This is a genomic window from Paenibacillus sp. PastM-3 (genome assembly GCF_029893965.1).
Taxonomy (GTDB): domain Bacteria; phylum Bacillota; class Bacilli; order Paenibacillales; family Paenibacillaceae; genus Paenibacillus_AQ.
On record NZ_JARXXP010000003.1, the window covers coordinates 172,001 to 287,343 of the forward strand.

A 115,343-nucleotide genomic window follows, 5' to 3' on the forward strand; every position below is an offset into this window, starting at 1 on the left:
GGCGGTAACGGCGGTATCAAGCCGCGGATCGCAGATTCCTTCTGCAAGGTGAAGACCGATGAAGAGCTGGTTGAAGTGTGCTCTGCTGTAATGCAGTTCTACCGTGAAACCGGAAATTATCTGGAAAGAACCTCGGAATGGGTAGAACGTATGGGTCTTGAGAAGATCCAGAGTGTAATCCTGAACAATGAGGAGAACCGCAAGGAGCTGGCGGCACGGATTGATTTTGCCCTGGCCCAGGTATCCGATCCATGGAAAAAAATGCTGAAGGAAGAAGACACACGCAGCGCCCTGTTCGAAAAAGTCCAGCACTAAATTAATAAGCCCAGGAGGAGAGAGAACGATGGAAAACACAAACCATGAGTATACGATAGGGACGGTTCAGCATTTCCTGCCGCAGATCGGCCGTGTAATCGGCTGTGGTCCGGTGGAGCTGGCGGTGTTCAAAACCTCGGATGGCCAGATTTTTGCCGTGGAGAACAAGAATCCTCATCCGAAAGGCGGTCCGCTCGCGGAAGGAATCGTGTCAGGACATTATCTGTATGATCCGCTGTATGACTGGAAGATTGATCTGCGCAGCGGAGAGGTTCAGGCTCCGGACAACGGAAGAGTCGCCATATTCCCGGTTACTGTAGACGGGGATAGTGTTAAAGTTACCCTGCAGGGTACATTGATTCAAAGCTAAATTTAAGATTAGAAATGGTGGGGTGGAGAGATGTTTACGCAAAGCGTCGAGAACATCGTAGAGGCAGCAGTCAGCAAACGGGATAAAATGAATGAAAATTTGCCGCGGTACTTTTTGGCGGCACTGCTCGCAGGGGCATATGTCGGAATCGGAATTATTCTAATCTTCTCGCTGGGAGCACCGCTGGCGGCGATTAAATCGCCGTTCCAGCCGCTCGTAATGGGCGCCTCCTTCGGAATCGCCCTGACCCTGGTCATCTTTGCCGGCTCGGAGCTGTTCACCGGGAACAATATGTTTTTTACCGTCAGTACCCTCGCCGGAAGAACGTCAGTGTGGGATACACTCAAAAACTGGGTGATCGTTTTTATCGGCAACGTCGGCGGCGCTGTTATCCTGGCCCTTCTGATCCAGGGCACCGGATTATTCAAGGCAGCTCCCGCGGAGCATCTGATCTTCGCCGCCGCAGCCAAAAAAATGACGCTGCCGTTCTCGGAGCTGTTCTTCCGCGGCATTCTATGTAACTGGCTTGTCTGTCTGGCCATCTGGATGTCCTCGCGCGCCAAAAGCGAAGCTGCCAAGCTGGTGCTCATCTGGTGGTGCCTGTTCGCCTTCATCGCCAGCGGCTACGAGCACAGCGTCGCGAACATGACCCTGCTCAGCGTAGCTGTTCTGCTGCCGAACCACCCTGAAACCGTTACGGTAGCCGGCTGGCTGCACAACATGATTCCGGTTACGCTCGGCAACATCATCGGCGGCGGCTTGTTCGTCGGCGCAGCGTACTGGCTGATCTCTCCTGTCCGCAATAAGTTCAGCAAACGTTAAGGAAGTACTGATAAACTGTCCTGAAGGCATAAGCCTTTGGGGCAGTTTTTTTGTCTGCTGAGGCTGGATCAAACGCTGTTGACGGCAGAAAAAAAGACGCCGTGCAGGCGTCTTTGACCACTCTATTTTTATTAAATAATATTTGGGCCAGAACTGTTTCAATGAGGAGAATAGAGGGTATTATTACTAGGGAATTAGATCCGGCAAATCTCGTTCGGACACATTTCGCAGTGGCAGATCTCCTGCAGCATACCAAGATCCTTGATGACGATCATGCCATTCTCATATTCAACTGCATCTTTTTTACGCAGATCGCTCAGCATCCGGTTGACACTCTCACGGGTAGCACCGATCATGTTGGATAGATCCGTATGCGTAATTTTTTTGTTGATCAGAATGTTGTCGCCATTCTTCTCGCCGTAGGTGTTGCCGAGACGGATCAGGGTGGAGCAAAGTGCGCCCGGTTTGCCGTACATCATCAAATCACGGAATTTCGTCTGCGTGAGACGGTGATGAATGCCCATCCACTTCATGAAGTCAATTGCGAAATCGCAGTGCTGGCAGATTAGAATCTCCAGATCCTTTTGCTCGATTACGCCAACTTCGCTTTCTTCAATAACCTCGGCAGTGAAGCTGTGCTTCGTGCTGAAAAACGGGTCAGCCTGGCCAACCATGTCACCTGCCTGGTACATATAAAGAATGAGTTCCTTGCCTTCGTCTGTAGATTTGGTCAGCTTCACGCGTCCACGTTTGATATAAAACAATTTATCCGAGTAGTCGCCTTCCCAGAACAGATGTGATCCTTCAGGGACCATACGTTCCTTCATTGTAACGAGAAGTCTGTTGAAATTCTGTTCGGAGAAACAGTTTGTATTTCCGTGGGCTTCGATAACATTGTAATGTTCCTTTATCATAATCGACATCCCCTTTATTCCCTCAGTTTTTCAGTAAATTTTAAATTAATTATACATGGTAATTCCTCTTTATGGTTAAAAATTTTTGCGAAAAAGTGTCGAATTTTTAACATTGTGATAATTTTCACTTCAAATATGTGAGAATTGATACGTTTTTCACCGTGACAGGGGAAAATCCATATATATTCGTCTATTATAACAGCCGTTTCCCAATTTGCACAATTGTTGGGAGGCGGTTATTTTGTGTTTTCTGGCTGAAAGGAGACATTTCTTATAGATTATATTGTGAAATGCGGATTTTATTCAACTCCGTAAAAATGCACATAACTCCGTTAAAGCCTGACATTGGCCCTGTGATAGATGGAGGATACGCTTATTGCGTGCATCAAAAAACGGAGAAGGAGAAATCAGACATGGCTAAAGTAGCGGATAAATATTTAAAGGTGGATCCGTGGGCGGTAATCGAAGAAGGTTTTGATCCTGAGCGGAACAGAGTATCGGAGTCGATTTTTTCGCTGGGCAATGAATACATGGGGGTGCGCGGCTATCCGGAGGAGGGGTATTCGGGGGATATGCTGCTGGGCAGCTATTTTAACGGATTATTTGAAGAGTACGCCACCGGGAGCCATTATAAAGGGATTATCCGCTCGCTGCGTTATATGGTGAATGCAGTGGACTGGCTGTATACCCGGATTACTGTTGACAGCGAACAGCTTGATCTGGCTCACAGTAAGGTGAGGGATTTCCGCCGCAGGCTGGATTTCCGCACCGGTACTTACTGCCGTGAATTTGTGTGGGTGCTGGAGAGCGGAAAAGAGCTGAAGATCACGTTCACCCGGCTGGTCAGCATGACGATGTCACATCTCGGGCTGCAGCGGGTGGCTTTTGAGCCGCTTAATTTCACGGGTGAGGTGCAGGTGCGTACAGGGCTTGATTGTGGGGCAGTCCATGAGGAGCGGGGCCAAAGTATGTGGAAAAGCCTGCGAAGCGGTTCGGCAGATGGTGTTACGGCGGTCATGGCGGAGACGCTTACTACGGGCAACAAGCTGTTCTCGGGGTATGTTCTTCAGTCGCCGGCTGAATTGAACCTGTCAGTGTCAGAGAGGGAGCGATTTATCGGCCAGTCCTTCACACTGCCATTAATTGAAGGGCAAAATATTTATTATACGAAGCTCGCCGTAAACTGTACGGACACCGGGGGCATGCATACTCCAGAGCAGCTGTGGGAGGAAGGAATGAAACTTGCCGTGGAGGCGGCAAGGCTTGAAGCATCAGAGGTGTTCGCTGCACAGGCCGCTTATTGGAACGGGATCTGGGAGACCAGCGACATCTGTATTGAAGGAGATGAGGAGAACCAGCAGGGCATCCGCTTCTGTATCTTCCAGCTGTACCAGACATACCACGGCGACCATCCGGGCTATAACATCGGGGCGAAGGGACTGACAGGCGAAGCATACCGGGGGTTGGCTTTCTGGGATACGGAGTCATACTGCCTGCCTTTTTATATATTTAACAATCCGAAGGCAGCCCGCAGCCTGCTGGAATTCCGCTATAAGACTCTGCCGGAGGCCATGCAGCGGGCCAGGGATGTGGATTGTGAGGGAGCCTGCTATCCGATAGCAACCATCGACGGAACGGAAAGCTGTGACCTGTGGCAGCACTCCAATCTGCAGCTGCATGTCGGGACGGCTGTCTCCTACGGCATCTGGCATTATGTAAAAAATACGGGTGATAAGGAGTTTCTCTACAGTAAAGGCGCCGAGATGCTGATTCAGATCAGCCGGTTTTATGCCACCCGCGGACAGTGGGGAGCACGCAGCGGGAAGTACGGATATTTTGGCGTAATGGGTCCAGATGAATTTCAGCTGATGGTAAACAATAACTGCTATATCAATCTGATGGCCAAAAAGCTGTTCGAGTACACAGGAGACACACTGGCTGAAATGCGGGAGTCTGTGCCGGAGCGGTTTGCTCAGCTGGCTGCCCTGACTGGGCTCCGGGATGGTGAACTGGCAGACTGGGCAAGTAAAGCGGAGCATATGAAGATTCCGGCTGATCCGGCAAGCGGGGTCTATGAGGAGCATGACGGTTTCTTTGATATGCCGCATATGGATATCCACTCCATTCCGGTGACGGAGTTTCCGCTGTATTCGAACTGGTCCTATGACCGGCTGTACCGCTATGACATGATCAAGCAGCCTGATGTGCTGATGTTCATGTTCCTGTATAACAGTGAATTTACCAGAGAAGCCAAGCTGGCCAATTATGACTATTATGAGCCGCGCTGTATCCATGAATCCTCGCTGTCACCGTCCATTCACTCGATTCTCGCCAGTGAGCTCGGCAAGCATGATGAGGCATACCGGTTCTTCGAATTCGCCACCCGGCTGGATCTGGATAATTATAACCGCAATACCCGTGAGGGACTGCACACCACCTCGATTGCTGCGGCTTGGATGAATATCGTCTACGGGTTCGGCGGCATGCGTTCAGACGGGGAGCGGCTCAGCTTCAGTCCAACGCTGCCTGAGCGCTGGACGTCCTACAGCTTCCATGTACAGTATGAAGGAGTACTGGTCCGTTTGGAGGTTGGGCAGAAGGGGGTACAGATACAGGCTGTTTCCGGCGGCAGCACAGAAATGATGGTGTACGGACAGCAGGTGAGCGTTGGCCGGGATATTGTAACGCTTCCGCTCGCTGAAGGGCTGGTGGCCGGATGAGCTGGATGGTAGAGGACCGGGAATTCAGCCGGGAGAATATCGTTACGAACGGCAATAAATATATGACCGGAAACGGCTATATGGGCTGCCGCGGAACGCTGGAGGAATTCGGGAAGGAGCAGCTTGCTGCAATTACGCTTGCCGGAGTATACGATCAGGCCGGAGGAAAATGGCGGGAGCCGGTAAATGCGCCGAACCCGCTGTTCACCAGACTCCGCTGCAACGGTGAACGGCTGGGAGTACTTGACGCAGAGCCGCTGTCGCACAGGCAGGAGCTGGATATATCTGCGGCGGTACACAAGCGTGAGACGGTATACAGCATCGACGGAGGCGAGCTGTCTTATACCGCTGAGCGCTTCGTCAGCATGGATCAGCTGCATGTGCTGGCAGCCAGGTTTAGCCTGGTTGCCTCGTCAGATTGCCGGATTGAGCTGGAGACGGGGATTGACAGTGAGGTGTGGGATATTAACGGCCCGCACTTATACGGACTGCAGGAGCAGCGTAAAGAGGGAGTACTTCTGTCAACAGCAGTGACAGGTGAGCTTGGTCTGCCCGTGGCGGTCGCGGAAATGACTGTGTGCGGTTTTGAGACACAGGAAGCGGCGGGTGTTGGGGTGGGGCGGATCATCGCTTTTGACGCCAAGGCCGGAGAGGTTTACGAATGGTATAAGTATGCGGCAGTCTATACGGAGCTGGACTGCAGCGATCCGGCCGTATCGGCCGTGCAGAATGTCCGTACAGCGGAAGCAGCCGGATATGGACAACTGCTTGCGGCCCACTGTAAAGCCTGGGCGGAACGCTGGAAGCGGAGCGACTGCCTCATTGAAGGGGATGACGCCGCGCAGTTTGCGCTCAGATACAGCATCTATCAGCTGCTGATCATTGCTCCGACAGAATCGGAGAAGGTATCCATTCCGGCCAGAGGCCTGTCCGGTCAGGTGTACAAAGGCGCTGTGTTCTGGGACACGGAGATGTTCATGCTGCCCTTTTTCCTGCACACCGACCCTGGCACAACGCGCAATCTGCTGATGTACCGGGTGCATACTCTGGACGGTGCGCGGCGTAAGGCGGCTGAATATGGTTACCTGGGCGCCTTTTATGCCTGGGAGAGCCAGGATACAGGCGACGATGCCTGTACGCTTTTTAATGTGAATGATGTATTCACAGGCCGGCCGATGCGCACCTATTTCCGGGATAAGCAGGTGCATATCAGCGCGGATGTTGTCTACGGCATCTGGCAGTACGTTACGTTCACTGGGGATAACAGCCTGCTGGCGGACGGCGGGGCCGAGGTGATCTGGGAATGCGCCCGTTTCTTCTATTCCTATGCCTACTATAATGCGGTTAAGCAGCGCTATGAAATTCTGGATGTTACCGGTCCTGATGAGTACCATGAGCGGGTGAACAACAATGCTTTCACCAATGCCCTGGTGCGCCGGACACTGGAGGTGGCTCTGGAGAGTGCGGAGCTGCTGCAGATCGTGTATCCGGAGCAGTATCACCAGCTAGCCGTACAATTCGCGGAGGGACCTTTTCTGAAGGAATTCCGGGAGATGCTGGACGCCTTCTATGTTCCGCAGCCTGATCCGGACACCCTGCTCATTGAGCAGTTTGACCGCTACTTTAGGCTGGAGGATATTCCGCTGGCAGAGCTGAAAGCCCGGGTGCTCCACCCTAATGAATACTTGGGCGGCGGCAACGGGCTTGCGACTACGACTACCATCCTGAAGCAGGCTGATGTGGTGCTGATGTTGAATTTGTTCAAAAGCTCCTTCTCCAAAGCAGTCAAGCAGGCCAACTGGGAATACTATGAACCGCGGACCGAGCACGGTTCCAGCCTGAGCCCGTGTATCTATGCGCTGGTAGCGGCAGATATCGGTTCACCCGACTGGGGTTACCCTTACTTTATGCGTACCGCTACTGTGGATTTGACCGGAGAATCCAAGCAGTATGTCGGGAATTTGTATATCGGCGGAACGCATCCGGCTGCGAACGGAGGAGCCTGGATGGCGGCGGTGCTCGGTTTTGCCGGCGTGCAGTTTGACGGGAAGACGCTGCAGGTGAAGCCGGCGCTGCCCGAGCATTGGACAGCAGTGGAGCTGCCACTGAGCCTGCAGGGCGACAGCTTCCGGCTGAGAGTCAGCCGGGAGGAGATAACCGTTAGCGCTGCGGCGGATAACAGGGACGCTCTTATGGTGTGCGCGTCTGGCAGTGCAGACCATTTATGCCGGCCCGGAGCGGAGCTGATGCTGCGGACGGCGGGAGCCGGCGCTGCGGGTGCCAATGGCAATGACAATACTATTGCTGCTGAATAACAGCTGGCGGGTATCAGGCTAAAGTAACAACAGGGAGGTCAGGAATGTATGCCGGATTATAGCATGCTGAAGCAAATGAAAGGTGCAATATTTGATCTGGATGGAGTCATTGTGGATACAGCCAAATATCATTATCTGGCCTGGAGGTCACTCGCGTCAGAGCTCGGTTTTGATTTTACGGAAGCGGATAATGAACGCCTTAAAGGTGTGAGCCGGATGAGATCGCTGGATATTCTGCTGGAGATAGGCGGTCTGGAATTCACTGAGGCCGATAAGCTTGCCATGGCGGACAAGAAGAACCGTCTATATGTAGAGTATATCTCGCAGCTCGATGAATCGGAGCTGCTGCCAGGTGTCAGCTCTTACCTGAACAGGCTGCGTGACAGCGGTATCGGCATCGCCTTGGGCTCAGCCAGCAGAAACGCGCTGTTCATCCTGGATAAACTGAACATTGCCGACCTCTTCGATGCTGTCGTGGACGGCAATAAGGTGTCCAGGGCCAAGCCGGACCCGGAGGTGTTTATAACGGCCTCTCAGGAATTGGGCCTGCAGCCCGGTGATTGCGTTGTGTTCGAGGATGCCGAAGCAGGCGTCGCTGCCGGCAAAGCCGCAGGGATGCGGGTAATCGGCATCGGCAGGCCGGAGGTGCTGGGCGAGGCGGATATTGTCATTTCCGGATTGCATGAATTATAGGGGCTTGATAGACTAATAGTCGGGGAACAGCAACCCCGAAATTCTATTATAGAAGGAAAGCCTGAGGGATGCAGATGGAAACGTTGTTATTATGGCCGGAGGGGGCTCCGGGAGCGCTGGGAACAAGCGATGAGGACTGCCCGGCAATTACGCCGTATCTGGTGGAAGGAAGCAATAACGCTGCGGTGCTGATCTGTCCCGGCGGCGCTTACTGGCTGCGTGCTGATCATGAAGGAGGCCCGGTAGCGGAGTGGCTGAATACACTGGGTATCTCCGCATTTGTACTGCGCTACCGCGTGGCTCCATATCAATATCCGAGTGCCCTGCAGGATGCCCAGCGGGCGCTGCGTACGATCCGCTTCCGTTCCGGGGAGTACGGGGTTGATCCGGAAAGAGTCGGCATCCTGGGATTCTCCGCCGGCGGCCATCTGGCTTCTACGGCATCGGGGCTGTTTGACAGGGGGAACAAGGAAGCAGAGGAGCCGCTGGAACGCCAGTCCTGCCGTCCCGACTTCACCATCCTCTGCTATCCGGTTATTTCCATGACGGATGGTGTGACACATGAAGGGTCCAGGACCAACCTGCTTGGTGATAACCCGTCAGAAGAGCTGATCCGCCGTCTTAGCGGAGAACTGCAAGTCACGCCTGATACACCACCTGCGTTCCTCTGGCATACTGCAGATGATGGCGCCGTACCGGTGGAGAACAGCCTGCTGCTTGCCTCGGCGCTGCGCCGTCAGCAGATACCCTTTGATCTGCATGTGTACGCTCACGGGGCTCATGGCCTGGGATTGGCTGAAGAAGAGCCCCATACCCGGGGCTGGACAGACGCCTGCGCTTCCTGGCTGGGGATGAACGGGTACACGAAGTAAGCCGATCCTGAATATCCTGTATCCAAGCCGTTCATGAGCTCTTGCAGCTTATGAACGGCTGTTTGCTGTTCTTCTATCTGAATGTATTGTTACATGATAAGATGGTAGTATTGGTTTGATTTTACAGGGGAAAAGGAGAATCATAGATGAAGAAGCTGCTTCATGTGCTTTTGGCATTGGGATTGCTTTTTAGCTTAGGTATTACGCAGGAGGGGAAGGTCTCGGCAGAAGGAAACAAGCAGGTGTTAAGAATTGGCGTAGACGTTATCCCGGGTCTGCTTGATCCCGCCCTGACCGTTAACGATACAGAGTCATCGGTCATTAAAGGCTTGTTCGAGGGTCTGGTGCGCTTGAATGAGAATGGACAGGCCGTGCCGGGCATAGCGAAGTCCTGGGAAATATCCGGCGGCGGCAAAACGTATACCTTTGCTCTGCGAACCAGCGCCAAATGGAGCAACGGACAGCCTTTAAAGGCAGCGGATTTTGAATATGCCTGGAAGCGGGCATTGTCTCCGCAGTCCTACAACAGCATGGCCTTCAAAATGTATATGATCGCCGGAGCTGAAGATTATCACAACGGTAAGCAGAAGGATGCCTCCAAAGTAGGGATCAAGGCGCTGAATGACCATACCCTGCAGGTGACGCTTGCAGCTCCGAACTACACGTTCCTTCAGATGCTCGCCGAGAATATCTATCTGCCGCTTAACGCAGCAGCGGTTAAAGCCAATACCGGCTGGGCAACCAGCGCGAAGGCTATGGTGACCAACGGCCCGTTCAGACTGGCAGCCTGGGATGCTAACAAAATTGTTCTGGTCAAAAATTCCGGATATTACGGAGCTAAGCAGATTCAGTTCTCCGAGGTTCAATTTCTCAGGCCGGCGGCAGGTCAGCCATCGAACACCGAGTCTTATCTCAATGGCAGGCTCGACTGGATCGGCAGCGGTGAAAATACAAGGATTGATTATTATGACCGCATAACCGCTGAAAAATATACTTTTCCATACGCCAGCTTATATTACTATCAGTTTAATGTTAACGAAGCTCCGTTCAATAATGTCAAGATACGTAAAGCTCTGGCAATGGCTGTTGTCCGCGAAGGCTTGCCTTACGGTACTCCTGCTTATGGAGATATTGCTCCAACCATTCACGGGGCTAAACAGACCTTCCGTTCAGAAATTAAGGATTCCAGATATTTCAGAGAAGATGTTAAAGCGGCCCAAAAGCTGCTGCAGGAGGGTCTGAAGGAAGAGGGTTTAACGAGTTTGCCGGAATTCAATATCATTGTGAATGCAGAGCAAAGTCATGATCTGATTGCCTCTATCATCGTTTCCGGCTGGAAAGAAAACCTGGGCATCAAGGCGAATATTGAAGTTCAAGCCTGGAATGAGCTGCTCGATAACCGCCACAGCCAGAACTATACGGTGGCCAGAGCAGGCTGGAGAGCGGATTACAATGACCCTGCTGCGTTTCTGGAGTACTTTACATCCTGGAGCGCGGACAATGATTCCGGCTGGAGCAATAAACAGTATGACAGTTATATCCTGCAGGCACGGCAAAAGCAGGACCTTGCAGAGCGGATGCGCCTGTATGCCAAGGCTGAGAAAATGCTGATCGATGAAATGGTTATCCTCCCGCTCTACTATTATGTGGCGGATGTCCTAAAAAAGCCGAATGTTCATAATGTTTATGTGGATTTTGACGGCTCGATTGCGTTTACCAGAGGTTACTTAAAATAATCAGCCATACCATACTCACTTTTGCCCGGAACACTCTGAACAATGGGCAACAACATCATTCAGGCCAGCCGGAAGTTCCGGATGGCCTGTTTGTATGTAAACTAAGTGGATTATCGCCATCTAAATAGATCGTTTTTCAGCATTTGAGCTGATTAGGTGGAAATTCTCCACTTATTTCCCTGTAAAACCTCCACATTGGCCGATATTGCTATAATTAATTAGCGTTTTTCCAACTAATATGCTTTTCACGTTGTTTGCTGAAGAAATAAGTTCCCTTTTTCCACTTAATTTGAAAATTGTACTGTTAGCCTCTCCCTGCCCACACCCCGTAAGCAATCTATTGCGCTTGGCGTTCTTTCCAAAAAAGGGGATGGAGCAGCGGAGTGGAGGTTTGGAGCTGCAGGAGCGTCAGCGTCCGCCTTGGTCTCCGGATTTTAACCGCAAGCGGTATAAATCATAAAATATGGAGACAACAGCGGCCGGAAGCCCAAATGTTCTGCGTAATGACACCCACAGCCTCGGAGGTGTCTGCCAGCCGCAAAAATTGCATACAATCCCACCTAATAAACTTTAAAATAAACATATGTAAGCGCTTCTTCATTTGTTATATTATTGAAACTGGAGGTGGTTCGGGGTGTTCTCTTCACTGATCAAGCCGATTGTCCGGCTGAACGTCAAGCAGCAGCTGATTCTGCTGTTTGTTATTATGCTTACTCCTATTCTGGTTCTCAATAATTACGGGAATTACAAGGCCGAACAGGTTCTGAAACGGCATGTCACCAACGCTTATGTGGAGCTGAACAAGCAGAATTTTGCCATCATCAACCGGGACATCGATACCGTTAACAAAATAACGTCGACGGTGATCCAGAACCCTTTTCTGCAGCAGCTGAATATGAGCGGGCTGGATCCCATCATGGAGCGGGTGGAGCGCTACGAGACGATAGAAAAGCTGCTGGGCAGCTACTCGCAGGGTGCTGAGCGCGGAGACGCGATTTATTACTCGCTGTATGTGTACGATCCGAACAATTATTATTTTTTTGCCCCCAATTTTCCGCAGGTGAAGAAAGCAGGCGTTTATTTTTTCACCAAGGAGGAGGAGCCGTTCTGGTTCAGGCAGGCTGTGGAGCAAAAGGGCCGGGGTTACCTGATGTTCATGGACCGGCTCAGCCCGCAGGCTGAGGATCTGAAGACGCTCGCGTATGTACGGGCGGTCAATAATATTTATCTCGGTGCAGGAACGATCGGCGTGCTTGTAGTCACGAAGATGGAGGCCAAGATCGGGGAGTCACTGAAGTCGATTTCGCTGCCGGACGGGGAAATTTACCTGACGGATATGAACAACAGGGTACTTGCCTCCAGCACCAACTCCACGGGGGAGATTATTGAGCTGCCGGAAGGGGCGGAGATTGGCGATCCTGAGGGAACCGTGGACGTAATTACCGACGACTTCATCTATGTGGTGAACAACAACCATATGCTCGGGCAGAAGCTGGTCTACAAGGTTCCGGTAAAAGCGCTGCTCCAGCAGCAGAACGAGATGAAAAGAGTCATTCAGTACATAACCGTGGCCTACGCCTTATTCGGCCTGATTATTATCACGTATTTCTGGCGTTCGCTGATGACACCGCTGCAAAAGCTGGCTTTTTTTGTGCGGAAGTATGAGCCGGGCAACCGGGTGCCGGAAACGCCGAAGCGGGGCAGCAACGACGAGGTCAGCGTGCTGATCTCCTCAACCTATGACATGGCGCGCCGGCTGAACAGCCTGATCATGTACAAATACCAGATGGAGCTGAAGCAGAAGGAGTCCCAGCTGCAGCTGCTGTACCAGCAGATCAATCCGCATCTTTTATATAACACCCTGGAGAGTATTTATTGGAAAAGCTCGCTGGAAGGCAATATGGAGTCCGCGGAAATGATCAAGGAGCTGTCCAAGCTGATGAAGATCAGCCTGAGCCGGGGACGGGAGCTGATTACGCTGGAGGAGGAGCTGGAGCATGCCAGTGCCTATATCAAGCTGCAGCAGCACCGCTACGATTATGTGTTCACTGTGACCTGGAATATTGCCCCCGAAACCAAAAGCAATCTGATTCCCAAAATCACCCTCCAGCCCCTGATCGAAAATGCCATTATCCATGGGGTCAAAAATATGGAGGAGGATGGGGAGATCATCATCACTGCCGCTGTCCTCGGGGAGGATGTACTAATTACGATAGAAGACAACGGCTACAAGCAGGTGGACTACGAGGCGATCACCCGGGTGCTCAATGACCAAAGTCCAAATCCGGCAAGCGGCTACGGCATCCGTAATATAAATCAGCGTGTGCAGCTGCATTTCGGCCCGGACTATAGCATCAGCTACGGACCGCGTGCAGGAGGCGGGACGGTTGCGGCCGTTCTGCTGCCCAAAACAGAAGTTCAAGAATAGAAGGGGGAATCTGCAAATGTTCAATATTTTGGTGGTCGACGATGAACCGCTTATCTGTAAAGGCCTAAGCAATCTGCTTGCTTCCTCCGGACTGGATATCGGTAATATCTATACTGCAGGCAGCGGCTTTGAGGCGCTCGATTGCATCCGGATGGAGGAGGTCGATCTGCTGGTCACTGATATCCAGATGGGGGCGATGAGCGGGATTGAGCTGATGCAGCATGCCAAGCTGGCGAAGCCGTGGGTGCAGACGATTGTTATATCGGCGCATGAAACCTTCCAGTACGCTCAGATGGCGGTCAGGCTTGGAGCGAAGGACTATCTGATCAAGCCGCTGAACAGCGAGCAGTTTCTCGATTCGGTACGAAATGTGCTGCTCAAAATGGACCGCCCTTCGCCCGACCTGGCCGGTTTGATGGCCGGAATCGGCGAGAGCTTCCGGCTTGAGGAGCCGCTGCCGGCATACAGCGAGCTGCTGAACAGGCTGCTTACCGATCCTGCTGCAGCACTGGGCAGCGAGGAGGAAATGCGCAAGCTGGATGAGCTTAGGCTGCAAGGCCCTTATTTTGCCGTGCTCAAGATCAAGCTTCCGCTTCCGGGGGCAGACAGCAGCACCAAGTACAGTCCGCGTGACCGCGGGCTGCTGCGCTACGGCGCGCTTAACATCGCCAAGGAGCTGCTGGATCAGGAGTGGAGCTCGACTGCCTTTTATTCGCCGGCGGAAGAAATTACGGTAATTATCCAGTGGGATGAGAAAAGCTACGAGGAAGCAGGTGCCGGTCAGGTCAGCAGGCTGGATGTGCTGGGCCGCAGCCTGCATTTTAACATCCACAAATTTCTGCACCTGAATGCGGTTATCGGGATCAGCCAGATTCTTAAAGGGCTGCCGTTCATGGAGGTGCTGAACCGCCAGGCCTCAAGGGCCATTCTCTGGAACAGGGAGCACAGCGACCACTATGTGTTCTATTACGGAGATTTTAACTGGAACAGCTATGAGGGTGCCGGTGAGCCTTCTGCAGATGAACTGCATACCCGCAGCAACCTGATCGTTCAGAAAGCCAAGGAATATATCGATGAGAATTACGCCCAGAAGGGGTTAACTATCCATGAGGTGGCCAAAAAGAACCATGTCAGCCCCAATTATCTGAGCTACCTGTTCAAGAAAAATACAGGCCACAACCTGTGGGAATATGTCATCAAGCTGCGGATGGAGGAGAGCCGGGAGATGATTTTGCATACCGATCTGCGCCGTTACGAAATTGCTGAGCGGGTCGGGTATGAGTCGCCGGAGCATTTCAGCAAGATTTTCAAAAAATACTACGGCATCAGTCCAAGCGAGCTGAAGAAGTAATAACGCTCATGACTTCGGTAGATTTACACATGTTCAGGGCTCCCCGCCTTTCCTACAATTAAGGTAGGAAGCACTTTGTCAAAGTGCTTAAAGACGAAAGGAATGAGGGAGCCAGATGAATCAGACCGCTGCACTTCACGATGAGCTGCCGGCGAAGCTTGAGAGCAGGCCGTATAAGCAGAACCGCTGGAAAAAAAATTTTTGGGGCTACATGTTCCTTGTACCCGCGATTGCCGTCTTCATTATGTTTATGTGGGTGCCTATTTTTAAAGGGTTTCTGTACAGCTTTTACACGGTGGATTTTGTTAAAGGAAATACCTTTGTAGGCTTTGATAATTATACGCGGGCCCTTACCGATCCCGATGTGCTTATCGCCATCAAGAACACGCTGTACTATATGCTGCTCTGTCTTGTCGTCGGCTTCTGGGTACCGATTGCCTTTGCGATTGCGATCTCCGAGCTGAGAAAATTCGGCGGCTTTGTGCGGGTGGCGGCTTATCTGCCCTATGTCATGCCTGCAGTTGTCTTATACGGGCTATGGAGATGGCTGTATGATCCGGTAGGTCCGATTAACGCGCTGTTAGGGACGATGGGGGCAGATCAGATCCCGTTCCTGACGGACAGCAGGTGGTCCATGCTCTCGCTTGTGTTTATGGAGACCTGGCAGCAGTTCGGCTCGGGGATGCTAATCTACCTGGCGGCTGTGCTTAGTATACCGCGTGACTGGTATGAAGCGGCGGAGATTGACGGAGCCGGGGTGTGGGCGAGGATCCGCCATATTACGCTGCCGTCGCTGCGCAACCTGATTATCCTGATGCTGATTCTGCAAATCATCGCGACCTCGCAGGGGTATCAGTCCCAGCTGGCGCTGCTGGACGGCGGGCCTAACAAGACAACGCTGACCTATGCGCTGCTGATTGTGAAGTATGCTTTTACCAGACTGGATTACGGTACGGCAACGGCGCTTGGCATGCTGATGTTCATCGTCCTTGGCGGTTTGGGCATTTTACAGTTCAGGCTGAATAAGGAGGATAATTAGGATGAAGAGCGCAGAGAGAGGGATTCTGTCCGAGCATGATCTCAAAAAAACGGGCAACAAGGTCGTATACGGCATTATGGTGTTTTTTATTGCGGTAATGGTGTTCACGATGATGTATCCGATTCTGATGACGATGTTCAACGGGCTGAAATCGAATGTCGAGGTCAACTCGTTCCCGCCGCATTTTTTCCCGCAGGAGTGGCATTTCGGTAATTTGAAGGATGCGGTGAATTATATTGATCTGCTGGTGTTCCTGAAAAATACGATTTATATTTTTGCCGGCAACATGATTGTGACCCTTGTCGTGCTGGGCATGGCCTCGTTCAGCATATCGCGGATGAATGTGCCTTACCGCAAGGCGTTCTACTTCTTTTTCCTGATGACGCTGTTCATTCCGGCGACGAGCTATATGATCCCGAACTTCGTCAATCTGAAGGAGCTGGGCCTGCTGAACCAGTATGCTGCTTTCTGGCTGCCGGCGGGGGCGAACACGTTTTATTTCCTGCTGCTGAAGAACTTCTTCGACGGGATTCACCCGGAAATCTTTGAAGCGGCGCGGATCGACGGGGCCTCGGAGCCACGAAGCTTTTTTGCAATCGCTGTTCCGCTGTCGGTGCCGATTTTTGCCACGCTGGCGATCTTTATTTTCTCCACTGCCTGGAATGACTGGTTCTGGCCGTCGCTGGTAATGCATTCCGAGGAAAAATATACGCTGGCGACCGCGATCTATAAATATGTCATCAGTGTCAAGGCGCTTAATACGAATATTAAATTTGCCATTCTCTTTCTCGTTTCGCTGCCGCCGATTCTTGTGTTCCTGATCTTCCAGAAGTTTATTATGCGCGGTGTGGCTTTGTCTGCAGTAAAAGGCTAGGGAAAGCAGGTGGGTGTCGCGTACAACGTGAGAATGCACACCATCGTAAACCTGCACATGAAAGCAATATAAATACACCTCGTTTGTAACCGGTTTCTCTTTTAAGATGAATTTGTAAGCTAATCATGAATTGAAAAGGGGAGTTTCAATGCGTAAATTTTCCAGCGTATTAGCAGGTCTCCTTGTGGCCGGTTCGTTGTTATCCGCCTGCGGCGGCAACAATAACAGCAACGGAAATGCCCAGGGGAACACAGGAGGGGAAGCGACTCCGGCGCCGGCAGCTACAGCTGCAGATAACAGCACTGCTGCGACAGATGCGCCTGCGGACGATATCACCCAGAGAAAAGTAACGATCAAAATCCACTATCCGACGCCTGACCTGACCGAAATGCGCGCACAGGAAGACGACCGGATCAAACGGTTCCAGGCAGAGTATCCGAATGTAGAGATCATCAAGGACGACTGGCAGTACAGCGTCAGCGAAATCGGCATCAAAATGGCGGCCAATGAGGCGCCTACCTTCTTCAACACCTATGCAACCGAAGCGAAATTCCTGGTGGAAAAAGGCTGGGCTGCCGATATCACCGACCTGTGGAACAGCTACGAGTACAAGGACCAGATCAATCCGGTGCTGCAGAATCAGTTCATTATTGACGGTAAAATATACGGCGTTACCCAAAAGGGCTACGTCACCACCACTATGATTAACAAAAAAATGCTGGACGACAAAGGTGTTGCTGTTCCGCCCATGGACTGGACCTGGGACGACATGCTGAATACCGCCAAAGGGGTAGCAGATGCCAAAAAAGGCATCTCCGGCATTGCTCCGATGGGTAAAGGCAATGAAGCCGGCTGGAACTGGACCAACTTCCTGTTCGAAGCAGGCGGTGAGATCCAGAACGTTGAGGGCGGCAAGGTTGTGGCCACTTTCAATTCAGAAGCAGGCGTAAAAGCGCTGGATTTCTACAAAAAGCTGAGATGGGAAGCTAACGCAATTCCGCAGGACTGGGCACTCGGCTGGGGTGATGCGGTCGGCGCATTCCAGCAGGGACGTACAGCGATGGTTATGGCCGGCTCTGACGGCGTAATCGAGCAGGCGCTTAACCAGGGCGGACTCAAACCGGCGGATGTGCTGACCTATCCGATGCCGGCGGCTGAAAAGGGCGGCAAGCACACCGGGGTGCTCGGCGGCGATTATCTGGTAATCAATCCGAATGCCACCAAGGATGAGCAGGAAATGGCTTTCCGCTATATTACTTTCGATTATTTCTCTGACAAAGGCCTGGAAGCGCTGGATGCGATTCTGCAGCAGCGCAAGGCGGACGGCAAATACTTCATTCCGCCGCTTCTGGACTACTATGCTGCTGATTCCGAGTTCGGCAAGAAAACCAAAGCTGTATACGACAAGTACTCGGACATTGTATATCAATACAATCCGGACATTATGACTCTGCTCGACGGAAAGCCGGAAGCCCAATACAACACTCAGGATTACTATGCAACGATGTCCAATGTAATCCAGGAGCTGTTCTCCAAAAAAGGCACGGACTCCAAGGCACAGCTTGATGCTGCAGCCAAAACAGTGCAGGAGCAATTCTTTGATTCTATTACAGTTGAATAGCAGGCAGATTGAAATGTAAAAACAGACAGAAGACCGGCAAAGCCTCCAACCTTGGAGGACAGCCGGTCTTTTTGTGAACAGTGACAAATTTGGACAAAAAACCTCAAGCAGTGACAAAATGATCTTCTGAAAGTATAGCAGCCTAAGCGTGGAAATTCCTTTGAGTTAAATATAACCGAATAAAACGCATAAATAATGGTTAAGTAACCTGATTATGATCGAATGAAAGCGATTTGAAAGCAAGTCAAAAAAACTTTATACTTTGTGAAAGAATTCACTATACAAGACGGAAATGATGTGTTAAGATAAATGTGTAGAGAAAAACAACCTAAAAATTGACAGGAGGACGAGGGAAATGGCAGTTAAGAACGAAGTCGCCGCCCAAGTGAAACAAACCACCGCTGAAGAATATATTCAGACTTTGGTGGATAAAGCAAAGAAAGCCCTGGATGCGTTCATGGAACTGGATCAGGAGCAGGTTAACACAATCGTTCATGCAATGGCATTGGCAGGTCTCGACAAACATATGTACCTGGCAAAATTGGCTGTCGAAGAAACAGGCCGCGGAGTATACGAAGACAAAATTACGAAGAACATCTTCTCAACCGAATATATCTGGCACGGAATTAAGTATGACAAAACCGTAGGAGTTATTGAGGATAACGCCTACGACAATTTCCAAAAGATCGCTGAACCAGTCGGAATTATTATGGGTATCACACCGGTAACCAACCCAACATCCACCACGATGTTTAAAGCACTGATTTCCGCTAAGACACGTAACCCTATTATATTCGGTTTCCACCCTTCAGCGCAAGAGTGTAGCGCCGCTGCCGCCAAAATTCTTCATGATGCAGGCGTAAAAGCAGGTGCTCCTGAGAACTTCATCCAATGGATTGAGCTTCCTACCATGGATAAAACAAACGCGCTGATGAATAACCCTGACGTTGCACTGATCCTGGCAACCGGCGGTTCGGCAATGGTAAAAGCAGCTTACAGCTGCGGCAAACCGGCTCTCGGCGTAGGCCCTGGTAACGTACCTGCCTTCATCGAGAAGAGTGCTGACATCGATCAGGCTGTAACGGACATCATCCTTTCCAAAACATTCGATAACGGCATGATCTGCGCTTCCGAGCAGGCTGTTATTATAGAAGAAGCTATTTTTGACCAAGTGAAGAAGAAAATGATCGCGAACGGCTGCTACTTCGTTAATAAAGATGAAGCTGCCAAGCTGACTAACGGTGCCATGAATGTTGAGAAGTGCGCAGTTAACCCGGCAATCGTAGGTCAATCCGCAGTGAAGATCGCTGAAATGTGCGGTATCCAGGTGCCGGCCGGAACCAAGATTCTGGTTGCTGAAATCGAAGGCGTAGGCCCTAAGTATCCGCTGTCCGCTGAGAAGCTGAGCCCGGTTCTGGCTTGCTACAAAGTGAAAAATGCAGATCAGGGTATCGAACGCGCTGCAGAAATCGTTGAATTCGGCGGCATGGGCCACAGCTCGGCTATCCACTCCAATAATGAAGAAGTTATCATGAAGTTCTCGCACCGCCTGCAGACAGGACGTATTCTGGTGAATTCTCCTTCGACACACGGCGCCATCGGGGACATCTACAATACCAATATCCCTTCGCTCACCCTGGGCTGCGGATCATACGGCCGCAACTCGGTGTCGCAAAACGTTACTGCCATCAATCTGATCAACGTGAAAAGGGTGAACCGTCGTACCGTGAATATGCAATGGTTTAAAGTACCTGACAAGATCTACTTTGAAAAAGGATCCACACAATACCTGGCAAAAATGCCTAACATTACACGAGTAGCAATCATTACCGATCCGATGATGGTTAAACTGGGCTATGTTGAAAGAGTTGAGCATTACCTGCGTCAGCGCCAGACTCCTGTAGCCATTGAAGTGTTCTCGGAAGTTGAACCGGATCCATCGACTACTACTGTTGAAAAAGGAACAGCTATGATGAACAGATTCCAGCCGGACTGCATCATCGCACTCGGCGGCGGTTCCCCGATGGATGCTGCCAAAGGCATGTGGCTGTTCTACGAACACCCGGATGTAGATTTCAACAACCTGAAACAGAAATTCATGGATATCCGCAAACGCGTTTACAAATATCCTACTCTGGGTCAAAAAGCGAAATTCGTAGCCATCCCTACAACTTCGGGTACAGGTTCGGAAGTAACCTCATTCGCAGTTATCACTGACAAAACGGCCGGCAGCAATACCAAATATCCGCTGGCTGACTATGAGTTGACTCCAGACGTTGCCATTATTGATCCGGAGTTTGTATACAGCCTGCCAAGAACAGCTGTTGCTGATACAGGTATGGACGTACTGACACACGCTATCGAAGCTTATGTTTCGGTAATGGCAAGCGATTATTCGGATGGTCTGGCAATCAAAGCGATCCAGCTGGTATTCCAGTACCTTGAAAAATCGGCATTGACCGGCGACAAGCTGGCCCGCGAGAAAATGCACAACGCTTCGACACTTGCCGGTATGGCGTTTGCTAACGCGTTCCTGGGTATCAACCACAGCTTGGCGCACAAATGGGGCGGACAGTACCACACCGCACACGGCCGCACCAATGCGATCCTGATGCCGCACGTTATCCGGTACAATGCCAAGAAGCCTACGAAGTTCGCTTCGTTCCCTAAATATTCGCACTTTGTAGCTGACGAGCGTTATGCCGAAATCGCCCGCATTCTGGGATTGCCGGCCCGCACTACTGAAGAAGGCGTAACAAGCCTGATCAATGCGATTCGTGACATGAACAAGAAGCTGGGTATCGAAGAGTCCTTCCAGGCGCTGGGCTTCGATGCTAAGGATTTCGAATCGCGTGTAGATTATCTGGCTGACCGTGCATTTGAAGACCAATGTACAACTGCTAACCCTAAGCTGCCGCTGGTAAGTGAGCTGGCAGACGTATACCGCAATGCCTTCTACGGAAAATTTGACGTCTAATTAGGTGTTGAGTGGCGAATAATATGTTCAAAGGATAATATGGGACTAGATGGTAGTGACAAATATCACCGGAAAGGTGATATTTGTCACAGTCCTTTTTCAGAAAGTAAACTAAAATGTTTATATAAACAACGAGCCCGAGATATGAAAGTGTGATTGTGAATTTTATAACAACCATATCTTTGGGATCACGAGACACGGGATTAACCTTCAAGCCCGCGATCTCTACAAATATAATAAATATATAAATGGAGGGATTTAGCATGTCGGTGATTGAAAAAGATGTACAAGAAGTAAAGTCGGGTTGGAGAAGTTTTACAAAAGGCAAATGGGCCAAGAAAGTTGACGTTAACAACTTTATCGCAACAAACATCAAACCTTATGAAGGAAATGAAGATTTCCTCGTAGGTCCTACAAGCAACACTACTGAACTGTGGAAGATCATTTCCCAGCTGAGCAAGGAAGAAAGAGAAAGAGGCGGCGTATGGGATGTTTCCCTGGATACTGTCTCCACTATTACTTCCCACGCACCAGGCTACATCGACAAGGACAAGGAACAAATCGTAGGGGTGCAGACTGATGCTCCTTTCAGACGTTCCATCCAGCCGTTCGGCGGTATCAAAATGATGATCGATGCCACTAAGGCTTATGGCTTCGAGCTCCCGAATAACATTGTCGAAATGTTTACGAATATCCGCAAAACGCATAACCAAGGCGTGTTTGATGCATATACACCTGATATGAGAGCAGTGCGTAAATCCGGCGTTATCACAGGTCTTCCTGATGCTTACGGCCGCGGACGCATTATCGGCGACTACCGCCGCGTTGCTCTGTACGGTATTGATTTCCTGATTAAAGACAAAAAGCAACAACTGGCTGAGCTTGAAGTTGATTCCATGACTGAAGATGTAATCCGTCTGCGTGAAGAGCTGTCCGAGCAGATCCGCGCTTTGGGCGAACTGAAAGAAATGGCTGCTGCACACGGGCTGGATATATCCAAACCGGCTAACTCTTTCAAAGAAGCTACTCAATGGGTATACTTCGGATATCTGGCAGCAGTTAAAGAGCAGAACGGTGCGGCAATGTCCCTTGGACGCGTCTCCTCCTTCCTTGATATCTATGCACAGCGTGATTTTGAAGAAGGTACTCTTACTGAAGAGCAAGCACAGGAAATCGTTGACCATTTCGTAATGAAATTGCGTATCGTGAAATTCCTGCGTACGCCTGACTATAACGAACTGTTTTCCGGAGACCCTACCTGGGTAACTGAGTCCATCGGCGGTATGGCTGAAGACGGAACAACCCGCGTAACCAAGAACAGCTTCCGCTTCCTGCACACCCTGTATAACCTGGGACCTGCACCGGAACCGAACCTGACTGTACTGTGGTCCGAGAAGCTGCCTGAAGGCTTCAAGAAATATTGCGCTAAGGTATCCATTGAAACCAGTGCTATCCAATATGAGAATGATGATGTAATGCGTCCATACTGGGGCGAAGATTACGCGATTGCCTGCTGCGTATCCCCAATGCGCATCGGTAAACAAATGCAGTTCTTCGGAGCCCGTGCGAACCTTGCAAAAGCTCTGCTGTACGCAATCAACGGCGGTGTGGATGAGAAATCCGGCGCACAGGTAGGTCCTGAATACCCTGCAATCACTTCCGAGTATCTGGATTACAACGAAGTAATGAAACGCTTCAAACCAATGATGGAGTGGCTGGCCAAGACTTACGTTAACACCTTGAACATCATCCACTACATGCATGACAAATATTCCTACGAACGCATTGAAATGGCGCTGCATGACCGCGACATTCTGCGTACAATGGCTTGCGGTATCGCTGGTCTGTCCGTTGCTGCTGACTCCCTGAGCGCAATCAAATACGCTAAGGTTAAACCAATCCGCAACGAACAAGGCATTGCGATCGACTTCGAAACCGAAGGTGAATTCCCTTGCTACGGTAACAATGACGACGCTGTTGACAGCATCGCAGTTGAACTGGTTGAAACCTTTATGTCGATGATCCGCAAACACAAAACTTACCGTGATGCTGTGCCGACTCAATCGGTACTGACTATCACTTCGAACGTAGTTTACGGTAAGAAGACTGGTACTACTCCTGACGGACGTAAAAAAGGCGAACCATTCGCACCGGGTGCTAACCCAATGCACGGACGCGACAAGAAGGGCGCACTCGCATCTCTGAACTCTGTTGCCAAGCTACCTTACTCTGATGCACAAGATGGTATCTCCAATACGTTCTCTATTGTTCCTAAGGCACTGGGTAAAGATGAAGAATCCCGTAAGTCCAACCTGGTATTCATGATGGACGGATACTTCCACAATAACGCTCAGCACTTGAACGTTAACGTATTTAACCGTGAACAGCTGATTGATGCTATGGATCACCCAGAGAACTATCCGCAACTGACAGTTCGTGTATCCGGCTATGCCGTTAACTTCATCAAGCTGACTCGTGAACAACAGCTGGACGTTATCAACCGTACGTTCCACTCTTCGATGTAAGATTTGTTCTTGGACATCAGGAACTGATATAAACCACAGAGCTGCCGCCCTTGAAAGAGGGCGGTAAACTCTTGCTTAAAATTCATTAAAATTTTAAGTTTTTTTCATTGAAAGGATGACCTCATATGGTTAAAGGACATATCCACTCTTTAGAGACATTTGGAACGGTGGATGGCCCGGGAATCCGCTTCGTGCTTTTTATGCAGGGCTGTCTGCTTAAATGCCAGTATTGCCACAACCCGGATACCTGGGGGCTGAATGAAGGCAAGGAAATGACACTCGAAGAAGTACTTGCGGAAATCGAGCCGTACTTGAATTATTATAAGACTTCCGGCGGCGGGCTTACCGTTTCCGGCGGCGAGCCTACACTGCAGGCGCATTTCGTGAAGCAGCTGTTTACAGAAGTGAAGAAGCGCTGGAATCTGCATACCACTCTTGATTCCAACGGCTACAATGACGGCTCGAAGATCAGCGATCTGCTGGATGTTACCGATCTTGTCCTGCTGGACCTGAAGCATATCGATGATGAAGCTCATATTAAGCTGACCGGTAAATCCAATGACCGTACATTGAAGCTGGCCCGCTGGTTGTCCGATCATAACCGTAAAATGTGGATCCGCCACGTATATGTTCCCGGCATTCATAATAAAGAAGAAGATCTGCTTAACCTTGGACGTTTTATCGGAACCCTGAACGGGGTTGAGAAGTTTGAAATCTTGCCTTATCATCAGATGGGGATATATAAATGGCAAGAGCTGGGGCGTCCTTACGAGCTTGAAGGGGTGCCTTCACCAGGCGATGAGGAAGTACAGCGTGCGTACCGGCTGATTGAAGAGGGACGCAGAGAAACCGCTCTGGTTAAGTAGTGGAAACAGATATATAAAGCCGTTCCTGATAGCGATAGCTGCGGAGCGGCTTTTTTGCTTGGCTTCATATGAGGATACAAAGCTCATGTTACACTGTGAAAACTCATGATATAGTATTCAGACGGACTCAGGAAATATTTTGTACGGCGGACTAGTCACAATGTATAAGTATTCTAACAGGAGAATTGTTTTCAAACATGTTGAAAGTGAACTTGTGTAATATAAGATTACTTTACATGCAACTTAAAAGTGATGTATTCGCTTACATTAGAGGTTTTTATCCCTATTGTAGATGAATGTTAACCTTACGATTACAAATGACGTTTTTTATAATAAGAGGTGTAAGGGAAATCATTAAATAGGGAGGGTCACCCGTAATGAGAAAGAGTATAACGATGCTGTTGTCCCTGATGTTTGTCACTTCTGCGCTGTTGACGGCCTGTGGCGGAAACAACAATAATACAGGTAACAACGGGGGAGCCGCGGCAACAAATAGCGGAACAGCTGCGACGAATGCCCCGGCAACAGAAGAACCTGTGAATACAGAGCCTTTTGAAATGACCATCCGCCATACCCAGGTTGGTGCCGACAAGCAAAAGCGTCTGGCCATCCTGGAGGATGTAGTCGGCAAGGTGCAGGAGGAAGTGCCCGGCCTGACCTTTAAGCTCGACGGGGTGGATTCGGATGTGAACCGTAAAGAGAAGCTGCGCGGTGAAATGGCCGCCGGCAATCCGCCGGAAATTTTTGACCTGTTCGGCAGCCCGGATTCCAAGATCTACGCAAAGGAAGGCAAGCTGCTGGATCTGACCCCGATTCTGGAGGAGCTGGGCATCAAGGACAAATTCTCCAATCTTGATCCGTTTACTTATGAAGGCAAAATCTACGGACTGCCGATTGGCGGCTCGGGTGAGGGCTTCTTCTATAACAAGGAATATTATGCAAGCAAGGGCTGGAAGGCTCCGGCCACCTTCGCCGAGCTGGAGCAGCAGCTGGCTGATATCAAAGCGGATGGCAAAGTGCCGCTGGCCGGCGCCTCCAAAGCAGGCTGGGTACCGCTGATGCTGGCTAACCACCTGTGGTCCCGCTATGCCGGACCGGATGTAACGGCGAAATTCGCGACCGGTGAGGCAAAATGGAGTGACCCTAATGTTGTCAAAGGTTTTGCCAAATACAAGGAGTGGGTCGATAAAGGCTACTTCAAAAAAGGTGAGCTCGGATTCGAATATGCTGAATATACCACTCAATTTACCAGCGGTGAAGCGATCCTGATGTATGACGGAACATGGAAATCCTCCGTATTCAAAGCCGGCCAGTCCGGTGAAGGCCTGATCGGCAAGGTTGGCTTCTTCAACATTCCGGCGGTTGACGGCGGAGTGGGTGATCAGACAGCGCTGATGCGTGATGTGAACAACGGCTACGGCTTCTCTGCTTCCGCAGGTGAAGATGAACGCCAGCTGGCTGCCGTGAAATCCTTCATTAAAAATATGTACAACGAAGAAATGCAGCTCCGCGGTCTGGTAGAGGATGGCGTCCTGCCGGCAATGAAGCTGGACCAGGCAGTGCTGGATGCGAACATTACCGATGACCTGATGAAAGAAATCGTGGCGGTGCTCAATAACTCCGCATCCTCCTTCCCGGCATTTGACTCGCTGGTTCAGGCGGATGTGACCACCGAGATCAGCAACATTCAGATTCAAAAGCTGATCGGCGGCCAGACCACTCCTGAGAAGATGGGCGAAGAACTGCAGAAGGTTCAGGAAGAAGCGAACGCGGCTGTGGAGTAGTCAACCATTGAAATGTACCCTGGTGGCTGCTCCAGGGTATATTTTTTTTAAGATTGGCATCCCCGCAAAGTAACGGAATCATCTTCATGTTAAGCCCTCACTTTGCGGGGTTATTTTACACCCGGCAGACCTTCCCAGATTTCAAGCATCGGAGGTAGTTATGAATAAAGCGCTCAGAAATCCACTCGTCTTTATCCTGTTCGTTCTTCCTGCACTTGCCTTGTTCCTGATCTTCTTTATCTATCCCATATTCAACTCAATCTATTACAGCCTGACCAGCTGGAACGGTGTATCCGACACGGTTAAAATGACCGGCCTGACGAATTATGAAAAAGCGCTCGGTGATGACCGCTTCTGGATATCGGTGAAGAATAACGGCTGGTTCATTCTGTTCTCTGTCTTTATCCAGGTTCCGCTGATTGTCCTATTCTCCTTGCTGATTGCTAACGTTAAGAAGCTCAAGGGTTTGTATAAAACGGCAGTGTTCATGCCTTCAATTATGTCGACGGCAGTCATCGGTATCCTCTGGGGCTTCATTTATGAGCCCAACATCGGCCTGTTTAACAAGCTGCTGGGCCTGTTTGGCATAGATCCGGTATACTGGTTGTCCGATGAACGGTTTGCCATGCTGTCGATTCTGATCACCAATGCCTGGCAATGGACCGGATTCTACATTGTAATGGTGCTGGCGGCGATTCTGGCTATTCCGGGAGAGCTTGAGGAGGCTGCAGCGATTGACGGCGCTACGGGCTTCCAGCGGGCTACACGCATCACTCTGCCGCTGATTGTGCCGATCATTTCAGTAGTGATTATGCTCTCTATTGCCGGGGCAATGAAGGCGGCTGATATCGTCATCGTTATGACCAAAGGCGGCCCGGCCGGTTCGACCGAAGTGATGGCCACCTATATGATCAAATATGCAATTACGAACTTTAAGTACGGGTACGGCAATACCATTGCGGTCCTGATCTTCGTATTTACGCTTATCGTGACAGTGGTGTACCAGCTGCTGTTTAACCGGCGTAGTGAAAGGATTGAATACTGATGCCGCGTGCTCTCAGAAAAAGTCTGCCCCATGCCGCGCTGCTCGGCTACCTGCTGGTTGTGCTGTTCCCGTTCCTGTTTGTGCTGTTCTCCTCTGTAAAAAAGGATAATAACTCGATAGCGCTGAACCCCTTCGGCATTCCGAAGGAGTTCGTATTCAATAACTATGTGGAAGCCTGGGTCAATGCGAAGATCAGCACGTACTTTTTTAACAGCTTATATATCTCGGTCTTTGCCTCGGTGGTGTCGATTATTCTGGCCGGTATGTTTGCCTTCGCTGTTACCCGGATGCGCCACGGCCGCTGGAATATACTGCTGTACTCGTTCGTACTGGTAGGAATGCTGATTCCGAATAACGCGCTGATGCTGCCGATCTATACAATTGTGCGCAAGCTGCATATTCTGAACACGCACTGGGCGCTCATTATTCCGTATATTGCCAATGCGATCCCGTTTACGATCATCATTCTCGCTGCCTTCATGCGTTCACTTCCCAGTGAAATTGAGGAAGCGGCGGTAATGGATGGGTTGAAGGCCCCGGGCATCTTTGCTAAGATTATTGTACCTCTGACGGTTCCCGCCATGGTTACAGTATTCATCGTCAATTTCCTGGGAAATTGGAATGAGTTTTTGCTGGCCAACTATTTTCTTTCTAATGATGAGCTGCGCACGCTTCCGGTGGGAATGGTCCAATTCCGTGATCAGTATCAGATGAACTATGCGCAGATGTCCGCAGGTATCGTCTACAGCGTGCTTCCGGTCGTTATCATTTATGCTATTTTGCAGGAGAAAATCATTGAAGGTGTAACGGCAGGCAGCGTAAAGGGCTAACCTAATTACAGTCAGGAGCGCAGCTTATGAATTTGCGCTATAAATTATTTACTGCATTTTTGGGCCTGATCATTATTCCGCTATTTACCCTTGGCATGATTATGTTCTTCGTCACGTATAACTCCATTGAGAAGAAGTACAGCCAGCAGTCCGAGTATTCACTCAAAGCGATCAGCTACAGCATCTCCAATGTGTTCAAGGATATGAACAATGTAACGGATAACGGGATAGCCACCTCGGTGTTTCATATGGCACTCAGTGCGGATGATCCCTCCAAGCAGGATTTGACCGATGCCGAGCAGCTCAGCCTGAACGCCAGCCAGCGCAATTTCCGGAGTCTGCTCTATAATCATCCATCGATCAGCTATGCGTTTTTGTACAATTTTAACGGAAAAGGCAGCTCGGAAATTGTCTCGGTATTCACCAAGGAAAACTTCCGGACGCTACCGTACGAAAAATTCAAGGGAAGTGAGCTGTACCAGGAAGTAATGGAGCTTAACGGTGTGCCCAAGTGGCTGGCGCCGCATGAGTATCCTGAGCTGACCGGAACAGAGCCGGTATTTACGCAGATCCGCCTGATTAAGGAGCTTAGCTTCTTTCAGAATATCGGTATTCTGGTGGTGCAGATCAAGAACTGGGAGTTCGAATCCATCTTCCGCAATTTGAAAATCGGCGACAGCAACCAGAAGGTTTCTTTTATGCTGGTGAATGATAACGGGATGATCCTGCTTGATCCGGACCACAGTCTGGACGGGCAGGATTTGAGCTCTTTTACTGCAAAAGAAATTAAATATAAGCCGGGATTTCAGAGCTTCAGAACAGAGTTCGCCGGTGAAAAAAGCATCTTGTCCGTCTATCACCTCAAGGACTATCCCTGGAGTCTGGTCTCGGTCACCTCGTGGGATTCCCTGTCCCGTGAAGTTACGGTGTTCGCCCGCTGGTTCGTTGCCGTGATTTTTCTGTGCCTGCTGGCGGCAGTCATATTTAACCTGTTTTTTATGAACCGGATTACCGGCGGTATTGCCGTCATTGTCCGCTTCATGCGCCGGGTAGAGGATGGCGACCTGACCACAAGGGTAGAGGAAAAAGGCAATGATGAGATGACCCTGCTGGCCAGAGGCATCAATGACTTGATGAACAAAATCAATATGCTGTTCAACCGGATTCAGGTTGAGCAGCGCCGCAAAAACCAGGCAGAAATGCGGGTGCTGCAGGCGCAGATCAAGCCGCATTTTCTGTTCAATACACTGGAATCGATCAATGTGCTTGCTGTCCAAAATGAAGGGCGGAAGGTCAGTGAGATGGTCTACCGGCTGGCCGGTATTCTGCGGATCAGTATTCAGGACCGGGACGAAATTACGCTGCAGGAGGAAATTACCCATCTGCGCAACTATCTGGACATCCAGAAATTCCGGTTCGAGGATGTATTCGATTATGAGCTCGACATTCCTGATGAGCTGCTTGGCTGCGGCATTCTGAAGCTGACGCTGCAGCCGCTGGTCGAGAACAGCATTCAGCACGGGTTCGAGGGGATCGGGTACCACGGCCTGGTAAAAGTGAAGGGCTGGGAGGAGCGGGGCAATCTGATTCTGCGGATCGAGGATAACGGAATCGGTATGACACCGGCCCAGCTGTCCATGTTCCAGTACATGGTTCATGATCCGGCTGAGGCGGATGCTTCATCCCGGACAGGAGATGGCATGCGCCATCAGGAACGGCGGGGGCTGGGCGTCCGCAGTGTAGCTGACCGTATCCGTATTGAGTACGGTAACCGCTACGGTATCTTTATCTGTGCCAGTCCCGGAACCGGAACGGTTATCCAGTGCGTCATTCCCAAATATGAGCAGGGGGAAGATCATTATGCTAAAGGTTCTGCTGGTTGACGATGAAGCCCCTATTCTGAACAATCTCAACAAAGTGCTGCCGTGGCAGGAGATGGGAATGGAGGTTGCAGGTATGGCGCGCAGCGGGATAGAGGCGCTCAGGATTGCCGAGGAGGAGGCGCCTGACCTGGTGCTCTGTGACATCCGCATGCCGGTTATGGATGGTCTTACCTTCGTCGGCAAGCTGCGGGAAATGGGCCTGGAGAGCGAGGTGCTGCTGCTAAGCGGGTATCAGGAGTTCGATTATGCCCGGGAAGCGATCAGGCTCGGAGTCAAGGAGTACATCTGCAAGCCGATTCATTACGAGGAGCTTGGCAACAAGGTGCGCAATATCGGTGCGCAAATCCGCAGCAGACAGTACAAGGATAAGCTGTACAACAGCGTTCCGTTATTTCAGGAGCTGCCTGCTGAAGAGGATACGTCCCGGAAAACACCCGAGCAGCTGATGAACCAGGCGGCAAAATACATTTCGGAGCGGCTGCACTATGATCTCGGAATTGAAGAAGTGGCCGGCAGGATCGGCATCAGCAGCAGTTACTTCTGCCTTCTGTTCAAGAACCGGTTCGCGATGACCTTCGTGGAATATGTGACCCAGCAGCGGATTGAGGCGGCCAAGGTCATGCTTGCCGGAACCGATAAAAGCATAACGGCGATCAGCGCGGGTGTGGGATACCAGGAGCGGCGTTATTTTACCAAGGTCTTTCAGAAGCAGACGGGGATGACCCCGAAAGAGTACCGTGACCGCAGCCGAAGTCCTGAAGAACATTAAATAGCTGGAATTTCCGGAATATCAGCCGTAATAAAGGGTAACCAATATAAAGTCTAATACAAAACTCGATACGTGGACGATTAACCTAGAGGGTGAGGGGGGAAATCGTCCTTGTTTTTTTCTTTAGATAAAATGAAACTTTTTCAGATCCGCAGCGTCTAATACTATGTTTTGTAAAAAGAGCGTGGCAAAAAAAACAGCATCACGGCCGCTGTTAAAGCGTTTTGTTTTACGGGATTATAAGCAGCAGACAGAGAACACACCTGCCTTATAGACTAAAAATGGGAGCTGAAGGAGTCATACCATGAATTTCAAAAAATTAACGTTAGTCGCTGCATTGGCTGTAACTCAGGCCGCAGCTGCGGTTCCGGCATATGCCGTACCGGTAAGTACCGCCGGAGTAACCGGCACTATAGTAAGTACAGCGCAGGCTGTTCAGCCTAGTGAGGCTGTTGTTCAGCCTGAAGCTACAGATCCGCTGCCAAGTGAGGTACCTGCAGGTACAGTCACACCGACAGCTACTCCGAATCCGGGCGCTACCCCTGAGCCTGCTGCATCTGCAGCTCCTTCGGCCGCTGCTACACCGGTTCCGACGGAAACTGCAGCTCCTGCTGCTACAGACGGAACGGTAGTTCAGCCGCAGAATACGGTAACCGCTGTATATGGAACCGCTGCTAACCAGCTTATCCTGCATATGAACAGCAGACAAATGTACAAAAACGGAATATCTTATCTGGCTAATCAGCCGATGGCTGTCAAGAACGGCGTGTCCTACGTTTCCATCCGCGCGATGGTCGAAATGGTAGGTGTAAGCTACACCTATGAAGCTAAAACAAAGGAAGTTGTTGTTACTAAAGGCAGCAGTGTAATGCGCTTCAAGACAGACAGCAAAATCTATACTGTAAATGGCACTAAAGTAACAATGAAAGGGCCTGCTTACCAGTTCAAAGGCACTTTTATGGTTCCGCTGACCTCCATTACCGCCGCCCTCAATCTTCCTTATACAGTGGATAACATTGGCAAGCGGGTTATTTTGACACTGAACACCAAGCCGACAGCAACATTCAGCGTACAGTCAACTGAAATTTTTGCCGGCCAGACTTATATTAACTACACCACTTCCAGCTCTTCACCGAACGGTACGCCGATTGTTGAGGAGCGCTGGAGTGACAACAAGCAGGATATTTACGAACAACCGGGGTATTATACAGTCACTTATTCCGTACGTGATGCGAACGGGCAGTGGAGTGACCCTTATTCTGTAACGATTCAGGTGCTGCAGCCTAACCAGCCGCCGGTCGCCAATTTCACCACTAACAAAGAAGAATACAAAATGGGTGAACCAATCACCCTGACCGATCTCAGCTATGATCCGGAGTACGAAGAGCTTACAGCTGAATGGACGAACCGCGCACTCGCATTCTTCAACCCGGGTCCGGTGTCGATCCAGCTGAAAGTAACCGATAAGCACGGATTGAGCAGCACCTTTGAAAAGACCATCAATATTACCAGCGAGCAGCTGTACACCCAGGATGAGGTGGCGAAGCTGTTCACGGTGCCTGGAGACGTTATCTCCATGGACGGCGGGATGATTCCCGGCCTGCCTAACCTGACTTATAATCTGTCTTCAGAAAATTACAAGCTTATCCGCAGTAACAGTCCGGAAACAGTGAATCAGGAGGGCGTGCTGTACCGCGAAACCTCGGTCGGCAATACCCGCTTCCTTGTTCATCACTTGAACAACATGTCTACAAGACAGAAGCTGTACGTGATTGCAACCAACAACAACCTGTATCCGACGACCATTACAACGCAGTATTCCGGGATTGCCGGTCCGGTCACTTCTCCGGAATATACAGGTAAAATTTCGATCCAGAAGTACTATAATTCGATGCTTACCAATGAGAAATATGGCACCACACTCCTGATGCCTGGTGAGAGCAAAGCTATTCTTACCGACATTAATAAAATTTCCATGAAGCCGGGCGAAGTCCTGTCGCTCAGCGCCGATCTGTTCAGTGATCTTACGGTTCAATACAACGTGGTGATGGTTGAAGAAAGCAAGGACCCGATTGCCCTGCTGCCTACATTGCCGATCCTGGACCGTGATGGTGTGCATAACCGCGGAACCTATCCCGACTCGACCCGGATCATCACCGTGAGCGATGTAGTCGGAACAACGCAGTCGAAGCTGATTCTGGGCGATAACAAAAATGACCTGAATCTGATCGGCATCGATCCGATGACCGGAACGGAGGCTTCCAATGCCGGGAACTTCGGTGTGCTGTACAAAATAAGATTTGAGCATGTTGCCGCCAACACGCTGATTACGTTTAATCCGCGCGGAGGCAATTACCTGGGCTCTCTAATGGTAAACAATACAATTGTTAACCTGCCTAATAAAGGCAGCCTGTCAAGCTCCGATATGAACGCCGTAGTCTATCGTTCCGGCAGTTATGACAGCTCGGTAGAAATTGTATTCTCGGTAGCTTCCGGAAGCAATCTGCCGGTGAACTTTGTGTTTACACCGCTGCCTGCGCTGAAGCAATAGGATATTGGTTATGACAAAACCGGCTAAAGCCCTGTTAACAGGCGCTTTAGCCGGTTTTGCTGTATCCGCCCGCCGCAGATGTCTCTGATTCCGGCAAAACTCCGGGAAGAAAGGAGACCCGGCTGCCCTGCTTGATTGACGGAGCAATGGTTTTGGGGCATTATAAAGAGAGTGCAACAGCAAATGAATTATGTTATGGGAGATGAGCGAATGCTGTCGACAGAACAAATACTGGAAGCCATGTCGGGGCAGGGGCTGCGAATCACCGATCAGCGCAAGACGCTTGCCAAGTTATTCGGCGAGAATACGGGATATTTGTCGGCGAAGGATGTCTATGACTATATGGGCCGCAAGTACAGCGGACTCAGCTTTGATACGGTCTACCGCAACCTGCGGGTCATGGAGGAGCTGGGTGTGCTTGAACAGGTGGTATTTGAAGACGGCGTTAAATTCAAAGCCAGCTGCAACCAGGATCACCATCATCATCATATGATCTGCCTTCAATGCATGAAGACTTATCCGATTCATTTCTGCCCGATGAATCTAACGGATACTCCGGACCAGTTCCGGGTAGTCAAGCATAAATTTGAGGTGTTCGGTTACTGCAAAGACTGTGAGAGCGGCAAGGAAGCAGAATCTGCACTTGCGGCCCACAGCAAAGAAGGCCGCTGATATGCCGGACCTGCGCAGAACGGTCCAGGCGCCGATCAGGGTATACCGCAAGTTCATATCACCGCTGAAGCCTGCGACCTGCCGGTTCTATCCGACCTGCTCCGCATACGCGCTGGAGGCGATAGAAGTGCACGGTCCGGTGAAGGGCTCCTGGCTGGCCGCCAAACGGATTGCCAGATGCCACCCCTTTCATCCGGGAGGGCTTGATCCTGTCCCGCCGCGGGAGAACCAGCCGCCGGATGAAGGGGCTGTCCGGCCGACTTGACAGGACGGCAGATTTTTGGGTATATTTTGGAGAATAATATGCATTCCGAGGAACGGATAAGTAAATCAGGTTGGCCATTACAGAGAGCCGGGAGCGCTGGGAACCGGTATGGTGCACAGATTGAAGATGGTCCGGGAGGAACTGTGCCCGAGCAGCGGCTGATGAAATAAGCGGCCTGTCGTAAGGACACAGCGTGATCCAGCGTTAATGGACAGTTCTTGAATAAAGGACTGGCGAAGCCTGCGCTCTGTGAGGAGCCGGGGAACTTTGGGTGGTATCGCGTGAGTATACTCTCGCCCCATATTGGGGCGGGAGTTTTTTGTGTGGACCTAAGCTGCATGATCATGAGATGTGCCAATACGAAAGGATGAACAGGAGCAATGAGTGAGAAGAAAACATTTTATCTGACAACCCCAATCTACTATCCGAGCGACAAACTGCATATCGGGCACGCCTATTCGACAGTAGCCGGCGATGCAATGGCCCGTTACAAGCGGCTGCGCGGCTATGAAGTACGCTATCTGACCGGTACGGACGAGCATGGGCAGAAAATTGAAGAAAAGGCAGCCAAGGCCGGCAAGACGCCTCAGGAGTTCGTTGACGGAATTGTTGTCGGAATCAAGGAGCTGTGGCGCAAGCTGGATATCTCCAATGATGACTTCATCCGCACCACCGAGGAACGCCATAAAACAGTGGTTGCCGATATTTTTGACCGTCTGCTGCAGCAGGGCGACATCTACAAAGGCGAATATGAAGGCTGGTATTGTATTTCTGACGAAACCTTCTATACGGAAACGCAGCTCGTGGACATCGAACGTGATGCGGACGGTAACATTACCGGCGGTAAAAGCCCGGATAGCGGACACCCGGTGGAGCTGGTAAAAGAAGAAAGCTACTTCTTCCGGATGAGCAAATATGCTGACCGCCTGCTGAAGTTCTACGAAGAGAATCCGGAGTTCATTCTGCCGGAATCACGCAAGAACGAAATGATCAACAACTTCATCAAGCCGGGTCTGGAGGATCTTGCTGTTTCCCGTACAACCTTTGACTGGGGCGTTAAGGTAAAAGGCGATGCCAAGCACGTAGTTTATGTATGGATTGATGCGCTCACCAACTATATTACGGCTCTCGGTTACGGCTCTGCCGACCGCAGCCTGTACGACAAGTTCTGGCCGGCGGATGTGCACATTGTCGGCAAGGAAATCGTCCGGTTCCACACGATCTACTGGCCGATCATCCTGATGGCGCTGGGCGAGCCGCTGCCGAAGAAGGTGTTTGCGCACGGCTGGCTGCTGATGAAGGACGGCAAGATGTCCAAATCGAAAGGCAACGTAGTAGATCCGGTGACCCTGATCGACCGCTACGGTCTGGATGCGCTGCGCTACTACCTGCTGCGTGAGGTTCCGTTCGGCTCTGACGGTACGTTTACTCCGGAAAGCTTCGTCGACCGGATCAACTATGACCTGGCCAATGACCTCGGCAACCTGCTCAACCGGACCGGAGCGATGGTAGAGAAATACTTCGGCGGCGAGCTGCCGGCTTACGCTGGTAAAGTTACGGCCTTTGACGGCGAGCTGGAAGCTGCTGTAGAGAGCACCTATGCGAAGGTAGAAGAAGCGATGGAAAAGATGGAGTTCTCCGTTGCGCTGACCGCCATCGGCGCGCTGATCAGCCGCACGAATAAATACATCGACGAAACCCAGCCATGGATGCTGGCCAAGGATGAGAGCAGAAACGGCGAGCTTGCCTCCGTTATGAGACATCTGGTGGAAGGACTGCGCACCGCTTCAATTCTGCTTCAGCCGTTTCTGACCGGCGCTCCGGCCAAGATTTGGGAGCAGCTGGGCATCCAGCCGGGTGAGCTGACCACCTGGGACAGCGGCCGCACCTTCGGCCTGATCCCGGCCGGCACGAAGCTCGCCAAGGGCGACCCGATCTTCCCGCGGCTTGACGTAGCCGTGGAAGTGGCCTACATCGCCGAAGCGATGGGTGCAGGCAAGCCGGCGGCAGCCGAGCCTGAAGCGGCGCCAGCAGAGGCTGCAGGCAGTGTTCCGGCGGCTGTAGAGCCGGAGGAAGAGCACAAGGAAGAAATCGGCATCGACGATTTCGCCAAAGCCGAGCTGCGCGTAGCCCAGGTTATTGCGGCCGAGCCGGTGAAGAAGGCCGACAAGCTGCTGAAGCTGCAGCTGGATCTGGGCTATGAGCAGCGCCAGGTGGTATCGGGCATCGCGAAGTTCTACACACCGGAAGAGCTGGTGGGGCGCAAGGTGATCTGCATCGTTAACCTGAAGCCGGTCAAGCTGCGCGGCGAGCTGTCCCAGGGCATGATTCTGGCAGCCTCCAAAGGCGACCAGCTGACCATCGCCACTGTGCCGGACAGCATGCCGAACGGAGCAATTGTGAAGTAGGAAGGACTGGTATTTGCATAGCATGTCTGTTGATATAGGCGTAAGCCGGAGTTAACAGTACGTATAGAAGAATGCCGCATGCCGGAAACGGGAGGCTCTGTTGATAAGACAGGGTGACACCCGCCGGCTGCAGGTGTTCTTTTTATTTTGACGAGGCAGAGATGGTGCTATAAGACTTAAGAAACAGTCAATACTGTTAGGAGAATTCTTGGGGTGAGCGGATCTTTGAGCCTCAACTCCTGCTGTGCCGAGCATTAGGTGGCTAACGGACCGGGGAGACCTTATGTTCAATGCAGAGGTGCTTTTGCGAGGCTAACGGACCGTAGCGCACTTATTGTACTTGAAATACTCCTTTTCGGGGCAAAAACCAGGATCTAAGAGCACTGGAGTCCGTTAGGATGAGGGAGCCGTGAGTTTTGAGGGGATAAGGGCGCTGGAGTCCGTTAGACTGTATAGGAGAGAGAACGCAAGCCAGAACGTTGAAGTCTGTTAGGCTAATGTGATGGGATTTTATCGGGAGGGGGAGCCCTGAGCCTGTAGCTGGATGGGAGGCGATTATTAGGAGTGAACACACCGCTTATTAGTATGCGGGAGCAGCTTTTGGAAGATTCATGGGTGGAAGGGAGAGTTCAGTGTTGACTTATCGTAACGATTACTATTATAATTCTCATAGTAAAATTTACGATTTAAGGGGTCGATAGAGAATATGTCTTTCAAAGGATTGAACCGGAAAATGCTGCTTATGCCTGCGCTGCTTGCATTGCTGGTCCTCACAGCGTGCGGAGCCAAGAGCAGCGGAAGTATTGTTGAAGGAAAAGCGAATGTTGTTACTACTTTCTATCCTATTTATGAGTTTACGAGTGAAATCGGCGGGGATGATATCAATGTGATCAACCTGCTGCCTGTCGGGGTAGAGCCGCATGACTGGACTCCGCGCAGCCAGGATATCATCAACACTTCCAAAGCACAGCTGTTCCTGTACAATGGTGCAGGTCTTGAGGGCTGGGTGCCGAATTTCCTGAAGAGCCTCGATAGCGGCAGTGAAGTGAAGGCTGTTGCAGTGAGCGAAGGTGTGGATTATATTATGACTGACGAAGATGACGGTCATAATCATGGCGGAGAAGCCCACGCCGAAGATGAGCATGCAGACGAAGAACATGCAGAAGGTGAACATGCTGACGAGGAACATGCAGATGAAGCACATGCTGACGAGGAGCATGCTGATGAAGCAGTGGGTGACAGTCTGCATACTGACCCGCATACCTGGGTAAGTCCGAAATCGGCGCTGATTATGGCTGAGAACATTAAGGACAGTCTGATTGAGGCGGATCCTGAACACCAGGCAGGCTATGAGGAGCGCTACAGCAAGCTGGTTGAGCGTCTGCAGGCCCTGGACAGTAAATTCGAGACGGAGCTTGCGAAGCTTCCGAATAAAGAAATTGTTGTATCCCATCAGGCGTTTGCCTATCTGGCCCGTGATTACGGTCTGAGCCAGCATGCGATTATGGGCTTGTCACCTGATGCAGAGCCGCGCGGCCAGGATCTGGTTAATCTGGCGGCACTGGTTAAGGAAGAAGGCATCAAATATATTTTTTTCGAAGAGCTGGTCTCCGATAAGCTGGCCAAAACACTTGCGGCTGAAGCCGGAGTAGAGACCATGGTGCTTAATCCGGTGGAAGGTCTTACGGAAGCGCAGGAGAAGAACGGCGATAATTATTTCACTTTGATGGAGAAAAATTTGCAAAATCTCATCCAGGCCTTACAATAAAAAAGAAAGCATAAATGAAAGTTAAGTGAAAGTTAAGTGAAAGGCGGTACACATCATGCAACCGGTATCCCTGGACTGCCATCAGCATATGATCGAAATAGAGGATTTGTCCTTCTCCTACGGAGAGCAGAAGGTCATATCCGGTCTGAGTTACACCGTGAAGGAGCGGGATTTCCTTGGCATTATCGGTTCCAACGGTGCGGGCAAAACCACTTTGATGAAAATGATCGTGGGCCTGCTGCCGCCAACCAGCGGAGATATCAAGCTGTTCGGCCAGTCAGTGCGCAAATTCAAGGACTGGGAACGGATCGGCTATGTTCCGCAAAAGAATGCCTTTAACCCGCTGTTCCCGGCCACGGTTCGCGAAGTCGTGCTGTCCGGACTGTACAATAACAAAAATCTGATCCGCCGCGTATCCAAAGCGCAGCACCGGCAATGCGACGACGCGCTGGAAGTAATGCGGATTCAGGATCTCGCGGACAAAAGAGTCGGCCAGCTCTCGGGCGGCCAGCAGCAGCGCGTCTTCCTGGCACGTGCGCTGATCAACCATCCGGATCTGCTGATTCTGGACGAACCTACGGTCGGAATTGATGCGGAGACGCAGGCGGGATTTTTTGAGCTTATTTTTCATATGCATGCCCATCACCACATGACATTCCTGATGGTATCGCATGACATCGACATGATCAAGAGCTACCTGGGCAATGAGCCGGTACAAAGCAACGGTAAAATCAACTTTTACTGCCGCCACTCCCATGACGCCCAGAACTGTGCTGCCGAGGACCTCCAGCATACGCTGGTCTAAAAAGAACGGGTTTCCTAGCTGAAAAAGACCAGTTGAGGAGACGCGGATCACGGACTATGCTGCTGGGCGATGTAAACAAATATATGCGTGAAGCAGTAGAACAACTCTTGTCCTATCTGCTCTGTAGGCGTATGTGCATCCGGTAAAGCAACTTTGCCAAATGTGTTTCCTGTGCTGTAAGCGGGGATAAGCATTAGGCTAGTAAAGTAACAGTGTTAAAAATGCTATAAGTAGGCGAAACTATTATAACATTTGTTTCTCTGTGCCAGCCTAAACCCGCCTTTTTCCCCGGGAATAGGTTTACAAAGTACATCTATTTGCTTGTTATCCGTATTTTTGCCTGATTTAGTTGCATAAAGTACGCTTATAGCTGAATTGAGCCGATAGTGGTTTGGGATAGGCGGAGGAGATTAGTAGCTATTGGACACAGCTGCAGCTACATATTAAATGTCTTTACAGTAACCATTCAGTCTACCTTGTCCCTAAACACCACCATTCGTAAAGCGTGTCCCTGTAAGGGACGTAAGCGATCTTTCATCATCGCACCTAGATGCCACAAGCAGAATCGCCTACGCCAGTTGCACTTAACGGGTGTCCAGAGGGCAGAGCCCCCCAGGCCCTCTCTTGGAAGGGAGGGTTTGGGAGGGTTCGAAAACGCTTTTGCAAAAGGATTGGTTTGTTTCTAATTATTAATGAGGAGATATCATCTTGGAAATTTTATTCAGTGACTTTTTTCAGCGGGCGCTTGCGGGCGGGCTGATGATTGGGATTACGGCGCCGCTGATCGGCGTTTTTCTTGTGTTACGGCGTTTGTCCATGATCGGGGATACGCTGGCGCATGTTACGATTGCCGGAGTGGCGCTCGGGTTTCTGACCGGCTTTTATCCGCTTGGAGCGGGGCTGATCTTTGCGGTGGTGGCTTCGTTTGCAATCGAGAAGCTGCGCAAAGCCTATAAGAGCTATGCCGAGCTCTCCATCGCGATCATTATGTCGGGCGGGGTGGCGCTGGCGTCTCTGTTCTTTACTCTGGGCAAAGGGTATAATGCAGATGTAATGAGTTATTTATTCGGAAGTATATATACGCTAGATAACACGGATCTGATCGTCGTCGGAATTGTCACTATAGCGGTGGTTGTGGTAGTAGCGCTGTTCTTCAAGGAATTCTTCCTGCTCAGCTTTGAAGAGGATGCAGCGAGCGTCAGCGGGCTGCCGGTCAAGCTGCTCAATATGCTGATTACCGTTCTTACGGCGCTTGTAATCAGTACTGCGATCAAAATTGTCGGCTCCCTGCTCGTATCGGCGCTGCTGACTATCCCGGTGGCCATTAGTCTGCTGCTGTCACGCAGCTTTAAGTCTTCGGTTGTCCTGTCTGTAATCATTGCGGAAATCGCCGTTGTCGGCGGCCTGGTTATAGCCGGTGTCTGGAACCTTGCTCCCGGAGCAACGATTGTTCTGCTGCTAATTGCCCTGCTTGCCCTGACTTTGATCGGCAAAAAAGGGCTGCCTGCCTAGTTCTTTAATAGCGAAGTGACCCCCTAATCCGGAAGGAGAGCTGCCGCTTTGTCCAATCTGAATGCAGGAATCGCTTTTGCCGCTGGTGTGGCGTCCTTTATCTCGCCCTGCTGTCTGCCGCTCTACCCCTCGTACCTGTCCTATATTACAGGCTTATCGGTTCAGCAGCTTAAAAACGGCAGCAACAGCAAAGAGGTCCGTTTCCGGACCCTCTCGCATACGCTGGCTTTTATTTTGGGTTTTTCGGCTGTTTTCTATACGCTCGGCTTTGGTGCCGGGCTGTTCGGACAGTTTTTTAACGGCCAGCGGGACCTGATCCGCCAGCTGTCGGCCATTCTGATCATCGTGATGGGGCTGTTCCTGCTGGGCGTCTTCCAGCCGCAGTTTCTGCTGCGTGAACGCAAGCTGAATCTGAAGTGGAAGCCGGCCGGGTATGCCGGATCTTTTATCTTCGGCATCGGATTCTCCGCTGGCTGGTCCCCCTGTATCGGGCCGATTCTTACGGCGATCATCGCGCTGTCTGCCAGTGACCCGGGCACCTGGTTTACCATGATCACCGCCTACAGCATCGGTTTTGCGCTCCCGTTCTTTGCCCTGGCCTTCTTCCTGGGCGGGGCAAGGCGCATTCTGAAATATTCAAATGCACTGATGAAGGCCGGGGGTGCGCTGATGATCCTGATGGGCTTCCTGCTGTTTACCGACCAGATGTTCAGGATTACAATCTGGCTGCAGGGAGTCACGCCGGACTGGCTGATTTTTTAGCAGTTTAATGGGACTGTTTAAGTAAAATAATCAATGCCGGCCTCGGGAAAATGCTCGAAAATCCGCTCTGTGATGAATTCGCGCAGGGCGGTTTGCTGTTCATCAGGATAGACATATTTGTTCTGCCCCCAGCGGCCCCATTTTTTCTTGCGTTTCTCGATATCCATTTCCAGCTTGGATTTGGGATAACGCTTCTCGATGACCGCTTTGGCTGTTTTGGTGAACCGGTGCTGGATCATTTCGAAGGTCAGGCCTTTGCCTGTACCGGGAGGCATCGCTTTTGCCAGCTTGGCCAGCAGCTCCGCATAGCCTTCCTCCCAGCCGTCATGCCAGATGATGGGCGCAATGATGAATCCCAGCGGATAACCGGCCCGGGCAACCTTCCCGGCGGCTTCAATCCGTTCCTCAAAGCGGGCGGTGGCAGGCTCGAAATTTTTGATTACATAGTCGGCGTTAATGCTGAAGCGGATCCGGGTGTGCCCGTTGTGCTCCAGACCGAGCAGGGGGTCGACATGCTGATACTTGGTAACAAAGCGCAGCCGGGCCAGCGGCTCCTTGGCCATATAAGTAATCAGCTCGGCAAGCGAGCCGGTAATATGCTCCAGCCCCAGCGGATCGGAGGTACAGGCAGCTTCAAAGGTGGTGATTTCCGGCGCGCGCTCATCGATGTATTTTTTGGCGGCATCCAGGATATCCCCTGTATTTACATACACTCGTATATAGGGCTTCGCGCCCAGCGTGGTCTGAAGATAACAATAATGGCAATGGCCCATGCACCCTGTGGCAATGGGAATGGCATAATCGGCGGAAGGCTTGGACTGGTCAAAAGTGAGCGTTTTACGCAGGCCTACCACAAGCGTACGCTTGGCGATTTTGTATTGCTCGAGCTCGCCTTCACCGGGCAGATTGGTAATCCGGTTATGTGAGGTGGTCATCCGGTAGGGGATGTTCTGGGCTTTGACCCACTGCATGATCTGCTCCCCTTTGGGATAGTTCAACGCATCCGGCTCAAAAAAAACCAGCTCAGGAATGAATAATCCGGTAGGCTTCGGCTTTCTTTTGACAGCAGGACGTTCTGGTATTGCGATTGTCATGAACTCACACTCCTTCCGTATAGGCTTAACGATATTGTGCCATTTAGCGCTGTCCTGAAATCATGGTAAACATCGTTAACGGCAGCAGGTGCTTTTCCGCGGGGCTTGCCAAGGAGCTGCAGAAACATGTATCATTGTTAGAGCAAGGCTCGGCCCCCGTGCCACGCTCATTATAGAAAAGAGGTAAACTTGAATGCCAACACCCAGCATGGAGGATTATTTGGAGCGCATTTACAAGCTCATCGACGAGAAGGGTTATGCGCGGGTTTCGGATATTGCCGAGGGCTTGGAAGTACACCCCTCCTCTGTAACCAAGATGATCCAAAAACTGGATAAGGACGAATATCTCATCTATGAGAAATATCGTGGGCTTGTCCTGACGAGCAAAGGTAAGAAAGTAGGAAAACGGCTGGTTGACCGGCATCAGCTGCTGGAGGAGTTCCTCGGCCTGATCGGAGTGCAGCAGGAGCATATTTATAAGGATGTCGAAGGCATTGAGCATCATCTGAGCTGGGATTCGATTACGCGTATCGAAACGCTGGTGGAGTATTTCCGCCGTGATGAGGAACGCGTGAAGACCTTATATGATATTCACAATGAGCTGGTCAGCGATTCATAAAAAGTCTGTTTCTGTATGGTATACCGCAACCTTTCCAGTTTTTTTACGTCAAAACGGATAACGTCCTTTAACGAAGTATGAGAAAGTATAGCATCCTGTTATACTTTTACTTGTATTTCTCCGTTTTGCAAGAAACGGCCGTCTCCCTTACATAAGGACGAGAGGCCGTTTTTTTGCGTTCATTTCATGTACAACAGGGAGGAATTATGAATTACCGAAAATGGTTTTTGGGAGTATTGGTGCTGATGCTGCTTCTGCCGGTATGGCCGGGAAGTATCCGCGCGGCTGCGGTTCAGATCACGATTGAACTGGACGGGGAGGCACTGAATCCTGACGTGCCGCCGTATATTACGGCTTCAGGCGTAACGATGGTTCCGGTCGGTGTAGTCAGCCAGGGACTTGGTGCAGCGGTTGAATGGAGCCAGAGCAGCAAGACAGCGACGATCAGTAAAGGGGATACCGTGCTGAAGCTGACCAGCGGCAAACAGACAGCATTGGTCAATGCAGCCTCTGTGCGTCTGGATACCTCGGTGCAGATCAGACAGGGCCGGGTAATGGTACCGCTGCGCTTTGTAAGTGAACAGCTCGGCCTTCAAGTGGTATGGAACCAGGCGGCCAAGCATATCGCCCTGTATTCAAATGCAGAGATTACGGGTCCATCCGTACCATCAACCCCGTCTGTACCAACGGTGCCTGCACCGTCGGTGCCATCTGTACCAACTCCGGCACTTCCCGGTAATACAGGGAAAGCGATGAAGGGAGCATGGATCTCCACCGTGTTCAATCTGGACTGGCCGTCCGCGTCTTCAGCGGGCAATTCATCGAAGCAGAAGCAGGAGTTTGACACCTTGCTGGACAAGCTGCAGACGACCGGCTTCAACGCTGTATTTGTGCAGGTGCGTCCCTCAGGGGACAGCCTGTACGCTTCACAGATTGTTCCCTGGTCCAAGGTGCTGACCGGCACGCAGGGTAAGGTCCCGGATTATGATCCGCTGGAATACATCGTGAGTGCGGCGCATCAGCGCGGCATGCAGATCCATGCCTGGTTCAACCCGTTCAGGGCGACTACAGATATAGCAGCTGCTACACTTGCCGGCCTGGCCGGCAATCATGTATCCAAAGCTCATCCGGACTGGATAGTCAAGGCAGACAGCAAGCTGTATATTAATCCCGGCATTCCCGAGGCCCGCCAGCATATAATTGATACGGTGATGGAGGTCGTCCGGGGCTATGACATCGACGGTGTGCATCTGGATGATTATTTCTATCCCTCGGGTGTAGCCTTTGCCGATGATGAAGCCTTCAAGACCTATAATGCTGCAGGGATTGCCGGCAAGGCAGACTGGCGGCGGAACAATATTAATGTATTCATCCGTCAGCTGGGCCAGGAGATTCATACCGCCAAGCCGGCAGTATCTTATGGAGTCAGCCCGTTCGGCGTCTGGCGCAATAAAAAAGCTGACAGTACCGGATCAGACACTACAGCAGGGGTAACAGCCTATGATGATATGTATGCGGATACCCGTACCTGGATCAAGAACGGCTGGATCGATTACATCGCCCCGCAGATTTACTGGAGCCTGTCCTTTTCGGCAGCCCGCTATGACAAGCTTGTGGACTGGTGGGTGAATGAAGTTAAAGGCACGGGCGTCAAGCTGTACATCGGCCAGGCGGCTTACAAGGTAGGAGACACGAAGCAGACTGCCGAATGGCAGAGCGGTGAACAGATTATCAACCAGCTGAAATACAACGATAAATACGATGAAGTGGCCGGAAGCATTATGTTCCGTGCTAACGATATTGCCGTACGTAATCCGTACGGGCTTGCAAGCCTGCTGGCCTTTTATTTTAAGTCATAGAAGTCATGAATACTCCCCCGTGCTCATAGATAAGCAGTAGATCTATGGAACGGGGGTTTGCCGTGTATGGAGATCAATGCAGTCTTTGAAGGCGGCGGGGTAAAAGGAGTGGCACTGGCCGGAGCGGTTGAAGCGACAGAGCGGGCAGGCGGTGTTTTTAAAAGAGTGGCGGGAACTTCCTCCGGTTCGATTATCGCTTCTTTTCTGGCAGCAGGCTACGACGGGGAGGATATGAGCCGGATCATCAGGCAGACACCGTTTACCTCCTTTCTCAAGCGGGGAATGCTCTACAACACTGCACTGATTGGTCCGGCGCTGCGCGTCATGATCAAAAAGGGGCTGTATTCCGGGGAAGCCCTGGAGAGCTGGGTACGCGGCATCCTGAAGCAAAAAGGCATCGTCACCTTCAGCGATCTGCCCCGGGGCAAGCTGTCGGTCATCGCATCGGATATTACCAATGGCCGGATCATTATTCTGCCGGACGATCTTCCCGAGTACGGGATTTCACCGGACAGGTTCGAGGTTGCCAAGGCGGTACGGATGAGCTGCAGCATTCCCTATTTCTTCGATCCGGTCATGCTTCGGCTAAACGGGCAGGCGGCGCAGGGGAAGACTTTTATGGAGCAGTTCGTCTATGTCGTGGACGGGGGGGTGCTGAGTAATTTTCCGCTGTGGCTGTTTGATGAAAAGAAGGAAGGCTTCAAAAGCCCTGAACACCGGACACCGACGGTCGGCTACCAGCTGATCGGAAAGACGGAGCCGCAGCCGCACCGGATTACCGGGCCGTTCACGATGCTGCAAGCAATGATAGGCACGATGCTGTCCGCACATGATGAGCGCTACATTGAAACTGAGAAGTTCGTGCGTACCGTCAAGATACCGACCCTGGGCATCTCCACGACACAATTTCATCTCACGGCACAGGAGAGCGATGAGCTGTATGCGGCAGGAATGAAGGCAGGCGAGGAATTTTTCCGGAACTGGCGGCCGCACAAGCACAGGATTTAGGGCGGATCATGTTTGCACACAAAAAGCCTCCCGCATGACTGCTTGCGCAGCACCGGGAGGCTTTGGTTATTCTAATGATATTTGGGCAGCTGATCGTCGTTTTTGCCTTTGCTGCCTTCGATAACCTGAAACGGATAACTTTTGCGTTTGCCGGGAGCTGTCTGGGCCTTGCGGACCCCGGCAACCTTGGCCATTGTCTTCTGGGATGGTTTGACCTTCGGCCTTGAACGGCCGGAGCCTGAGCCGTAGGACGGGCCTTTCATAGCCAGCCTGTAAGCGAACACCAGCAGTCCTACCAGGATGAAGGTCGGAAGCAGCTGCAGGAACAGCCACCAGAATCCGAAATTCATTACCCCGTAAACCAGTCCATAAACGCCAAGAATAACGCTGATCCAAAAAAGTAAAGCATGCCTGATCATAGGGCAATCATCCTTTCGCAGGATCCAATACGCCGCCTGACACACTTTCATCAATATAGCCTTTAGCTTCAATCATGGCGTCCAGCTCGCGCATCCGGTTAAAGGAGGCGATGGATACCTCAACCATATCATCCTTGGGCTCTTTGGTCGTAAGCAGCTGGAGCCAAAGTCCCGGATAACCCAAATACTTGAGCCATGGAACGTCGCGTACCGCGTTCGTTCCTTTCAGAACCTCAAACGAAATTCCGATGACAACCGGCAGCAGAATGATACGCTGAAGGACGCGTTCAGTAAGGCTGCTCCAAGGGAATACAGAGTAGATCACAACGCCAAGGATAATGGTCAGCATCATGAAGCTGCTTCCGCAGCGGTAATGCAGACGGCTGTATTTCTGAACATTCTCGACAGTTAATTCTTCTCCGGCTTCAAAAGCGCTGATGACCTTGTGCTCGGCCCCGTGATACTGGAACAGCCGCTTGATTACCGGAGTCTGGGAAATAGCGGTCAGGTAGACAAGCAGCAGAATCAGCTTGATCACACCTTCCAAAAGGTTGCGCACAATATAGTTGTCAATTACACCCTCGAACAGATACGTCTCTATAAAGACCGGAACCAGGGTGAAGATCAGCTTGCCGAACAGGAATGACAGGATCCCCATGACGGCGACACCGAAAATCATGCCAAGGCTCCAGCCTTCTTCTTTCTTCTTGTCCTTGGCTTTATCCTTCTGCTTGGCCGCTTCCTCCGGCTCAGTTTCATCTTCAGCAAACGATTCTGCTGAATAGTTCAAATGCTTGGAGCCTTTGGCACTGGAATCTATAATACTGACAATGCCGCGAAGCAGCGGAATCTTGCGCAGTTTGATGACCCAGCTCTTATCGCTCTTCGGCACCTCCAAAAATGTAATTTCCTGATTCTTCCGCCGTACGGCTGTTACGTTAATGTGCTTGCCGCCGAACATGACGCCTTCGATAACGGCCTGGCCTCCGTAACTGGGAGTTTCCTGGGACAACCAATTCACCTTCCCTGATAATAATATGATTGATATAAACCATTGTAACTAATTTATGCTTACATTGCTAGTTGGATTGGCTTTTCCTGAGCATACTAGGAGGAAGAGGCAGGAGAAGCAGTACAGCCAATTCACATGTGAAAGCGGGGCAATATAATGAACAAGGCAGCCAAGCAGGGATCAGGGAATACGAACCCTTTCTTTTTTGCAATTGAGCTGGGGATATTTGCCGGAGTCATCTGGGGAGGAATCCGCTGGCTGATCTACGTTTTTCGTTTTACCAAGGTGATTCCGGGCTTTTTGGCGGAACCGTTTTTTCAGCATGCTTTTTTAATGAAGCCTGCAGGACAGCTGACCGGATATCTGTTTTTTATTCTTTTTTCGGTGATCGCCTCACTGATTTATGTGTTTCTTCTCCGCAAGCTGAAGGGGCCCTGGCCGGGAATGGTGTACGGTGTGATCTGGTGGGCGGTAATCTTCCTGGCCGGCTCATGGCTTTTCCTGCAGCAGCCGATGTTCAGGCTCCCCTGGAATTCTGTGGTCAGCGAATTTTGCATCTTTTTGCTCTGGGGATTATTCATCGGCTACACGGCAGCGATCGAGTATACAGATGAACGAAAACGCGAACAGCGGACAAAGCTGGCCTGAACGCCCGAAAAAACTTCTCAAGGGCATAACCCTATGTTAAAATACAATGTGGCTATTTCGAGAGGAGAATGAAAATGGGCAACAAGCGCGTCTCCAAGCTGCGTAAGGTTTTGCAGGATCTGGGATTGGATGCTATGTTAATTACCAGCGGGTATAACCGCCGTTACCTGAGCGGATTCACCGGATCTTCAGGTTATGTGCTGGTCACCGGCGATGAAAGCTACCTGCTGACTGACTTCCGGTATATGACCCAGGCAGCGGAGCAGGTAACCGGCCTCAAGGTTGTACAGCATGGTTCGAAATTCATTGATACTGTACGGGAGCTGCTTCCACAGGGCGGAAGTGTCCGTGTCGGCTTTGAACAGGATGACGTTACTTTCAGCGCTTACACGGCTTATGCCGAGGCACTCCAGCCGGCAGTACTGGTTCCGGTGTCCAAGGCGGTTGAGAATCTGCGCATGTTCAAGGATGAGGATGAGCTCGCTGTAATGCAGCGTGCGGCCGATCTGGCCGATGCTACGTTCAGCCATATCCTGAATGTGATCAAGCCCGGCATGACCGAGCGTGATGTGGATCTGGAAATGGAATTCTTCATGCGTACCCATGGGGCAACCTCTTCATCGTTTGACACCATTGTTGCCTCTGGCGAACGTTCGGCCATGCCGCATGGTGTAGCCAGCAGCAAGGTAATCGGGAACAATGAATTTGTTACCTTTGATTTCGGTGCGCTGCTGGACGGTTACTGCTCGGATGTAACCCGTACGATTGCATTGGGCAAGCCGGACCCCAAGCTGAAGGAAATCTATGACATCACGCTTGAAGCTCAGCTGCACACGCTGGCGAATATCAAGCCCGGCATGACCGGACGGGAAGCGGATGCGCTTGCGCGCGATATCATCACCCGTTACGGCTACGGCGAGTATTTTGGCCACAGCACAGGTCATGGCCTTGGTATGGAGGTCCATGAATGGCCGCGGCTCTCCAAGCTTGCTGACGAGATTCTGGAGCCGGGGATGGTCGTTACCGTTGAACCGGGAATTTATCTGTCAGGTTTAGGCGGAGTACGGATTGAAGACGATATTGTAATTACCGAAAGCGGTATTACACTTTTGACGCATTCGTCGAAGGATTATCTGACGCTTTAGATCTATTGCATTACCCATTCACCAAGTTGATTAATGATCCAGGAGGGATTTTTAGTGATTTCAGTTAATGATTTCAAAACAGGCCTGACCGTAGAGGTTGACGGCGATATCTTTACCGTACTTGATTTCCAGCACGTTAAACCGGGTAAAGGTGCGGCATTCGTCCGCTCCAAGCTGAAGAACCTGCGCAACGGCAACACCGTTGAGCGCACCTTCCGCGCCGGCGAAACCATCGGCCGTGCCATCATCGAAAACCGCGGCGTACAGTATCTGTATGCGAGCGGTGCCGACCATGTATTCATGGACAATGAAACGTACGACCAGTTCGAGCTGAGCGCGAAGCAGCTGGAATGGGAGCTTAACTTCCTGAGAGAAAACATGACGGTTAACATTGTCAGCTACCAGGGCGAAATCCTCGGGATCAACCTGCCTACCAGCGTTGAGCTGAAGGTTACTGAAACCGAGCCGGGTGTTAAGGGTAACACCGCTCAGGGCGCAACCAAATCGGCTACACTGGAAACTGGCCATACTGTACAGGTTCCACTGTTCATTAATGAAGGGGACGTTCTCCTGATCGATACACGCGAAGGTAAATATATCTCCCGCGCGTAGGACAAGCCTGGTCCAGTTAACAGAGTCTCCCCGCTATTCAGCGGTGGAGACTCTTTCATTTAGCAGGAATCCTATAATACTTCAGATAATTAAATGTTTGGATTATACCTCATAGGGGTATGTGAAAAGGGAACCCTAAACTATATAAGGAGTTGTATAACTATGCTGCTGGAACAGTACCAAGCCTGTATCGAAGCATGTCAGAAGTGTATGACCGCCTGTAATTACTGCTTTTCCTCCTGTCTTAAAGAAAAGAATCTGGATATGATGAAGGAATGTATCCGTCTGGACCGTGAATGTGCGGATCTCTGTGAATTAACCGCCAAAAGTCTGGCCGCATCGGCGGACTATGTGCATGAGCTGTGCCGGCTGTGCGCAGAAGCCTGTGAACGCTGCGGCAACGAATGCAGCCGGCATGAAGCCGAGCACTGCCGTGCTTGTGCAGAAGCCTGTTATGCCTGTGCCGAAGCGTGCCGCATCATGGCTGCAGCCTAAGCGCAGATAAAGATACTGTTGAATCAGGCGGGATGTCTCCTCAGCTGTCAGGGAGCATCCCGTTTTCTGTTTTTTCGGATCCATGGACAGCCTGTTACGAGAAATGGGCGCATTTTTTTATCAAACCATTAACGCTTGATGTCATTTTCGTATTATACTGGGTTAAAGCGATAAACCAAAATATAAGCTACATAGAGCGAAATAGGGAGTGAATGGAACTTTGTCACTTTATGTCATGAAATTCGGAGGCAGCTCCGTCGGCGACATTGAACGTATGAAACGTGTCGCTAAGCGCATCGCAGACAAGCAGGATGAAGGACACCGCTGCGTTGTGGTTGTATCCGCTATGGGAGATACTACGGATGATCTGATCGACCAGGCCAAGGCGCTGAATGAGCAGCCGCCGGCGCGTGAAATGGATATGCTGATGACAACCGGCGAACAGATCTCGGTTGCGCTGCTGTCCATCGCCCTGCACGGGATCGGCAGAAATGCCGTCTCATATACAGGCTGGCAGGCAGGGTTCCGGACAGATGAGACCCACGGCCGGGCCCGGATTAACGAAATCGTTCCGCGGCGTGTGCTGGAGTCGCTGGAGCGCGAACAGATCGTGATTGTGGCCGGCTTCCAGGGGATGACGCTGGACGGCGAGATTACAACGCTGGGACGCGGAGGCTCCGATACAACCGCAGTAGCACTGGCAGCTGCGATTAAGGCGGATGTCTGCGAGATTTATACCGATGTGGACGGCATTTATTCCACTGATCCGCGGATCGTCAAGACGGCGCGCAAGCTGAAGGAAATCTCTTATGACGAGATGCTGGAGCTGGCCAATCTGGGCGCAGCGGTACTCCACCCCCGGGCTGTAGAGTATGCCAAGAGATATCAGGTGAAGCTGGTCGTCAGATCAAGCTTTAATCATAATGAAGGTACTGTAGTTAAGGAGGAAGCAAGCATGGAGCAGGGAGTAGTAGTAAGCGGAATCGCATATGACAAGAATGTAGCGCGGATCAGTATTCTGGGAGTGCCGGATGTGCCGGGTGTACTCGCCCAGGTATTCGGCAAGCTGGCTGCTGAAGGCGTCGATGTGGATATTATCGTGCAGAGCGGCGTTCAGAACGGCACAGCCGACTTTTCCTTTACAGTAGGGCTGGGTGATTTGGCCCGGGCCAAAGAGGTTATTGAAGGGCTGCACAGCGAGCTGCCTTATCGTGAAGTAACCTCGGAAGACAATCTGGTCAAAGTCTCGATCGTCGGTGCTGGAATGGTCAGCCATCCGGGTGTTGCCGCGCAGATGTTCGAAGTGATCTCCGGCCAGGGCGTAAGCATCAAGATGGTCAGCACCTCCGAAATCAAGGTATCCTGTGTCATTGAATCCGGCAACCTTCAGCAGATTATTCAGGCGCTTCACACCGCCTATAACCTGGATACAGAAGAGCAGGCCTTCGTTGGCGGGCCTAAGGACCGCAGATAGGAATTAGAGCAGGGATGTTTCTTCAGCCTGAGGGCTGGGGGAGCATCCTTTTTTAGTGCGCTTGTTGCCGCCGATTGCTGTAACGGACTCAGGAGGCGTTATTTCGTACTTTCTGCGCCATTTTCTACACTAACGGACACAGATAACGTTAGTTGCGCCGAAAAGTTCGGATATGGCCGTTTGGGTAGCGGATAACGGCTCTGGTGTCCTTTAGTTCCCGCAGGAGCAGGGGATTCCGGAAATATCGTCATTTGAGTCCGTTAGGTTTGATAGGTTACCTGGATTAAGATGAAATATATCCGGGAGTTTTGAAAAAGAGCCTGTATTCTCGCCGGTTGCCGGGGATTACAGGCTCTTTTCCATAATCAATCTGGCTAACTCAGCCGTCTGAAACGGCCCACGATCTCTACCGTCTCCAGCACGTTCACGAACGATTTCGGGTCCGTCTCAAGAATGGTCTTGCGCAGCTCGGCCAGCTCATAGCGTGTCGTAACGGTCATCAGCATCGTGTTGCCTTCATGACTGTAACCGCCCTCCGCGTTGACTACAGTGACCCCGTGGGGCAACTGGGTAAGCCGGCTGAGCATCTTTTCCCGTTCCTGGGTGACGATGAAGCAGGTCAGCTTGACGTGGCGGATATGAATCATATCTACGACCCGGCTTTTGACGAAAATACAGAGCATTGCATAAAGGGCGGAATCCCAGCTTTTGAAAAAGCCCAGGCTCAGGATGACCAGACCGTCCAGCACGAACAGTACAGTCCCCATCGGAATATCGCGTTTGCGGGTAATGATCGAGCCCAAAATATCAAATCCCCCTGAAGAGCCCCCCGCACGAAGCGAAAATCCAACCCCGCAGGCAATAATGACTCCGCCGAAAATGCTGGCCAGGATCGGGTCCTTGGTCAGCTTGATGACCGGAATGACGGTCAGGAACCAGGTGGTGGAGAGGACAGACAGCATGCTTAAGCATATGTATTTTTTGCCTACGGCCACAAAGCCCCAGATCAGAATCGGAAAGTTGATTGCAAAATAGTACAGTGAAATATACTTGGGATTTGTGAGATAACCGATAATGGAAGCCGTTCCGGCCACTCCGCCGCTCAGCAGCTGATGCGGAATGAGAAACAGCCGGAGGCCGCTGGCTACCATAAAAGCTGAAAGAATGATGACAGCTACATCTTTTACCTGCCTCGCAACTGTGCTTGATACTAGCGGTACTACGAGATTACGAACATGCATGCTAAAATTCCCCTCTTTTTTTTCTTAGTCTATCCAATGACATAAGCTTCTATTTCCCGTTTGTTGATTAACAAAATTATTTTATCACACTGATGATATTTTTTTATGAATTGTTTCTCTATGATTTCTTTCACATCCCAGGTGCGGCTGCGCCTATTTTCGCTTGTCTAAAGTGGACAGCTTGCGCATATCCATGGATAACAGCAGATTTGAATAAAAGGAGCTGAACAGATTGGACAAGTATGTTAGCTGGATGGCGATTTTGCGACTGCTGTCCGGCAGTGTGGAGATTACGGCGGCACTGATTATGCTGAAGCTGAACCAGGTGGACAAGGCGCTGGCGGTCAATTCAGGACTGGCCCTCGTAGGGCCGACGATTCTCATTCTGACAACGGCTGTCGGGCTTACGGGGATGGCGCAGGAGCTGTCCTGGGGCAAGCTGGGCTGGATCGGCTGCGGGGTGGCTTTTCTCTTAATCGGTATTCTAAAAAAATGATAGATGATAGGCATAAAGCTCAGGTACAAGCATAAATATGGAATAAAGCTATAAAAGTAGAGGACAGCTTGGGGGTACATTGTATGGCTAATGACTGGCTTTTCCTGTTTCCCGAAAAAGTAAGGGCGATGCTGAGCGGACTTCCCGCCCATCTTCTGGCGAGGCTGGAAGAGGTCAGGGTCAGGGAAGGGCGCCCGCTGGAGATTAATTACTCCGGCAAATACCATTTCCTCTGCGCAAACGGCAGTCTGACCCAGCTTCCCGCAGAAGCGTACAAGCCAAGCCGGGAGGATACGCACCGGCTGCTTGATCTCATCAGCAATCATTCCCTCTATACGATGGAAGAGGAGCTGCGCAAGGGCTTTATCACGATTCCCGGCGGACACCGGATCGGCCTTTCCGGCCGGACGGTGCTCAGCGGAGGCGGGGTTGAGCATCTGCGCGACATTACCGGCTTCAATGTCCGGATTGCCCGCGAGCTTCACGGCATTGCCGACAGCGTCCTGCCGTATCTGGTGGAGCGGGGCCGGCAGCGGATCATGCATACGCTGATCCTCTCGCCGCCGCAGCACGGCAAGACCACGCTGCTGCGTGATCTCGCCAGGCAGATCTCCGCCGGCAGCCCGGAAGGCAGCCGCCCCGGGCTCAAGGTCGGCATCGTGGACGAGCGCTCGGAGATTGCCGGCAGCCGCCGCGGCATCCCGGCCTTTGATGTCGGGCCGCGCACCGACATCCTCGACGGCTGCCCGAAAGCGGAGGGGATGATGATGATGATCCGCTCCCTCTCGCCAGAGGTGCTTGTCGCTGATGAGATCGGGCGCCATGAGGATGCCGAAGCGGTAACAGAAGCGCTGCATGCCGGAATCTCCGTGGTAGCCACGGCCCACGGCAAGGAAGTGTCCGAGCTGGCCCGGCGTCCGGGCCTGGGGGGCCTGCTGGAGCACCGGATGTTTGAGCGGTACATCATTCTGCACCGCACCGAGGCAGGGCTGACCTTCCGCATTCTGGACGGGCAGAAGCGGGGGCTGTTGCTCATAACGCCGGAAGAGCAGCAAGGCGGTGAACGCCGTGCTTAAACTGCTGGGTGCCGTCCTGGTTGTGCTGGCCGGCACGCTGGCCGGGTTCACCCGGGCTGCCCAGTATGCAGACAGGCCGCGGAACATCAGGGGGCTGATCGCCGCGCTGCAGCGGCTGGAGACAGAGATTCTCTACGGCTACACCCCGCTTCCGGAGGCGCTGCAGCGGATCGGGCAGCAGTCGAAGGGGCCGCTGCAGGCCCTTTTTACCACCGCTGCCCAGGAGATGAGCCCGCCGCTGGACCACAGTGCAGAGGTGGCTTTCAGGCGGGCGATGGAGCTTCATTTCCGTTCCGCTGCACTGAAGAGTGCAGAGCGGGAAATTCTCCGCCAGCTGAGCTGCACACTGGGCACAAGCGACAGGTCGAATCAGAGCACGCATATTGCACTGGCTTTGCAGCAATTGAAGCAGGAAGAGACAGCGGCCAGAGAAGATCAGGGCAAATATGAAAAAATGAGCAAAAGCCTGGGTCTGCTGCTTGGAGTACTGATCGTCATTTTGATCTTTTAGCGAGGTGCCAGGAATGAATATTGAAGTCAACGCGATTTTTCAAATCGCCGGCATCGGCATCATCATTGCCATGATCCATACGGTACTCAAGCAGATGGGGAAAGAGGACATCGCCCACTGGGTAACGATTGTCGGGTTTATCATCGTGCTTTTCATGGTGATCCGGATGCTGGACGGACTGCTTCAGGAAATCAAAACGATTTTTCTTTTTCAGTAGGCAGGCAGTATGGAAATTATCCAGGTAGTAGGAATCGGACTGTTGACGACGGTGCTGATCCTCGTGCTGAAGGAACAAAAGCCGGTGTTCGCTTTTCTGCTGACTACGGCAGCGGGCATTCTGATCTTTCTGTTCCTGATCGGCAAGATCGGCACGATGCTCGGGACACTGGAGCGGGTAGCGGAGTCCTCTGGGATGGAAATGATCTATATCAAAACGGTGTTCAAAATCATCGGAATTTCTTATATTGCGGAGTTCGGGGCGCAGATTGTGCGGGATGCCGGGCAGGAGTCCATCGCCTCCAAGATCGAGCTGGCCGGCAAGGTCCTGATCATGGTGCTGGCGGTGCCGATCATCAGCATTATTATCGAAACGGTGATGAAGCTGCTGCCTGCCTGAACCGAAGGCGGAGCAGGAGCAGCCGGAGAAAGGCGGGGAATGCAGGAAATGCGGATGCACAAGACTCCTAAATTAAAAATACTGCTGCTGCTTCTGCCCTTTCTGCTGCTGCTCTGGTGCGGGGGAACCGCTTCGGCAACCGGCGCTCCGCCGCAGGCTTCAGGCGGGACCTCATCACCCGTAGACGGGTGGGTCAAGGGTCAGGTGGAGAACCTGCCGCTGGACGGGGTTGAGTCATACTGGGACCAGCTGATGCGGGAGTACGGCGGGTTCTTCCCGGACGGGCAGACCCCGTCGCTGATGGATATGCTGCTTCCCGGCGAGGACGGTCTAAGCTTTGCAGGCGTGCTGTCAGGCCTGGGCAAATTTATGTGGCATGAGGTGCTCTACAACGGCAAGCTGCTGGTCACGATCGTCATGGTCAGTGTACTCAGCATGATTCTGGAGACGCTGCAGACCGCTTTTGAACGCAAGGCCGTCAGCAAAATCGCTTATATGCTCTGCTATATGGTCGTGCTCGTCATTGCTGTCAACAGCTTCAATATTGCCATCGGCTATGCGAAGGATGCGATCGACCGGATGATTGATTTCATGATGGCGATGATTCCGCTGCTGTTCGCGCTTCTCGCTTCGATGGGCAACATCGTCACTGTTTCCGTTACACATCCGCTGATTGTGTTCATGATTCATACGGTCGGCACGCTGATTCACACGATTGTATTCCCGCTGCTCTTTTTCTCGGCCGTGCTGCATCTGGTGAGCGCCATTTCGGAGAAATACAAGCTGACTCAGCTGGCGAATCTGCTGCGCAATGTCGGGGCCGGGCTGCTGGGCGTGCTGCTGACGGTGTTCCTCGGCGTTATATCAGTCAGAGGCATCACCAGCTCGGTGACGGACGGTGTGACGATCCGTGCCGCCAAATATATCACCGGGAATTTCGTGCCTGTCATCGGCAAAATGTTCGCGGATGCCACCGACACCGTCATCTCGGCTTCGCTGCTGGTGAAGAATGCAATCGGGCTCTCAGGTGTCATTATCATCCTGTTCCTGTGCGCGTTCCCGGCAATCAAAATCCTGATTCTGGCGCTCATCTACAATGTCGCTGCAGCGGTCATGCAGCCGCTCGGCGAGACGCCAATCGTATCCTGTCTGCAGACGATCGGCAAAAGCATGATTTACGTCTTTGCAGCTCTGGCCGCCGTCTCCCTCATGTTCTTCCTGGCCGTGACGATCATGCTGACCGCAGGCAATGTCACGGTGATGATGAGGTGAGGCCAGCCGGTTCAGCCGGTTCAGAAAGCGGATGCCTACTAACGTTCAGGGGGTTAAACGTATGACCTGGTTAGGCGGATGGCTGCGGGAGCTCATTCTGGTAGTCCTGATGGCTGCCTTCGTAGAGATGCTGCTTCCGGGCAAGTCAATGGAGCGATACGCCAGGCTGGTGCTCAGCCTGCTGGTTCTTCTGACAATGCTGAGCCCGATTGTCTCTCTACTGAAAGGGGATGCCGCGAAGGAGCTGAGCCTGGCTCTCGGACAGCAGGAGCAGCAGGGCGGACTGCTCTCCGGGGCAGGCCGTGGCGCAGGTGAGCTGGAGCAGATTCTGGCCGACGGGCGGAGGCTGGCCGCAGGAGCCAGGGAGCAGGGCCTGCAGCTGGCTGCAGAGGAAGTGGCCGGGCAGATGCAGGAGCAGGTCGCCGGAAGTACAGGCCTGCAGGGGATCAAGGTGACGGTGAAGCTTGGGCTGGGCAAGGCGTCAGGCCTTGTCGGCGAAGAGGTTCCCGTAATTACCGCAGTCACCGTGTCCCTGCCGGCGCCAGCCGGAGCAGGCCAGGCAGGCGGCGCGGAAGCAGAAGGGACGGACAGCCCTTCAGGTTCTGAACCGATCCGGATTGAACCGGTAGTGCCTGTACAAGTGCAGATTGGCGGGGGCACCTCCGGCGGAGTGACGGAAGTAACAGCCGGGTCAACAGGCAATGCTTCCGGTGCCGGAGCTGACGGACAGAAGGCATCAGGCACAGCTGATGTAGCAGCTGACGAAATTAAGAAGCTGCTGGAAACGAACTGGAATCTGGAGCCCGGCATTATCCGGGTCTCCGGCAGTACAGCGGGCACCGGGAAATCTTAAGAGGCAGCGCTAATGATGAGGGGGATAAGAAGTGGCCAACTGGTTAAAAAAGCTGGAGCAATGGGCAGGCGGAGGCTCCGGCAGTCCGAAAAGGAGTCATACCTTCCGCTGGCTGATCATTTTGGGACTGCTGGGCGTTGCGATCATGCTGTTCAACTCCTTTGTGAACGTGAAGAAGCTCGACAGCGAGAATACGGGGCGGGAACCGCCGGCTGTCGAATCCACGCAGACCACACTGCAGCAGGGGAATCTTAACAACTCCGGCACTTTTGACAGTATTGAGCAGGCGATGGAGGAACGCACCAAGGAAATCCTGGAGAAAATCGTCGGTGTCGGAACGGTGGACATCATGGTTACGGTAGAGTCTACAGAGGAGATCGTTGTGACGCGGAATATGAATGATTCGCAGCAGCTCAGTGAAGAGACCGATGCCAGCGGCGGCAAGCGCCATACCACGCAATACACCAGGGACGGAGAAATCGTCACCTACAGTCAGTCGGGCGATGAGACTCCGATCATTACCAAACGGATCAAGCCGCAGGTGCGCGGCGTGCTTGTGGTAGCCAAAGGCGCCGAGAACAAGGTTGTCCGCGGTTTGATCGAGGAGGCCATCCAGAAAGGCCTGAATGTGCCAAGCTATCGCATTTCCGTTGTGCCGCGCAAGCAGGAATAGGCGGGCAAATCAGCAATAAATCCAATATTATTTTTAGGAGGAAAAGAAAATGAAGGGCAAAAGACAAACAATTTGGTTGGTTTCCATGCTCAGCTTGATGGTGGTGCTGTCGGCTTACTACTTATTCACTGAAGACACCGGGGCCTCCATTCCCAAGGAAACAGCAGGCACCATCCAGGTGGACAGCACGAATAACGGCACAGGTACAGCGGATTCTGCGGTGCTCGACAACGGTCTGGTTATCAATGAAGTGGACACGCAAGGTGCACTCAGCACGGATGCCGGTTCCCAGGCGGCTACAACAGAAGATACTACAGCTGAAGATGCCGGAGCAGCGGCTGTCACCGACCCGGCTGCCGACACAGCCAGCAGCGAAACAGCGGCTGCACCGGATAAGAGCAGCACAGACAGCTCCAAGGAAGACACAGCTGCAGTAACTGATAAAACGGCCGATGAGCAGACTGCGGCAAGCGATGATAAAGCAGCAGCTGATACCGCTGCAGACAGTGCTTCAGCTTCCACTGAGGGCGCGCCAGCCAAGGGCGATGAGGAAATTCTGAAGGAAGTAGCCGCACAAAGCGCATCTGCAAGCAGCATGTTCACCAACTATCTGTTTGAACGTGAACAGCAGAACCTGAAGAACTACAATGACCTGATCGCCCAGATTAACGACATGAGCAAGACACCGGCCGAGAACGCGGTGGCACAGGAGCAGCTCAGCAAGCTCGAGGAAAAAGAATCCAAAATCAGCGATATTGAGACCCAGCTCCAGCAAAAATACGGTGAGGCCATCGTCAAGGAGGAAGCCGGAAACAGCTACACCGTGGTGGTGCTGAGCGACAAGCTGGACGTGAAACAGGCCGTTGGCATCGTGGATCTGGTGATGAAGGAACTGAGCGTTACCCAGGACAAGATCCGGGTCCAATATGTATCAGAGCAATAATTAACAGTATAAAAAAGCGAAAAATGCCGAAAGAGCTCGGGCAAGTCCCGGGCTCTTTCCATTTCTAGCGTTTGTGATATAATACATAAAGTTATCATGATGAAAGCGACCTCAGATTTGCGTTATCCCTGAAGCCATGCTTCAAAAGAGAAACGGTGAGGCCGTTTTTTGCTTGTCCGTAACAGAAAAGTGGCTTCGAGAGAAAGCTGAAGGAGTGAACGATTAAATGTTCAAGTTAAGCGAGATTAAGGAATTGATTAAATTGCTGGACCAGACCTCCTCCGTACATGAGCTGGAGATTGAAAGCGAAGGAATGAAGCTGGCTATTCGTAAACCGGATCGACCTGAAGCTGATGGCAATGCAATCCAGGCGGCTCCTTATGTCTATCCCTTTACGCCAGCACCGCAGCCGCACAGTCCGCAGCATGTTGCACCTACGGCTCCAAGCGAGATCCCGGCTGCCGTACAGCCGCAGTCTTCCCCTGCCGAAGGAGCATTACATAAAATTGTTTCTCCAATGGTAGGAACCTTCTATAGTGCCGCTTCTCCGGAATCGCCGTCCTTTGTCAAGGTAGGGGACCGTGTAAATGAGAAATCCACTGTCTGCATCATTGAAGCGATGAAACTGATGAATGAGCTGGAAGCGGAAGTAAGAGGCGAAATCGTATCCGTGCTTGCCGAGAACGGCCAGCTTGTAGAATACGGCCAGCCGCTGTTTCTGGTAAAGCCGGAGTAACTGCCGCAGTACTAGAACAAGAGGGCTGACAGGCCTCGTTAAACTTTGGGAGGAAACGCATGAACATTCAAAAAGTGCTGATTGCCAACCGCGGTGAAATCGCGGTGCGCATCATTAGAGCCTGCCGCGAAATGGGCATTTCCACCGTCGCGGTCTATTCAGAGCCTGACCGGGATTCACTGCATGTCCGGCTGGCAGATGAGGCTTATTGCATCGGTCCGATGCCGTCCAAGGACAGTTATCTGAACTTTACCAATATTATGAGCGTCGCTACATTAACAGAGTGCGATGCGATTCATCCCGGATACGGGTTCTTGGCTGAGAATGCTGATTTTGCCGAGATCTGCGAATCCTGCAATATCACCTTTATCGGTCCTTCCCCTGATGCCATCACCCGGATGGGGGACAAGGCTGTAGCGAAGGACACCATGAAGCTGGCCGGCGTTCCGGTTATCCCGGGCTCTGACGGGCTGGTGGGCGATGTAGAGGAAGCTGTCATGCTGGGCCGTGATATCGGCTACCCGATCATCGTGAAGGCTACCGCAGGAGGCGGAGGCAAGGGCATCCGCATCGCTGAAGACGAGGAATCCCTGGTGAAGCAGATTACTGCTGCCCAGCAGGAAGCCCAAAAAGCCTTCGGCAACGCCGGCGTATACCTGGAGAAATTCCTGACCGGAATGAAGCATGTGGAAATCCAGATTATTGCCGATAATCACGGGAATGTCGTCCATCTGGGCGAACGGGACTGCTCTGTACAGCGCCGCCGGCAGAAGCTGGTTGAAGAAGCTCCTTGCTCCGTGCTGACCCCGGAGATCCGTGAAGCAATGGGGCAGGCGGCTGTACGTGCAGCGCAGGCCGTGAATTACTCTGGAGCAGGTACCCTGGAGTTTCTGCTGGGTCCTGACGGACAGTTCTATTTCATGGAGATGAACACCAGAATCCAGGTCGAGCATCCCGTAACGGAGATGGTTACCGGCGTGGATCTGATCAAGGAAATGATTTCGGTGGCTGAGGGCAATCCGCTCTCCTTTACCCAGGAAGATATCGTGATCAACGGCTGGTCGATTGAATGCCGCATTAATGCCGAAGATCCGGACAAGAACTTTATGCCTTCACCGGGCAAAATCGGCTTTTACCTGCCGCCGGGCGGACTGGGTGTGCGGGTGGACAGCGGGGCTTACCCCGGCTATACCATCTCGCCGTTCTATGATTCCATGATTGCCAAGCTGATCGTCTGGGCGCCGACGCGCCAGGAGGCGGTTGCGAAGATGAAACGGGCGCTGGCTGAATTTGCTGTAGAAGGCATACATACCACGATTCCGTTCCATCAGAAGCTGCTGGAGCATCCGGTATTCCTGGACGGGAATTTTGATATCAAGTTCCTGGAAGAGTATGAAATTTAGGACGGATTCTCATTGTTTGTCATAAAGTTCGGCAAATGATATAGTATGTTTAATAAGAGACGTGCTCTCCGCTATAAATGTTGAACAACTTTTTTATTGAAAGGGTTGAAGTCCAAGATGAGTACATTGCCGACGGAATACGAACGTACGGAGATCGGCGAGATCCAGATTGCTCCGGAAGTAATCGAGGTTATCGCAGGTTTGGCTACCGTAGAAGTTAAAGGCGTGGCCGGCATGAGCGGCGGTTTCGCCGGAGGAATTGTGGAGCTTCTCGGCCGCAAGAATCTCTCCAAAGGAGTAAAGGTAGAGGTTGGACAACGTGAGGCTGCCGTTGACGTGTCCGTGATTATTGAATACGGAAACCGTATTCCGGAAGTAGCCGGGGAGATTCAGCGCAATGTTAAGCGTTCCATCGAGACTATGACCGGTCTGACTGTAGTGGAAGTGAACGTGCATGTACATGACGTTCAGTTCAAAACTACCGCGAATACGGACAAGAGCGAAGATACAGAGGCGGTTCACCGCGTGAAATAAGGGCCCTCGTTTATCTATAAACCCCCGACAGCACCGTCGAGGGTTTACTCTAATTTAAGGAGGTTATGAGACTCGTGGCAAAAATTTTGGACAGGCTTCTGCTGTTCATCTACAGCTTAAGCATCGGAATATTATCTGTAATTGCCATTCTCCTCCTGAGCGGCGCAATTCCGGATACGGTCGAGATTCAGGATGGTCCGGCCGCCTATATTGCAGCCATCGCAGTGGCAGTCATTCTGTTTCTGCTCAGCATCCGTTTCTTCTACATCTCCCTGCGCCGTGACCGGGCCTCCCAGCCGTCGGTGGACCAGCGTACGGAGTACGGGGATATCCAGATTTCAATGGAAACCATTGAGAACCTGAGCCTGAAGGCTGCAGGCAAGGTCAAGGGGATCCGGGACCTGAAGTCGCGTATCCGCGTGTCACAGGCTGGACTTGAAATTATGATCCGTGCGGTAGTGGACGGTGAGCATTCGCTCCCGCTGCTGACTACAGAGGTTCAGCGTCAGGTGCATGATTTTGTGCAGGAGACGACGGGAATTCCGGTTGCAGACGTTTCAGTCTATATTGCCAACCTCACACAGTCTCCAAGCTTCAAAAGTCGAGTGGAATAGAGGTGAGTTTCCCCTATGCCCTGGAAAGAAATATGGGAAAGTCACGGGGGCAGGATCGCCGGAGTAACCTTCGGTATTGTGCTTGGCCTGATTTATCTGATTAGCGGTTTTTGGGATATGCTGTTCTTTGCACTGGTAGTGTTCATCGGATATACGCTTGGCAAAAGAAAGGATACGGCGCAGCCGCCCCTGTTCGTCTGGCAGGAGCTGGTTGAGCGGCTGTCCGGACGCTGGCGTCCCTTCAAATGAACCGCGATAGCCTTTCTCCCGGAGCCTGGAACCCGTTTCGTTTGCGTTGACTGGCCTGCCGGGTGAAGGGCTGCGCGGTTTTTTTGGTTACTGGAGGGGATTAGGTGGTTATTAGATGCAATAATGCCACTTAATTTCACGTAAAAAGCGTATTTTGCAATTATAATTGGAAAAATGCTACTTAATTCACGACGAATTCGCGAGTAGAAGGAGTTTGCTGCAAATTAAGTGACGTTTTTCCACCTAAACATTTATAAATACAAGAAATCCCTAAACCAAGTGGCAGAATTCCAACTAGTGTTTTTAACTTTGGCTGCTGCAGCAGCTGCCGGATTAACTGTAATTCGTTTAACTGTATTTCGTACAATCTGATACCGGCATGCACACCCCGGTACAGCCCCGGCCGGTTTTTGACTGTACGAAATACAATTAGGGATAAAGCAGACGGCTTTATGCTGACAATAATTATGATTGTAATGTAATGAATGACTTGCCGGAAACAATGATTTACGATATAAACTGCGAGATTAGATTGTAGGAGGAACACATGAAGAGACGTTTAGCAAGAGAGATTATTGTCCAAAGCCTGTACCAGATGGAAATGAATGAGGTAGATAGTGCGGAAGCGGTGGAAATGCTGATTGCTGAGGCATCCGAGGAAAATGAAAGCGAGCATGTCATCACGGACGAGACAGAGCTGAAGGCGTATGTTGTGCAGCATGTGAACGGCGTATGGGAGCATAAAGTGGCCATCGACGATATGCTGGAGCATTACCTGAAGGGCTGGCAGATGAGCCGTTTGTCACGGGTAGACCGCCAGATTCTGCGTCTGGCAACCTTTGAAATGGTCTTCGCAGACGATGTGCCCGCCAAGGTTGCGGTCAACGAGGCGATCGATCTGGCCAAGCATTTCGGCACAGAGGACTCCGGCAAATTCGTGAACGGTGTACTCGGCAAAATGATCCAGGAAATTGACAAGCTGAAAAGCGAGCTGTAAGGCGGAAAAGTACCCAGGCAGGCACCGGGGAAGTATACCAGCGGTAACTGGCCGGTAAGCCGGGCGTTCCCGGCAGCAGACAAGCAGTATCCCGTATTACTAGCCATTCATGCTTCAATCACACTTCTTGAGCAGATAAAAAGGGGAGAGACTTACATGACAGCAGCAATCATCAGCGGTAAACAGGTATCCGACGAAATTCGTATTGACATCGCACAGCAGGTGAAGGACCTGGCAGAGCACGGTGTAAAGCCCGGTCTTGCTGTCGTTCTTGTCGGTGAAGACCCGGCATCCCAGGTCTATGTCCGGAATAAGGAGAAATCCAGCACGGAGCTTGGCTTCCACTCTGAAGTGCATAGACTTGAGGCGTCGACAACCCAGGAGGAGCTGCTTGCCCTGGTGGCAGAGCTGAACAGCCGCAATGATATCGACGGTATTCTTGTTCAGCTGCCGCTGCCCAAGCATATCGAGGAAAAAGCGGTTATCGATGCAATTGCCGTGGAGAAGGATGTGGATGGTTTTCATCCGATCAATGTCGGCAATCTGGTCATCGGTGATGACAGCCTGCTGCCTTGTACACCTGCCGGCTGTATTGAGCTGATCAAGCGGACAGGCACCGGAATTTCAGGCAAGCATGCGGTCGTAATCGGCCGCAGCAATATCGTCGGCAAACCGGTCTCCCTGCTGCTGCAGCGCGAGAATGCTACCGTAACGATGTGCCACTCCCGTACGGCGAATATGGCCGAAATCTGCCGTCAGGCAGACATTCTGGTAGTAGCTATCGGCCGGGCGAATTTCATTGACGGCTCGTATGTGAAGCCGGGGGCAGTGGTCATTGACGTCGGCATGAACCGGCTGGATAACGGCAAGCTTGCCGGTGACGTGGATTATGAGAGCGCGCGGGAAGTTGCCGGTTACATTACACCTGTACCCGGCGGGGTAGGCCCGATGACCATTACCATGCTGATGAGCAATACGCTGATTGCGGCCAAACGCCGCCGCGGCCTGGAATAGGAGCTGCTTATGGCGGCAGAACGGCAAGTCTTATCCATTAAAGATCTTAACAAATATATCCGCATGAAGCTGGATTCGGATGTGCTCCTGTCAGATGTATGGGTCCGCGGGGAAATCTCCAACTTCACTCATCACGGCAGCGGACACATGTATTTCACGTTGAAGGATGAGAGCAGCCGGATCAAGTCCATTATGTTCGCCTCGCATAACCAGCGGCTGCCCTTTGTTCCGAAGGAAGGGACCAAGGTTATTGCCAGAGGCAATGTAACGGTATATGAACGGGACGGGCAATACCAGTTCTACGCGACCCATATGCAGCCTGACGGCATCGGCAGCCTGTATATGGCTTACGAGCAGCTGAAGCGGAAGCTGGAGCAGGAAGGGCTGTTCGCAGCGGACCGCAAACGTCCGCTGCCGCGCTTTCCGCGCGTTGTCGGAGTTGTAACCTCACCGACCGGCGCGGCTGTACGGGATATTATCATTACGCTGCAGCGGCGCTTTCCGCAGGTTGCTGTGGTGCTGTATCCCGTACTGGTGCAGGGCAAGGGGGCTGCGCCTTCGATCGTTAAGGCGATCCAGAACCTGAACGCCATGGGCGAGGCCGATGTGCTGATCGTCGGCCGCGGGGGCGGCTCACTGGAGGAATTGTGGGCCTTCAACGAAGAAGCCGTAGCGCGGGCGATTGCCGGCTCCGGCATTCCGGTGATCTCGGCAGTCGGTCATGAGACCGACTTCACGATCGCCGATTTCGCCGCCGATCTGCGGGCGGCGACCCCTACAGCGGCGGCTGAGCTGGCTGTGCCGCATGCCGCCGAGCTTGGCTCGCAGCTGCGCACCGCCGAGCAGCGGCTGCGCCAGGGCCTGCTGCGCCGCTCCCAGCGCGGCGGCGAGCGCCTCGCCTCGCTGCAGCGCTCGCTGGCGCTGGTCGGCCCGCGCCGCCAGCTGGCCCAGCACGCGCAGCGGCTGGACATGCTGCGCGCGGCGCTTAGCCGCGCAGCCGAAACCCGGCACCGCCGCTCGCAGGAGCGCCAGGCGGTGGTGCGCGCAAGGCTGCAGCGGTTCCACCCGCAGGCCAGCGTGAATGCGGCCAGGCAGCGCACAGAGAGCATCACCCGCACGCTTGCGGGGGCGATGCAGGCGCGCCTGCGGGACAAGCGTGCGCGCTACGTCTCGGAGCTGCGCTCGCTCGACGCGCTCAGCCCGCTGAAGGTCATGTCGCGCGGATACAGCCTCGTCTATGACGAGAAGGAAGAGCATTTAATCAAATCGCTGAAGGAAGTTGAGCTAGGCGATGTAGTCAACATAAAGCTGAATGACGGACAGCTAAGCTGCCAGGTCTGGGGAATGAAGGAGGATGGCAAAGACGATGACGAAGGAAGCGGAACTGGATTTTGAAGGGGCCATGGAGCGGCTGGAGGAAATCGTCCGTGAGCTTGAGCACGGCGACGTTCCCCTGGAGAAGGCCATAGACTTGTTTCAACAGGGAATGAAGCTGTCGCAGCTGTGCGGCAGCAAGCTGGAACAGGTGGAGCGCAAGATCGAAATGATTACCGAGATGGACGGGGAATTGCGCAAGAAGCCTTTCGGCGCCCGGCTGGAAGGGGACAGCGATGAGCAGGTCTGAGCATAACCCGGAACTAAATGCGGCAGGCGGAGAGCGCCAGCCGCTTAAAGAATATATCGCCGGTGTGACTGAAGCTGTTCTCCAGGAGCTGGAGACTACGCTTCCTGCGGACTGGACCGTCCCGGGCCATTTGAAGGATGCAATGAATTATTCCTTGCAGGCCGGCGGCAAGCGCCTCCGCCCGCTGCTCGTTGTTGCAGCCTGCGAGGCGCTTGGTGGCAGCCGGGACGCGGCGCTGCCTGTGGCAGCTGCTATCGAAATGGTGCACACCTATTCACTCATTCATGATGATCTTCCCGCTATGGATAACGATGATTACCGGCGGGGTAAGCTCACGAGTCATAAAGTGTTCGGCGAAGCGACCGCTATCCTGGCTGGGGACGCGCTGCTGACCCATGCATTCTACAGTGTGGTCCAGTCATCCCGCCGGCATGGCGTGCCTGCAGAGCAGGTTCTCTCCATTGTCGAGGAGCTGGCTGAAATGGCCGGGCCGCGCGGCATGGTCGGCGGACAGGTGGCTGACATGGAAGGCGAGCAGGGACTTACCAGTCTGGAGCAGCTGCAGTATATCCACCGCCATAAGACTGGCGATCTGATCGTATGTTCCCTGCTGGCCGGCGGGCGGATTGCGGGTGCAGACGCGGCGCAGCTGGAAGCGCTGCGCGAATTCGGCACACAGATCGGCCTGGCTTTTCAGGTGCAGGATGATATCCTTGACCTGGTCGGCGACGAAGGCAAGCTCGGCAAGAAGACGGGCAGCGACATCAAGCAGCAAAAGGTGACTTACCCGTTCTTCATCGGGCTGGAGGCCTCACGCGCGGAAGTGGAGCGGCTGACGGAAGCAGCCCGCAGCGCTGTGCTCGGCGGAGGCTTCAAGGACAATTCACGCCTGCTGGAAATTGCATCTTATCTGATGTCCAGAGACCATTAAAGAAAATTCCGAAGCGGCTGTATTTCGACAGCCGTTTCGTTTGTGTTATAATGGGGTTTATATTTTACAACATCTAGGAAAGCGGGGAAGACTCGTGCTGCTTCCAAATATAAATGATCCGCAGCAACTCAAATCTTTATCAGTGCCAGAGCTGAACTCCCTTGCAGAGGAGATCCGTACGTTTCTGATTGAGAAGCTGACTGTGACCGGCGGGCATCTGGGATCCAACCTGGGGGTAGTGGAGCTTACGCTGGCGCTGCATTACTGCTATGACAGTCCCCGGGATAAAATGATATATGATGTAGGACACCAGGCTTATGTCCACAAAATCCTTACCGGACGGCAGGACCGCTTCGACACGCTCCGCAAGAAGGACGGACTGTGCGGCTTTGTGAAGCGCTCGGAGAGTGAGCATGATGTCTGGGAAGCCGGGCACAGCAGCACCTCTCTGTCTGCAGCTATGGGTATGGCAATGGCGCGTGATCTCAAGGGCGAGGACAACAAGGTTATTGCTGTGATCGGTGACGGTGCGCTGACCGGCGGGATGGCCTTTGAAGCACTGAATCATATCGGGCATGAACGCCGCAAGCTGATGGTAATCCTGAACGATAATGAGATGTCCATTGCGCCGAACGTCGGGGCAATGCACAATTACCTGAGCAAAATCCGTTCAGACCGCCATTACCTGCGGGCAAAGGATGAAGTGGAAGGGCTGCTGCGGAGAATTCCGGCAATCGGCGGCAAGCTGGCCAAGACGGCTGAGAAGCTGAAGGACAGCCTTAAATATATGATGGTACCCGGCGTGCTGTTCGAGGAGCTGGGCTTCACCTATCTCGGTCCGGTAGACGGGCATGATATTGAGAAGATGATTGACACCTTCCATCAGGCAGACAATGTGAACGGCCCTGTGCTGGTGCATGTGTTGACTACCAAAGGCAAAGGCTACAAGCCGGCGGAGACTGATTTCTACAAATCACATGCCATTTCACCTTACAAAATCGAATCCGGACAGCCGCTGAAGGCCGTCGGCAAACCGCCGATGTACACCGAGGTGTTCGGAGAGGCACTGATTGAGCTGGGCCGTGAGGACAAACGCTTGATCGCTGTAACACCGGCCATGCCGGGGGGGTCCGGCCTGTTCCCGTTCGCCAAGGAATTCCCGGACCGGATGATTGATGTCGGCATTGCCGAGCAGCATGCGGCAACGCTCTGCGCAGCGCTGGCAATGCAGGGAATGAAACCGGTATATGCGGTGTATTCCACCTTCATGCAGCGGGCCTATGATCAGATTCTGCATGACATCTGCCGCCATAACGCCAATGTGATGTTCGCCATTGACCGCGCAGGCTTTGTCGGTGCGGATGGCGAGACCCATCAGGGCGTCTATGATATCGCTTTTATGCGTCATATCCCGAATATGGTCATCATGATGCCTAAGGATGAGAACGAGCTGCGCCACATGATGAGGACGGCGCTGGAATACAATGACGGACCGATTGCTTACCGTTATCCGCGGATTGACGGAACCGGTGTGGCTCTGGACAAGGAGATGCACCCCATCCCGATTGGCTCATGGGAACGCCTGCGTACCGGCGACGATTACGCTGTGCTGGCCTGCGGGCCGATGGTTCAGGTTGCCGAAGAAGCGGCGGAGCTCTTGAAACGTGAAGGTATTCAGGTTGGAGTCGTAAATGCACGCTTCCAGAAGCCGCTTGACAATTCAATGCTGCTCGAGCTGGCTAATTCCGGGACCTCAATGATTGTTATGGAGGAGGCAAGCGAAGCGGGCAGCCTTGGCAGCGCCGTGCTGGAGTTCTTTGCATCCCAGGAGATATATGATGCGCGGGTGCATCTGATGGGCGTGCCGGATATCTTTATTGAGCATGGCTCCGTCAAAGAGCAGCGCCAGCAGACCGGCCTGACCGTTGAAGCCTTGTGTGCACGGATCAAAGCGATGAAGGCGCTGAGCAAATATACGTACAAGTCGACTTCCACTTCCTGAATAACGGAAGCGGAAGCTGGCGACCAAGAACGATCAGGAGATGAACATGGAACACCCTAAAGAACGGATTGATGTATTACTGGTGGAGCAGGGCTTTTATGAAAGCCGTGAAAAGGCGAAGGCTGCCATTATGGCCGGTCTTGTGCTGGCGGACGAGGAGCGGATTGAGAAAGCGGGCATGAAGGTGCTCCGCAGCTCTGTTCTGAAGGTCAAAGGAGCTGTGCACCCTTATGTCAGCCGCGGCGGGCTCAAGCTGGAGAAAGCGCTCCGCAAATTTGAGATCAGCCTGACCGGACGCGTCATGCTTGATATCGGCTCCTCCACCGGGGGCTTTACCGACTGCGCCCTGCAGCACGGGGCAAGTCATGTTTATGCTATTGATGTCGGCTATAACCAGCTGGACTGGAGCCTTCGCAACGACGAGCGGGTAAGCGTAATGGAGCGGACGAATTTCCGCTACATGACACCTCAGGATCTGCTGGGTCCGGTGCCTGATTTCGCGAGCATTGATGTCTCCTTTATCTCGCTCAAAATCATTCTTCCTCCGCTCAAAGCGCTGCTTAGCCGCCCGGCAGATATTGCCGCGCTTATTAAGCCGCAGTTCGAGGCCGGCCGGGAAAAGGTCGGTAAATCAGGCGTTGTGCGTGATCCGGCGGTACATAAGGAAGTACTGGTCAATGTACTGACTATGGCGGAAGAGCTGGGTTACCGGCTGGAGAATCTGACCTTCTCGCCGATTACCGGCGGTGAAGGGAATATTGAATTTCTGGCACACTGGAAGCTGACGGATGATTCGGCAGATTCAGAAGCATTGTCTGCTCCCCGTTATACGGCTGACAGCTTCGCGCTGCTGGCTGATACCGTCATTAAAGAAGCAGCTTCGACCTTTACTGCGGCTGCTAACGGAAACTCATCGAAGAAACGATGAGTTTCTTTTGCTTGAAAAGTCATTTTTTACCCAAAACTAATAATCAGCTGGCGCTGACGTATTGCAGGAGTTCCCGGCAGGCTGGGCGAATAAATCACCGAGGTGATTTGCGTGGCAAGCTCTGACAAAGCCGTTGTGGCGCTTATTGGATTGGCAGTTGTGATATTTCTGGTGTACCGGATTTATCTCTGGCTGCAGAGCTCACCGGATTCCTTCCTGAAGGACCGGGTGCCGATCAACAATGATATTGCTCCCCACCCGTCCATTGAGTGGCTGGAGGCAGCAGGATATGAGGTGATTGGCGGCAAGCTCAAGATCCCGCTTTCTTTTAATGTAGACGGTGCCCCCATGTACAGCCGGCTGTTTATTGATTACGTAGCCGCCAAAGAGGACGGCTCCTATTATCTGGTCATTTTGTCCAGGCCCCGCAAGGAGCTGGAGTTTACAGGGAGCGCACTCCGGGATGCACTGCTGCCTTATCTGCTGATTTATCCTGACTGCAGCGGAGTGCTGTATGTCAACACGGTGTCCTCTGCCATCCATGTGATTTCTTTTGGCAGGGATGACGGAGAGTCCGCTTAATATTCATTTTACAATACAGGAGGCACTATGAAGGGACACAGGCATATCAAGATTCGTGAAATTATTACACAGAAGGAAATCGAAACACAGGATGAGCTGGTGGACGAGCTGCGCGATGCAGGGTTTCAGGTCACACAGGCGACCGTATCGCGTGATATCAAGGAGCTGCTCCTGATCAAGGTGCCGATGGACGACGGGAGATACAAGTATTCCCTGCCGACAGACCAGCGCTACAATCCGACCCAGAAGCTCAAAAGGGTGCTGGTGGACAATTTCGTTCACATCGATTCCTCGGGCAACCTGGTGGTCATGAAATGTCTCCCGGGCACCGCAAACTCTGTGGCGGCGCTCATTGACAACATTGACTGGCCGCAGATTATGGGGACGATTTCCGGCGATGATACCATTCTGATCATTTGCCGTCTGCCGGAGGACAGCAAGGATGTCATTTCGCAGATCATGGGATATATCTCCTGAAATAAATAGACGCAGCATCAATCCATTCATGGGAATCATCTTTTCGGAGGTGCAGTTATAGTGTTAGAAACGTTATCGATCCGCAATCTGGCCGTGGTTGAAGCGGTGGATGTGCATTTTTATCCCGGATTTCATGTGCTTACAGGGGAAACAGGCGCCGGAAAATCCATAATTATTGATGCGCTTGCGCTTGTAGCCGGCGGAAGGGGCTCTGCAGACTCCATCCGTTACGGCTGTGACAAGGCGGAAATGGAAGCGCTGTTCAGTCTGCCTGCCGGTCATCCGGTATGGGAGACGCTGGAGCGTCTGGGCATTGACGCGCAGCCTGAGGAGCATCTGATTATCCGGCGTGAGATTACTTCAACGGGCAAAAGCACGTCACGTGTCAACGGGCAGATGGTCAATCTGAGCATGCTGCGGGAAATCGGAGAACAGCTGGTTAACATTCACGGCCAGCATGAGCACCAGAACCTGCTGAAGGCCGAGCGTCACCTCGGGCTTCTGGATACTTACGGGGAAGCGGTGATCGGTCCGCTGAAGGCTGATTATCAGGAGAAGTATAGCGCTTTTGCCAAGGTGGAGAAGGAATTGCGGGAGCTTCAGGAGTCCAGCCAAAAGGCTTATCAAATGCTGGATTTGTACCGCTTTCAGCTTGAGGAAATTTCTTCGGCAGGGTTAAAACCGGGAGAAGATGAATTACTTGCCGAAGAACGGGTCAAACTATCCCACAGCGAGAAAATGATGGATTCGGTATCCGGTGCATATGACCTGCTGTATGACAAACAGGGACTCGAATCCATCAATAAAGTAATCTCCCGGCTGGAGGATGCGGTCCGTTACGACGAAAAGGGGCTGCGGGCTGTACTGGAGCAGCTGCAGTCATCCTATTACCAGCTGGAGGATGCCGCTTTTCAGCTGCGGGATTACCGGGAGGACATTGAATTCAATCCGGTACGGCTGGAGGAGATCGAGAACCGTCTCGATCTGATTAATGGCCTCCGCCGCAAATATGGAGACAGTGTGGAACAGATTCTGGCGTATTATGATCAGATACACCGGGAAACGGACCTGCTGGAGAATAAGGACGAATACATCGAGAAGCTGAGCGTGAAGCGCAACAGCCTGCTCACCACCTTAATGGAAGCGGCACAGGTACTCACTGAAGCGCGCAGACAATGTGCGGCAGACCTTGCTACGCAGGTCGAAGGAGAGCTTAAGGATCTGCAGATGGAGCGGACATCCCTGCAGGTCAAGCTGGATCTTCTGGAGGACCCGCGTGGCGTGGAGTACCAGGAGCGCAGGTACCGGCTGACCCGTCAGGGCATCGACAGTGCGGAGTTCATGATCTCCCCGAACCCGGGTGAGCCGCTGCGGCCGCTTGGCAAAATCGCCTCCGGCGGTGAGCTGTCACGGATCATGCTGGCGATGAAGAGTATTTTTGCCCGTACGGATGCTATTCCTGTACTGGTCTTTGATGAAGTGGATACCGGGGTCAGCGGACGCGCGGCCCAGTCCATTGCCGATAAGCTGTTCAAGCTGTCGTCCACCTGTCAGGTGTTCTCGATTACACATCTGCCGCAGGTGGCCTGTATGGCCGATCATCAGTACCTGATCCGTAAAAAGGTTGAGGACGGACGGACCATGACCGAGGTTGATTCCCTTAACGAGAGCGGGCGGATTATGGAGCTTGCCCGGATGCTGGGCGGCGTCGAAATTACCGAAAAAACACTGCATCACGCCCAGGAAATGCTCAGTCTGGCCGAGGCCAGCAAAGCGGCCATAAGCTAGGCGGGACAATGATTGACAGTAATAAAAGCCTGGGGGCAAGGTTATCTTATAGGTACGCAATTGGCGACCACCTTTTTCGTCAAGCGAAAGAAGCAAAAGGGAGCGTGACAGCCATTGAAGCCGAACCTCAGGAAGTTAATGCCCGGCCTTTTATTCACCTTCTTTCTCAGCTTATCCGGTGTAGCAGGTCCTATCCAGAGTTATGCCTCACCGCTTGACCCTCATCCGGCCAAGCCGGCGGCCCAAGCGGCAGAACAGGAGCTCAAGGTAATCCCGGGAGGCCAGACGATCGGGGTGAAAGTGAAGTCGGCAGGTGTTCTTGTTGTTGGCCATCATCTAATTGAAGTATCTGAGCAGTCCAAGCTTTCACCCGGAGAGAACAGCGGTCTGGTGCCTGGAGATCTGATGATTTCCATCGACGGTGTGAAGCTTAATGAGGTATCCAAGGTTGCGAAGCTGGTCGAGCGGGCCGGAAAGTCAGGCGAAACCTTGACCATCGTGTACAAACGCGCCGGCAAGGAGCATACAGCCAGGCTGAAGCCCGCGTATGACCGTAATGACAAGGTATGGAGACTGGGGCTGTACATCCGCGATTCTGCGGCTGGTGTCGGCACCCTGACCTTTTATGCTCCGGAGCAGGGAGTGTACGGCGCTCTGGGCCATGTCATTACGGACATGAACACCGGAACTCCGATTGTGGTCGGCAGCGGGCATATCGTACAGTCCACGGTCACCTCCATCTCCAAGAGCCAGGATGGCGATCCCGGAGAGAAGCGGGCTGTTTTTCTCAAGGAAAGCCAGGTGCTGGGTAATGTGCAGAGCAATACGGATTTCGGTATCTTCGGTAAAATGACCAAGAACCCTGAGCACAGCCTTTACAAGCAGCCGATTCCGATCGCGAAGAGCAGTGAAGTGAAGGAAGGCCCGGCGCAGATTCTTACCGTAGTGGACGGACAGCAGGTGGAGCGGTTCAATGTGGAAATTATCCATGTCGCCCATCAGCAGACTCCTGCCACCAAAGGACTTGTGCTGCGTATTACCGACCCTCGTCTGATCGATAAGACCGGCGGTATTGTCCAGGGCATGAGCGGAAGCCCGATCGTGCAGAACGGCCGTTTGATCGGTGCAGTTACCCACGTATTTGTCAATGATCCGAAGTCAGGTTACGGCTGCTTTATCGAGTGGATGCTAAAAGATTCCGGTGTCACCGGGCAAACTGATCTTTCCCTATATAATCTTAAGGCGGTATAGCCTTAAGATTTTTTTGTCGAAGCTCAGCGATATAAATCGAATGTTGAAATAAAATATTTAATTATAATCCAATGGCGAAAAAAAATAAAGAAAAATAATTTTCGACAGAAGGATATTTAAACGGCGTGTCGAAAACCTAAGGAGTGCGATAATAATGTGGTAAAGAATAGCAGATATGAATAAGGAGGAAGCAGCCAGTGCAGAATATTGAAGTGTTGTTGGCAGATGATAATAGGGAGTTCACAAACTTGCTTGCCGAATACATTACGGAACAGGAAGACATGACCGTTACAGGCATCGCTTATAATGGAGAAGAAGTGCTTCAGATGCTTAGCGGAGCAAGAAAGATTCCGGATGTACTGATCCTCGATATTATCATGCCGCATTTGGACGGACTCGGCGTTCTTGAACGCCTGCGTGATATGGATCTTAACCCGCAGCCGAAGATCATCATGCTGACTGCATTTGGTCAGGAGAACATCACTCAAAGAGCTGTGCAGCTTGGCGCGTCTTATTATATTTTGAAGCCGTTTGACATGGAGGTTCTGGCCAACCGTGTGCGTCAGCTCGTCGGTACGCAGGGCAGCATGAGCAGCTCTTCAAGTATGGCTGGCTTTGTCGGCTCACGTCCGTCGGGCTCATCATCAGGCACCAACGTAGTGCCGCTCTCCAAGGGCAAGAACCTGGACGCGAACATTACCTCCATAATTCATGAGATTGGTGTGCCTGCGCATATTAAAGGCTACCAGTATCTGCGTGAAGCGATCACCATGGTATACAACAATATTGAAATCCTCGGAGCCATCACCAAAACGCTGTATCCGGCTATTGCGGAGAAATTCAAAACCACGCCTTCCCGTGTTGAACGGGCTATCCGCCATGCGATTGAAGTCGCCTGGACCCGTGGTAACATCGACAGCATCTCCCATCTGTTCGGCTATACCATTAATATCTCCAAATCGAAGCCGACCAATTCGGAGTTTATTGCCATGGTAGCCGACAAGCTGCGGATTGAGCATAAGGTGTCTTGAAAGGGTAAGGATCAGGATACGTGAAGGGTTTCGGGGATTGAAGGATAATCTCTCTAAAACAATTTTGCCTATAAATATCTTTTTGGGCTGTTTTAGACCAATAAAAACTTTCTTGGGTAACGTATAAATTCATTCCTTTATTGGGTGTGTTAATAATCCAATGAAGGAATGATTTTTTATGACTGATTTTGAATTCCAAATTGATAATTTATGCTCTATTGCTCTTCACGTAACTTAGCTAAAAAGACTATGAGGAGCTATGAACAGACTTTAAAAATGCTTAGTGTAACCCAAGTTTATTCTTTTGATCGCATGAAGAGGATTAATAGTTGATATAGCCAGCAAGAGTTTTATAAAAAATTTCTGGAGGATAAATGGAAATTAAGCGGATAGTCCTGGCCTTTATATGTTCATTGTTGCTGGGGTGTAATAAAAGTGAAACTTCAACACAAAAAGAAATTAATCAATTTATCGACAATAAGAAATTAGATCATGTTTCAATCCAAAAGTTAAATAACAGTGAATATTATATTTTTAGTTCCCCATATATTTATATTTATCAAAGTTCTTCTGATTACATTAAATCGACTGGATTAATTAAAGAAGAAGTTGTCATTGGTGGCCTCAAGAAAGGCTCAATAGGCCTCATAATAAATAATGTAAAAGTCTTAAGAGATGCTAAAACTTATACAGTTAAGATTGATGGCAAGACAAGAGAATATGATTATGGAGGAGAAAAGTATCTAATTATAAAGGACTATAGGATCTGGAATCCAACCGCTCAATTAAAAATTACATTTTTAAATGATGAAAACCAAAAGATATTTGAGAGCGATTATTAAAATGTTGGATTGTTCTCTTTTTCGCGTCATTATGTATTTTTATTAAAACGTCCAGCTTACTGAAGTATCACTCATGTAGTCTGTTCCGGTGCTTCAGGTAATAGTCATTGATTGATTTGTTAAATTAATGCTGTCCATTAGAGCTATAAGCTCTAAGGTCAACTGGAAAGCCTAAACCAGGCACATCCTTTTTTGTCGCAGCTAAAGGATAAGTATCAATAACATGGGAGAAATCGGCAGAGGTGGTTTGGTAACTGCCATATTCGGAGTTGTTTACATAAGTTAGATTAGGATTAGGGGATTCCTTACTGTTAATGTCTATTTTATAGTTAAGTTACTCTCTGAAAAGCTTGTCGTTGAACCCATGATGACTCCCACACCCGATAAACCTTTTGGTTTATTGGGTTTTATATTTGCAGAAAATCAATGGAGGATTCAAATGATTTGACAGTTACGCATTATGTAATACAATTAGCATGTTATAACGAAATACCCATTAAAGGAGAATGTGTTTTGAAGGAAGAATCATTACAGTATATTTCTAATAAGCGCCGCGATTTCAAATTTAAATTAAAAGGCCAGATGATCTTTCTGTGTGCGGTAACCATCATTGCAAGTCTGATCTTAAACGGCGTCACCCGCAAAACAGGAATCATTTCAGGCTCAGCATTTATTGTTTGTCTGTTAGCTTACATAGGTGTGAACAGTCTGCACAGAAAGATGATTATTGCAAAAAGGAAAGCAATTATAGAAACGAATTTTCCAATTAAGGATGATATTTTAACCGGCGTGCAGCAAGAACTTATATTGCTTGACATTGACTACTTTTTAAACGGGTCACGTCAAAAAAATGATCCTTATTCTGTCTTTACGGATAGTGCTGCTCTTAAAAGCAGGATTGAAGAAGGGGAAGCACTTATCAACACGGAAATGGAAGGCTTAAACGGAATATACTCCGTTGAGAGCATCAAGCGCCTGGGCAGATAACGGAATGTTATTCTTTTGTCAGTGGGAGACAGCAAATTCTGCAGCCGATGTGGATATTATGGAGTGCGGGGTTATGAAAAAAGAACTTACCAGAGAGGTTGTTCGCTATTCATTCGTTTTGATTGGAGTCATTATATTTGGTCTTGTGATCTATCCGGGCTTGTATAAGTATGAGAAGCTAGATCAACGCTTTCCTGTTAAAATAAACCGGATCACAGGAGATGCAAAGATCCTGACGATAAATGGCTGGCAGGATGCCGATGACTACGATCATGCGTTGGATTTATTCGCCGAGTATAAAAAGCAAGTTATTGATGCCATGGAAGGGCAAAGTGAATCCATCAGGAACAATGTAATGAACAGTGTCTTGAATGAACTGCAACATGCAAAAGATGAAATTGTTAATTCAGCACCAACTGAAACAACTCAGCCAACGTATGCAGACGGAACATCAGTGTTTTATTCTGCTAATAATGATAAAAGCAGCTCAAAAGGCGAAGCCGCAGCAATAAAAATTGGATTAGGCGATTCCAAAGATACTGTTAAAAAATCAATGGGAACGCCAGATCATATCACAAACGGTGGAGATACGTGGTATTATGGATCAGCAAGTATAAGCTTTAACAATGGTGTTGTTGAAGGATGGAACGACCAGCTAGGAGAACTGCATTTTAAATAACAGTAAAAAGACACTGAGACTAAATTATCAGTGTCTTTTTCTTGTATATCAGCCACGTTTACAGCAGCTTGATCAGCTCCTCAAGCTCCTCGGCCAACACTTTTGCAAGCTCGAAATTCTTTTCCTTCAAAGCCAGTTCAATTTTCATTTCCACTGCTTTTTTGTTTTGCTCTGTTTCTAAATAGTCTTTATCAAAATGGCTGGCATAAATCATCTTTCTGAATTTGCGCATACTCATTTTTCTAATCGTCTTATCCTCAATGATCAGCACATAATCCATCCCGTTTACGACAGAATAGAAGTCATGTGAAATCATAAGAATGGCACCTTTATACTCCTGGAGGGCTTTCTCAAGTGCGATTTGGGCATAGGTGTCCAAATGGCTTGTCGGTTCATCAAGCAGCAGTACATTTGCTTTACTGGCAGAAACCTTGGCCAATTGGAGCAGATTTTTTTCTCCGCCGGATAACGATTCTATCTTTTGGGTAACGATTTCTCCTTCAAAGCCATAGTCAGTAAGATACGACCGTACCTTATCATAAGTATCGAATCCCGCTTCGATAAATTCCTCCAGGATGGTATTAGAATCGTTTAGCACTTCGCCTTGAAGCTGGGATAAATACGCCGTTTTAGCATCAGGGTTTACTTCAATGGAATCGTGATGTTGTTTAACAATCTCCCGGAGCAAGGTCGTTTTTCCTGTACCGTTGGGACCGATAATGGCTACTTTATCCGAGGACTTGATCTCAAAGCTGACCTTTTCTAAAAGCAGTTCATCAAAGGAAACGCTGTAATCATTAACTTTTATTACAATAGTGTCGTCTTCAAGCTCGTGTTCCATGCCGAAAGAGATCTTAGGCTGCTTAATATCGACGAAAGGAGCTTTAATTCTGCGGGCTTCCAGTCTTTCCTGAAATTTCACTCTTGCTTTTAGCGCTCTGCCTCTGGATGCTTCCGAATTATAGGTTGCGCTGGCTCTAAGATTGTCAATGATAGTGTCGTTTCGCTTGATTTCTTCCTCTTCAGCGAGTGCGAGCTCCTGTGATTCGATCTTAGTCTGAAGTAAAGAGAAATTATAATCAATATACCGCCCGTCAAACTCCTGGATCTCCATGTTCTCGAGGTGAATGATTTTGTTGAAGCAATGATTCAGCAAATAACGGTTGTGCGTAATGACCAGCAGAATGCCTTTGTGGGAGTTGATAAGATTTTTAAGCGCATTTAGGTTTTCAAAATCTAAGAATACATCCGGCTCGTCCATAATCATCACGTCCGGATTGCTGAGCATTTCCTTCATGACTTGGATCAGCTTGAATTCCCCGCCGCTCAGCTCAGATACCCTTAGATCTTTCAGCTTCATGAGGTTTGCCAGGTTTAGCTTCTTATTAATCTTGCTTTCAAAATCGTCTCCGCCGATCAACTCAAAAGCGTCTAACGCCAGTTGATACTTCTCCAGTAACGGCTCAATATCGGCGGAGGTCTCCATTTCAGTGAGGATAGCATTTATTTCATTTTGAATCTTAAGAAATGCTTCTCCTAAATACTCAAAAACCGTTGTTTCTTCAGATCTGTCCAGCTGCGAGAACTGGCTTACATACCCGATTGTGCAGGAGGGTTCTATCTCTAGCCTGCCTTCGTATAAATATCTTTCCGGATCCATCAATATATCGACCAGTGTGCTTTTCCCGCTGCCGCTTGTTCCTATAAAAGCGCAATGCTGTGCTTCTTCAAGCGTAAATGAAATGTTGTGATATAGTTCTTTTTGCGGAAACGAGAAGGATAAGTGTTCAACTTTTATCATAATATTACCTTTCTTTATAACTAAAATAGGGACTGTTATTATTGGATTTGAAGTGGCATTAAGTTGTTAGAATAACACTGATTTCGGCCAACATCAATTCATTTCAAAATAATATGCCATTGCTAATCCCGCTATATGATTCTATCCCGCTACAAAATGGTTAATTACAAAGCAGCTAATCTGTACCCACCGGAAGAATACATATGGTTTTACCGTTTTGAGCATCTAAATTTTAAATTTGCAACATTTTTCGACATGAAAATTGGGTTCATGCGTGTATAATCATTGTAAAAAATGAAAGGGTTCAGTAATTTTCAAAAAAGAACACCATACATTGTAGCAATCACATTAGTGTGAAGGGGAAAGAGAAGGATGGCCAAAAAAAGCATATTAAATGTATTGGTCGGTGTTCTAAGCCAATTGATTGTGATCGGACTGGGGTTCTATATCCCGCGGTTAATTATCCTTACCTATGGTTCGGAGGCCAACGGTCTCATAACGTCTGTCGTACAGGTCATTACATACTTGTCTTTGCTGGAAGCAGGTGTAGGTGCCGCCTCCATACAGGCGCTTTACAAGCATATCGGAAATAATGACAAGTCCAAAATCAACGAAATACTGACTGCAACCTCGTCTTATTACCGCAAAACAGGATGGTACTATTTTATCGCGGTCATCCTGATCTCGATTGGATATCCCCTTGTTGTCAGCTCAGGCTTCAGCAACTTCACAGTTATGGCCATTGTGTTATTGAGCGGATTGGGCGGGGCGGTTAATTATTATTTTCAGGGGAAGTTCAGGGTTCTGTTGCTTGCTGAGGGCAAGAACTACATCGAGGCTTCCGTAACCGCACTTTCCACGATTGTGAACAACGTGATCCGAATCATTTTAATGCTGAACGGGTTTGATATTATTCTGGTTCAGGCGGTTTATTTTGTGATCACCATTGTCCAAATTATTGTATACCAGATCTATATGAAAAAGCATTACAAATGGATCAATTTCAAGACTACACCGGATTATCAGGCCATCAGCCAAAAGAATTCCGTTCTGATCCACGAGCTGTCTTATCTCGTATTTAAAAATACAGATGTTGTCCTGCTCACCCTGTTCACAAACCTGAAGGTTGTAAGTGTATATATGATGTACAATATGATCTTTGGCGTGGTGGAAAGAGTAACCTTTACCATCCGGGACAGCTTCAAATTCGCTTTAGGCCAAAAATACAACAATAACTTTCCGAAATTTGTCAGGATGTTCAACCTCTTCGAGTCGTCCTACATCTCGCTGGTGTTTGCCCTGCTGACGATAACTACGATCCTGATCCTGCCTTTTATGAGGCTGTATACCTCAGGGATTGAAGATACCAATTATATTGATGTGCTCCTGCCTTTATTGTTTGCAGCAGTGAAGCTCCTGTTCAATGCCCGGTTATCTTCCGACCTGGTGATTGATATCGTCGGCCATTTCCGCAAAACACAGTGGAGATCGATTCTGGAGACATCAATAAACTTTGTTCTCTCATTGATACTGGTGTTTCCGTTTGGCGCCTACGGGGTGCTGTTTGGGACCATGGTCGCTTTAACTTACCGGCTAATTGATATAGTATGGTACACGAATAGCAAATTGTTGAAAAGAAGCTCCTGGATCACCTACAAAAAATGGATTGTTAATCTGCTTGTTTCCGTGATAATCATTGCTGCAACGAAACAGTTTGATTTTATGGTAACTCCGCATTCATACACAATGTTCATTTTAGACGCTGCTGTGTTATCGGTTACGCTGGTCCCGCTGTTTTTTATAGCTGGTCTCTGGCTCAGCAGACCGGATGCCGGCATGCTGCAGGAAATGCTTGGTCCGCTCCTTGCCAAATTCAAAATCCGCAAAGCAGGGCGGCAATACTAAAAGAAGATGGGGGTATAAGAATGGAACCGCAAATCAGTATTATAGTTCCGGTGTATAATGTAGCTGACTACTTGCCGAAATGTATCGAATCGATACTGGCGCAGACCTTTACGGACTTTGAGTTGATTTTGATTAATGACGGCTCTCCGGACAAATCCCCTCAGATCTGTGACCATTATGCAAGTCAGGATAGCAGAGTGCATGTGATTCATAAAAAGAACGGCGGCGTCTCTGAAGCCAGAAACTGCGGTCTAGATATTGCCAGGGGCAAATATATCGGTTTTGCAGACAGTGATGACTGGCTGGCACCTGATATGTTTGAGCTATTGTACAACTTAAGCGAGAAGCATGACGCCGATATTTCCATTTGCGGCCACTATGTGGTGACAGATGATTCAACCGAACCGTTGTATGAATATTTTGAAGGAGAGATTGTCTACAGCAACGTGGAAGGTGTGCAAAAAATCGTCGAGGATGTTGAAATTCAGAGCTATTTATGGAATAAGCTATTCAAACGGGAGCTGTTCGAAAACCTCCGGTTCCCGGTCGGCAAAATTTATGAGGATCTGTGGGCCATGTATTTCCTGTTCAAAAACGCCAATAAATCCGTCCGGGTCTGGGACCCGAAATATTATTATCTGCAAAGAGGCGGCAGTATTACACAGGTATGGGATGACAACAGCTTCTATAACTACTATCTGGCTGTAATTGACCGTTACAATGACCTCAAGTCAGACGGGAAGAATACCCCTTATCATGATATCTCCAAGCAATACCTGGATAATGTAGTGGAGTATGGCTTTAACTACTACAATTATTACATCAAAAAGGGCATTAAAGTAAATGATGAGCGCTGCGAAGAGTTCATTTCCTTTTTAAAAAGCAACATCAATCCGTTTTTCCAGGATAATACCTTGGGCTTCAAAAATAAAATGAGCATCAGCCTGCTGTTCCTCAACAAGCGATTATATGCGCATTTATTCAAATTTGCATTCGTCGTACTCAGAAATAATAAAATCGGATAAGCAAGCTGAACATACACTCTTTTGTTGGAAATGAAAATCCAATAGAGGAGTGTTTTAATTTTGTGTTATGATAGTAGCAGGTGCGATTTATAAAGGGACAATCGTTACATCTGAAATCAGCCAGGGCGGTATGGTATTAAAAAAAGTTGTGAAAGATATTCTTACAGAGTATTAAATGCGCCTTTTTAACAAAAATGAATAATGTTGCCCTTTCTTGCAGCCATCTATTCATCCTGATCCATAAAGCCAACAAAAAATGGTTCGACAGAAAAGGGGAATCCACAAATGAGAATTAACGTAAAGTTTACTCCTAAGGGAAAAGCGGCGGTTGAGAATTTCAGCAACGAAGAGCTGCTGGAAATTTTTGCGAGGTATTTGAAGACCTTGACCAAGAAATATGACATTGAGGTTGATGTGCCGCATGAGGCCAACCACAATATAGTGGCAGACGGTACGGTCGTTGTAATGGCACAGAATGTGAACTGTGATGTGGATACCTTCTTCAAGGAATTGAGCCGTGATATCAAAGTACCGCTCAAGAAAAGACTTGGCGGCAAATTGGACAATGTATTCAAGACAGAAGTTATAGAATAGCCGAACAAGGACAGATTATATCCGTTCCTGCACAAAAGCCATCCCTTCTAAAACAGAAGAGGATGGCTTTTGACTTGTGGTAAATATACATTGTGCACAAAAATATATATAGAAGTGTACTGATTGAATTGAATTCACGCATCTAAATGATCTGAAGGTTTTATTTTTCTTCCCGCCAGAATATTCATGATGATTTCAATAAAATCAGGTGAAGCCTTAGCCTCCACCGCCAATTCGTAGATGTTCAATAGCTGCTCGTCAGATAGTAGTTCGAGTGATGAGGGGCGCGGAGAAGGATGAAAATAATAATCCATTAGATTCCTCCATCAATAGGTATAATGATCCAAATTATAGCTAACTTATTTAAATGGTACCATTTGGAAGGAAATCCGTCTCCTGTCATTCACCCTGCGAATTACTCTTTACATAACATGGTTATTATGTCATAATATTTACCCGCTTTACAAAGAGTTATCCCGGTATCGAAGTCGATACCGGGATGTTGAAAAGATACGATACAGCAACTCAATCAATCTGCTGCTTCTCCTGATGATTCAGCAAGAAATCGCTTGATACGGGGTTCATTGGACTCCGATACCGTTGCAAATTGTTCACCTTCAATGAAGTGGACAATTTTGCGCTCCGCGTCATACGCGTTCACCTTATTCAGGCTAACGACGTTGTTACGGTCAAGGCGTTCGAATCCTTTACCCTTGTATGCAATCAGCAGATCGGAAAGAGTAGTGGGGAAAACAAATTCGCCTTCTTTCGTATGGACGAATATTGCATTTTTATAGCTGGAAAAATACAATATGTCTTCCTCCCTGATGTCCAGGGAAGAACCGTCGTTTTGTAAGACACGCATGTTTTCCCCATCCTTGTTGAATTACTTACGGAGTTCTTGCGGTGCTTCTGGACTGTGATACATTGGCTTCATAACGGAAACAAAAAAACGGGAAGAAGCGGCGAGAATTGAGGAAGCATGCTTGGCAAGCGTCTTTTTCATTGTTTTTCCCTCCTTATCCATGGTATTACTGTTAAGGATTGAACGATGAACGCCAATCCGATGACAGACGAATGAATGAAAAAATTAAGGATAACGAGCAGAACAGAGAGTAGCTTTAGAAGCGGATATATTCTCAACGGCATCCGGGCATTTTTGTCCGGATTAGGTGCAAATAAAAGCATAATGAGCAGGCTTATTATGTTAATGATTGTAAGGGTCATTCCGGAGAAGCTGAAAAGGTAGGGAATGAGTGTACATAAACCAATAGAAAATAGATTACAGGCTCTCGCTGTTTTGAGGTGAAAGCCGCCTGAAGTCAGGCGGAGAATGGAACAGCTGAGAAGGAAAGTCATGAACTTGCCAAAGTGGCCCGTAAGCAAGCCGACGGTTGCTGTTGCAATAATAATAAAAAGCGTATTCAATATAATGCCGAGTGAATATTGCATTACTTCAACAGAGGAGGTTTCCTCCGGATTAGCCCTTTTGATGGCAACAGCAATTCTATTAGGGATTGTGTTCATGTTCTCCGGTCCTTTTTATATGAAAGATATAAATATGCACAGAGCAGAGCTCCGTAAGCCAAAGGCAGGAAAAAGTAGAAGCTGGAGTATTGCCGGGAAATCTGAAAGATAAAAATAATAATGAGCAAGGACGGAAGAGTCAAAGCGAATAGAATAAACTCCTTTGAATTAATCTGCACTCTTACACTTCGCTTGTCCGGAACAAAATCAAATCCTTTTCTGTGTTTGTTGATATAAAAGGAAATAAAAATCGTAAGGGATGCGGATATACATTGCAGTATATTAACTCCCATGGTGGTATATGGAAATGGCAGGGAGTAAAATCCTGTGAAATTCATAATTAGATAACATACGGATTGCAAGAGCATATAAGATAAATACATTAATCCCGTCATTATAGTGGCATAAAATGCGTGGATACGGAACAACAGCCAGAGGAAGCAAAAGGTTAGCAGATATTGAATGACAACATCAGTTAAAGCCATACTGTAATCATGCCGAAGCACAAATGAGACAAAGGCCATGATCAGACTTGCAAAAATAATTTCAATTATGTAAAGATCAATCTTGAATACTCTAAACGCAAGCAGGAACATAGCGAAGGTTTCCAGAACTGAGAAGAACATATATATCGAAAAATCCAGCATACCCACACTCCCGGTAAACAAGTTGACTCTTCCTATTCTTGCAAATATTATACATAATATACTAAAATGCAACAATAGGAATTTACACTTTTCAACAATATATTCATAATTTTAAGTGAGAGGGGCCATTTTTAAATGAACCAGCGTCCGGAGCAAGGCGAGTACATGGAATTTCAGGAAGCTTATATCTCTTTAGTGCCGCCGGAGGGCGACATTATCACCATTCTCCGTGAGCAGTCCAAGGAGGTTTTTGCACTGCTGGACGGGCTTAGTGAAGAACAGGGGAATTACAGATACGCGCCGGAGAAGTGGAGCATTAAGGAAATGGTCGGCCACCTGACCGATAATGACCGCATTATGTCCTACCGGCTGCTCTGTTTTGCCAGAGGTGAGCAGGCGCCGCTGCCTGGATATGAAGAGAAGGACTACGTTGCCGCCGGACATTTTGACCGCTTCACCCTGAAGGAGCTGGTGCTGCATTACCGGATTGTCCGGGAATCGACACTTGCTCTGCTGGAAAGCCTGGCGGATGATGTCTGGACCCGGGCCGGAAATTTCTATTCCGTACCTGTGACCGTCAGAGCCCAGGCCTGTATGATTGTTGGACATGAAAAACATCACATGAAAATATTGCAGGAGCGGTACCTGAACCAGGTGTAGCTGCTGAACCTTGGAACAGCATAGACGGGAGGGAGCCTGGATGGGATTTGCCAGAAGCATACTGCATTTCTTCATACCGCCGGAACGGACGCTGCTCTATACCACTTTTGACCAGAGGGAATATTTCGTCATCAAGAACCGCCTTAGTGTGGCAGGAATTCGGCACCGTTCCAAAATCAACGGCGGGATGCGCGTCATTTCCAGTCGTAATCATTATGGAGGCAACATGTCATCCAGACATGAACTGTTTGTAAGTAAAGAAGATGAACACAACGCACTCAAGGCCATTCAGAAGTAAAGCAGTCTGCGTATACAGATAACAAAAAAAGCGTTCCAGCCGTTATTGAACGGTACAGGAACGCTTTTTTTTTGCTGCTATAGAGGCGGATTCTTGTGACATTTGCGGCAGACGGGGTAATAAGCTTCATTGCCGCCGATCTGGATCTGCTTGCCGCTGTAGACCGGCTTGCCGTTCTCCACGCGCAGGGCCATTGTTGCCTTGCGTTCGCAGAACCAGCAGATGGTCTTCATTTCTTCGATTTTATCGGCATAGATCAGCATGTATTTGCTGCCTTCAAAAAGGTTGTTCTGGAAGTCATTCTTCAAGCCGAAGGCCATGACCGGGATGTTCAGTTCATCAACAATCCTTACAAGCTGGAGAATGTAGTCCTTGGTGAGGAACTGGCACTCGTCAATTAGCACGCAGTGGGGCTTAGGCAGGTTGCTGCTTACAATACCGTAAATATCCGTATTTTCGTCAATCGCAATGGCCTGCTTGCGCAGTCCGATACGGGAGGAAATGTACCCGACCTCGTCCCGGTCATCAATGGAGGGGGTGAAGATGAGCACCGACTTGCCCTGCTCCTCGTAATTATGGGCTACCTTGAGTATCTCTATGGATTTCCCGCTGTTCATTGCGCCGTATCTGTAAAACAACTGTGCCACGTCCATCTGTCCTTTCGCTCTTGTCCCCAAGAGTGTAGTATGCCGAAAAATGCGACTTTATTAGAGTATCATATGTCCATTTAAAGTAGCCAGTGAAAAAAGTGCCGGTTTCGGTATATTTCTTGTAAAGGCATTTCCCGCCTTAGGGCGGGTCCTCGGGTTATGCTATAATATACGCACGTGTGTTTTTAGCGGAAGAACCATTTACAGGAAGGAAGTTATGTCAAGTGCCGGAGAAATTGGAGCAATATAAGGAACGGGTAGCCGCGGTACGCGGGGATGGCGGTTTATCAGAGGAGGTCCAGGGACTGCTGGCGGACATGCTTGAGGAGCTGGCGGAGCTCAGCCGCAGCAACAAGGCGCTGCGCCGGGTCATTCTGAAAAACGGACAAGGTTCGGCAATGTCAACAAGATTAAGGGATGCACTATACGAATAAATTGACGAGGTACAGCTGATGAACATCATTTTAACCTATCTCAAAAAATACAGGGTAGCTGCCATAGCTGCTCTGGCCATGATGGGGATTGAGCTGGCAGTGGAGCTGTCGCAGCCCCTTCTGATCTCGAAAATCATTGATAACGGAATTATGCAAAAGGATATGGGAGTAGTCTGGCTGTGGGGCGGTGTATTGACCCTGAGCGCGGTTATAGCGTTCGCGGCAGGGATACTGAGCTCTTTTTTTGCATCCCATGCCAGTCAGGGCTTTGCCTTTGATCTTAGAGAAAAGCTGTACGAAAAGGTACAGTCCTTTACGTATGAAGTGTTCAGCCGGTTTCCGACCTCTTCACTGATTACGCGGCTGACCGGGGATGTGACGCAGCTGCAGGACACGGTTTTTATGGCGCTGCGGTTTATGACCCGCGTTCCGCTGGTTGTACTGGGCAGTATTATAATGGCGCTGGTCGTGCATGTGAAGCTGGGGCTGCTGCTCACTGTAACGCTGCCGGTGCTGATCCTGTTCCTGGTCTGGGTAATGCGCAGGTCTTCTGCCCTGTTTAAGGTTGTGCAGAGCCGACTCGATGGTGTAAACGGTATCATTCAAGAAAATCTTACAGGCATCCGGCTGATCCGGGTTTTTGTGCGCATGGGACATGAAATCGGGCGGTTCGCCTCAGTCAGCGGCGGACTGATGAAATCAACCATTGCTGCACTAAGACTGACGGAGACGATGGGGCCGCTGATTATGCTGATTGTTAACGCTGCTATCGTAGCTGTGCTGTGGTTCGGGCGGATCGATATTGCTGCCGGAGACGCTACACTGGGGCAGACCGTTGCGGTCATTAACTATTCTCTGCGGACGATCGGAGCGATGTCAGCCCTCTCATGGATTATGGCGACCTTCTCACGGGCTGTTGCCTCAGAGCAGCGGGTATCCGAGGTTATGGCCGCACCTGAAGGGCGGGGAGAATTGGATTCTGCAGCTGGCCAAGGAAATATGGGCGGGGAAAATAGCATCCGGGGAGGGATTGAGTTTGCGGATGTCGGCTTCAGTTACCCGGAAAGCGATATTGCAGCGCTTGAACACATTTCGTTCACGGCCCAGCCGGGTAAACGGGTAGCTATTATGGGCGCGACAGGATCAGGCAAATCCTCGCTGGTCGGGCTGATTCCCCGGCTTTACGAGCAGAGCAGCGGTATGATCCGGATTGACGGGAGAGACAGCGCGGACATTGACATTTCCAGGCTGCGCAGGTCGATCGGCTACGTGCCGCAGGAAGTGCTGCTGTTCTCCGGCTCTGTGCGTGACAATATCGCCTGGGGCAACGAGCATGCGACGTTGGAGGAGATTAAACGGGCGGCTGCGGCTGCGCAGATCCACGATACGGTCATGGGGCTGCCGCAGGGCTATGATACGATGATCGGCCAGCGCGGCGTTAATCTGTCCGGCGGGCAGAAGCAGCGGCTGACGATTGCACGGGCTCTTGTACGCAAGCCGGCGATTCTGATTCTGGATGACAGCACGAGTGCGCTGGATGCGGTGACCGAAGGGCTTTTGCTGGATGAGCTTACGTCCATGTCCTGTACTACCGTGCTGATTACCCAGAAGATCAGTTCAACGGTCTCGGCCGACCTGATCCTGCTGCTGGACGAAGGCCGGTTGATTGCCAAGGGAACGCACCGGGAGCTGCTGGCAGATTCGCCGTTGTACCGGAAAATATACGAATCCCAGACAGGGGAGGGAGCACAGCATGTTCAAAGCATTACTTGAGCCATTCCGCCATCCCAAGCTTGTGCTGGAGCCGGCAGGCGCGGCAGACGGGGGACGGAAGCCGAAGGCCAAGCCCAAGAACTGGTCGGCCACCCTGGCACGCATTTGGAGCTATCTGGCCAAACGCAAAGCGAAGCTGGCGCTTGTACTGCTTCTGGTCCTGTTCAGCACCGGATTGGCGCTGCTGGGCCCCTATCTGATCAGCCGGGCGGTGGATCATTATCTGGAGGGGGACGGGGGCCGAAGCTGGGTGATTTTCCTGATCACGCTTGCTCTTGTGTACCTGTTCACTTCACTGAGTACCTGGCTGCAGAATATATGGATGATCGAGATTGCCCAGGAGACGGTATTCCGGATGCGCACTGATCTGTTCGCTTATCTGCACAGGCTACCGATTTCTTTCTTTAACCGCAGGCAGCAGGGTGAAATTATGAGCCGGCTGACCAATGATATCGAGAATATCAGCTCCACGCTGAACAGCTCGGCTATCCAGATTTTTTCCAGTGTATTAACGCTGGCCGGTACGGTTGGTGTGATGCTGTGGCTGAGTCCGCTGCTTACGCTGCTGACCTTTATCGTAGTGCCGCTGATGTTTCTGGGTATGCGCTGGATCACACGGCGGACAGGACCGCTGTTCAAGGAGCGGCAGCGCAATGTGGGTGAGATGAACGGCTATATTGAAGAGACATTGTCGGGCCAGCGGGTCATCAAGGCTTTTTCACAGGAGGAGCGGGTGATTTCCGGCTTCCGTGAGCGCAATACGCGGATTATGCTGTCCGGATACTGGGCCCAGGCGATTTCTGGCTTTATTCCCAAACTGATGAACGGTCTGAACAATTTAAGCTTTGCTATAGTCGCCGGTATCGGGGGCCTGCTCGCCATCCGTGATATTGTAACAGTCGGGATTATTATTGCCTTCGTGGAGTATACCCGCCAGTTCACCAGGCCGCTTAATGATTTGGCTAACCAGTGGAATACGCTGCTGTCAGCGATTGCCGGGGCGGAGCGGGTGTTTGAGGTTATGGATGAAGAGACGGAGGCCAGAGACGAGGGGGCAGCCGTATCGCTGAATCATGTGGAGGGGGCGGTCAGCTTTAGGGATGTATCCTTCTCTTATGATGAGGGCAACGATATTCTGCACAATATCAGCTTTGAGGCGAAGCCTGGTGAAATGATTGCCCTGGTCGGGCCGACAGGAGCCGGGAAAACAACGCTGATCGGACTACTCTCCCGTTTCTATGATCCAAGCAGTGGCAACATCACGCTGGACGGCAGGGATTTGTCGTCGATCCGCCGGGAGAGCCTGCGGAGTCAGATGGCTTTTGTACTGCAGGATACCTTCCTGTTCAAGGGAACCATCCGCGATAATATCCGTTACGGCCGGCTGGATGCCACCGACGCTGAGGTTGAGGAGGCAGCGAAGCTGGCGAACGCTCACTCCTTCATTATGCGGATGCGCGGAGGCTATGACCGGATGCTGTCTGTAGACGGCAGCGGCATCAGCCAGGGGCAGAAGCAGCTGCTGGCCATCGCGCGGGCCATTCTGGCCGATCCGGCGATGCTGGTGCTGGATGAAGCGACCAGCAGCATTGATACCGTAACTGAAATCAAAATCCAGGAGGGGCTGCAGACGCTGATGAAGGGCCGGACGAGCTTCGTCATCGCCCACCGGCTCGGCACCATCCGCGCCGCCGACCGCATTCTGGTGCTGCAGAACGGACGTCTGCTCCAGCAGGGCTCACATGACGAGCTGTTGCGCCAGGGCGGGCTGTACAGCGAGCTTGTGCACGGTGCGCGCAAGGCGGCGCCGGGCGGGGCTTAGGTTTTTTCGTGGATAAAAAACAGCAAGTCGCTTTTACCTGGACTAAGTGTGCGGTAGAGCGGCTTGCTGTTTTTTTTGCATGTTGATGGGGCATCTGCCGCTGCTAGTCGTGAGATATGGGTTTGAAGAGTGGGGAGAGCGGACGCGATGTGGTGAGTTTGCGGATTGAGGCAAAGTGCTGGAATGAAGGGCAAAAATGCCCTTAATGAGTAAGATTAGTAAATATACTAGTCTACAAGTTGCTCTTAGCCGCCGGCTGCTCAGTTTTCTGCTTCTCCCTGAACCGGGGGCCGACATAGTTCTTCTTGCGGTCACGTGTCAGAATCCAGCCGCCAAGGAAGCTCATGCCCGCCGCGAATAGCAGCAGCCCGCCGCCAAAATGCAGCCAGGCAAACACAGGAGTTACACTGTCGTCGCCGTGCATGGAGAGATAATTGAAAATATCGTCCTTCATCATCAGGAAGCCCTTCATCGCCAGGAGCCCCGGAATGACGAGAATGATAATGGCAATGAAGCGTGAAATGATCAGTTTCATATTGGCAACACTCTCCTTGCAGCCTTTTGAATTCAACCATATGATAACGCTTCAAATGGCAAAAGTCCATGCCTATATGACGTTTGTAAGTTTTGTATTGCGCCGAAAAGGGAGTACAATGTAGGGAGTTATGCAGAACTTTTGAGTATTGACTGGAGGAATACATACAATGACAATTTCCTGTGACGTTGCTATTCTGGGCGGAGGAACCGGAGGATATGTGGCGGCGATCCGCGCTGCCCAGCTCGGCAAGTCTGTCGTCGTCATCGAAATGGACAAACTGGGCGGAACCTGCCTGCACCGCGGCTGCATCCCGAGCAAGTCGCTGCTGCGCAGTGCGGAGGTATACGCTGAAATACAGGAGAGCGAAAGCTACGGCATTGAAACGTCAGGCGTGAAGCTGGTGTTCCCGAAGGTGCAGGCCCGTAAAGAAGCTGTAGTGGAGCAACTGCACCAGGGTGTACAGTATCTGATGCGCAAAAATAAAATTCAGGTGGTAAAAGGCAAGGGGCGCATTATTGGCCCGTCGATTTTCTCGCCGCGCAGTGGTGCGGTGGCTGTTGAGCTGGAGGACGGGGAGATGGAGACAGTTGTCTCTACCAATCTGATCGTGGCCACCGGCTCACGTCCGCGTGTGCTGCCGGGCCTCAAGCCGGACGGCAAGGTCATTCTGAGCAGCGAAGAAGCGCTGACGCTGGAGGAGCTGCCTGCCTCAATGATTATTGTAGGCGGCGGCGTGATCGGCGTGGAATGGGCGTCGATGCTGGCGGATTTTGGCGTCCAGGTTACGGTCGTGGAAGCCGCAGACCAGCTTCTGCCGCAGGAGGATGGCGAGATTGCCCGTGAGCTGACAAGATTGCTCAAAAAACGCGGAGTCAAGGTGCTGACCGGAACGACGGTTGATCCGGAAACCAGCACCATTACAGAGGACGGGATCAGCATTGAAGCCCGCAAAGGGGAGCAGAGCCAGACGCTGTCTGCCGGCAAACTGCTGGTCTCAGTCGGCAGGGTAGCCAACACTGAGAATATCGGACTGGAAAATACGGATATCCGCTTTGATAAAGGCGTGATCGAGGTCAACGCCAACATGCAGACCGGTGAGCCGCATATCTATGCGATCGGTGATGTAATCGGCGGACTGCAGCTGGCCCATGCGGCTTCCCATGAAGGGATACGTGCCGTCAATCATCTGGCAGGGGAGCCGCTTCATCCGTACCATGCCCATCTTGTCCCGCGATGTGTCTACACACGGCCTGAAGTAGCCAGTGTGGGCTATACCGAGAAGGAAGCGCAGAACCTGGGACATGATGTTGTCACCGGAAAGTTCCCGTTCTCAGCCATCGGCAAGGCGATCGTCCACGGGATGAAGGACGGATTCGTTAAGGTAGTTGCGGACCGCAGCAGCGGCGATATTCTCGGCGTACAAATGATCGGTCCGCATGTGACCGATCTGATCGGTGAAGCTGCGCTGGCGCAGCTGCTGGATGCGACACCTTGGGAAGTCAGCGAAGCGATCCATGCCCATCCGACCCTGTCCGAGGTTATCGGGGAAGCCATGCTGGCCGTTGACGGCAGAGCAATCGGATTCTAAAAATAAGCTATGGGGAATAAAAGGAATGCCGGAGAGAGTGAGCGCAGCGAGACGAGCGCAAAAAAGCTTTTTTCCGGCTTTTCCTCTCTTTTCTTTTTGCAGGGAAAGGGCTTATAATGTATTTAGTCTAGTCTTAGTACCTGGTTATAAGATCAGGTTAAAGGTGGGCTATGACCGCATGCCAACAAAATTTTTAGGAGGTACCTCTGTATGGAATCTCAAGGTACTACTGCAAACATGATTAGCCGACATAAACAGCTTGGACTGACAGACGGCCAGGTCATTGATATGTACAGATATATGCAGCTTGGACGGAAATACGATGAGCGCAGCCTGCTGCTGCAGCGGGCCGGAAAGATCAACTTCCACGTCTCGGGAATCGGCCAGGAAGCCGCGCAGGTTGCTGCGGCGTTTGCGCTGGACCGGCAAAATGATTATTTTTTACCGTACTACCGGGATTATGCCTTTGTGCTGTCGGTAGGGATGACTACCCGTGAGCTGATGCTGTCCGTATTCGCCAAGGCTGAGGACCCTAACAGCGGAGGCCGGCAGATGCCGGGCCATTTCGGAAGCAAGCGTCTGCGTATTGTAACGGGCTCAAGTCCTGTGACAACCCAGGTACCGCATGCAGTTGGCTTTGCGCTGGCTGCAAAAATGCAGAAAAAGAAGTTTGTTTCTTTTGTGACCTTTGGCGAGGGCTCCAGCAATCAGGGGGATTTTCATGAGGCCTGCAATTTCGCGGGTGTGAATAAGCTGCCGGTCATTATTTTTTGCCAGAATAACCAGTATGCGATTTCTGTTCCGGTTCACAAGCAGCTGGGCGGCAAGGTCAGCGACCGTGCGCTGGGCTACGGCTTCCCGGGTGTGCGTGTGGACGGCAATGATCCGCTTGAGGTCTACCGGGTAGTGAAGGAAGCACGCGAGCGCGCACTGGCCGGCGAAGGGCCGACACTGATTGAAGCGATGATGTACCGTCTGTCGCCGCACTCCACCTCAGACAACGATCTGGCTTACCGGACGAAGGAAGAGGTTGATGAGAACTGGAAAAAGGACGGCATCGCCGCATTCCGGACCTATCTGATCGAACAGGGGCTGTGGAGCGACGAGCAGGAGCGTGATCTCGTTGCTGAATATAATCTGGAATTAAAAGAGGCTATTGCATATGCCGAAAATGCGCCGTTCCCGAAACCAGAAGATACGCTGCTGCATGTGTACGACGAATCCGGCCTCAAGGGAGGAGCATAAATCATGGCGATGATGGAATATATCGATGCGATCCGGCTGGCGATGAAGGAAGAAATGGAGCGCGATGAGTCAGTCTTTGTGCTCGGCGAGGACGTCGGCGTTAAGGGAGGCGTGTTCACCACCACCAAAGGGCTGCAGGAGCAGTTCGGGGAAGAACGCGTGATGGATACGCCGCTTGCTGAATCGGCGATTGCCGGTGTAGCTATTGGTGCGGCGATGTACGGCATGAAGCCGATTGCCGAAATGCAGTACTCCGATTTCATGCTGCCGGCGACCAACCAGATTATCAGCGAGGCGGCCAAAATCCGTTACCGCTCCAACAACGACTGGAGCTGTCCGGTTGTTATCCGCGCGCCGATCGGCGGCGGGATCTTCGGCGGACTGTATCATTCCCAGTGTCCGGAGTCGATCTTTTTCGGTACGCCGGGGCTGAAGATCGTAGCACCGTATTCGGCAGCCGATGCCAAAGGCCTGCTGAAGGCAGCGGTACGCGACCCTGATCCGGTGCTGTTCTTCGAGAACAAAAAGTGCTACAAGCTCATCAAGGAAGACGTGCCGGAAGGCGATTATATTGTACCGATCGGCGAAGCAAACCTGCTGCGCGAGGGCAGCGATATTACGGTGATCGGGTACAGCCTGCCACTGCATTTTGCGATGCAGGCAGCGGAGGAGCTGGAGCGCGAGGAAGGCATTACCGCGCATATTCTGGATCTGCGCACGCTGCAGCCGCTCGACCGTGACGCGATTATCGCTGCAGCCCGTCAGACGGGCAAGGTGCTGATCGTCCACGAGGACAACAAAACCGGCGGCATCGGCGGGGAAGTGGCGGCGATCATCGCCGAGCACTGCCTGTTTGAGCTGGACGCACCGATCTTCCGGCTGTGCGGCCCTGATGTGCCGGCGATGCCGATTAGCCCGCCGATGGAGAAGTTCTTCATGCTGAGCAAGGATAAGGTTAAGGCAGAGATGCTGCGGCTGGCACAGTACTAGGTGCAGGGGCGCGGGTTGATGTTGATAAGGGTGAATGGTGAATGGTGAAGTGAAGGGAACGTATCATGCGCCATCGCAAACGCATTTTCATGTCCGCGGGAATGCGCAAGCAGCTGCTTAATGGACTACCTGCGGAAATGCTTCACCTGCTGCTCAATGGGCACTCTGCGGAAACACGTCACCAGCTGCTTAATGGGCTACCTGCGGAATGCGTTACCTGCTGTCCAATGGGCACTCTGCGGAAATGCTTCACCAGCCGGCCAAACGCCGACCCGCGAATACTCTGCCACCTTCGCTAACGCCCACCGTCTGCAGATTAGATGGATTTTCGCCACTTATTTTTGACTAACTCGGCCTTTATGAGGATTTAGGTGGAAAATCGTCATCTAAATTCGTCTGTATGTGGCTTTAACGGTGTAATGTGAGCTTTTAGGTGGCGTTTTTCCAACTAATTTGGTTTTGCGGACGTTTAAGAATGATTTAAGTGGTGAAAATCCAACTAGGTACGTTACTGTGCCGGTATACTTATGTTTTTTGACGGAACCTTGTTCATACAGGGAATCCCTTACTTATCTAATATCCTAGGCACATGCTTCCGGACCGAGTGCCGGACAATTTTAAGGAGCGTAGGCTTACAAAACTTTAAGCATATGCTTCCGAGGCGAGTTTTGTACGAAGTAATCCCAGGAAGTTATGCTTACAAAACTTTAAGCATATGCTTCCGAGGCGAGTTTTGTACGAAGTAATCCCAGGAAGCTTAGGCTTACAAAACTTTGAGGAGTGACAATATGTCTGACAACACTAAGCTGACGGATGTGGTGATGCCGCAGCTGGCGGAATCGCTGGTGTCCGCTACGATCGGCAAGTGGCTGAAGCAGCCGGGCGACCGCGTAGAGGAATATGAGCCGATCTGCGATCTGATTACGGATAAAGTCAATGCCGAGCTGCCTTCCACCGTGGAAGGCACACTGGTGGAGCTGCTGGCCGAGGAAGGCCAGGTCATCAGCGTCGGCGAGGTCATCGCCCGCATCGCCGTGGCTGGTGCTGCCGGAAGCTCCGCACCGGCAGCGGGCACTGCCCCGCAGGCAGCAGCCGCGCCTGCGCCAACCACGCCAGCCGCGCCGGTCCGGCCGGCAGCGCTGGCCCCCTCAGCAGCGGACGCGCCTATGCGCTCCCGCTACTCACCTGCGGTGCAGACGCTGGCAGCGGAGCACCGCATTGACCTCGCCGCCGTGCCGGGTACCGGGCTCGGCGGGCGCATCACGCGCAAGGATGTGCTGGCGTATCTGGAGAACGGCGGCGCAGCCGCCGTTCAGTCCGTGCCTGCACATCCGGGCGCAGCCGGCGCGGGGCAAGCCGGCCGGCCGGTGCCTGAAGCGCAGCAGCAGCCTGCGCTGCAGGCGATCCAGGCGGAGGCGCAGGAGCAGCTGGAGCCGGTGCGCAATTCGGGGCTTCACCTGAGTGAATCCCCGCGCATTCCGACCATCGAGGTCGAGGGGGGACTTGGCAGCAGCTCGGAGTACCTGATCGACGTTACACCGATCCGCAACACGATTGCGACAAGAATGCGCCAGAGCGTCTCGGAAATTCCGCATGCCTGGACGATGATCGAAGTAGACGTAACCAATCTGGTTATTTTGCGCAACAAGGTCAAGGATGAGTTCAAGCGCAAGGAAGGCATCAATCTGACGTATCTGGCCTTTATGATGAAAGCAGTCGTCAGTGCGATTAAAGATTACCCGATCATGAATTCCGTCTGGGCCGTGGACAAAATCATCGTCAAACGCGACATCAACATCGCGCTGGCGGTCGGTACCGAGGATTCCGTGATGACGCCGGTGATCAAAAAGGCTGACCAGAAGAACATCGCCGGCCTCGCCCGCGAGATCGACGAGCTGGCTCAGAAGACCCGTGAAGGCAAGCTGCGCCTGGATGATATGCAGGGCGGCACCTTTACAGTCAATAATACCGGCTCCTTCGGTTCCATTCTGTCTTATCCGATTATCAACTACCCGCAGGCGGCGATCCTGACGTTCGAATCCATTGTCAAAAAGCCGGTCGTCATCAACGACATGATTGCGGTCCGCTCGATGGCGAACATCTGCCTGTCGCTGGATCACCGGATTCTTGACGGTGTCATCTGCGGCCGGTTCCTGCAGCGCGTAAAAGATAATCTGGAAAGCTATACGCCCGATACGAAGATATATTAATCAGCGGCAGCACATTTGCCGTGACACAGCAAACAGCGCCCGGCAAATGCCGGACGCTGTTATTAAGCTTATAGGGCCTGTTCTTAACCGGCCAGGAAAGGCTCAACTACCATCAGCAGAGTTGAGGCGACCATCGCGATCAGCATGATATAAATGACAATGCGAAACCATTTTTGACGATTCATGTGTGACTCCTTTAGGATTAGTGTAAGTGTAAATAATAAGCATTACAGAAGGTGAACTTAAGAATGCTGTCTGTAATTCATTTCTAAGTTCAGGCTATATACCACTATTGTAACTTATCTGTGAAAGAGAGGGAAGTCCAGTGATAGTACGAGACCGATTGATTCAGGAGTTCATGGAGCTTGTCCAGGTGGACAGCGAAACCGGAAATGAGCGGCAGATTGCCGATGTCTTAAAAGAAAAATTCAGCGCCCTCGGCCTGACTGCCATCGAAGACAACTCCATGGAGCGCACCGGACACGGAGCAGGCAATCTGTTCGTGACCTGGGCGGCAGACAGCGGTTCTGCTGCACCCAAGCTGCTGTTCACCTGCCATATGGATACCGTTGTTCCCGGCAAAAGCATTAAGCCTTCGCTTGGCGAAGACGGCTGGATCACCAGCGACGGCACAACGATTCTTGGCTCGGATGATAAAGCGGGGCTGGCTGCACTGTTCGAAGCGATCCGCGTGATTCAGGAGCAGAACATTCCGCACGGCCAAATCCAGTTCGTTATTACCGCAGGCGAAGAATCCGGGCTGCTTGGCGCACGGGCAATGGACGCAAGCCATCTGGATGCGGAAATGGGCTTCGCTCTGGATTCCAACGGTGAAGTTGGAGCCATTGCGGTAGCTGCACCGACACAGGCCAGAATCACAATGCAGATTTTCGGCAAATCCGCTCATGCCGGCGTTAATCCTGAAGACGGCATCAGTGCGATCCAGGTGGCCAGCAAAGCGATTTCTGCGATGAAGCTGGGCCGGATTGACAAGGAAACGACAGCTAATATCGGCAAATTTGCCGGCGGCGGTCCGACGAATGTCGTCTGCGACCATGTGCAGCTGGATGCGGAGGCGCGCAGCATTGTGCAGGAGAAGGTGGAGCTGCAGATTGCATCGATGCGCGAAGCGCTCGAAACGACCGTCCGTGAATACGGTGCGGAATGTGAATTCCGCAGCGAAATCATCTATCCTGCGTTCAGCTTTAATGAAAATGATCCTGTCGTACAGCTGGCCGGCCGGGCTATCTCTTCACTGGGCCTGACAACCCGTCTGTTTCCGTCGGGGGGCGGCAGTGACGCCAATGTATTCAATGGCCTGAAGGTGCCTACGGTGAACCTGGCGATCGGCTACGAGCATATTCATACCACCAAGGAACGGATCAAAGCCGATGATATTGTTAAAGCGGCAGAGCTTGTGGTGGCTATTGTGAAGGAAAGTGTAAAGGCATAAGCCTGTCCGCTGCCACCCTCTGCGCAGAATGAAATAAGGAGCTGTTTCCGGTAAAGCCGGGATCAGCTCCTTATTGTTACCGGTGGGCGAAGGAGGGCGGCAATCAGCCGGCTTTGGGCGGATTAACCCGTGTCTCTGCCTGCAGCAAAAGGACGTAGGACAAAGGCATATCGCGTCCGTACCGTTCGATCCATCCTGCTATAACTGCTTTAATCTGCTCAGGCTTGCCTGCGACTGTAACGCCTGATCTGCTGGTACGGATAAGGATGTCATTCATGCTTGCATTCCTTCTTTCCCCTTAAGTTTGCTATAATACACCCTATGCAGAATCCAGCCAAAGGAGACCATGAATCTATGAAAAAAAATGTATTGCACAGCAACCCTGCACTAGACGAAGAGACTTTGTCCACGCAGCCGATTTTTGAAGGTAAAATCATCACCCTGCAGGTGGATACGGTAAAGCTGCCGGACGGCAACAGTGCTACGCGTGAGGTTGTGAAGCATCCCGGAGCCGTGGCAGTGCTTGCGCTGAATAACAATAAAATGCTGGTTGTGGAGCAGTACCGCCAGCCGATGCACCGCACAGAGGTGGAGATTCCCGCCGGCAAGCTGGATAAGGGCGAGAATCCGCTGGAAGCGGCAGGCCGTGAGCTGCAGGAGGAGACAGGCTTTCACAGCGGAGAGCTGAAGCTGCTGAAGTCTTTTTATACCTCGCCGGGCTTTGCGGATGAAATTATTCATCTGTATGTGACCGAGAACGCCCAGCCGGGTGAAATGGCACTGGATGAGGATGAGTTTCTTGAGGTGTCCGAGCTGACGCTAGAGGAAGCATACCAGTACATTGCGGACGGACGGATTGCCGATGCCAAAACGATGATGGCCGTCTACGCCTGGCACCTCTACACCCTGACAGGCCAATGGCACTAGAGCGGGGGCTGCACAGCTTCTACTGTGACCTGCATGTACATATCGGCAGGACCTCTGCGGGAGCAGCTGTCAAAATCAGCGGCAGCCGTGACCTCACCTTTGCCAATATCGCCAAAGAAGCGGCTGAACGCAAAGGAATAGAGCTCATTGGCATCATTGACAGCCATTCGCCAGGTGTCATGCAGGATATCCGCGATCTGCTGATGTCCGGTGAGATGACTGAAGCGGCAGGCGGCGGGGTTGCCTACCGGGGAACGACGATTCTGCTCGGCACTGAAATAGAGATCCGGGAACCGGGCCGCAAGGAGTGCCATGTACTGGCTTTCATGCCGGACCTTGCGGCAATGGAGGATTTCAGCGCGTGGATGAGCCGGCATATGCGCAATGTCAACCTCAGCTCGCAGCGGCTGTATGCTCCTTCACTCGTGCTGCAGGAGGAAATTTACGGGCGGGGCGGCCTGCTGATTCCGGCTCATATTTTTACGCCGCATAAGGGGCTGTACGGCTGTTCCGCGGAGCGGATGGCCGAGCTGTTTGATCTGGAGCGGATTGCCGCCGTTGAGCTTGGCCTCAGCGCTGATTCGGAAATGGCCGGGTATATTTCAGAGCTGGACCGTTACTCCTTTCTGACCAATTCCGATGCACATTCTCTCGGCAAAATCGGCCGCGAATACAATGTGCTCGAACTGGCCGCCCCTTCGTTTAACGAATTCCGGCTGGCGCTTGCACGCCAGGAAGGGCGGAGAGTGAGCGCCAATTTTGGTCTTAACCCGCGGCTCGGCAAATATCACCGGAGCTATTGCTCCGGCTGCGGCAGTATTATTGATGAAGCGGCAGCTACCTCCGAGCGCTGTCCTTATTGCGGAAGCACCAAGCTTGTACAGGGCGTATTCGACCGCATCCTGCACATCGCCGACCGGGAGCAGCCGCTTGTTCCCGCACATCGTCCGCCTTACCATTACCAGGTTCCGCTGGAATTCATCCCAGGGCTGGGCAAGGCGAAGATGAACACGCTGCTGGCCGCTTTCGGCACGGAGATGAATATTCTGCACCGTGCCGGCGAAGCTGAGCTGGCCGCAGTAGCCGGCCCCGAGCTGGCAGCGCATATCGTTCTGGCCCGCAGCGGCCGGCTGGCGCTGACTTCAGGCGGAGGCGGAACCTACGGCAAGGTGGACAGATCGCAAAGCTAATCATCTCTTGTCCGCAGGACAAGTCATAGAGCGGGACGTTTCCTCATATGGTGTAACATGTGACCTGAAAGGAGAACGTCCCTATGCGCAGTTTGCGGCTGATGATCAAGGAACAGACGCCTCTTTATATTTTTGTTGCGGTATTATTTCTGGTCGGGGTTGTGTTCGGGGCGCTGATTGTCAGCAGCCTGACACTCGATCAGCAGCAGGAGCTGGGGGATTATCTCGGTAATTTCTTTGTGACCGTGGATCAGCAGGGGCTGCCGGCTGCCCCGGATTCTTACTGGAGCATAGCCGCGCTGAACCTGAAATGGGTGGGACTGATCTGGATACTGGGCTTATCGGTGATCGGGCTGCCGGGAATTCTCATTCTTGATTTTCTCAAAGGCGTGCTGATCGGCTTTACCGTCGGCTGCATGGTCAGTGAATACTCCTGGCACGGGCTGCTGTTCGCACTGGTCTCCGTCGCACCGCATAATCTGGTGCTGATTCCGGTGCTGCTGGTCAGCAGTGCTGCTGCCATTGCCTTCTCCCTGCTGATGATCCGCAGCCGCGTGCTTGGCGGCAGGCGTACACCGGTAACCCGGCCGTTTGCCATGTATACGCTGCTATCACTAGGGATGGCTGTGCTCGTTCTCGGTGTTTCCGGGTTTGAAGCCTGGGTGACGCCGGCCATGATGCGCTGGGTTACGCCGATGTTAGTCTGATATTTGAGTATGATAACGCCCCGTTTCATCAAACCTTTATCTCTCTTTCATCCTGTTTTAAGCTTCAGAGCTTATAGTAATCCCATGACCCCCTTATAATAGAACTTGACCCCGCCGGACGCTGGTGGGGTCCTTTTTTTGTGAATATCCGTAATTTAAAATGATTCTAAAAGCGTTTGACTTCTCAAAGGAACACCCCCTATAATATAGAAGTGGTTTTGTGCCCGGTGCGGTAATTTTCCAAGGGGGAGGGAGACAGGTGGAAGCCCGGATAGACAAGATTAAACAACAGCTACAATCCCAAGGATATAAGCTTACGCCCCAACGGGAAGCAACCTTAAGAGTGCTGCTGGAGAACGAAGAGGATCATTTGAGCGCGGAAGATGTGTTTATGCTTGTAAAAGAAAAGGCTCCCGAGATCGGTCTTGCCACCGTATATCGTACCCTGGAATTGCTCAGCGAGCTTCATGTCGTGGAGAAAATCAATTTCGGTGACGGCGTTGCCCGCTATGATCTGCGGACAGATACGGCCAAGCACCATCATCATCATCTGATCTGTGTACAGTGCGGCTCCATGGACGAGATCCGGGAGGACTGGCTGGGACCGCTGGAAGAGCGGCTTGAGAACGAATTTAATTTTACGGTGCTTGATCATAGACTTGATTTTCACGGGATTTGCCACCGTTGTAAGGACAAAAATGCAGCGGACGGCAGCGCTCCCGAATAAAGCTTATAGATGAGGAATTACCGCACAAGCTCTCTCCGGTATCAGCCGGAGGGGGCTTTTTCAAATCTGGCAGTACATAACCCGTAAGACTGGCGCATAAAGTGTAGGACGAGTCGATTTCAGGCGGATGCTCCATTGGCACACACCTGTACTCGATGAAACCTTCGGGAGGTAATCTTATGATTGTGTCTATACCCAAAACAGTGCGCCGGCTGTATTTTATGACCCTGCTGGTTGCTTTTAGCTGCCTGCTCTATTATGCTCTGAACTGGATCAGCGGCTGGATCAGTCCGGTTGACCATTATGACATTCCCGAAGGCTCGGCCGTCCGGGCGTTTCAGGATGCACCGCATACCGGTGACGAACTTAATGCAGGTGAACGCCTGCGGCTGTATTACTGGTACGGGGAGTGAGACCCGGGACACAAGCAGGAAAAAGTTAGAAGTCTGTCGAATGAATCGTTGTAGATTAAATTTGAAAATCATATGCCTAAATGCTGCATAGCCGCGATAAGCAGCCTGAGCAGACGGGAGCGTGAACGAATGAAGTCGCATTTGCAGCCTTTTATACAGTATCTCACCGAAGATAAGGGCTTGTCCTCAAGCACGCTTGAATCTTACGGGCGGGATATTTCGCAATTTTTGGAGTTTGCAGCCGGGCGGGGAATATCTTCGCCGGACGAAATAAGAAGAACGCATCTTCTCCAGTATCTTGCCGAGCTCCGCGGAGCCGGAAGAGCGGCGGCTACTGTTAACCGGAGCACGGTATCGTTGCGTGCTTTTTTTCATTATTTGCTGAAAAACCGGCAGATCAGCCAGGACCCGACACTGGAGATGGACAAAATAAAGCCCAGTAAGAAACCGCCGATGATCCTTAGCATCGGGGAAGTGGAACGGCTGCTGGCCGCTCCCGATGAAACAGGCCCGCAGGGGATACGCGATAAGGCAATGCTGGAGCTGCTGTATGCTACCGGTATCCGGGTCTCCGAGCTAATCTCGCTGGATGTCGGGGATGTGCAGACAGGGCTGAAATATGCCCGCTGCAGCTCAGCGTCAGGCAAGGAACGGATTATCCCGATCGGAACGATTGCCGCAGACAGTGTTGCGCGGTATACGGACGGGATGCGGGACAAGCTGCTGCGCAGCAGCAGGGAGGAGCCCGCGCTGTTCCTGAACAGTCTGGGCGGACGGCTGACCCGGCAGGGCTTCTGGAAAATCATCAAGAAATATGCGCGGGAAGCCGATATTGAGCAGGATATTACCCCGCATACCCTGAGGCATTCGTTCGCTGCGCATCTGCTGGAGGGCGGTGCGGATCTCCGGTCGGTTCAGCAGATGCTGGGTCATGCCGATATCTCGACTACACAGGTATACAGCGGCATTGCCCGTAAGAACATGAAGGAAGTCTACGAGAGCCATCATCCCCGGGCTTAAAAGATGCTTTTTATGAGTAAGATCGTTATGATGGAATCATACTGAAAGAATGGCCGGACACGGGATTCTCCGGATGGTTCTTTTCCCAGGTTATGAATAAGGTTATGAATACTGCGAAGGAGTGAATGATATAATGTCATCATTTAAACGGATCGGATTTATAGTGCTTGATAGTGTAGGTATCGGTGAAGCGCCGGATGCCGAAGGTTTTGGGGACAAGGGTTCCCACACGCTGGGTCATATTCTGGAGCGGGTACCCGGCCTGAAGCTGCCGAACCTGCAAAAACTGGGTCTGGCCAACATTGCTGCCCTGCCGCCGCTTGAACCGGTAGCTGAACCGACCGGATACTACGGCAAAATGCAGGAGGTATCCGTAGGCAAGGATACGATGACCGGACACTGGGAGCTGATGGGGCTGAAGATCGAGGTTCCTTTTAACGTGTACCCGGATGGTTTCCCGGCAGAGCTGATTGAGAAATTCGAAGCAGCCACGGGCCGCAAGGTAATCGGAAACAAACCGGCTTCCGGTACTGAAATTCTGGTGGAATACGGCGAAGAACAGATGAAGACCGGTGCCTGGATCGTGTACACGTCCGCGGACAGTGTATTCCAGCTCGCTGCCCATGAGGATATCATTCCGCTTGAAGAGCTGTACAGCGCCTGCAAAATCGCCCGCGAGCTGACTATGGCTCCCGAATTCTCAGTAGGACGCGTCATTGCCCGCCCTTATGTCGGCCAGCCGGGAGATTTCAAGCGTACGCCTAACCGTCATGACTATGCCGTTAAGCCGCCTGAACCGACCGTGATGAACGCGCTGCAGGATATCGGCAAGGATGTGATTGCCGTCGGCAAAATCAACGATATTTTCACCGGGGAAGGGGTTACTGCCTCGTATCCTACCAAGAGCAATGAGCATGGCATCCAGATCACGATTGATGAGCTGCGTAAACCGTTTGACGGCTTCCTGTTCACTAATCTGGTAGACTTTGATTCCCTGTACGGGCACCGCCGTGATCCGGAAGGGTACGGACGTGCGCTGGAAGTGTTCGACGAGGCGATTCCGGAGCTGCTGTCCACACTGGGCGAAGACGATCTGCTGATTATTTCCGCCGACCACGGCAATGACCCGATCCACAGAGGAACGGACCATACACGTGAATATGTGCCGCTGCTGGTGTACAGCCCGAGATTCAAGACCCCTGGTAACCTGGGCATCCGCCAGACCTTCTCTGATGTAGCCGCCACAATTGCCGACAATTTCGGGGCAAAGGCGCCGCAGTACGGGACAAGCTTTTTGGCAGAACTTAAATAACGAACCTTATACCCTCAAGGAGGCAACCAACCATGGCAGTAACTCAAAACCATATTCAAGAGGCAGTAGCCTATATCAAAGATCAATGCACCGTAGCGCCGGAAATCGGCCTGATCCTCGGTTCCGGACTGGGTGTGCTGGCAGATCTGATTACAGATGAAGTAGTCATTCCATATAATGAAATTCCGCATTTTCCGGTATCGACCGTTGAAGGCCACGAAGGCGAGCTGCTGATTGGCCTGATCGAAGGACGCCGTGTAGTCATGATGAAAGGCCGCTTCCACATGTATGAAGGCTATGGCCCTGAGACAACGGCGTTCCCGGTTCGGGTTATGAAGGAGCTTGGTGTAACCAGTCTGCTCGTAACCAATGCTGCGGGCGGCGTGAATACAGACTATACACCAGGCGACCTGATGCTGATTACCGATCATCTCAACCTGACCGGCCGCAATCCGCTGATCGGACCGAACGATAATGCACTCGGCGTACGTTTCCCGGATATGTCGGATGCTTACAGCAAGCGTCTGATCGCAGTAGCTAAGGAAGCTGCGGCAGCACAGAATTTTGAGTTCAAGGAAGGCGTCTATGCCGGTCTGCTCGGGCCGAACTATGAAACGCCTGCCGAGATCGTGATGCTGCGCCGCCTGGGTGCAGATGCCGTAGGAATGTCTACCGTTTCGGAGACTATTGTAGCCCGTCATGCAGGCCTTGAGGTACTTGGCATCTCCTGTATTACCAACATGGCTGCCGGCATCCTGGACCAGCCGCTGAACCATGCCGAGGTTATGGAGACTGCAGAGCGTGTGCGCGAGCGCTTTTTGAAGCTGGTGCTGGCCTTTATCCCTAAGATGTAGGCTGAGCCGTTACCGGCGTGTTCTGTTTTAGCTGTAAACTAAATCTATCGGGCTCGTAAGAGCCATTATCCGTGAGGTGCAAAACTAATGCGTGCAGTTGATCTGATTCAGAAGAAAAGAGACGGCGGTGAGCTGAGCCGTGAAGAAATTGCATTCCTGGTACAGGGCTACAGCAAAGGTGAAATCCCTGATTACCAGATCTCTGCCTGGGCCATGGCAGTCTACTTCCGGGGAATGAACGCGCGGGAAACCGGCGATCTGACGCTGGAGATGGCAATGTCCGGGGATCAGGTGGACCTTAGCCCGATCGCCGGCATCAAGGTGGACAAGCATTCCACCGGCGGCGTAGGCGACAAGACGACCGTGGTGCTTGCCCCGTTGGTGGCTTCTGCCGGCGTGCCGGTCGCCAAAATGTCCGGACGCGGGCTGGGCCATACCGGCGGCACACTCGACAAGCTGGAGTCGATCTCCGGCTTCTCGGTGGAGATGGGCCGTGAGCCGTTTTTTGCCCAGGTCGGGGAAATTGGCGCGGCCGTTATCGGCCAGTCGGGCAATATTACGCCTGCGGACAAGAAGCTGTATGCGCTGCGTGATGTAACAGCAACGGTGGAATCCATTCCGCTGATTGCCAGCTCCGTCATGAGCAAAAAAATCGCCGCCGGCGCCGACGCCATCGTGCTGGACGTCAAAACCGGCAGCGGTGCGTTCATGAAGACGCTCGACGATTCGATCGAATTGGCACAGGCCATGGTTGATATCGGCACGCATCTGGGCCGTAACACAGTGGCCGTGATCAGCGATATGGATCAGCCGCTGGGCTTCGGCATCGGCAACGCGCTGGAGATCAAGGAAGGCATCGAAACGCTGAAGGGACAGGGGCCGAAGGACCTGCAGGAGGTCTGCCTCATTCTGGGCAGCCAGATGCTGGTGCTGGGCGGCAAGGCGAAGGATGAGGCGGAAGCGCGCTCCATTCTGCTGTCGCACATTGAGGACGGCAGCGCCCTTGAGAAGTTCAAGCAGATGGTATCCGCACAGGGCGGGGATGTTACGCAGGTTGAGGCGCCGGACACGCTGCCGTCAGCCAGCCGCTTCATCGAAGTGAAGGCTGCAGCTGCAGGTTATGTGGAGAGCATCCAGGCTGAGGAGATCGGCGTAGCCGCCATGCTGCTCGGCGCAGGCCGCGAGACTAAGGAATCGCTGATCGACCTGGCTGTCGGCATCCAGCTGTCCCTGAAGGTCGGCGATGCAGTTGCCGCTGGCGATACCCTTGCCGTGCTGCATGTGAACGACGCCAGCGAGAGCAAGGTGCAGGAAGCGGAAGCCAAAGTGCTGGAAGCTTACCGCATCTCCGCCGAGCCGGTTCCGCTGCAGCCGCTGGTGTTCGCGCTGGTGACGAAGGACGGCGTAACGCGTTATTAGAAAAAAACGTACGGAACATTTGCTGTCCCGTACGCCCAGACTGCCGGGAACTCCCGGCAGTTTTTTTATTTTATTTTGGCAAAATCCACCTCATAAATGACGGACTGATTCTGTTCTTCATCCAGATAGATCAGCTCGGCGGGCTGGCTGAAGTCGATTCTGCTTGTATTGAAATAGGGGATCAGGATTTTGGAATAGCGCCCGCTGCCCGTCCCGTCCTGATCAGCTGTGCCGTCTTTTCCGGTTATGCTGTCCGGCTCCATTATTGCTGCTCCCTGCTTAAGCTTAATGCTGATATGATCAGTGAAAAGAATGGTATCCCCGGCAGCTTTGACGCTGAATCCCAGCTGCCCCAAGCCGGACAATTGTGTATTTATCTTCTTCGCATCGCTGAGAGAATACATGGTGCCGTGGCTGAAAGCATTGTAAGACATCATTGCAATATAGTAATACGGCGTATTGACGTTGACTGCCGGCTGCGGAAGGGGCGTGGAATTTTCGAGAACAGGGAGGCTCTGCCCGGAACGAAAGGCTGTAACTGACGGCAAATCCCCATTTCCAGCAGCAATTGCTTCCTTCATCTGCTGGTCAGACAGGTCAAAAATCCGGCTGCGGATCTGCTGGTCAGCTGAACCCTGACCCGTGGCTGTCCGCAGGTGAGACTGCGCAAAGGTAATTAACGACGTAATTAGAGATAGGATCATGATGGCCATAACCACTTTATTTTTCACAATGAATCGCCTCAGCTTTCTCTCTCACTGTTCAGATTACGATCCACGGCCAGCCAGCCCTGCCCTACCGGCTGTTGCTGTAGCATAAAAAAACCTCCTGCTATGTAATGTCTTTAGGATAGATGTTTCTGTCTGTATGCTTCATAAGCTACCATATCATGCCTGCTTCCAAAAGGGTATGTCTACTTCTGATGGACGGGATCACATTATTCGTCGAGCAGAGCGAAACGCTGGCCGTTGTACGCGAGTCCGGCTGCTCTAGTGTGCCATACCGGAAGTTACAACGCAGTCCTCCGGAATTCACTCGGCGTTACGTTCAGCGCCTGTTTGAAGATTTTGCAGAAATACATGGATGAATTAAAGCCGCAGGCCAGCCCGATTTCCAGAATAGAGCGGTCAGTATTTACAAGCATGTTGCAGGCGTGCTGGATTCTAATGTTATTAATATAGTGAACGAGGGTAAGCCCGGTCGCTTCCTTGAAGATATGGCACAGATAGTATTTGGAGATGTAGAACTGCCCGGCAATCTCTTCGATTTTGCGGATGGCAGCGTAGTTCTGGTTGATGTAGGAGAGGATCAGGTCGATCTGATCGGGCGAAGCCGTGGTCTGGGCGGTTCTAGGCGCGCTTTTGCTCTGGTTCAGAATATCCAGAATCTCGGCCAGATAGATGAAGATACGATTGCCGCTATCTGCAACCTCCTCTTTCTCCAGCAGGAGCAGCAGCTTTTTGACCCGGGGGAACAGCTCCCTGTCAATCGATATAACGCCTCTGTCGAAGCAGCCCAGCAGAGAGGTGATGGCTTTTTCCGTAAAATACATCTTCAGAAACCGGTCTGTGAAGTAGATACAGGTTCTGGCGCAGCTGTTATTCCGGTAGCTCTGGTGGAACAGGTTGGGCTTGAACAGCGCCGTATCATGCACCGCCAGCGTCAGCACCGAGTCATGGATCAGCATATTGTGATGGCCTTCTTCCAGAATGTACAGCTCATAGCAGTTATGGTAATGAACATTAGGCATCCGGTGCCCGGCGTCATGCTTCATATATTCAATGTAAAATAAAGGATGCGGCACAAACAGATCAGCGCCCATGGCTTCAACCCCTGTCTTTAATAGCAATATAGTACAACAAACGGCGATAAAAGCAACATAATAAAAGATTGTTGTTGTATGTTGAGGTATAGTTAACCCGCAGAAAGCAGGCAGCCATCGTGCCGCCAGCAATTTAGGAGGCTAATATACTTTGAATACAGTCCATGCAGCAGACAAATGTCTGGAGCTGTTCACAAGCAGGAAGCCAGTACATATCTATGTGTGTGATCAGGAAAATAGTGCCGTACAGATCGCCGCAGCCAATCTGATTACGGACATCGGGCAGGTCTTCGGCTGTAAAGCTGTCCTTTCAGCTGAAATTCATGAATGCGCCATCATTATCGCCACGCTGGAGCAGGACAGGCAGCTTCCTGCAATTCTGCAGAACAAAGAGCTGCCCTTAGAGCAGTTAAAAGATGAAGCTGGAGCGTGGCGCTGGGAAGCTTTTCTCCAGCAGGCTGTGGATGGCGTCTTCTACATCGTTGGTACGGACCGCCGGGGCACGATCTTCGGCATCTATGACCTGTGCGAAGCGATAGGCGTATCTCCTTGGCATTACTGGGGAGATATCCCGGTTAAGACCAAAGACTCGTTTAGTGTACCGGCAGATATCAGCAAGGCTGACTGGCCATCTGTGCAGTACCGGGGCATTTTCCTGAACGATGAGGAGGAGCTGGACGACTGGGCCAGACTGCACACGCCGGACGGCACAATCGGGCCGGTGGCCTATAGCCATATCTTTGAATTGCTGCTCCGCCTGAAGGCGAACTATATCTGGCCGGCGATGCATGTCAATTATTTCAACGGCAATCTGGGGAACGGTGCGCTGGCGGAGCGGATGGGTATTGTTGTCGGCACTTCTCATTGTGATATGCTGCTGCGCAGCAACCAGAATGAGTGGACCCCGTGGATTGAAAGCAAGGGCTATACGGATGCCGAATATGATTATTCAATCGAAGGACGCAACCGGGAGATTCTGCTGGAATACTGGCGGGAAAGCATCGAGCAGAACCGGAATTATGAGGTGTGCTTCACCATGGGGATGCGGGGCATTCATGATTCCGGCTTCCATACCCGCGCAATTGATGAGGATGATTCCCTGAGTAAGGAGCAGAAGAAAGAGGCCAAGGTCAAGCTGCTCGGACAGGTGGTCCGGGATCAGCGGCAGCTGCTTATAGACGTGCTTGGTGAGGAAAAAGGGCTGGCAGCGCTGCAGACCTTCGTACCCTATAAAGAAGTACTTTCACTGTATGATCTGGGGCTGGAGCTGCCGGAAGATCTGACTCTGATCTGGGCGAACGATAATTTCGGCCATATGCGGCGTTATCCTTCAGCAGCCGAACGCAGCCGCAGCGGGGGGAACGGCCTGTACTTCCACGGCTCTTACTGGGCCGCTCCGGGCACAGGGATGAGCTATCTGTTCATCAATTCCATTCCGCTGGCCCAGACAGGCAATGAGCTGCGGAAATCCTGGGAGTCAGGTATCTGCAAGGTGTGGGTGCTGAATGTCGGCGGCCTTAAGCCAGTGGAGCAGGATCTGGAGTATTTTGTACGTTACGGCTGGGAAGCCGGCAAAGCGGAAGGTATAACGAAGGACCCGCAGGCCTTCACAGAGCACTGGATTAACTCCAATTTCTCAGGCGGACACGGAGCTGAGGCAGCACAGCTGTATACGGCCTTTGCCCAGGCGACCAATGTGCGCAAGATCGAGCATATGCAGCCGGGCGTGTTCTCGCAGACGGCTTACGGGGATGAGGCCGGCCGCAGGCTGCTGCTGCTGGAGAACCCTTACAGACGGGGCAATGCAATATTGGACAGTCTGCCAGAGGAGGAGCGCGCTGCATTCTTCCAGCTGTTCCTGATGAAAATTCACGCCTCCTACTATACCAACCATGAGTTTTATTACGCCGACCGCAGCGTGCTGTCCTATGAGCGCGGCAACATGCAGGCGGCTGACCGGTACACGGAGCTATCAGCAGAGATGCTGGACAATAAGCGGCGGATGCTGCATTTCTATGACCGCAAGCTGAGCGGCGGCAAATGGGAGGGCATGCTGACTCCGGAGAGCTTCCCGCCTCCGCCGACTGCGCTGTATCCGGTGCGGAAGCCGGCGCTGCAGATTTCGGGAAGCGGCCTGCGGGCTGACCTCTGGAACGGGGAGGAGACGCTACGCTTCTCTGTCTATGGGCGGCGGGAGAAGTGGATTGAGCTGGGCAACCAGGGAGCGGGCAGCATTCCGTATACCCTTGAGGTTCAAAAGGGGGCAGAGTGGATCACCCTTTCTGACACATCCGGGACACTGCAAACCGAGAAGCGGATTCTCGTAACGGTCCAAGAGCCCGCAGCCCATGCCGGCAAACGTGGTCTCATCGTCATCCGCGATCACAGAAACGACGCTGACATCTCTGTGAAGGTAGAGGTTCTAACCGCTCCTGCCGTTCCAGACAGCTTCACCGGATATATTGAAGCAGACGGCTATGTGTCTATCCCGGCTGACGGCTACCATCACAGCCTGGATGTAACAAACAACGCCGGGGATGTTCAGTCTGCCTGGTTACCGGTGCCGGGCATGGCCCGGTACGAGGGAGCTGCGCTGATGGCCTGGCATCCTGCAGTACAGCTGCCGGAAGGGGCGCTGCAGGACAATGCAACCGTTGGGTATGACATTTACGTGGAGCAGGGCGGAGAATACGTTCTGGAAGTCCACCGCTTCCTGACGCTAAATTCTACAGGCCGCATCCGTTTCGGTGTAGGCATAGATAACGGGGAGCCGGTGCTGGCCGAGTCGGAAACGAATGACGAGTGGAAGGGCAGCTGGCAGCAGAGCATTATGGATAACGGGGAAAAGCTGCTGGTGAAGCTCCCGCATATGGAGGCTGGCACGCATATGCTCAAGCTGTACATGGCCGATAATTATGTAACGATCTCCAAGCTTGTACTGTATACCGGTGAGAGAGTTGAATCTAATCTGGGCCCGGCCTTCAGCGCCCGGGGGAATGAACCGGTTGCCGGCTACGGCGCGGAAAGCCCGCTGGTGGACTGGAAGGAAGTAGAGCAGCTGTGCAGCGGGTTTTACAGTACGCAAAAGGAGGAGGTGACGCTGCCGGCGGTCCTGTATGCAAACAGGTTTTTTTTTCGAGAGCGGTTTGACCTGATCTTTCAGAAATGCAGTCCTGAGTCTCAGACAAGACTGGGAGCCGCACGTTATGACAGCCTGTGGAAGCGTACGGATGAAAAGAATGTTATTGAAGCTTTTGGTTCAGGCAGCTTTACCGAGCAGGACGGTTTTATCGCCATCGAAGCTGAATACGCCCTTGCCAACTCGGAGCATGCATACCTGACGCCTGCAGCAGACGATAACAGCCTGAACTGGAGTCACCTCCAGGCTGAAACGAATGGCAGAACAGGCTTCGCAATGCATGTAGCTGACGCAGGCCTGAGATGGGAGGAGCCTGCTGATGCGCCGGGCATGCATTACCGGATCAACGTCCATATCCCGGGCGTCTACCACGCATGGCTGCTGATCAGACATCATAACTTCCAGTCGGACTCCTGTTACCTGGCGCTTGATGGTGCAGTACAGCCGTTGACGGAGCAGTTTGGCGGTGGGGTGCTGCATACTTACAATACCGCCCAAGTGTACTACTGGTGCCATATCTCTGACCTGGAGATCAGCTCCGGCGAGCATGTGCTGTCCATACTGGCCTGCGAGTCCCAGCTCCGGGTAGACCGGATCTACCTGAGCACAGGAGATGAGCTTCCGCCGGCAGATGCACAGTGGTCAGATTCGCTTAGACAATAAGTAAGATATTTACAACGCCCTTTCGCTTCCGTATAGGAAGACGGAAGGGCGTTGTAATCGTTTTGGACGAAAACAACGGTAAAAGTCCCGGTTCTAGGCTCAATGACTTATTTTTTGCATGTATGTATCGTTGTTAACCGAATTTATCTTTCTGAAACATGATGAAAACATTCATTAAAATTTGATCAAACAATTCAATCATTCTATAATTATATTAAAAATAAAACTGGATTGGGAGGAGTTGGAAGAAAAAGTGGATAAACGCCGTGAGTTATGGATTGATGCCGCCAAGGGCTTCAGTATTATTTTTGTAGTGATGGGACATTCCGGCGATGCCGCCGCCAATCATTATCTGTCCTGGTTCCGGATGCCGCTGTTCTTTCTGCTTAGCGGTCTGGTGTTTAAGCCGACCCCGCCGCAGCGGTATGCCAGCTGGGCGGTGAAGCGGACGAAGGGGCTGCTGACGCCTTATTTTGCCTACGGGTTATTGATTGCGGCAGGGATGCTGCTGTACTCCCTCAATTTTACCGGATTCCTCGGGAATATCGCCAGGCTGCTCTACGGCGGTCTCACCTTGACCGGACCTTATGGGGTATTCTGGTTTATCACCTGTCTCCTGTTCACGCAGCTGCTCTTCGGATACATTGTCAGGTACAGCCGCAGCACCCAACTCCTACTGATTGCCTCCGCCTATTTACTGTCGCACATCATCGCTTTGACGCCGCTTAAGAACTTTAACCTTCCATGGAATATTGACGTTGCTCTGCTAGCTGTTACCTATTATGCAATCGGATATTATGGTAAAAAGGCCATTCCTGCGCTGATCAGCCGCTTTTACGTGCTGCTTCTGCTGCTGCCGTTATGCGGATTAGTGCTGTGGCTGGAACGCCGCGGAGTCATCAGCTACAGCCTTGATATGAAGTATAAGGTGTATGATGCCCTGGTACTTGACCTGGCGTTACCGCTGCTGATTTCGCTGACCATCTGCGCTGCTGTATTTCAGCTGTCCAAACGGCTGCCGCTCGGCTTTATGGGCAGGCTTGGCCGCAACACGATCGCGATTATGTATCTGCATCTGCCGCTAAACTACAGTCTGAAACTTCTGCTTGGGGCAGACTACGGGCTGATCCCATTTACCCTGGTAGGTGTGGTGCTGCCGCTGCTGGCGGCTAAATGGGCAGGACGTTCACCGCAGCTGTCCAGGCTGTATCTGGGACGGGGCAGCAGCCGGCCGGCCGTACAATACGGGGCTGCACGTAGATAATTCTATTATATAAATAGACAATTCTAGCACTAAAAGTGCACAAGCTCTTTTTCATAGCCTTCATATACTGAAGCATAACTATGAAAAGGAGTGATAGATTGTGGTAAAAACTCTCTTGGATTACAATGCTGATGTCGTTACGCCCATTACCAACGGAGTTTCCATCCCTGTTCCAATTTCCCCTGCTGGTGTACAGATCGCTGGAGTAGCAGTGTTTATTGATCCGGCGGTACCGGCGCATTTCCCGAACAAGGTTGAACTCAAGGCAACGATCGGTGTGGATATTCCGCTCGATTTTCCTAACATTCTGGTACGCATCTGGCGTGCCGGCAAAGAAATCTTCTATGCACGTGCGGAATACGCCGAGGTTATTGTGGATGACGGTATTATCTCGCTGCATATGGTAGATATCAACGTACCGGCCGGTGTGCAAAACTATCAGCTGATCGTAGAAAATCAGGATAACAATTCTACCGCGGTTGTTGTCGGACCGGTTATC

Annotated in this window: 107 protein-coding genes (2 of these 107 running past the window's edge); 92 read left to right on the forward strand and 15 right to left on the reverse strand. The window is 51.5% G+C overall.

Going from position 1 to position 115,343, the window contains the following annotated elements; genetic code table 11:
- The 3 genes in view from nirB to M2108_RS07415 are tightly spaced (at most 30 nt apart) and all read left to right on the forward strand, a layout consistent with a single transcriptional unit that may run on beyond the window.
- A protein-coding gene (nirB, locus tag M2108_RS07405) for a nitrite reductase large subunit NirB (protein ID WP_277468606.1) crosses the window boundary here: on the forward strand, positions 1-315 show its end. The gene continues 2,115 nt to the left of window position 1, outside the view; the window shows 315 of its 2,430 coding nt (coding positions 2,116-2,430); its start codon lies off the left edge, out of view; the stop codon is at positions 313-315.
- Between the two features lie 28 nt (positions 316-343).
- On the forward strand, positions 344-685 hold the full coding sequence (gene nirD, locus M2108_RS07410) for a nitrite reductase small subunit NirD (protein WP_277468605.1): 342 nt from the start codon (positions 344-346) through the stop codon (positions 683-685).
- A gap of 30 nt (positions 686-715) precedes the next feature.
- Positions 716-1,507 carry a formate/nitrite transporter family protein gene (locus tag M2108_RS07415; protein ID WP_277468604.1) on the forward strand — a complete coding sequence of 264 codons (792 nt, stop codon included), beginning with the start codon at positions 716-718 and terminating at the stop codon, positions 1,505-1,507.
- Positions 1,508-1,701: 194 nt separating this feature from the next.
- Here the strand turns inward: M2108_RS07415 and M2108_RS07420 are convergent, their stop codons facing one another.
- Positions 1,702-2,421, reverse strand: coding sequence for a Crp/Fnr family transcriptional regulator (locus tag M2108_RS07420; protein ID WP_260509899.1), 720 nt, complete (start codon positions 2,419-2,421; stop codon positions 1,702-1,704).
- A 413-nt stretch (positions 2,422-2,834) separates the two neighbouring features.
- Here M2108_RS07420 and M2108_RS07425 point away from each other — a divergent pair, with 413 nt between their 5' ends.
- The 26 genes from M2108_RS07425 to M2108_RS07550 all read left to right on the forward strand — a co-directional run bounded on the left by M2108_RS07425 (position 2,835) and on the right by M2108_RS07550 (position 41,492).
- The gene (locus M2108_RS07425; protein WP_277468603.1) at positions 2,835-5,141 is read left to right on the forward strand and encodes a glycoside hydrolase family 65 protein; all 2,307 of its coding nucleotides are present in this window, start codon (positions 2,835-2,837) and stop codon (positions 5,139-5,141) included.
- Positions 5,138-7,456, forward strand: coding sequence for a glycosyl hydrolase family 65 domain-containing protein (locus M2108_RS07430; protein WP_277468602.1), 2,319 nt, complete (start codon positions 5,138-5,140; stop codon positions 7,454-7,456). Before M2108_RS07425 ends, M2108_RS07430 begins: the two co-directional genes overlap by 4 nt.
- Positions 7,457-7,504: 48 nt before the next feature.
- Positions 7,505-8,149, forward strand: a complete 645-nt coding sequence (gene pgmB, locus M2108_RS07435; RefSeq protein WP_277468601.1) for a beta-phosphoglucomutase — start codon at positions 7,505-7,507, stop codon at positions 8,147-8,149.
- Positions 8,150-8,223: 74 nt separating this feature from the next.
- Positions 8,224-9,021 (forward strand): alpha/beta hydrolase, encoded by a 798-nt coding sequence (locus tag M2108_RS07440; RefSeq protein WP_277468600.1) that lies wholly within the window; start codon positions 8,224-8,226, stop codon positions 9,019-9,021.
- A 146-nt stretch (positions 9,022-9,167) separates the two neighbouring features.
- Positions 9,168-10,757: a peptide ABC transporter substrate-binding protein gene (locus tag M2108_RS07445; protein ID WP_277468599.1), complete on the forward strand. Its 1,590-nt coding sequence runs from the start codon at positions 9,168-9,170 to the stop codon at positions 10,755-10,757.
- 706 nt (positions 10,758-11,463) lie between these two features.
- Positions 11,464-13,185, forward strand: coding sequence for a cache domain-containing sensor histidine kinase (locus tag M2108_RS07450; RefSeq protein WP_277468762.1), 1,722 nt, complete (start codon positions 11,464-11,466; stop codon positions 13,183-13,185).
- A 16-nt stretch (positions 13,186-13,201) separates the two neighbouring features.
- Complete coding sequence (locus M2108_RS07455) at positions 13,202-14,536, forward strand: response regulator (protein ID WP_277468598.1); 1,335 nt, start codon at positions 13,202-13,204, stop codon at positions 14,534-14,536.
- Between the two features lie 211 nt (positions 14,537-14,747).
- Positions 14,748-15,575, forward strand: coding sequence for a carbohydrate ABC transporter permease (locus M2108_RS07460; protein WP_481856879.1), 828 nt, complete (start codon positions 14,748-14,750; stop codon positions 15,573-15,575).
- A 1-nt stretch (position 15,576) separates the two neighbouring features.
- Complete coding sequence (locus M2108_RS07465; RefSeq protein ID WP_277468596.1) at positions 15,577-16,449, forward strand: carbohydrate ABC transporter permease; 873 nt, start codon at positions 15,577-15,579, stop codon at positions 16,447-16,449.
- Between the two features lie 148 nt (positions 16,450-16,597).
- The gene (locus tag M2108_RS07470; RefSeq protein ID WP_277468595.1) at positions 16,598-18,070 is read left to right on the forward strand and encodes an ABC transporter substrate-binding protein; all 1,473 of its coding nucleotides are present in this window, start codon (positions 16,598-16,600) and stop codon (positions 18,068-18,070) included.
- A 355-nt stretch (positions 18,071-18,425) separates the two neighbouring features.
- Entirely contained in the window at positions 18,426-21,047 is a 2,622-nt protein-coding gene (adhE, locus tag M2108_RS07475; protein ID WP_277468594.1) for a bifunctional acetaldehyde-CoA/alcohol dehydrogenase, read from the forward strand.
- 263 nt (positions 21,048-21,310) lie between these two features.
- Complete coding sequence (gene pflB / locus M2108_RS07480) at positions 21,311-23,572, forward strand: formate C-acetyltransferase (RefSeq protein WP_221798347.1); 2,262 nt, start codon at positions 21,311-21,313, stop codon at positions 23,570-23,572.
- Positions 23,573-23,697: 125 nt separating this feature from the next.
- Entirely contained in the window at positions 23,698-24,438 is a 741-nt protein-coding gene (pflA, locus tag M2108_RS07485; RefSeq protein WP_277468591.1) for a pyruvate formate-lyase-activating protein, read from the forward strand.
- 377 nt (positions 24,439-24,815) lie between these two features.
- The gene (locus M2108_RS07490; RefSeq protein WP_277468589.1) at positions 24,816-26,222 is read left to right on the forward strand and encodes an extracellular solute-binding protein; all 1,407 of its coding nucleotides are present in this window, start codon (positions 24,816-24,818) and stop codon (positions 26,220-26,222) included.
- Positions 26,223-26,382: 160 nt separating this feature from the next.
- Positions 26,383-27,267, forward strand: coding sequence for a carbohydrate ABC transporter permease (locus M2108_RS07495; protein ID WP_277468587.1), 885 nt, complete (start codon positions 26,383-26,385; stop codon positions 27,265-27,267).
- A complete protein-coding gene (locus tag M2108_RS07500; protein WP_221798339.1) occupies positions 27,267-28,097 on the forward strand; it encodes a carbohydrate ABC transporter permease in 831 nt (276 codons plus the stop codon). The genes M2108_RS07495 and M2108_RS07500 overlap by 1 nt, the downstream gene beginning before the upstream one ends.
- A gap of 26 nt (positions 28,098-28,123) precedes the next feature.
- Complete coding sequence (locus M2108_RS07505; protein ID WP_277468586.1) at positions 28,124-29,980, forward strand: cache domain-containing sensor histidine kinase; 1,857 nt, start codon at positions 28,124-28,126, stop codon at positions 29,978-29,980.
- On the forward strand, positions 29,958-30,749 hold the full coding sequence (locus tag M2108_RS07510) for a response regulator transcription factor (protein ID WP_277468584.1): 792 nt from the start codon (positions 29,958-29,960) through the stop codon (positions 30,747-30,749). The genes M2108_RS07505 and M2108_RS07510 overlap by 23 nt, the downstream gene beginning before the upstream one ends.
- A 304-nt stretch (positions 30,750-31,053) precedes the next feature.
- Positions 31,054-33,300, forward strand: coding sequence for a stalk domain-containing protein (locus tag M2108_RS07515; RefSeq protein ID WP_277468583.1), 2,247 nt, complete (start codon positions 31,054-31,056; stop codon positions 33,298-33,300).
- Between the two features lie 210 nt (positions 33,301-33,510).
- Positions 33,511-33,972 carry a Fur family transcriptional regulator gene (locus M2108_RS07520; RefSeq protein WP_042204122.1) on the forward strand — a complete coding sequence of 154 codons (462 nt, stop codon included), beginning with the start codon at positions 33,511-33,513 and terminating at the stop codon, positions 33,970-33,972.
- A gap of 1 nt (position 33,973) precedes the next feature.
- Positions 33,974-34,237: a membrane protein insertion efficiency factor YidD gene (gene yidD, locus M2108_RS07525; protein ID WP_277468581.1), complete on the forward strand. Its 264-nt coding sequence runs from the start codon at positions 33,974-33,976 to the stop codon at positions 34,235-34,237.
- 380 nt (positions 34,238-34,617) lie between these two features.
- Positions 34,618-36,645: a methionine--tRNA ligase gene (gene metG, locus M2108_RS07530; RefSeq protein WP_277468580.1), complete on the forward strand. Its 2,028-nt coding sequence runs from the start codon at positions 34,618-34,620 to the stop codon at positions 36,643-36,645.
- Between the two features lie 706 nt (positions 36,646-37,351).
- Complete coding sequence (locus tag M2108_RS07535; RefSeq protein ID WP_277468578.1) at positions 37,352-38,413, forward strand: metal ABC transporter solute-binding protein, Zn/Mn family; 1,062 nt, start codon at positions 37,352-37,354, stop codon at positions 38,411-38,413.
- An 88-nt stretch (positions 38,414-38,501) separates the two neighbouring features.
- Positions 38,502-39,218, forward strand: a complete 717-nt coding sequence (locus M2108_RS07540; protein ID WP_481857206.1) for a metal ABC transporter ATP-binding protein — start codon at positions 38,502-38,504, stop codon at positions 39,216-39,218.
- Positions 39,219-39,926: 708 nt separating this feature from the next.
- A complete protein-coding gene (locus M2108_RS07545; RefSeq protein WP_068728581.1) occupies positions 39,927-40,730 on the forward strand; it encodes a metal ABC transporter permease in 804 nt (267 codons plus the stop codon).
- 48 nt (positions 40,731-40,778) lie between these two features.
- On the forward strand, positions 40,779-41,492 hold the full coding sequence (locus M2108_RS07550) for a cytochrome c biogenesis CcdA family protein (RefSeq protein WP_277468576.1): 714 nt from the start codon (positions 40,779-40,781) through the stop codon (positions 41,490-41,492).
- Between the two features lie 17 nt (positions 41,493-41,509).
- Here the strand turns inward: M2108_RS07550 and splB are convergent, their stop codons facing one another.
- Positions 41,510-42,586 carry a spore photoproduct lyase gene (gene splB / locus M2108_RS07555; RefSeq protein WP_277468575.1) on the reverse strand — a complete coding sequence of 359 codons (1,077 nt, stop codon included), beginning with the start codon at positions 42,584-42,586 and terminating at the stop codon, positions 41,510-41,512.
- Positions 42,587-42,779: 193 nt separating this feature from the next.
- On the opposite strand from splB, the gene mntR reads away from it, so the two are divergent.
- From mntR to M2108_RS07570, 3 genes are all read left to right on the forward strand, one after another.
- The gene (gene mntR / locus M2108_RS07560; RefSeq protein WP_039875255.1) at positions 42,780-43,205 is read left to right on the forward strand and encodes a transcriptional regulator MntR; all 426 of its coding nucleotides are present in this window, start codon (positions 42,780-42,782) and stop codon (positions 43,203-43,205) included.
- 206 nt (positions 43,206-43,411) lie between these two features.
- Entirely contained in the window at positions 43,412-45,064 is a 1,653-nt protein-coding gene (locus M2108_RS07565; protein ID WP_277468573.1) for a family 10 glycosylhydrolase, read from the forward strand.
- A gap of 66 nt (positions 45,065-45,130) precedes the next feature.
- Positions 45,131-46,072 (forward strand): patatin-like phospholipase family protein, encoded by a 942-nt coding sequence (locus M2108_RS07570; protein WP_277468572.1) that lies wholly within the window; start codon positions 45,131-45,133, stop codon positions 46,070-46,072.
- A 71-nt stretch (positions 46,073-46,143) separates the two neighbouring features.
- Here M2108_RS07570 and M2108_RS07575 read toward each other — a convergent pair whose 3' ends face one another.
- Both M2108_RS07575 and M2108_RS07580 read right to left on the reverse strand, forming a co-directional pair.
- The gene (locus M2108_RS07575; RefSeq protein ID WP_277468570.1) at positions 46,144-46,491 is read right to left on the reverse strand and encodes a hypothetical protein; all 348 of its coding nucleotides are present in this window, start codon (positions 46,489-46,491) and stop codon (positions 46,144-46,146) included.
- A 7-nt stretch (positions 46,492-46,498) separates the two neighbouring features.
- Entirely contained in the window at positions 46,499-47,452 is a 954-nt protein-coding gene (locus tag M2108_RS07580; RefSeq protein ID WP_481856878.1) for a DUF1385 domain-containing protein, read from the reverse strand.
- Between the two features lie 207 nt (positions 47,453-47,659).
- On the opposite strand from M2108_RS07580, the gene M2108_RS07585 reads away from it, so the two are divergent.
- From M2108_RS07585 to M2108_RS07605, 5 genes are all read left to right on the forward strand, one after another.
- Complete coding sequence (locus M2108_RS07585; protein WP_277468567.1) at positions 47,660-48,151, forward strand: YqhR family membrane protein; 492 nt, start codon at positions 47,660-47,662, stop codon at positions 48,149-48,151.
- A 74-nt stretch (positions 48,152-48,225) separates the two neighbouring features.
- Entirely contained in the window at positions 48,226-49,296 is a 1,071-nt protein-coding gene (locus M2108_RS07590) for a M24 family metallopeptidase (RefSeq protein WP_277468566.1), read from the forward strand.
- A 54-nt stretch (positions 49,297-49,350) separates the two neighbouring features.
- Positions 49,351-49,908 carry an elongation factor P gene (gene efp, locus M2108_RS07595; RefSeq protein ID WP_068728590.1) on the forward strand — a complete coding sequence of 186 codons (558 nt, stop codon included), beginning with the start codon at positions 49,351-49,353 and terminating at the stop codon, positions 49,906-49,908.
- Positions 49,909-50,070: 162 nt separating this feature from the next.
- The gene (locus M2108_RS07600) at positions 50,071-50,403 is read left to right on the forward strand and encodes a four-helix bundle copper-binding protein (protein ID WP_277468565.1); all 333 of its coding nucleotides are present in this window, start codon (positions 50,071-50,073) and stop codon (positions 50,401-50,403) included.
- A 220-nt stretch (positions 50,404-50,623) separates the two neighbouring features.
- Entirely contained in the window at positions 50,624-51,877 is a 1,254-nt protein-coding gene (locus tag M2108_RS07605) for an aspartate kinase (protein ID WP_277468564.1), read from the forward strand.
- Positions 51,878-52,251: 374 nt separating this feature from the next.
- Here M2108_RS07605 and M2108_RS07610 read toward each other — a convergent pair whose 3' ends face one another.
- On the reverse strand, positions 52,252-53,118 hold the full coding sequence (locus tag M2108_RS07610) for a YitT family protein (protein WP_277468563.1): 867 nt from the start codon (positions 53,116-53,118) through the stop codon (positions 52,252-52,254).
- Positions 53,119-53,350: 232 nt separating this feature from the next.
- Between M2108_RS07610 and M2108_RS07615 the strand changes: the two genes are divergently transcribed.
- The 29 genes from M2108_RS07615 to M2108_RS07755 all read left to right on the forward strand — a co-directional run bounded on the left by M2108_RS07615 (position 53,351) and on the right by M2108_RS07755 (position 78,227).
- A complete protein-coding gene (locus tag M2108_RS07615; RefSeq protein WP_372238272.1) occupies positions 53,351-53,614 on the forward strand; it encodes a YqhV family protein in 264 nt (87 codons plus the stop codon).
- A gap of 83 nt (positions 53,615-53,697) precedes the next feature.
- The gene (spoIIIAA, locus tag M2108_RS07620; protein WP_277468562.1) at positions 53,698-54,690 is read left to right on the forward strand and encodes a stage III sporulation protein AA; all 993 of its coding nucleotides are present in this window, start codon (positions 53,698-53,700) and stop codon (positions 54,688-54,690) included.
- On the forward strand, positions 54,683-55,201 hold the full coding sequence (gene spoIIIAB, locus M2108_RS07625) for a stage III sporulation protein SpoIIIAB (protein WP_277468560.1): 519 nt from the start codon (positions 54,683-54,685) through the stop codon (positions 55,199-55,201). Before spoIIIAA ends, spoIIIAB begins: the two co-directional genes overlap by 8 nt.
- Before the next feature lie 13 nt (positions 55,202-55,214).
- The gene (spoIIIAC, locus tag M2108_RS07630; protein WP_020426549.1) at positions 55,215-55,418 is read left to right on the forward strand and encodes a stage III sporulation protein AC; all 204 of its coding nucleotides are present in this window, start codon (positions 55,215-55,217) and stop codon (positions 55,416-55,418) included.
- A gap of 9 nt (positions 55,419-55,427) precedes the next feature.
- The gene (spoIIIAD, locus tag M2108_RS07635; RefSeq protein WP_277468554.1) at positions 55,428-55,817 is read left to right on the forward strand and encodes a stage III sporulation protein AD; all 390 of its coding nucleotides are present in this window, start codon (positions 55,428-55,430) and stop codon (positions 55,815-55,817) included.
- A 39-nt stretch (positions 55,818-55,856) separates the two neighbouring features.
- Positions 55,857-57,089: a stage III sporulation protein AE gene (gene spoIIIAE, locus M2108_RS07640; RefSeq protein WP_277468553.1), complete on the forward strand. Its 1,233-nt coding sequence runs from the start codon at positions 55,857-55,859 to the stop codon at positions 57,087-57,089.
- Positions 57,090-57,150: 61 nt separating this feature from the next.
- Positions 57,151-57,942 carry a stage III sporulation protein AF gene (locus M2108_RS07645; RefSeq protein WP_277468551.1) on the forward strand — a complete coding sequence of 264 codons (792 nt, stop codon included), beginning with the start codon at positions 57,151-57,153 and terminating at the stop codon, positions 57,940-57,942.
- Positions 57,943-57,973: 31 nt separating this feature from the next.
- The gene (gene spoIIIAG, locus M2108_RS07650) at positions 57,974-58,615 is read left to right on the forward strand and encodes a stage III sporulation protein AG (RefSeq protein ID WP_277468550.1); all 642 of its coding nucleotides are present in this window, start codon (positions 57,974-57,976) and stop codon (positions 58,613-58,615) included.
- Positions 58,616-58,664: 49 nt separating this feature from the next.
- A complete protein-coding gene (locus M2108_RS07655) occupies positions 58,665-59,558 on the forward strand; it encodes a SpoIIIAH-like family protein (RefSeq protein ID WP_277468549.1) in 894 nt (297 codons plus the stop codon).
- Between the two features lie 226 nt (positions 59,559-59,784).
- Positions 59,785-60,294: an acetyl-CoA carboxylase biotin carboxyl carrier protein gene (gene accB, locus M2108_RS07660; protein ID WP_090719121.1), complete on the forward strand. Its 510-nt coding sequence runs from the start codon at positions 59,785-59,787 to the stop codon at positions 60,292-60,294.
- A 59-nt stretch (positions 60,295-60,353) separates the two neighbouring features.
- On the forward strand, positions 60,354-61,697 hold the full coding sequence (gene accC / locus M2108_RS07665; protein WP_068728598.1) for an acetyl-CoA carboxylase biotin carboxylase subunit: 1,344 nt from the start codon (positions 60,354-60,356) through the stop codon (positions 61,695-61,697).
- Between the two features lie 117 nt (positions 61,698-61,814).
- On the forward strand, positions 61,815-62,231 hold the full coding sequence (locus M2108_RS07670; protein ID WP_277468548.1) for an Asp23/Gls24 family envelope stress response protein: 417 nt from the start codon (positions 61,815-61,817) through the stop codon (positions 62,229-62,231).
- A 74-nt stretch (positions 62,232-62,305) separates the two neighbouring features.
- Positions 62,306-62,845 carry an alkaline shock response membrane anchor protein AmaP gene (amaP, locus tag M2108_RS07675; protein WP_068728600.1) on the forward strand — a complete coding sequence of 180 codons (540 nt, stop codon included), beginning with the start codon at positions 62,306-62,308 and terminating at the stop codon, positions 62,843-62,845.
- Between the two features lie 15 nt (positions 62,846-62,860).
- Positions 62,861-63,094, forward strand: a complete 234-nt coding sequence (locus M2108_RS07680) for a DUF2273 domain-containing protein (RefSeq protein ID WP_068728601.1) — start codon at positions 62,861-62,863, stop codon at positions 63,092-63,094.
- A 547-nt stretch (positions 63,095-63,641) separates the two neighbouring features.
- Complete coding sequence (gene nusB / locus M2108_RS07685; RefSeq protein ID WP_068728602.1) at positions 63,642-64,091, forward strand: transcription antitermination factor NusB; 450 nt, start codon at positions 63,642-63,644, stop codon at positions 64,089-64,091.
- Between the two features lie 156 nt (positions 64,092-64,247).
- A complete protein-coding gene (gene folD / locus M2108_RS07690; protein WP_277468546.1) occupies positions 64,248-65,105 on the forward strand; it encodes a bifunctional methylenetetrahydrofolate dehydrogenase/methenyltetrahydrofolate cyclohydrolase FolD in 858 nt (285 codons plus the stop codon).
- Between the two features lie 9 nt (positions 65,106-65,114).
- Positions 65,115-66,500: an exodeoxyribonuclease VII large subunit gene (gene xseA, locus M2108_RS07695; RefSeq protein WP_277468545.1), complete on the forward strand. Its 1,386-nt coding sequence runs from the start codon at positions 65,115-65,117 to the stop codon at positions 66,498-66,500.
- Positions 66,472-66,729, forward strand: a complete 258-nt coding sequence (gene xseB / locus M2108_RS07700; RefSeq protein ID WP_039875211.1) for an exodeoxyribonuclease VII small subunit — start codon at positions 66,472-66,474, stop codon at positions 66,727-66,729. The genes xseA and xseB overlap by 29 nt, the downstream gene beginning before the upstream one ends.
- Positions 66,716-67,660, forward strand: a complete 945-nt coding sequence (locus tag M2108_RS07705) for a polyprenyl synthetase family protein (protein ID WP_277468544.1) — start codon at positions 66,716-66,718, stop codon at positions 67,658-67,660. Before xseB ends, M2108_RS07705 begins: the two co-directional genes overlap by 14 nt.
- Positions 67,661-67,754: 94 nt before the next feature.
- A complete protein-coding gene (gene dxs / locus M2108_RS07710) occupies positions 67,755-69,662 on the forward strand; it encodes a 1-deoxy-D-xylulose-5-phosphate synthase (RefSeq protein ID WP_277468543.1) in 1,908 nt (635 codons plus the stop codon).
- Between the two features lie 46 nt (positions 69,663-69,708).
- Positions 69,709-70,590, forward strand: coding sequence for a TlyA family RNA methyltransferase (locus tag M2108_RS07715; RefSeq protein WP_277468542.1), 882 nt, complete (start codon positions 69,709-69,711; stop codon positions 70,588-70,590).
- 111 nt (positions 70,591-70,701) lie between these two features.
- Positions 70,702-71,172 carry a hypothetical protein gene (locus tag M2108_RS07720; protein ID WP_068722138.1) on the forward strand — a complete coding sequence of 157 codons (471 nt, stop codon included), beginning with the start codon at positions 70,702-70,704 and terminating at the stop codon, positions 71,170-71,172.
- 27 nt (positions 71,173-71,199) lie between these two features.
- Entirely contained in the window at positions 71,200-71,649 is a 450-nt protein-coding gene (gene ahrC / locus M2108_RS07725; RefSeq protein WP_277468539.1) for a transcriptional regulator AhrC/ArgR, read from the forward strand.
- Between the two features lie 60 nt (positions 71,650-71,709).
- Positions 71,710-73,437: a DNA repair protein RecN gene (recN, locus tag M2108_RS07730; protein ID WP_277468537.1), complete on the forward strand. Its 1,728-nt coding sequence runs from the start codon at positions 71,710-71,712 to the stop codon at positions 73,435-73,437.
- Positions 73,438-73,551: 114 nt separating this feature from the next.
- On the forward strand, positions 73,552-74,688 hold the full coding sequence (spoIVB, locus tag M2108_RS07735) for a SpoIVB peptidase (RefSeq protein WP_277468536.1): 1,137 nt from the start codon (positions 73,552-73,554) through the stop codon (positions 74,686-74,688).
- Positions 74,689-74,885: 197 nt separating this feature from the next.
- Positions 74,886-75,719: a sporulation transcription factor Spo0A gene (gene spo0A, locus M2108_RS07740; protein WP_277468535.1), complete on the forward strand. Its 834-nt coding sequence runs from the start codon at positions 74,886-74,888 to the stop codon at positions 75,717-75,719.
- A gap of 374 nt (positions 75,720-76,093) precedes the next feature.
- Positions 76,094-76,561 (forward strand): hypothetical protein, encoded by a 468-nt coding sequence (locus M2108_RS07745; protein WP_277468534.1) that lies wholly within the window; start codon positions 76,094-76,096, stop codon positions 76,559-76,561.
- A gap of 513 nt (positions 76,562-77,074) precedes the next feature.
- A complete protein-coding gene (locus M2108_RS07750; RefSeq protein WP_277468533.1) occupies positions 77,075-77,548 on the forward strand; it encodes a hypothetical protein in 474 nt (157 codons plus the stop codon).
- A 73-nt stretch (positions 77,549-77,621) separates the two neighbouring features.
- The gene (locus M2108_RS07755; RefSeq protein ID WP_277468531.1) at positions 77,622-78,227 is read left to right on the forward strand and encodes a hypothetical protein; all 606 of its coding nucleotides are present in this window, start codon (positions 77,622-77,624) and stop codon (positions 78,225-78,227) included.
- 58 nt (positions 78,228-78,285) lie between these two features.
- Here M2108_RS07755 and M2108_RS07760 read toward each other — a convergent pair whose 3' ends face one another.
- Positions 78,286-80,028 (reverse strand): ABC-F family ATP-binding cassette domain-containing protein, encoded by a 1,743-nt coding sequence (locus M2108_RS07760; protein ID WP_277468530.1) that lies wholly within the window; start codon positions 80,026-80,028, stop codon positions 78,286-78,288.
- A 372-nt stretch (positions 80,029-80,400) separates the two neighbouring features.
- Here M2108_RS07760 and M2108_RS07765 point away from each other — a divergent pair, with 372 nt between their 5' ends.
- The 3 genes from M2108_RS07765 (at position 80,401) to M2108_RS07775 (ending at position 83,552) form a co-directional block, all read left to right on the forward strand.
- A complete protein-coding gene (locus M2108_RS07765; RefSeq protein WP_277468529.1) occupies positions 80,401-81,933 on the forward strand; it encodes an MATE family efflux transporter in 1,533 nt (510 codons plus the stop codon).
- A gap of 20 nt (positions 81,934-81,953) precedes the next feature.
- Positions 81,954-82,958, forward strand: coding sequence for a glycosyltransferase (locus M2108_RS07770; RefSeq protein ID WP_277468528.1), 1,005 nt, complete (start codon positions 81,954-81,956; stop codon positions 82,956-82,958).
- Between the two features lie 285 nt (positions 82,959-83,243).
- Positions 83,244-83,552 (forward strand): hypothetical protein, encoded by a 309-nt coding sequence (locus tag M2108_RS07775; RefSeq protein ID WP_277468527.1) that lies wholly within the window; start codon positions 83,244-83,246, stop codon positions 83,550-83,552.
- A 134-nt stretch (positions 83,553-83,686) separates the two neighbouring features.
- Here M2108_RS07775 and sda read toward each other — a convergent pair whose 3' ends face one another.
- From sda to M2108_RS31585, 3 genes are all read right to left on the reverse strand, one after another.
- Positions 83,687-83,866, reverse strand: coding sequence for a sporulation histidine kinase inhibitor Sda (sda, locus tag M2108_RS07780; protein ID WP_277468526.1), 180 nt, complete (start codon positions 83,864-83,866; stop codon positions 83,687-83,689).
- A gap of 215 nt (positions 83,867-84,081) precedes the next feature.
- The gene (locus tag M2108_RS07785) at positions 84,082-84,417 is read right to left on the reverse strand and encodes a LytTR family DNA-binding domain-containing protein (protein ID WP_277468525.1); all 336 of its coding nucleotides are present in this window, start codon (positions 84,415-84,417) and stop codon (positions 84,082-84,084) included.
- A 137-nt stretch (positions 84,418-84,554) separates the two neighbouring features.
- Positions 84,555-85,004 (reverse strand): accessory gene regulator B family protein, encoded by a 450-nt coding sequence (locus M2108_RS31585; RefSeq protein ID WP_481856877.1) that lies wholly within the window; start codon positions 85,002-85,004, stop codon positions 84,555-84,557.
- Here M2108_RS31585 and M2108_RS07790 point away from each other — a divergent pair.
- The 3 genes from M2108_RS07790 (at position 84,886) to M2108_RS07800 (ending at position 86,684) form a co-directional block, all read left to right on the forward strand.
- The gene (locus tag M2108_RS07790; RefSeq protein ID WP_277468524.1) at positions 84,886-85,191 is read left to right on the forward strand and encodes a hypothetical protein; all 306 of its coding nucleotides are present in this window, start codon (positions 84,886-84,888) and stop codon (positions 85,189-85,191) included. The genes M2108_RS31585 and M2108_RS07790 overlap by 119 nt on opposite strands.
- A gap of 670 nt (positions 85,192-85,861) precedes the next feature.
- Positions 85,862-86,386: a DinB family protein gene (locus M2108_RS07795; protein WP_277468523.1), complete on the forward strand. Its 525-nt coding sequence runs from the start codon at positions 85,862-85,864 to the stop codon at positions 86,384-86,386.
- 40 nt (positions 86,387-86,426) lie between these two features.
- Positions 86,427-86,684, forward strand: coding sequence for a hypothetical protein (locus M2108_RS07800; protein ID WP_277468522.1), 258 nt, complete (start codon positions 86,427-86,429; stop codon positions 86,682-86,684).
- A gap of 77 nt (positions 86,685-86,761) precedes the next feature.
- Here M2108_RS07800 and M2108_RS07805 read toward each other — a convergent pair whose 3' ends face one another.
- Positions 86,762-87,331, reverse strand: a complete 570-nt coding sequence (locus tag M2108_RS07805; protein WP_277468521.1) for a thymidine kinase — start codon at positions 87,329-87,331, stop codon at positions 86,762-86,764.
- A gap of 227 nt (positions 87,332-87,558) precedes the next feature.
- On the opposite strand from M2108_RS07805, the gene M2108_RS07810 reads away from it, so the two are divergent.
- The 3 genes from M2108_RS07810 to M2108_RS07820 are packed head-to-tail and all read left to right on the forward strand — an operon-like array spanning position 87,559 to position 91,363.
- The gene (locus M2108_RS07810; RefSeq protein ID WP_277468520.1) at positions 87,559-87,768 is read left to right on the forward strand and encodes a hypothetical protein; all 210 of its coding nucleotides are present in this window, start codon (positions 87,559-87,561) and stop codon (positions 87,766-87,768) included.
- Between the two features lie 18 nt (positions 87,769-87,786).
- A complete protein-coding gene (locus M2108_RS07815; protein WP_277468519.1) occupies positions 87,787-89,541 on the forward strand; it encodes an ABC transporter ATP-binding protein in 1,755 nt (584 codons plus the stop codon).
- Positions 89,522-91,363 (forward strand): ABC transporter ATP-binding protein, encoded by a 1,842-nt coding sequence (locus M2108_RS07820; protein ID WP_277468518.1) that lies wholly within the window; start codon positions 89,522-89,524, stop codon positions 91,361-91,363. The genes M2108_RS07815 and M2108_RS07820 overlap by 20 nt, the downstream gene beginning before the upstream one ends.
- Before the next feature lie 232 nt (positions 91,364-91,595).
- Here M2108_RS07820 and M2108_RS07825 read toward each other — a convergent pair whose 3' ends face one another.
- Positions 91,596-91,898, reverse strand: a complete 303-nt coding sequence (locus M2108_RS07825) for a DUF2627 domain-containing protein (RefSeq protein ID WP_090719393.1) — start codon at positions 91,896-91,898, stop codon at positions 91,596-91,598.
- Positions 91,899-92,067: 169 nt separating this feature from the next.
- On the opposite strand from M2108_RS07825, the gene lpdA reads away from it, so the two are divergent.
- From lpdA to M2108_RS07845, 4 genes are all read left to right on the forward strand, one after another.
- A complete protein-coding gene (gene lpdA / locus M2108_RS07830) occupies positions 92,068-93,489 on the forward strand; it encodes a dihydrolipoyl dehydrogenase (RefSeq protein WP_277468517.1) in 1,422 nt (473 codons plus the stop codon).
- A 210-nt stretch (positions 93,490-93,699) separates the two neighbouring features.
- The gene (locus M2108_RS07835) at positions 93,700-94,734 is read left to right on the forward strand and encodes a thiamine pyrophosphate-dependent dehydrogenase E1 component subunit alpha (protein ID WP_277468516.1); all 1,035 of its coding nucleotides are present in this window, start codon (positions 93,700-93,702) and stop codon (positions 94,732-94,734) included.
- Between the two features lie 3 nt (positions 94,735-94,737).
- Complete coding sequence (locus tag M2108_RS07840) at positions 94,738-95,724, forward strand: alpha-ketoacid dehydrogenase subunit beta (RefSeq protein WP_068722159.1); 987 nt, start codon at positions 94,738-94,740, stop codon at positions 95,722-95,724.
- 788 nt (positions 95,725-96,512) lie between these two features.
- The gene (locus tag M2108_RS07845; protein ID WP_277468514.1) at positions 96,513-97,934 is read left to right on the forward strand and encodes a dihydrolipoamide acetyltransferase family protein; all 1,422 of its coding nucleotides are present in this window, start codon (positions 96,513-96,515) and stop codon (positions 97,932-97,934) included.
- 83 nt (positions 97,935-98,017) lie between these two features.
- Here the strand turns inward: M2108_RS07845 and prli42 are convergent, their stop codons facing one another.
- On the reverse strand, positions 98,018-98,119 hold the full coding sequence (gene prli42 / locus M2108_RS07850; protein WP_090719403.1) for a stressosome-associated protein Prli42: 102 nt from the start codon (positions 98,117-98,119) through the stop codon (positions 98,018-98,020).
- 140 nt (positions 98,120-98,259) lie between these two features.
- On the opposite strand from prli42, the gene M2108_RS07855 reads away from it, so the two are divergent.
- The gene (locus M2108_RS07855; RefSeq protein WP_277468513.1) at positions 98,260-99,387 is read left to right on the forward strand and encodes a M20/M25/M40 family metallo-hydrolase; all 1,128 of its coding nucleotides are present in this window, start codon (positions 98,260-98,262) and stop codon (positions 99,385-99,387) included.
- A gap of 103 nt (positions 99,388-99,490) precedes the next feature.
- On the opposite strand, the gene M2108_RS07860 is transcribed toward M2108_RS07855, so the two are convergent.
- Positions 99,491-99,664, reverse strand: coding sequence for a hypothetical protein (locus M2108_RS07860; protein ID WP_277468511.1), 174 nt, complete (start codon positions 99,662-99,664; stop codon positions 99,491-99,493).
- A gap of 77 nt (positions 99,665-99,741) precedes the next feature.
- Here M2108_RS07860 and M2108_RS07865 point away from each other — a divergent pair, with 77 nt between their 5' ends.
- From M2108_RS07865 to M2108_RS07905, 9 genes are all read left to right on the forward strand, one after another.
- Positions 99,742-100,314 (forward strand): NUDIX hydrolase, encoded by a 573-nt coding sequence (locus M2108_RS07865; RefSeq protein ID WP_277468510.1) that lies wholly within the window; start codon positions 99,742-99,744, stop codon positions 100,312-100,314.
- Complete coding sequence (locus tag M2108_RS07870) at positions 100,305-101,504, forward strand: endonuclease Q family protein (protein ID WP_277468508.1); 1,200 nt, start codon at positions 100,305-100,307, stop codon at positions 101,502-101,504. The genes M2108_RS07865 and M2108_RS07870 overlap by 10 nt, the downstream gene beginning before the upstream one ends.
- 83 nt (positions 101,505-101,587) lie before the next feature.
- The gene (gene spoIIM, locus M2108_RS07875) at positions 101,588-102,211 is read left to right on the forward strand and encodes a stage II sporulation protein M (protein ID WP_277468507.1); all 624 of its coding nucleotides are present in this window, start codon (positions 101,588-101,590) and stop codon (positions 102,209-102,211) included.
- Between the two features lie 259 nt (positions 102,212-102,470).
- Positions 102,471-102,938, forward strand: a complete 468-nt coding sequence (fur, locus tag M2108_RS07880) for a ferric iron uptake transcriptional regulator (RefSeq protein WP_039875161.1) — start codon at positions 102,471-102,473, stop codon at positions 102,936-102,938.
- Positions 102,939-103,117: 179 nt separating this feature from the next.
- On the forward strand, positions 103,118-103,351 hold the full coding sequence (locus M2108_RS07885) for a DUF4227 family protein (RefSeq protein ID WP_221798233.1): 234 nt from the start codon (positions 103,118-103,120) through the stop codon (positions 103,349-103,351).
- A gap of 129 nt (positions 103,352-103,480) precedes the next feature.
- Positions 103,481-104,371 (forward strand): site-specific tyrosine recombinase XerD, encoded by an 891-nt coding sequence (xerD, locus tag M2108_RS07890; RefSeq protein ID WP_277468504.1) that lies wholly within the window; start codon positions 103,481-103,483, stop codon positions 104,369-104,371.
- A 133-nt stretch (positions 104,372-104,504) separates the two neighbouring features.
- Complete coding sequence (gene deoB / locus M2108_RS07895) at positions 104,505-105,683, forward strand: phosphopentomutase (RefSeq protein WP_277468503.1); 1,179 nt, start codon at positions 104,505-104,507, stop codon at positions 105,681-105,683.
- Between the two features lie 32 nt (positions 105,684-105,715).
- Positions 105,716-106,537 (forward strand): purine-nucleoside phosphorylase, encoded by an 822-nt coding sequence (locus tag M2108_RS07900; protein WP_277468502.1) that lies wholly within the window; start codon positions 105,716-105,718, stop codon positions 106,535-106,537.
- A gap of 87 nt (positions 106,538-106,624) precedes the next feature.
- A complete protein-coding gene (locus M2108_RS07905) occupies positions 106,625-107,956 on the forward strand; it encodes a pyrimidine-nucleoside phosphorylase (protein WP_277468500.1) in 1,332 nt (443 codons plus the stop codon).
- Between the two features lie 65 nt (positions 107,957-108,021).
- Here the strand turns inward: M2108_RS07905 and M2108_RS07910 are convergent, their stop codons facing one another.
- Positions 108,022-108,687, reverse strand: a complete 666-nt coding sequence (locus M2108_RS07910) for a hypothetical protein (protein WP_277468498.1) — start codon at positions 108,685-108,687, stop codon at positions 108,022-108,024.
- Between the two features lie 278 nt (positions 108,688-108,965).
- Entirely contained in the window at positions 108,966-109,778 is an 813-nt protein-coding gene (locus M2108_RS07915; protein ID WP_277468497.1) for a helix-turn-helix transcriptional regulator, read from the reverse strand.
- Positions 109,779-109,929: 151 nt separating this feature from the next.
- Between M2108_RS07915 and M2108_RS07920 the strand changes: the two genes are divergently transcribed.
- From M2108_RS07920 to M2108_RS07930, 3 genes are all read left to right on the forward strand, one after another.
- Complete coding sequence (locus M2108_RS07920) at positions 109,930-113,580, forward strand: glycosyl hydrolase 115 family protein (protein WP_277468495.1); 3,651 nt, start codon at positions 109,930-109,932, stop codon at positions 113,578-113,580.
- A gap of 253 nt (positions 113,581-113,833) precedes the next feature.
- Positions 113,834-114,844, forward strand: a complete 1,011-nt coding sequence (locus tag M2108_RS07925; RefSeq protein ID WP_277468494.1) for an acyltransferase family protein — start codon at positions 113,834-113,836, stop codon at positions 114,842-114,844.
- Positions 114,845-114,944: 100 nt separating this feature from the next.
- Positions 114,945-115,343: the 5' portion of a hypothetical protein gene (locus M2108_RS07930; RefSeq protein ID WP_277468493.1), read on the forward strand. 27 nt of this gene lie beyond the right edge of the window; the window shows 399 of its 426 coding nt (coding positions 1-399); it begins with the start codon at positions 114,945-114,947; its stop codon lies off the right edge, out of view.

Bases quoted from the DNA above. Each gene is read 5' to 3' on its own strand.
- spoIIIAA (WP_277468562.1), top strand. From the start codon at position 53,698: ATGGCTAATGACTGGCTTTTCCTGTTTCCCGAAAAAGTAAGGGCGATG.
- M2108_RS07900 (WP_277468502.1), top strand. From the start codon at position 105,716: ATGGCAGTAACTCAAAACCATATTCAAGAGGCAGTAGCCTATATCAAA.
- spoIIIAD (WP_277468554.1), top strand. From the start codon at position 55,428: ATGGAAATTATCCAGGTAGTAGGAATCGGACTGTTGACGACGGTGCTG.
- folD (WP_277468546.1), top strand. From the start codon at position 64,248: ATGACAGCAGCAATCATCAGCGGTAAACAGGTATCCGACGAAATTCGT.
- M2108_RS07815 (WP_277468519.1), top strand. From the start codon at position 87,787: ATGAACATCATTTTAACCTATCTCAAAAAATACAGGGTAGCTGCCATA.
- accB (WP_090719121.1), top strand. From the start codon at position 59,785: ATGTTCAAGTTAAGCGAGATTAAGGAATTGATTAAATTGCTGGACCAG.
- nirD (WP_277468605.1), top strand. From the start codon at position 344: ATGGAAAACACAAACCATGAGTATACGATAGGGACGGTTCAGCATTTC.
- M2108_RS07490 (WP_277468589.1), top strand. From the start codon at position 24,816: ATGAGAAAGAGTATAACGATGCTGTTGTCCCTGATGTTTGTCACTTCT.
- spoIIM (WP_277468507.1), top strand. From the start codon at position 101,588: ATGCGCAGTTTGCGGCTGATGATCAAGGAACAGACGCCTCTTTATATT.
- M2108_RS07670 (WP_277468548.1), top strand. From the start codon at position 61,815: ATGAGTACATTGCCGACGGAATACGAACGTACGGAGATCGGCGAGATC.
- spoIIIAC (WP_020426549.1), top strand. From the start codon at position 55,215: ATGAATATTGAAGTCAACGCGATTTTTCAAATCGCCGGCATCGGCATC.
- M2108_RS07655 (WP_277468549.1), top strand. From the start codon at position 58,665: ATGAAGGGCAAAAGACAAACAATTTGGTTGGTTTCCATGCTCAGCTTG.
- M2108_RS07505 (WP_277468586.1), top strand. From the start codon at position 28,124: ATGAATTTGCGCTATAAATTATTTACTGCATTTTTGGGCCTGATCATT.
- M2108_RS07870 (WP_277468508.1), top strand. From the start codon at position 100,305: ATGGCACTAGAGCGGGGGCTGCACAGCTTCTACTGTGACCTGCATGTA.
- mntR (WP_039875255.1), top strand. From the start codon at position 42,780: ATGCCAACACCCAGCATGGAGGATTATTTGGAGCGCATTTACAAGCTC.
- M2108_RS07860 (WP_277468511.1), bottom strand. From the start codon at position 99,664: ATGAATGACATCCTTATCCGTACCAGCAGATCAGGCGTTACAGTCGCA.
- M2108_RS31585 (WP_481856877.1), bottom strand. From the start codon at position 85,004: ATGCAATATTCACTCGGCATTATATTGAATACGCTTTTTATTATTATT.
- M2108_RS07885 (WP_221798233.1), top strand. From the start codon at position 103,118: ATGATTGTGTCTATACCCAAAACAGTGCGCCGGCTGTATTTTATGACC.
- M2108_RS07795 (WP_277468523.1), top strand. From the start codon at position 85,862: ATGAACCAGCGTCCGGAGCAAGGCGAGTACATGGAATTTCAGGAAGCT.
- metG (WP_277468580.1), top strand. From the start codon at position 34,618: ATGAGTGAGAAGAAAACATTTTATCTGACAACCCCAATCTACTATCCG.
- prli42 (WP_090719403.1), bottom strand. From the start codon at position 98,119: ATGAATCGTCAAAAATGGTTTCGCATTGTCATTTATATCATGCTGATC.
- M2108_RS07440 (WP_277468600.1), top strand. From the start codon at position 8,224: ATGGAAACGTTGTTATTATGGCCGGAGGGGGCTCCGGGAGCGCTGGGA.
- M2108_RS07535 (WP_277468578.1), top strand. From the start codon at position 37,352: ATGTCTTTCAAAGGATTGAACCGGAAAATGCTGCTTATGCCTGCGCTG.
- ahrC (WP_277468539.1), top strand. From the start codon at position 71,200: ATGAAGGGACACAGGCATATCAAGATTCGTGAAATTATTACACAGAAG.
- M2108_RS07585 (WP_277468567.1), top strand. From the start codon at position 47,660: ATGAACAAGGCAGCCAAGCAGGGATCAGGGAATACGAACCCTTTCTTT.
- M2108_RS07905 (WP_277468500.1), top strand. From the start codon at position 106,625: ATGCGTGCAGTTGATCTGATTCAGAAGAAAAGAGACGGCGGTGAGCTG.
- M2108_RS07460 (WP_481856879.1), top strand. From the start codon at position 14,748: ATGTTCCTTGTACCCGCGATTGCCGTCTTCATTATGTTTATGTGGGTG.
- sda (WP_277468526.1), bottom strand. From the start codon at position 83,866: ATGGATTATTATTTTCATCCTTCTCCGCGCCCCTCATCACTCGAACTA.
- M2108_RS07470 (WP_277468595.1), top strand. From the start codon at position 16,598: ATGCGTAAATTTTCCAGCGTATTAGCAGGTCTCCTTGTGGCCGGTTCG.
- M2108_RS07520 (WP_042204122.1), top strand. From the start codon at position 33,511: ATGCTGTCGACAGAACAAATACTGGAAGCCATGTCGGGGCAGGGGCTG.
- M2108_RS07680 (WP_068728601.1), top strand. From the start codon at position 62,861: ATGCCCTGGAAAGAAATATGGGAAAGTCACGGGGGCAGGATCGCCGGA.
- M2108_RS07705 (WP_277468544.1), top strand. From the start codon at position 66,716: ATGAGCAGGTCTGAGCATAACCCGGAACTAAATGCGGCAGGCGGAGAG.
- yidD (WP_277468581.1), top strand. From the start codon at position 33,974: ATGCCGGACCTGCGCAGAACGGTCCAGGCGCCGATCAGGGTATACCGC.
- M2108_RS07575 (WP_277468570.1), bottom strand. From the start codon at position 46,491: ATGATCAGGCATGCTTTACTTTTTTGGATCAGCGTTATTCTTGGCGTT.
- M2108_RS07510 (WP_277468584.1), top strand. From the start codon at position 29,958: ATGCTAAAGGTTCTGCTGGTTGACGATGAAGCCCCTATTCTGAACAAT.
- xerD (WP_277468504.1), top strand. From the start codon at position 103,481: ATGAAGTCGCATTTGCAGCCTTTTATACAGTATCTCACCGAAGATAAG.
- M2108_RS07425 (WP_277468603.1), top strand. From the start codon at position 2,835: ATGGCTAAAGTAGCGGATAAATATTTAAAGGTGGATCCGTGGGCGGTA.
- M2108_RS07600 (WP_277468565.1), top strand. From the start codon at position 50,071: ATGCTGCTGGAACAGTACCAAGCCTGTATCGAAGCATGTCAGAAGTGT.
- M2108_RS07590 (WP_277468566.1), top strand. From the start codon at position 48,226: ATGGGCAACAAGCGCGTCTCCAAGCTGCGTAAGGTTTTGCAGGATCTG.
- M2108_RS07465 (WP_277468596.1), top strand. From the start codon at position 15,577: ATGAAGAGCGCAGAGAGAGGGATTCTGTCCGAGCATGATCTCAAAAAA.
- accC (WP_068728598.1), top strand. From the start codon at position 60,354: ATGAACATTCAAAAAGTGCTGATTGCCAACCGCGGTGAAATCGCGGTG.
- M2108_RS07565 (WP_277468573.1), top strand. From the start codon at position 43,412: ATGAATTACCGAAAATGGTTTTTGGGAGTATTGGTGCTGATGCTGCTT.
- M2108_RS07570 (WP_277468572.1), top strand. From the start codon at position 45,131: ATGGAGATCAATGCAGTCTTTGAAGGCGGCGGGGTAAAAGGAGTGGCA.
- pgmB (WP_277468601.1), top strand. From the start codon at position 7,505: ATGCCGGATTATAGCATGCTGAAGCAAATGAAAGGTGCAATATTTGAT.
- M2108_RS07840 (WP_068722159.1), top strand. From the start codon at position 94,738: ATGGCGATGATGGAATATATCGATGCGATCCGGCTGGCGATGAAGGAA.
- deoB (WP_277468503.1), top strand. From the start codon at position 104,505: ATGTCATCATTTAAACGGATCGGATTTATAGTGCTTGATAGTGTAGGT.
- M2108_RS07415 (WP_277468604.1), top strand. From the start codon at position 716: ATGTTTACGCAAAGCGTCGAGAACATCGTAGAGGCAGCAGTCAGCAAA.
- M2108_RS07445 (WP_277468599.1), top strand. From the start codon at position 9,168: ATGAAGAAGCTGCTTCATGTGCTTTTGGCATTGGGATTGCTTTTTAGC.
- M2108_RS07825 (WP_090719393.1), bottom strand. From the start codon at position 91,898: ATGAAACTGATCATTTCACGCTTCATTGCCATTATCATTCTCGTCATT.
- M2108_RS07420 (WP_260509899.1), bottom strand. From the start codon at position 2,421: ATGATAAAGGAACATTACAATGTTATCGAAGCCCACGGAAATACAAAC.
- M2108_RS07645 (WP_277468551.1), top strand. From the start codon at position 57,151: ATGACCTGGTTAGGCGGATGGCTGCGGGAGCTCATTCTGGTAGTCCTG.
- nusB (WP_068728602.1), top strand. From the start codon at position 63,642: ATGAAGAGACGTTTAGCAAGAGAGATTATTGTCCAAAGCCTGTACCAG.
- M2108_RS07770 (WP_277468528.1), top strand. From the start codon at position 81,954: ATGGAACCGCAAATCAGTATTATAGTTCCGGTGTATAATGTAGCTGAC.
- M2108_RS07455 (WP_277468598.1), top strand. From the start codon at position 13,202: ATGTTCAATATTTTGGTGGTCGACGATGAACCGCTTATCTGTAAAGGC.
- M2108_RS07755 (WP_277468531.1), top strand. From the start codon at position 77,622: ATGAAAAAAGAACTTACCAGAGAGGTTGTTCGCTATTCATTCGTTTTG.
- M2108_RS07715 (WP_277468542.1), top strand. From the start codon at position 69,709: ATGGAACACCCTAAAGAACGGATTGATGTATTACTGGTGGAGCAGGGC.
- pflA (WP_277468591.1), top strand. From the start codon at position 23,698: ATGGTTAAAGGACATATCCACTCTTTAGAGACATTTGGAACGGTGGAT.
- M2108_RS07430 (WP_277468602.1), top strand. From the start codon at position 5,138: ATGAGCTGGATGGTAGAGGACCGGGAATTCAGCCGGGAGAATATCGTT.
- M2108_RS07845 (WP_277468514.1), top strand. From the start codon at position 96,513: ATGTCTGACAACACTAAGCTGACGGATGTGGTGATGCCGCAGCTGGCG.
- M2108_RS07745 (WP_277468534.1), top strand. From the start codon at position 76,094: ATGGAAATTAAGCGGATAGTCCTGGCCTTTATATGTTCATTGTTGCTG.
- M2108_RS07835 (WP_277468516.1), top strand. From the start codon at position 93,700: ATGGAATCTCAAGGTACTACTGCAAACATGATTAGCCGACATAAACAG.
- pflB (WP_221798347.1), top strand. From the start codon at position 21,311: ATGTCGGTGATTGAAAAAGATGTACAAGAAGTAAAGTCGGGTTGGAGA.
- M2108_RS07580 (WP_481856878.1), bottom strand. From the start codon at position 47,452: ATGTTCGGCGGCAAGCACATTAACGTAACAGCCGTACGGCGGAAGAAT.
- M2108_RS07450 (WP_277468762.1), top strand. From the start codon at position 11,464: ATGCTTACTCCTATTCTGGTTCTCAATAATTACGGGAATTACAAGGCC.
- xseA (WP_277468545.1), top strand. From the start codon at position 65,115: ATGGCGGCAGAACGGCAAGTCTTATCCATTAAAGATCTTAACAAATAT.
- M2108_RS07495 (WP_277468587.1), top strand. From the start codon at position 26,383: ATGAATAAAGCGCTCAGAAATCCACTCGTCTTTATCCTGTTCGTTCTT.
- M2108_RS07865 (WP_277468510.1), top strand. From the start codon at position 99,742: ATGAAAAAAAATGTATTGCACAGCAACCCTGCACTAGACGAAGAGACT.
- M2108_RS07800 (WP_277468522.1), top strand. From the start codon at position 86,427: ATGGGATTTGCCAGAAGCATACTGCATTTCTTCATACCGCCGGAACGG.
- M2108_RS07610 (WP_277468563.1), bottom strand. From the start codon at position 53,118: ATGCATGTTCGTAATCTCGTAGTACCGCTAGTATCAAGCACAGTTGCG.
- M2108_RS07760 (WP_277468530.1), bottom strand. From the start codon at position 80,028: ATGATAAAAGTTGAACACTTATCCTTCTCGTTTCCGCAAAAAGAACTA.
- spoIIIAE (WP_277468553.1), top strand. From the start codon at position 55,857: ATGCAGGAAATGCGGATGCACAAGACTCCTAAATTAAAAATACTGCTG.
- adhE (WP_277468594.1), top strand. From the start codon at position 18,426: ATGGCAGTTAAGAACGAAGTCGCCGCCCAAGTGAAACAAACCACCGCT.
- lpdA (WP_277468517.1), top strand. From the start codon at position 92,068: ATGACAATTTCCTGTGACGTTGCTATTCTGGGCGGAGGAACCGGAGGA.
- xseB (WP_039875211.1), top strand. From the start codon at position 66,472: ATGACGAAGGAAGCGGAACTGGATTTTGAAGGGGCCATGGAGCGGCTG.
- M2108_RS07790 (WP_277468524.1), top strand. From the start codon at position 84,886: ATGGAACAGCTGAGAAGGAAAGTCATGAACTTGCCAAAGTGGCCCGTA.
- M2108_RS07765 (WP_277468529.1), top strand. From the start codon at position 80,401: ATGGCCAAAAAAAGCATATTAAATGTATTGGTCGGTGTTCTAAGCCAA.
- splB (WP_277468575.1), bottom strand. From the start codon at position 42,586: ATGACAATCGCAATACCAGAACGTCCTGCTGTCAAAAGAAAGCCGAAG.
- M2108_RS07785 (WP_277468525.1), bottom strand. From the start codon at position 84,417: ATGCGTGTCTTACAAAACGACGGTTCTTCCCTGGACATCAGGGAGGAA.
- M2108_RS07820 (WP_277468518.1), top strand. From the start codon at position 89,522: ATGTTCAAAGCATTACTTGAGCCATTCCGCCATCCCAAGCTTGTGCTG.
- M2108_RS07500 (WP_221798339.1), top strand. From the start codon at position 27,267: ATGCCGCGTGCTCTCAGAAAAAGTCTGCCCCATGCCGCGCTGCTCGGC.
- M2108_RS07540 (WP_481857206.1), top strand. From the start codon at position 38,502: ATGATCGAAATAGAGGATTTGTCCTTCTCCTACGGAGAGCAGAAGGTC.
- M2108_RS07515 (WP_277468583.1), top strand. From the start codon at position 31,054: ATGAATTTCAAAAAATTAACGTTAGTCGCTGCATTGGCTGTAACTCAG.
- M2108_RS07775 (WP_277468527.1), top strand. From the start codon at position 83,244: ATGAGAATTAACGTAAAGTTTACTCCTAAGGGAAAAGCGGCGGTTGAG.
- M2108_RS07915 (WP_277468497.1), bottom strand. From the start codon at position 109,778: ATGGGCGCTGATCTGTTTGTGCCGCATCCTTTATTTTACATTGAATAT.